Below are 113,618 nucleotides of genomic sequence, written 5' to 3' on the forward strand. Positions count from 1 at the left end.
TTGAAGGACGCAGGGTTTGTGAACCCACGTTTACACAGGTTTGGCATTCTCCCTCCGTTTCTGCGCAACAGGTCCGGGGCGGCCACGCTCGAACGCGGCTTTGAGAGCATCCCATTGCTCGACCGCGTGCAGGCATTTCAACTCATCAGCGCCGAACTTCCTGGAACTGCCGCGTGACCACTTTGACCGATGTTATGATCAGCCTAGTGCCGCCGCTGCTGGTGCTGCTGGGCTCTACCTGGATCAGTTTGCATAAAGATATTAATCTGGGCGACGAAGGCTATTTGGTGTACGGCACACAGGCCGTGCTGCGAGGAGAAGTGCCGATCAGGGATTTCCGCGCCTATGATCCTGCTCGCTATTACTGGTGCGCCCTGTGGTGCCGTCTGATTGGCTCCGAGTTCATTGCAATTCGAATCTCGATGGCTGTCGTTTCGGCGCTGTCGGTCGCCCTGATATCGGCCATGGTTTTGGTCGCTACCGGCGATCCCATACTGGGCCTTGTGGCGGGGATCGTTTCACAGTTCTGGATGCATCCGCGCCACAAGCAGATCGAACATTTCTTCAGCCTTGTTTGCTGCGCGGTAATGTTTGCACTGATCGGCGGTGCCGGAGACCCCTTCTGGCTCGGCGCTATCGGCGCCGTCGCCGCCGCGTTCGGCCTGAACATCCTGACATATTTTATCGCTGCCGCCTTCCTGAGCTTCGCCATACTCTGGCTACATGAAGGTCTCGCTGGCTTGGAAGCGCTGGCGGGGTTTTCTATCGGCCTGCTGTGCGGGATGGCTGTGCTTTTCCTTATCGCCGCTCTGATCCCCGGATTCCTGCGACGCTACCTCGATTTCAAGGTTTTGGCGCTGCTTCGGCGCGGTACGACAAATCTCGTCCTTCCACGACCCTGGATATGGCGTGGCTCTCCCCCCCAGTTTTCGGCGTTTACCCCACGCTTGCGCATTACTTTGCAGGCGCTGTTCACGCTGTTACCGGTGATCTACCTAGCGACATTGATCTGGATAGACCTGACAGCGGATTCCGACGCGCGTCTTGCGGTAGCGGCAAGCGCTTGTGGTCTGGTCTATTTCCACCACGCGTTGTCGCGCGCCGATCTGAGCCATATACAACAGGTCATGCAGCCCTTTATCGTGACAATCGCAGCAGGATCGGCGACGGTACTACCCGCGTCCGTCGCACTAACCGCACTGCTGCTGTCTGGTATCTTTAGTGCCGCGCTGCTGTGGGATACACAGGACTTTTCGCGCGCATGGCGTATTAGGCAGCCCAAATCCGCGATATTCACCAACGGTGCGGATCGCTTTCAGATACCTGAAGGCATGCAGAAGCAATTGGTCCTCCTGCGCAACGTCGTGCACGCGCATAGCAGCGCTACGGATATCATCTTCGTCGCCCCCGCCTTGCCCGCAGTTCTGGCGCTGTTTCACAGAAAGACCGCAGTCTACGATACCTTCCCGGTGTACCCAGCTATCGACGAAGCGCAACAGCGTATGATCAGGGAACTTGAAATCTCTACCCCTCCTATCGCCATTATTTCAAAAGCCAACATTGATCAGCGAGAGGAACTGCGGTTTGAAAATAATTACCCATCGGTATTTCACTACATAAAAGAGCGGTATCAGCTCCTGAACGAAACGTCGGCGGAATATATTTTTGTGCGCGGGACACCACCTACCCAACCTACGGTGGCGTGACGCATTCCCCGGAAACTTCTCATCTATGGGTTAGCTCCGTTCAGGCACTGTGCCCGGGGAGGTGCCGCGAACCAGCGGCGAAATAAGGCATCAGCCACCTTTAAACTTGGGCAGAATTTAGTGGCCGCTTGATAGCTTATGCGCGGTTGTCTCGGTCGTCGGGCTGGTCGCTGATGGTACCGGTACTTCCAGTGCATGCCCCCGAAGCCAATTCATAAAAACTTTCGTGCCCAGCTTATTACGCGAGGCGGGATTGCAAACGATATAATATTGAAACCCCGCCATTCGAGCGCCGCTCAGCTGTTGATGCGTACCCGCCACCAGTCGATCAGACACCAGAACATTACTGCACAAGAGCAGGCCCAACCCTTGATCCAAAGCCTCCAGCGCCGATGATTCATCACTGCAACTTAGGGTGCTTGCAATCTCGAAGGGTTGATCCTCTTGGGCCATCCAGTGGTCCCAAACCGGGCCGTCCAAGTATTTGTTATGCCATTGAAATCCGATAACAGGATAAGCACATTGGCCCTGTTCAATAATATCTTTCCGCCCGATGGCAATGAACTGATCAGTAAGAATGACGTTGTCTGTGGAAGCTCTGGGGCAAACCCCATAACGTATCGCGACATCAAGGCGATCGGCCGTCAGGTCTCGGACGGCGTCATCGGTCACAAGCTCGATCTGGATTTTTGGATTGTCGGCCAGAAAGTCGGACAATCGCGGCATCAGCCAATTATCTGAAAAGGCACGCGTTGTGGTAACCCGCAGCACATTTTTTTCGATGTCTGTATTCAGAACTGAAAAAGCCTCGGCCAACAGGTCGAATCCTTCGCGTAGCTTGGGAAATATCTCTTCGCCCGCAGGTGTTAGCGCAATGTCACGCGGGTTGCGCACAATCAGCTTGAAACCCAGATAGCTTTCCAGATGTCGGATCTGATGGCTGACGGCTGTTTTGGTCACGCCCAGCTCATCAGCGGCGGACGAAAAGCTAAGGCAGCACGCGACCGCTTCGAAGGCGCGGATCGAATTTAAGGGCGGAAGCCGTCGCATCATCTGTCCTTCGTGAAGTTTTACTCATGACCCCCTGAGATAAACGAATTTGTATCAAAAGGGTCGTTTCGAGGAGGGTAGCAGCTGCAAAACAGGGAGAAAGACGATATGTCAAACTTTCAATTTTCGCGCCGCGCACTGCTGAAAAGTGGTCTGGCTGGCGGCGCATTATTAGCCGCACCGTCGATTATACGCGCCCAAGAGCTGCGCGAGCTGACCATGCTCACATGGGCAGGTCACGCTGATCCTGAGGTCATCGGCCCGTTCGAACAGGCGCATAATGTCCGTATCCGCGCCAAGGAATATGTTGGTGGTGATCAGATGCTTGCCCAATTCGCCCAGTCTCCGGTCGGCACCTACGACGTCATTCTGGCCGATGCTGAATATGTCTCGCTGCTGTATCAGGCCGATTACATCGAGAAGCTGGACCCGGCAGATTACCCATTTGACGATTTCTTCCCCGAGTTTCAGAAATTCGAAGGCCACTGGTACGATGACGGGCTTTACGCGGTGTTCCTGCGCTTTGGCTTTCTGGGACTGTCGCACAATTTGGACGCAATCAGCCGGTCAGAGGCGCGCAGCTATAGGGCGATGTGGCACGATAACTTGCGCGGCAAGGTCGGGCAATTCGACTGGCATCTGCCCAATTTTGGCACGATCAGCCTGATCGAAGACAACCAGGCCCCCTTCGATCTGGACGCAGCCGCTTGGCAGAATGTGCAGGATACTGCGCTGACGCTGCGGCCTCAGGTGCGGGGTTTTTATGACTACGGCGGCACGCTGTCTGCGCTGCGCTCGGGCGAGGTGGCGGCGATGCCGGGGATTGGCGACTGGATCACCGGAGTCTTGCAGCGCGATGGCGCCAATGTTGCCACCACCATTCCCGAACAGGGTGGGCTGCAATGGACCGAGTCGCTGTCCATCGGCAAAGGCTCTCGCAAACAGGATCTGGCCAAGGAATTCATCCGCTACATGATGAGCCCGCGCGGACAGGTGGCGACGGCAACACTGAAGGCCTATCCGGCGATGGTGCCCACGCAGGCAGGCTGGGCGATGCTTAATGAGATCAACCCAAACGAGGCGGCACGCCAGAACATGAGCCTGACCGGGGCCAACGCGCTGGACGAAATCCGCGCCGGGCGCATCCAGTTGCGCCGCCTGCCCGTTCAACAATCGCTGGAAACGTGGAACGACGCATGGGTGCGGTACAAAAACGCCTGAGCGCTGCCCCAAAAAGGTCCGTCCCCAAGACGCTACTCACCAGCGCGCGGGACGGGCCAGTCTTTTCTCAAAGGAAATCCAATGTCTTTCTTATCCGCGAAGGTGCGCCTGCGCCGATGTGCGTGGCTTGGCCTGTGGGCCGCCCCGCTGCCGGTCTGGTTCGCCCTGTTCTTTCTGGGCCCGATGGCCCTGCTTGTCGCCATGTCGTTTTGGTCGGTGCAAAACTACCGTCTGACCCCCGATCTTTCGCTGTCGGCATGGTCTTATGTGCTGTCGCTCGATTTTCTGTGGTCCACCTTTTGGCGCAGCTACGGGCTGTCCCTGCTCAGCGCCGTCTTGGTGTCACTGCTGGCCTTTCCGGCCTCTTACGCAATGGCGTTTCTGCTCACCCCGGCCCGAAGGCTGACCTTTCTAGGCCTGGCGCTGGCACCGTTTTTCACCAGCTATCTGGTTCGGATTTATTCGCTGCAGGTGTTTTTGGGCGAGGGCGGTGTGCTTCCGCAGCTGTTCCACAGCATCGGCCTCTCCGGTGCCAGCTTGCTGAACAGCTATTTCGCGCTGTTTCTGGGCCATGCAACCCTGACCCTGCCCGTGGTGCTGGTGCTGCAAACGCTGGCGCTGAGCAATGTCGACCGCACAGAGATGTCGGCGGCGGTCAATCTGGGCGCGCGCCCGCTGCATGTCTTGCGACACATCATCCTGCCCGCCGCCCGTCCGGGTCTGAGCCTTGGCGTGCTCTTCGCTTTTTTGCTGACCTATGCCGAATTCGTCAGCGCCACCTATCTGGGCGGCGGTGTCTTCCAGACCCTGCCGATCCTTCTAACCGACCTGATCCGTGGCGGCCAACAATGGCCCCGCGCGGCGGTGGTGTCGCAGCTGATGATGACAGCTTTGCTGCTCCCGTCTCTGGCGACCGTCACCTGGGCCTATCGCCAGAGAGGAAACTAATATGACACCCACCTGAAACACGCCCTGCCCGCTTGGATCTGGTTCGCCGGGCTGACGCTGGTCTTTGTGATCCTTTATGCGCCGATCCTGTCTGCGCTGGTGTTTTCGTTCGGCGCAGACCGATTTCCCAGCCTCGACATCACGCGCTTCAGCACAAAATGGTACGCGCAGGTCTTTGCAGATGCCCGCACGCTGGATGCGCTGAAAAACAGCCTGACCATCGCGCTGAGCACGGCGCTGGTCGATACCACGCTGGGTTTTGCCGCCGCCTATGCCGATTTCCGGTTCCGGTTCTTCGGACAGCGCGGCGTTCTGGCGCTGGCCCTGCTGCCGCCGACGGTGCCGATTATCGTGCTCAGTCTTGCCATGCTGGCATTCTTTTCGCGGATCGGGATGTCGGGCACGGTTGTCTCAATAATGGTGGCGCATGTGGTCGTGGCCACGCCCTTTGCCGTGGCGATCTGCCGTTTGCGGCTGGAGCAGCTGCCCGCAGAATACGAGACCGCCGCCCAAAACCTGGGTGCGACGCCGGGGCAGGCCCTGCGCCTGATCGTACTGCCACATGCCGCACCTGCCATCGGGGCGGCTGCACTGATCACCTTTGCCGTGTCGCTGGATGAACATGCCATCGCATGGTTTGTCGGTGGGTTGGAGCAGACTGTTCCGGTAACTGTGCTGAACACGTTGCAGGGACAAGTCGACCCGACAATCCATGTGATCGGCACATTGGCCTTTGCGGCCACCCTCAGCCTGGTCTTTGCCGCGCAGATATTGCTGCTGCGCACAACGAAATCCAACACAAACAAAGAAGCATCGCCATGACCCAACCGCTATTGGAATTGCACAACCTGAACAAATCCTACGGCACATTCGAAGCCGTCAAAGACATCAACCTGACGGTAGATTCAGGCGAGTTCATTGCCATCACGGGCCCCTCGGGCTGTGGCAAGACGACAACCTTGCGGATGATGGCCGGACTGGAAGAGCCAACACGCGGCGATATTCGTCTGGACGGGCAACAGATCAACGACCTGCCGGTCTGGCAACGAGAAACCCCGCTGGTCTGGCAAAATCTGGCGCTGTTTCCCTATATGACCGTGCGCGAAAACGTCGAATTTGTCCGTCGTCAGGGTTTTTGGGACCAATGGCGGCCTAAACTAAGAGAGAGTTTGGCTCATATTGGTGGTTTGATTATGCGGCGTGCTGGCGGTGATGCAAGCGTCGCGCTTCGAGTGTCTTTCGTTTGATCCTTTCCCTTTGTTTTAGAATGGCTTTGTCACGGCCGAAGTAGACGTCGGCAGGTGTGACGTTGTTGATGCTCTCGTGATAACGTTGGTGATTGTAGTGATCGACGAAGGCTTCGATCTGAGCTTCGAGGTCACCCGGCAGGAAGTAATTTTCCAATAAGATGCGGTTCTTTAAAGTCTGATGCCAACGCTCGATCTTGCCTTGGGTTTGTGCCCTCTCGGCAGATTGCTACGCAATCGCCTGCCGGGTAATAGATGATATGGCGCACCACGAGAGTGCTTCATGCCCTTGTCTTGCAGCCATTCAGCCAGGTCCCCTGAGGCGTAACTGGATCCGTTGTCGCTGAGTAGACGTGGCTTGTGAACAACGTGAACTTGGTCGCAGCCGGACGCCTGCAATGCGCGATCCAGTGTATCGGTAACGTCTTTGGCCCGCATGTTCCCCTCTCGGGGCAGTGGTAGCAGAGCTTCCAGGCGACGATGTAGCGGCTGTAGTCGTCGAGGACCGTGCTGAGATAGAACCAGCCCCAGCCCAATACTTTGATGTAAGTGAAGTCTGCTTGCCAAAGCTGGTTGATCCCAGTTGTCTTGTCTTTGAACTCATTGGCAGCCTTGATGACGATGAACGCAGGGCTGGTGATCAGATCATGGGCTTTCAGCACGCGATACACTGTAGATTCTGAGACAAAGTAGCGTTCCTGATCCGTGAACGTCACTGCCAGTTCGCGCGGTGACAATTCTGTTTCCTGCAAGGCGAAGTCGACAACCTTGCGCTTCACCTCGTCAGGCACGCGGTTCCAAACGTGCTTTGGCTTGGGGGCTTGATCCTGCAATCCAGCTTCACCGCGCTGCAAATACCGATCATACCAGCGATAGAACGTCGTGCGCGGGATACCCAGCTTGGCCAGTGTCAGGCGTGCCGACAGATGGCTATCCTCAACCAGCCGGATGATCTCAAGCTTCTCTGATGCAGGGTATCTCATTCGTGGTCGCCCCCATCCATTGCCCGGCAGGCGATTGCAAAGCAATCTGCCGAGAGGGGCCTATCATGCTTTTTTTGAGCAAACGGAGTTCGAGCGTCTGTTCGGCAACCACCTCTTTGAGATCCTTTGCCTCCCGTCGCAGTTCTTTCACCTCATCGGTGTTTGCGGCCCGCGCAGTGTCCCCGGCCAGCCGCTTCTTCCCGGCTTCCATGAAGTCCTTTGACCATTTGTAATAGATGCCCTGTGATATCCCCTCACGGCGGCACAGCTCAGCAATGCTGTCTTCGCCACGCAGGCCATCCAACACGATCCTGATCTTCTCTTCTGATGAATAATGCTTGCGCCCCTCTCATTGATACTGCGTATCAACTGCCGGGCAGTGGTGCGCGCGCTTGATATCTTTGACGAACTTCTCGCCGGGGCTTTTCGTTGTCTTTCTCATCGTTCACTCCTCAGTGGTTACGATGAGAAACAAACCCTCTCCTAGCAAATTGCCCTATCTGGACCCATAAGCGCTGGCGTCAGACATAGAAGACAAACGTGTGTGGGTTTTGTGTGTGGGAGCGTGAGCGACTATTATATTTAATCATTATTATTCAATTACTTGACTGAGATACTCAAAATTGGCGGTGCTGTCAGACGGATTCGAACCAGTCTCAGTTTGCCGCCAAATGCCGGGACTTAAGCTGAACAGAGTTGGCGCCACTCAGCAAGAGCGGCGGTACGGTTTAGTTCGAATTTGTCTCTGCTGTAGAGGGCGCGTTCCTGATTGAAATGATTGCAGACGGAGGCATGAACGGAGGCGAATTTCTGTAAACATCGCATGCTGCGGAAACGTTGCATGGCCCGTTCTCGTCGTCGAAACGGAAGGTGCGAATTCTCAGCTCTGTTGTTTTTCCAGCGACCCGTTTCCTGCCTCTGCTCGTTGCCGATGTCCTTCATTGCCGCGCCGTAGGACCGGAGTTTGTCGGTCACCAGGATATGAGGGTGACCGTGACGCTTCATAGCTTTCCTGAGGAATTTCAACGCTGCTTTGCGATTCCGGCGCTTTGTGACATAGCTTTCCAGCACCTCGCCCTCGTGATCCACGGCACGCCAAAGGTAATGCGTCTCGCCATTAATCTTCACAAATACCTCATCCAAATGCCACTGCCAGTTCGAGTATGCGCGCATCTGCTGAACTCGTTTCCGGCGGATTTCAGCGGCAAACAGCGGGCCAAAACGGTTCCACCAATATCGAACCGTTTCGTGGCAAATATCGATGCCGCGCTCATGCAAAAGATCTTCTACGTTTCTCAGCGACAAAGGAAAACGAACATACAACATGACGGCGAGGCGGATAATTTCGGGGCTGCTATGAAAGCCCTTGAATGGGTCTGTTTTAATCATGTGGACAGGCTACGCATCCACCCTCCCCGTCTCAACTCAAATCCTTCTGACAAGATCTGCGCGGAAGGCCTCCAGTTGGACGTCGCGGAGAGGGGCGTTTTCCACCAGCCTCACCTTTGAGAAAAACGACATGATCTCCTGATATCGGAGCCGGGTATCCTCGACGGCTTGATAGTAGCGAAACAACTCCTTCAGGGGTGCCGAAAAATCCTTGTGTGCGGCCAGAACGGCAACAAGTGCTCCCAGGCTGATGCGCCCTTCAATTACGAAATACCCGCCGAGCGAGTAAAACAGGAACGGGGTGAGCGCCGTCAGAAAGTTGTTCAGCCCCTTGATGAAGAACTTCAGGTTGAAAATTTTTCGACGCACCCGTTCAAGCTCGCGAAAACTCTCGGTTGTCGCAACGCGCAGAGAGGCGGCACCCGGTCGGTGCAACTGATCGCTCAGGTGTCTGCCCAATTGCCGCATTTCCTGAATTCTGATCCGCGAAAGCACATTTACCCGTCGTTGAAGTCTGGGAAGCAGGACGAGTTGAATGGGCAGTACCGTCAGTGCCGCAGCACCTAACACCGGGTCCTGCATAAACATGAACAGAAGGATGGTTGCGAGCGTACCACCTTGCAGGATCGGAAGGGTGAGGACGTCGGCCGCGAAACCGCCCACCGGTTCGACTTCCTGGGCAAGGATTGGGACGATCTCGCTGCGGTCGCCCGACTTCGGATCGCTGCGCCATTGCCGGTAGATCATCAGCCGAAAGCGACGCAGGAACCGCTCCGCCACATAACCCTTGAAGACGTTTAGAGCGTATTTGTTTAGCCCATTCAGTATGATCGCCAACAGATAAAGGCCGCACAGGATCATCAGAAATGCAACTTGATCTACATCATACCCTAGAACGTCCACGGGAAACCGATCCGATTCCAATGCATTGTTTACGATCTGCTTGGGTAGTTCTAAAGTCAGATAGAGGATCGGCATGGCGATCAGGCTGATCAGGATCATTAGCGCCTGCTGCCTTCTGGAATGCCGCAGAACAGAGCTGAAAAGGCTGGCGTCCAGCCCACGAATAAGGTGCGGTAAGGGTCTGACATTCCTGTGCTGCCGCCAGTATCGCAGGACACCCACGATGGCGAGATAAACCGTCACAGCGGCCAGCATTACCGGGGCGACCACCAGGATAAGATGAATGAAGGGATGAATCCAGTCGGGCGCGGTTTCATCGTAGCGAAATCCGAACCAGGCGGCTATATCGTGTACGATGATATGATATTGGTCCAGAAGCGACATTACCGCTCTCAGCCCTTCTTACGAGGGGCGAGGTGGTTGTGGACGAGGATCACGCCCCACATCCCGACCTCGCGATGGCCGGGCATCAGGCAGGCAAATTCCAGATTCGTGATGTCTGAAAAGTTCCAAACCAGTTGAGCGGTGCCTCCGGCCGGAATCTTTACTGCGTTTGCATCCTCGTGGCGCATATCGGGATGTTGTCTCATCCATTGCCTGTGTTCGTTTATCTCGTCAAAAGAACCAAGAAAGAATTCGTGATCCAGATCACCTTGATTTGAGATGACAAACCGTACGACAGATTCCTTTTCGATCGAGATCGCATCTGGGTCAAACAGCATATAGCCGCTCTCGGTCTCAGTGATGGTTACATTGATGGTTCTGGTGATCGCTGCGTCCAATGCCGGAGTGCCAATAGAGTCATGTCCGGGCTGCTGATACGCCTGTGTATGTGGCTGTCCATCCAGCCCGACGTTTGATGAGATCGCCTCAACAGGCAGCACACCGATGATCATGAAGGCAAAGGTAAGTATGATGGGTTTCATTATCTGCTCCGTCCGTTGTGTTCCGAACATATTGGGCCGCCTGTCTGCGACGGTGGCCTTTCCCCAGCTAGGTTGGGGATGGGCACGCCGACAACTGCCGCCGCGCCCGAATTTGCGTTACTTCATCTGTGTGACAGTCAGCTTGCCTTTGACACGATCTGCGACAAATTCGATGTCCTGACCTTCGGACATCCGCGCGATCATCACCTCATCGGCGCGGAACACCATTGTCATCGCAGGCATGTCGAGCGTGGCCAGAGGGCCGTGGATGATGGTGACCTTGCCCGCCTTGGCGTCGACCTTCTTGATCTTGCCAGTCGCGTATTCCACCACGGCTTCGGCCATTTTCTCACCTACAGCGATGGATCCGTGCATGCCGGATTCGTAGTGGCCGGGGATCAGGCAGGCAAATTCAAACGTGCCGGCATTGGCAAAGGTCCAGATCACCTCGCCCGCGCCGCCCTCGTCCAGACGGACAGAGTTGGGATCGTCATGTTCCATGTCCATCTTTGCCATCATTTCTTTGTGTTCGGCATTGCGCTCAAGGGTGTCGATCACAAATTCATGTTCCAACTCGCCCTTGTTGATGACGTTAAAGCGGATGGTTTCGCCCTTAGCGATCTCAAGCTCGCGTGGTTCAAACAGCATTTCGCCATCGTCGGTTTCGCGCATGGTCACTTCGATGGTGCGGTCCACCGATGCGGCGTCGCCGGGCAGGCCGATCATCATCTCGGCGTGTTCGGCGGCATGGTCATCGCCGTGGCCGCCTTCGTGGCCGCCTGCGGCATAGGCAGGGGCGCTGAGGGCGAGGGCGATGGTGGTGGTCAAAAGAAGGTTTTTCATCATTTTTCCTGTAGGTTGCATAGGTTGTTGGAGCAAAGGGCCATTCAGCCCTTTGAGGTTGGTTTTGGGGTGATCTGGGTTTTCGGGCTGGTGTTGCTGGCAAACTCCGGCAGTTCGCCGGTCCATTCGTAGGCCTGTTCGCCGGGCGGGTTTTCGTACCAGCCGGGGTCTTCGTAATCATCGGCGTCGATCCCTTCGCGGACCTTCACAACCGAAAACATGCCGCCCATTTCGATGGGGCCATGTGGCCCCCAGCCGGTCATCATCGGCACCGTGTTGTCGGGCAGCGGCATTTCCATCGTGCCCATATCCGCCATGCCAGCCGTACCCATGGGCATGTATTCGGGCTGGAATGTACGAATTTTGCGGGCCAGCGGTTTTTTGTCGACGCCGATAAAGGTCGGCACGTCGTGGCCCATCGCGTTCATCGTGTGGTGCGACTTGTGACAATGGATTGCCCAGTCGCCCAGATGTTCCGCGACAAATTCATAGGCGCGCATGGCACCCACGGGGATGTCGATGCTGACCTCCGGCCATTGCGCCGCCTCGGGCACCCAGCCGCCGTCGGTGCAGGTGACCTTGAAATCATAGCCGTGCATGTGGATCGGGTGGTTGGTCATTGTCAGGTTGCCGACCCGCACGCGCACCTTGTCGCCCCGGTTGACCACTAGCGGGTCAATGTCGGGGAAAATCCGGCTGTTCCATGTCCACAGGTTGAAATCCGTCATCGTCATGATGCGCGGCACATAGGTGCCAGGATCAATGTCAAACGCGTTGAGCATGATGAGAAAATCGCGGTCCACGGGCATGAACGTAGGATCTTTGGGGTGAACGACAAACATGCCCATCATCCCCATCGCCATCTGCACCATTTCATCCGCATGCGGGTGGTACATGAAGGTGCCGGATTTCGTGAGGTCGAATTCGTAAACATAGGTCTTGCCCGGCGGAATACCGGGGTGCGACAGCCCGCCAACACCGTCCATGCCCGAGGGCAGGATCAACCCATGCCAATGCACGGTGGTGTGTTCCGGCAGGCGGTTGGTGACATAGATGCGCACGCGGTCGCCCTCAACCGCCTCGATCGTGGGGCCGGTCGACTGGCCGTTGTAGCCCCACAGATGCGCGATCATGCCATCGGCCAACTCGCGCTCCACTGGTTCAGCAACAAGGTGAAACTCCTTCACGCCGTTGTTCATCCGGTGCGGCAAGGTCCAGCCATTGAGCGTGACAACCGGGTTGTAGTCCGGCCCCGAGGACGGGCGCGGCGTGATCGCGGTGGCGGCGCTGTCCATCTGTGCGGCTTCGGGCAGGCCCATGTTGGTTGTCTTGCCCCAGGCCTGTGACGACACCAGCGCCGCACCCGCGGCCCCCGCGCCCAGCAATTGACGTCTGTTCATCATATCCTGTCCTTTCAATGTCCTGCACCGCCGCCAGCGGCCAGCGTGGCACCACCTTCGGCTCCGCCGCCGCTGCCCGCACCACCGCCATAGATCGCGGCGGTCAGATCGGCCTGCGCCATATAGAATTCGCGTTTGGCATTGGCCGCCTCCAGTTGCGCGCCCAGCTTTTCGCGCACGTCGGTTAGCAGCTCGAATGTGTTGGTGATCATGCCGTTGTAAGACAGCAGACCTTCTTCCTCGACGGTCTTGCGCAGTGGCACCAGCACATCGCGGTAATGCCGCGCGATCTTGTACGAGGCGAGGTAGCCCACCTCGGCGCCCCGCGCTTCTGAACGCACGTTCACGGCCTTTTCCGCCAGCACATTGGCGGCTTGGAGATAGGCCAGTTCGGCTTTGCGCATCCGGGCCTTGCCGCTGTCGTAGATCGGGATGGCAAATTCCAGCTCAAGCTGTGGGGTGGTGCTGGTTTCTACGTCACCGTCCTCAGCCTCGCGTTCAGTCTCAAACCCCGCGATGATCTCAAGGTCTGTGACCAGCCGCGTCTGATCTGTCAGGCCAAATGCCGCGGCCTGCGCCTCAAGGCCCAGTTTGGCGACGCGAAGATCGAGCCGGTTGCGCAGGGCCTTGGCCTCGATCCCCGCCACCTGACCGACAGAACGCGGCAAAGGTGGCAGCGCATCTGGCACATAGTAGTCGACGTCAGCACCCCACAACCCCATGAGCCGGGTCAGGTTTTCCTTGGCGCGGCTGGCGTTCAGTCGGGCCTGCGCCAGTTGTCCGGCCAATTCCGCATTGAATGCTTGTTCGCGCGCCTGGCCTGCCTTGTTCAGCGCGCCGGTCTCGCCCAGTTTACGCGCCAGTTCAGAGCCCGCGTCCGAGGTCGCCTTGGCGCGGTTGAGATAACTGACAACCTCGAACGCAGCCACGGCAGAAATCCAGGCGCGACGTGTCTGGTCGGCCAGTGTCAGCGTGTCGTTTACCGCCTCAAGCTGTGCTGCACGGAAATTCACATCGGCCAGGGCCACGCGCTGTTTGCGGGTCCTCGCATCCAATATGTTGGTGGCAATCATGCCTTCGATGGCGCGGTACGCCCCCAGCTCGGCGGCCCCAATCCCCAAGATGCCAATGGAGACGACGGGGTTTTCTGGCGTAGACTGCTGCCATGCCTCTGCCGCCGACAGCCCCACATTCGCATAAGAGGCCTGCAAGCCCTTGTTGTTGAGCAGGGCAACCTGCACGGCGGTCTCGGCTGAAATTGTCTTGTGATAGACCATCTTTTTGACGTCAGCCTTGACCGCCATATTCTCGGCCGCGGTCTGGGCAAAGACGGTACGCTTGCCGATGGCGGCAGACGTCTGGCTGGAGACATTGGCGAAACCGGCCGTGGGACTGGTATAGATGTCAGGCACTGCCGTCGCGCAAGCGCCGACCAGCAGTGGCACGCCAAGTATCAGCGTGGTTTTGAAAGGCCGCATCAATTGCCCTCCGACTGTTCTTGGTTAACGGTGCGCCAATCGCGCGGGCCGGTTGGGCTGCGGTGTGTGTATCCGGCCAAGGATCTTGATATCCAATCGGAGAAGCGACTGCTGTGTTTGTAGCTGCCTGTTGGGCTGTGACGATTGGCAAAGGCGTAGGCTCGTAAGCACATGCGCCAAGTGCGAGGGCCGAAGCCCCCAAGATTAAGTGAATTTTCATGAATAGTACCTGACTGATGAACTTAGGGCTCACGCACTGACGCGCGCCAAACGAAAGCTCCGCTAAGAGCCGTAGATCAGATCAAGAACTGGGGGGGCCGTAAAAAACCCGATGAGTCAATCGAGTTTGTTTGAGCACGAAGCATCACATATTCTTCATTTGTCGCTTGGTCGACCGAAAAGGCATCGGCGTCCGTGATTGCAACGGAGATACAAATACCACTGCAACACTCGCTTGATGCCTGTGTTTCATCACCCGTTCCGGGTGCCGTGACAAGCATCGCCCTGTGGGTCATCGCAGGCATAGCAGTGTGGGTTTGACTATCGACCTTGTGATCAGAACTTTCAGTCGCAGAATGCTCGCCACCGTGCATACCAGATGCAGCATGTGATGCTGAAGGAGCAGAAAACACCAGTGCGATGGCAAAGGAAAGGCACGTAAGTGCCTTGATCCATACTGATATGGTGTTTTTCAACTTCATGGTCAAGACATGGGCCACCTACATTGACCTGTCAATCCGTCCAGCGCTGGAAGGTTGGCAACTTTTCTGTGAGAGTGGCGTAGAACCGCTGACCTTATTGGCACTTCGGTCAAAACCACATGACCTTCCCTAACATCCAGAAACCCATTGCCAACATCATTATGTTCTCTGTGAGCGATATGAACCCCAATGGGACATTGCTGTCTCCACCGACGCAAGCACATTTAAGCTCACGTTTGTCAATGTAAACTGCCTTCATCACCGATACCGCGCCGATGCTGCCGATGAAGATGGCAACCGGAGCCGAAATCCACGTCAGCGCCCCTGCTGTCATCAGGATACCTGCCACCGCCTCACCGTACGGATAAACCTTGCCGTAAGGAACCCAGCGTTGCGCCAGAAGATCATAGTTCAAAAACATGGTCGAAAACTGCTCCACGTCCTGAAGCTTTTGAACAGCCAGCAAGCACATCGAAATGGAGATGAACCATTCAAAAGAGCGCAGGGTAAAAATAGTCTCAAAGACGTACCAAGAAAGCGCAAGCGCCATCAGAAATGCCATAGCAAATATAGCGATAACGGGCCGATACGTCGTGTCAGACTGCTCGTCTTCGGGCTTCTCCAACCCAAAATGGATGCGCAATGCGTCATAGCCCCCTACCCGCTCACCATCAATGAATGTCTGCGGCGTAGTATCTACGCCATGTTCCTTCATGAACGCATCAGTCTCATCACGCGTGGTCAGATGATGATCTTCGACATGAAACCCCTGACGTTGCAACAGATCCTTTGATTTCAAGCCGTAAGGACAGGTGTGGTTGGACATGACCATGCGATGGAGCTTTGCGATTCTGTCGGATTGATCCTGTGGCATAGCGGTTCCCTCTATTTTCCGTCGAGTTCCGGCGTGGCAGTGGGGCCACCTTCAAGATCGGCGATCAAGGCCTTCATTTCGTCAATCTCAAGACGTTGCGCCTTGATGATGTCATCCGCAAGCTTGCGCACACGCGGATCTGAGATATTGGCCCGTTCGCTGGTCAGGATCGCAATCGAATGGTGCGGGATCATCGCGCGCATCCACGATGTATCGTCAACGGTTGTCTGGCTGCGGACCAGAAACAGCGACAGGGCAAATACCAACACGCTGCCCGCGAAAATCGCGATATTTGCGCTGCGGTTTGTATACATGCCCAGCATGAATGCCAGCAGGTGCTGTCAGACCAATTCGAACTCGTCTCTGCAAGGACAGTGAGGCTGTCCCTTATGCCGCGCCGAGACCGCGCCACTCAGCAAGAGCGGCGGCGCGGTTGAGCTTGAAATTGGCGCGTGAGTGGAGATGGCGTTCCTGGTTGAAATGGTTGTGGACAGAAGAATGGACGGCGGCAAATTTCTGCAAACATCGCATTTGCCGAAAGCGAAGCATGGCTCGCTCTCGTCGTCGAACCGGAAGGTGTGAATTCTCCGCCCGATTGTTCAGCCAGCGGCCCGTTTCCTGTCTGTCGGAATTGCCGATAACCTTCATCGCAGCTCCGTATGACCGGAGTTTATCAGTCACAATGATGTGCGGTTGACCGTACCGCTTCATTGATTTTCTTATGAATTTCAATGCTGCTTTGCGATCTCTTCGCTTCGTGACGTAAGACTCCAGGACTTCACCTTCATGGTCAACGGCCCGCCAAAGGTAGTGCGTCTCCCCATTGATCTTCACGAAAACCTCGTCCAAGTGCCACTGCCAGTTTGAATATGCGCGCATCCGACTGGCCCGTTTTCTGCGGATTCTCGGAAGCGAACATCGGGCCGAAACGGTTCCACCAGCACCGGACTGTCTCATGGCTGATTTCGATGCCGCGCTCGTGCAATAGATCCTCGACGTTTCTAAGCGAGAGTGGAAAGCGAACGTACATCATCACCGCAAGGCGGATGATTTCCGGGCTGGTCCTGAAATAGCGAAAGGGAGAGCGTTTTGTCATCCAGAGAGGCTACGAAACCGCCCTGCCCGGCTCAAGCCGGTTTCCTCTGACAAGACCGAATTAGAACATGTGCATCCAGCGGATCAACATTGGTGAAAGGCAGATCATCAACAGCACAGGCATCATGCAAAGCGCCATGACCGCTGACATCTGGACAGGCAGGCGGTTTGCTTTTTCCTGCGCGCGCAATTCGCGGGTAAGGCGCATATCAGCAGAATATCTGTTCAATGCGGTAGAAATGCTGGTGCCGAATTGATTGGATTGCAGGATCACGTTCGCAAACGCCGTCAACTCTTCAACATTCACACGTTCTGCCATATCAAGCAGCGCAGACTGGCGTTCCTTACCGGCCTGAAGTTCCAGCTGAAAAATCATGAATTCCTGTGATATCTCTGGCGCGGCAAGGGCCAGTTCGTGAGAAACACGCGTCATCGCCGCATCGAAGCCAAGGCCCGCTTCCATTGCAACCTGCAACAAGTCAAGCGCATTGGGCATACTGAATTCAATTGCTTGGCGCCGTTTGTTGATCCTGCCGCGCAACCAAACTGCTGGCGCGTAGAAACCGACGACCATCAAGGCAGTTACGATCTGCAAAACCTCAAACCAGGATACGTTTTGCAGCAGATGGGCGATATTTAACTGGACCTGTGTTTTCGTAGGAAGCGCCATCGCAAAAACAAACAACGTCGGCAGGAAAATACCCATGATCATGCGGAACGAGTAAAATGAGCGCATAGCGTGCTTGCCCTGGATACCGGCACGGCGCAATTGCCTGCTTAGCCTGGAGCGTTCTTTGCGAGACGACGGCACAAAGGCTTTCAGAAGTCCGTGAGGATCGCTGTCGTCACCCTGTAGCAGATCGAAATCCGCGCCATGGGCCTGCTGGAGGAAACCGGCATGCATCCGGCGGGCCGTTGGCGTTTCACCGGCCATCATGCCCGACAGACCCTGCACGATCACGAAGGCACTGATCGCGACGCCCGCCAAGATCAGGTATTCAGGCCGTGCGGTCAGCGTGTCCAATGCAATTTGAATAAAGTCCATCGCCCTGCCCTCCGTTCAGAATTTGAAATTGACCAGCCGATACAAGATCAGCCCTTGGGCGACTATCAACCCGATAATCGCAAAGGCAAAAGTCGGGAACCAAGGATCACCACGTACATCGCCGTAAAAGGACGGCGATGACAGCTCGATCGTCACGTAGATAAACACTGGCAAGGCCGTAAGTATGAGGCCGCTCAGCCGCCCTTCTGCCGAAATGGCTTTGATCTTCTTTCGCATGGTGTAGCGATCCCGGATCACCTGGGACAGCACGTCCAAGATTCGGCCTAGGTTGCCACCGGTGCCATGCTGAATGCTGATGCTGACGGCAAGGTAGTTGGCATCCTCAGTTGACACGCGTTTGGCAAAATCATGAAACGCAGTGGCGACGTCATCGCCATAATTGATCTGATCGTGGATGATCCCAAATTCAGTCCCGATCGGGTCGGGCATGTCTTTAGCTACATTGCCAATCGTCACAGCAACCGGGTGCCCGACCTTGAGACCGCGAGACATCAGATCAAGCGTGTCCGGCAGTTGTTTACACAACTTATCAAGCCGCGCGCGTTTCATGCTGAGCAGGATAATGATCGGTAGTAAAACCGCAACGGCCACGCTGATCGCCAGCGAGAGGTCAGTCACAAGATAGATGTTTGCCCCAACAAAGGTAATGGCGCCTAGCCCGAAAGCACCCAGCAGGATCCAGGCAGTGCTGATCGTAATGCCGGCCTGAATGAGCAGTCGGCGAAACCGTGTGATCGGTCCCTGTTTTGCGCGGCTACCAAACATCGCCGGGTCGCGCAACAGTTGCAGGATTTCGTCGCCCGATGCACCGCGCTGGATCATCCGCATCCGCCGGTTGCGCGCCTCCCCGCGTGTCTCGCGCCGAAATATAAGCTGCAGCAAACCTTCATATGCAAACAGAACACCTACAAAGACAACGACATAAACGAGAATGTTCAAGCTGAACGATTGCATATCAATCATGTCCGGGTCTCCTTGCGCATGAACATGCTGCTGTCGATATGTACCCCCGATGCAACCAGCAGATCGAAACATTTCGGTCGGATACCAGTCGGCATGAACTCCCCAAGAATTTTCCCATCCGTCGACTTACCGCGACGCTTATAAACGAAAATATCCTGCATCGTGATGATGTCGTCTTCCATGCCAGTAATTTCGGATATGCTCATGACTCTCCGACTGCCATCGCTGAGTCGGCTGAGCTGCACCACGATGTGTATGGCTGAAGCAATCTGCGCCCGGATCGTCTTGATCGGCAGGTCAGCGCCCAGCATCGTCACCATTTGTTCGAACTCGACCCAATGCGTCGCGCGAAGAGTTGGCGTGTATCGTAGTCATTGAACCATCATGCCCGGTGTTCATGGCCTGAAGCATGTCAAAACATTCGGCCCCACGCACCTCGCCGACGATAATGCGGTCTGGCCGCATCCGCAGGGCATTGCGCACCAGATCGCGTTGCGAGATGACGCCCTGCCCCTCGGCGTTGGCCGGGCGTGTCTCAAGGCGCACGACATGATCCTGCTGAAGTTGCAGTTCCGCTGCGTCCTCAATGGTCACAATGCGCTGGTTGATGTCGATGAAAGACGACACCGCGTTCAGCATCGTTGTCTTGCCAGACCCCGTACCGCCCGAGATGAGAATATTCAGGCGCGCCTCGACTAGGGCCTTGAGAAGCAGCGCCGCATTATTGTCCAGAGCGCCGCGCTCGACCAGTTTTTCCGTTGTTAGGGGATTGCGCGAAAATTTGCGGATCGAAAGCGCCGGACCATCGACCGAACAAGGGCGAATAATCGCATTCACGCGGCTGCCATCTTCGAGACGGGCATCAACCCAAGGCTGCGATTCATCAATGCGCCGACCAACGTTGGAGACAATTTTGTCGATTATGCGCAGCAGATGACGTTCATCGCGAAAGCGCGTATTTGTTCGCTCCAGCAATCCGTATCGTTCAACATATACTTGGTCATAGGAATTGACGAGAATATCGTTGATGGTCGGGTCTGCCAAAAGCGGCTCAAGCGGCCCTAGGCCCATCACCTCATGGATTAGTTCCTCGACCAAAGCGGAAAAGGAATCCGACCGCATATGGACGCCTTCCTCTTCCACCAGACTGGTCGCAAGGGCCGCGATCTGGCGTTTGAGTTCCGAGCGTTCGACCTTGTCGATCACTGACAAATTCAGCCGATCCAAAAGCCCGCTGTGAAGACGGCTTTTGAGTTCGAGATGTTTCTGCAAATCGGTATCCGCAGGCTCAAGAGCCGCTGCCGCAGCAGGCCGCAACGGCTCATTGCTTGGCCGCTTGATCTTGACGACTTTGGGCTGCGAAGCAGCTCGACGCAATTTGTATTCATTGAACACAGCGGGCCCCCCTTAGGTTTCTTTTTGTTTTGCGTTCTGTTTGTTTGTAGACAGTGCAGACGCAAATAATTTGAGGGCTTTGCCCAAATTCGAATTTGTTTTCATTTCGATAATCGGCTGCCCCAGATCCACGGCTTTGCGCGCGATTTTCACGTTTTCCGGCAGCCAGTGGTTCAGCTTAGTTTCGAGAACATTCTCGGCCTCTCGGACAAGTTCCGACTTGATTAAAGGCCGCTGCTCGCGGTTGACCACGACGTCGAAGGGTAGACCGACGTTTTCTTCTCGATACAGGTCCATCAGCCGACGTGCTTGCCGAACGGAGGGCACGCTGGTGTCGATCACAATGATGAAATGTGCGGCCTGCTTGATAATGGGTTCAACCCAATCGACAATGGCACGCGGCAGATCGACGATGATATAGTCATATCGCATCTTAAGGATGTCGAGGATGTCTTCGATCAGATCAGGGCGCATCGACTGCAGCGGAAGAACCTGTGTCGGCGCGCAAAGCACGTCAAAACCCAGCGAGTGCCGTTGCAGGGTCGAGGTAACAATCCGATCGTCGATCCTCTCAACGGATTCAATAATTTGCAACAACCCTCCGTTATCCTCAAGGTCGAGGAAGACATTCGCGTTCCCAAACTGAAGATCAAAGTCCAGAAGCACGACCGAGCTTTTGTGGGGCTTGTGAAAGAACGACGCTCCCCCACCCGCAAGTGAACTGGCAAGGTTCACGGCAACCGTCGTTGACCCGACCCCGCCACGCGATTGCGTGATCGGGATTACTTGACCGAGCGCCCTGGGCCCGTCGTGAAAGGTCTGCGTCGGCACATTTTTTGCGCTGATCTTGGCGTCCACAACCGCCCTGATCCGATCGCCGTCAATTGACAGAGGCAGAACCTCGTCGACCCCGATATTCCTCAGTTGCTGGACCTTGCCAATCGAAACATCGTTGTTAGTCAACGCCAGAAAAACGGTATCACTGCTGCGCTTTGATAAGAGTTCCTCAAGTGCATGAATTTCGTTCTCGTCATCGGGATCGGCTTCAAAGATGACCACATCGTGATTGAACACCAGACCACCGGCACGCCCGTTCATGGAGTTGAATGTTTCGCACTGCGTGGTAACCGCGTTATCTTGGTCTACCGGGAAAACCTCGTTGATCACCTGCGCAAAGGACGCCCGGTTGGAAACGATCATAATCGAACGGGATTGGGGGCTGACAATTTGGCGGTCCATTATCCTGACTCTCCTGATGCAAGATCTTCTGCGGGCAGCGATACGCTGAAACTGGAATAGCCAGCAGACGACGGCAGGGCGCTGTTCGTTGCCCCGGCGGCATTGGCCAGCGCCGCCAAGGGCGATGCGAATTGGAAATCATCCAGATTCAGTTCGAAAGTGACGATCGGCGTATATGGGCCACCAAGGAACCCAAGGTCCGGGTCGAAACGGTAGGAAAACTGCATCATGTCGATTGTCGCACCCGACGGCAAAAGCGGGTTGATGCGGCCCCAGATTTCTGCGGCGGTTGGGTCGGTCGCGACACCGTTACATGACACCGTAGCAACATTCGCACAGACCCCGGCCGCCGAACCGCAGGACGTCCCGAACCGGGGCGCGACATTGGTGCCGCGCTGGTGCGTCTGCGGTACGCCGATACAAGCAGCTGGTCGTACGACCGCAATTCGTGCGGCGATCTGGGCCGCTGTTTGTGCCGTTACACCACTATACGACAATCGACCAAAATCCAGTAACGCCGCAAACAGAAACATAAACAGCGAAACGACCAATGCAAATTCGACCAATACACCGCCGGACTGATCATCCAGAAATGCTCGGCACCCAGGCCGGGTCTGGACGGGGATATGACCTCGATCCGTCATTGCCCGAATATCCGTGATCTGTCCGTGACCTGGGTATTCACAGTTGAAATCCCGTCTCCGAACAGGGTTAGGATACCGCCCAGCGGGAACTGAATGGTCACATTGGCGCTGACCTGTGCCACTGCTGCGGGGCTGACGCGATACGTTCCCGTCACGCAAGTATAGCTTGGTGTGACTGAGGTTACGGCGATACTAGCCGGAAACAGAATGTTCCCGCCAATATCTCTTTCCACAATCGCTCTGAGCGTCGAACTCATGTCCGACACACTTTCACCGCTGGTACAGATGTCCGCAGGTGTAACACGCGCCATGTACCGACCGGCGTCTCTGACACCTGCAATGACGGTTTGATAGGACCACATCATGCGCGATGCTTCGATCGTAAGGGCAAGAAGCAACAGCATGACTGGCATCACAAGGGCAAACTCGACAATGATTGCCCCGTCCTGATCGGCGGCAAACCGTCTGGCGTGCGCGAGCTGCGGAGATTTCATGGGCTTGCCCTTCCTCACCGGTACAACTGAACAACGTCGCGATAGATACCGCCAAATCCAGCCGCACCGCCGCCCGCTACGTCAGGAAAGCCGACAACTTCGCCAAAGATATCAAAGCTGGGTGGCGAACTTGAGTCTGAGCCTACCGGTTCCGTCAGAAACATAGAGACGAAGCGCGTGACAGGGACATTGCTGGTTGATCCGCTGATCGTCGTTTGCGCGCAATCCACGCCCGCAGCGGTGACAACGCGCCGCGCCGGATCGGACGACATATTGTTGGAGCACATTGGTCGCCCGGTTTCCGGCAGCGACGGATCAAGAATGGCAGGTGCATTCGGGTTGTTATTGCCATAGGCAATCTCACGCAGATACATGCCGAAACGGGTGCCTACGAATTGAGCCGACGCGCCCGTCAAGACCGGCAAATGCGCATCCGTTGCAAAGTTATCTGCGGTGCCATCTGCAAGATCGTGGTTCCTGTTCAGATATCCGGCCCGGTCCCAAACGCCGTCACCAAACCGATTGCTTCCGCCGCAGCTTCCTGTTGCGAGACAAGTGTCGCGGCCGAGTGCCATCGTGGTGTTGGTCACTTCCTCATTGCCTTGAATACAAGCACCGCCACCGTTCGGCTTGATCCCCTTGATCACATTGGGGGCCGGGGCAAAATCAGGGTTGTTCTTTTCACCGTTGAGCACGGCGCGGTAGATATCAAAGCGGACGTTAAAGGCTGCGTTTGTGATCCCCACCTTCTGGCCCGGCTCTGTTGTGATGCCATTGGTCAGAATACACTGTGTGATCTGGCTTTGTGCTGCAATCAGACAAGCCAGCCTATTGCCCCCTTCGTCGGCACAGACCCCGGACGTATCCTCAAACGAGGCAAGATCGATGAACCCGAAATTACCAGGACCCCAGGCCGCGTTATTGCCACCGCTGCGCAGCAAAACCTGGTCACCGATACCAAGCGTGCTTTCCCAGGTCGGAGGCAGACAGAACATCAGCGGAGAGATGTCACAAGCCGCCTGAGTATAGCCCGCCACCGCCTCGGCGTTAACATCTGTGGTCGCAAAGCCGTTCCCGCCCAACATCCGATCCAACGCTGAAGCCAAACTCATGCTGAGCAACTTTGGCGTCAGAGCAACCTGAACAAATCGCGCCTTATTGGGATCGGTGGTGACATCCGCGCCCAACGGATCAAGATCAGAATCCGGAAGTGCGGAATGAAAGATCAGTGTGTAATCTGTCGAGCCTGACAACGTGTTTGAGCCATTGGCAAAGGTCTGACTGTCGCTGATCATGTTATCGGCGGCGTTCGTGGCGCGTATGATCGCATCGTTGCGACCGTCAAGCTCTCCCGCAGCGGCCAAGGCCACGTTATCGGCAAAAGACTGCAGCTCGGCCTGGGTTGAACTGAGCCTGCCAATGTCCAGCGTGATGGCAAGAAACCCAAGGAGGGCAACCAATGCAGTACCCCACAGAATGGCAACGGTACCGACCTCTTCCTTGGCAAACCGGGATATGATGAGCTGAACACGCATTTCGGATATTTACTGCTTGATCGTCTGGGTGACGTTGATCGGACGGGCGCGCGGATTGATCACCGATGGGTCGAGCGGTTTCAAGTCGACTTCCACCTTCAGGCTTGCGCCTTCGATCAAATCATTCTTCATGACCTTTGCAGGTTTGATTGCCGGGTCAGGCTCGGGTGTCACTTCTGTTTCAATTATCGCTTCGGGTTCAGTGGCCGGGACAACTTCAGGCAGGTTCCGCCTGATTGTGACAACTTCGGATTCCGTGCCCCTTCGTACCGTCACAGTGGGGTGAATAAGGACTTTTTCGGCGGGTCCATCCTCGTTCAAGAGATCGCGCAGATGCACCATTTCCATGGGCTTATCCTCGACCCCGTCCAGGGTTCTCAGGGTCAGGCTCAGGGAACCGGCCTTTTGGGCCAGTGCCAGGCGCAGCCCCTCTTCCGGCGTCACTTCGACGGTGATGGTCCGGGCAACTTCCGGTTGATCCTTGGATTCTTCCGATTGTTGATCAACCCCGATAACACGAACTTTCTGCAGGATTGTCACAGCGCGCATTTCCTGATTGGTGCCTTCAGTCATGACGATATCGATATAATCTCCGGGCGTGACGAACCCGCCGACCGCGGTAACAGCATCAACTTTGATGGCCATGGCGCGGGTGTTTTCACCCAGCTTCTGCACCAAAGTAACCTTCTCGCCAAAGTCCGAAACTTTGGTCGAAATCATTACTTCCCCGGGAAAAAACCGCCCCTTGGCGCGGCGCAGTTGGTCAGCTTCGGTTGGCACGAGTTGAGAAATGTTGGTGAAAGCCCCGGGCGGCACCGCGTCGCGTGGCCAAGGATGAATAGAAACATGATGCGCTTCGATTGTTTGGCCAAAGGCTATTTCGGAACGCGCAAGGTAGATGTCAACGAGACCGGGTAAGGAGGTGTCGACAGCGGTTTCTGGTTGAACCAAAAGATGTTCTTTTGCTAGGAAAACTGAACCAGCCGCAATGGTAATTCCGAAAATTGTTGTGATGATCGGCTTAATGCGCATCCTTGCCTCCAATATTCAAAATTTATAATTTCGATGACCGCAGGTTCCGTGTTTTAAAAGACCTGAGGGTATTTCTTGCGCCAGATAAGGCGCAAGAAATTGTGTTATTGGGCCAAACCCCACAGATGGTTTGATCAGCAGGTCGCGCTGCCCAGAGCAGTACAAGCACCAATCACGTTGTTGTTGGTCTGAGTGCCAAGATAGGTAAATGCTCCCACGGCAATCGACGCAACAACCAAAAGTGCGAGACCATATTCAACAATCGCCGCACCGCTTTCGTCCTTAATGAACGTTCTAAGAAACTTAGTCATATTTCCCCCTTAGGATTTTTTAATATATGTAGATTCGGATTGGCTCTGCGGCCTAAGCCTGAACAATGCTGTCTGAGCCTGTGAATTATGTTATGTTACCTTGTGCTGGTCACGCATCCATCAAACATAACGCGATTTCACCTTTGGGTTGATGGCGTTGAAATATATTCAATAGAAACGGGAATTATTTCGTAATTGCCCCGGCTCAAACAAAAAAACGAATCGGTCTAAATGTCAGAAATGGGCCGAAAATGGGGCATATTATGAATAAGATTGAGGTCTTTGAGAATATAAAAAACCGGTTAATCCAACGGTCAATAATTCGGAATCCTTCACTTACTAACTTATAACCCACATATTTACCGCAATTTCCATTCCACCCATACTTCCCGTAAAAAGTGAATGTCGGCATATTTTTGACTAAATTTGTTGCCAAAACGAAGTTATCCACAGATTGTGGATAACGCGGTGGGGGTCGCGATCCTGTTTATCGATAGATAGCAGGATGACGGAAGGGTTTGAAAATATGCATTTTTCTAAATATCCGTTTATGCGCGCCAGTCTTGGTCTCGTAGCGGACTGGACATACGCATTAAGCGACAATGGCGAACTGTCAGAAGTGTTGGACCGGTTAATGAGACTGGTAAAAGCCGATGCCGCAATGGTTATACGCACATCGAAGGTTGATAATAAGGCAAAATATATTGCACGCAGTGACATGCAGAAAGGCAAGATTTGGCCAACGCAACCCAAATCATATATGGAACTGATCGTCGGCGAATTCGTTTCGACGGCCAAAACCGGGTCGATATGGAAACTGTCGGATGTCTTGTCCTCGCCTTTGAACAAAATACCGATTAGTCCGGAGGAAAGATTTAATAACTTAGTTGAGGGAATGGTGTGCCCACTTGAATCGACACGCGGTCATATTGATCATATTGAGCTTCATTTTAAGCACCAACCTTTAGAGCATGATCTCAACCTTCTTATCATGTTGATGGACAGCTTCGCAGCTGGCTGGAACCGACGCGCACCTGCTTCGATTTCAAAAAAACTTAACCAAAAGCGGAATTGTTCGCTCGTTTCTATTCCGGCAGGTAGTCAATCTTTAATCCTTGGTTCTGACAATCCGGCCCAGCTTAGTAGGTGTGAATATCGGATATGCTCGTTGTTAGCAGAGGGAATGACCGTCAATCTTATTGCCAAAACGCTATCAATTTGCCCTGCCACGGTTCGCTCACACCTGAGTTCAGTTTTTTCCAAGACGGCCACATCCAGCCAAATTGAATTATTGCATCAACTCAATTTCAAGCCAGAACCCTCTTCCACCGATGCTAGAAAACGACAGCACACGTCCATGCCGGACAGCGGAGCGCTCAGGAACCAAGCTTAGAGGGCTGCTTGCGAACCAATCTTCTGCAAAGAAAATGAGAACCCTTTATGCCGCGCCGAGATCGCGCCACTCGGCTAGAGCAGCGGTTCGGGTCAGCTTGAAATTGGTCCTGCAGTAGAATGCGCGCTCGTGCAGGAGATTTTCCGCGTTCCTTAGTGACAGTGGAACCGGGCATACATCATTACTGGGTGCTGGCGCTATCGCGAACCGCCAGTTGGCAATCTACGACAAACGCGCGGAAATCATAGCCATCTGCACGCCATCAGGGGCGATTAAAGAACGTCAATCTTGTAAACCGGGCATTGAGTGTGTCGGCCGAGGGGCCAGACGACGGAAGAGGGTACCGGACAGTCCTATGTGTGGTTTTAAAGCGTTCTGAGGGGTATAATTTGCCTCAGTTGTTAGTAAGAACAGAATAGCAACACTTCCATTCTAAAACAAACAAATTCGCATGTAATTCAGCACCTTGAGTTAAAAAGGTTCTCGACTTCCGCCGCCCGTCACGCAATGTATCACAGGCCTGATACTTCTCAGGCTTGGGTCAGTACGAGGGTCGCTCGCTGGCGGTCCGCAAACCCCGGAGCGCCCCTTTGACCGACAAATTTTCCGAATCAACCCTACCCGAGTTAGACGTCCAGATCCTCCCGCGTGATGCACTGGTTGCGCTCTGGACGGAGCTAAACGGCAGCCCGCCGCCGCCCCGGTTGAGCCAGACCTTTCTGCGCCGCTTTCTCGCTTTTGATCTACAGACACAAACCAGCGGAGCCCTGCCACAATCCGCCAGAACCCGGCTCGCCAAAATTGCCGCAGGCAAAACACCGGCGACCAAACCGGTCCTCAAGACCGGCGGGCGGTACCTGCGGGAATGGAACGGCGTCACCCACATCGTCGATGTCACCGATCAAGGTCATCTTTACAAAGGGCAGAGTTACCAATCACTCTCGGCGGTCGCCCGCGCTATCACCGGAGCACATTGGTCCGGACCTCGTTTCTTTGGAAGCCCTCTGCGCCAGGGCCGCACCCCATCCGGGCGGAAGCCGCAATGAGCGCGCTTCCGCATATCCGCTGCGCGGTTTATACCCGCAAATCCTCAGACGACGGGCTGGATCAGGAGTTCAACTCGCTTGATGCACAGTTCGAGGCCTGTGCCGCCTATGTTGCCAGCCAGCGCCACGAAGGCTGGCGGCTTCTCCCCGCACGCTATGACGACGGTGGTCTTTCGGGCGGCACGCTCGAGCGCCCGGCATTGCAGCGCCTTATGGCCGACATAGACGCGGGGCGTGTCGGCATGATCGTGGTCTACAAGATCGACCGGCTGACCCGCTCTCTGGCAGATTTTGCCAAACTGGTGGAACGGCTCGACGCCGCGGGCTGTTCCTTTGTTTCCGTCACCCAAGCCTTCAACACGTCCTCCTCTATGGGGCGACTGACACTGAACGTGCTGCTTTCCTTTGCCCAGTTTGAACGTGAAGTCACCGCCGAACGCATCCGCGACAAGATCGGTGCGTCCAAGAAGAAGGGGCTCTGGATGGGCGGAACGGTACCCCTTGGCTACGATCCACATCCCGATCCCCTGCGGCGCGAACTGGTGATCAATCCGGCCGAGGCCGTCACGGTGCAGACGGTGTTTCAACTCTACCTCAAGCTTGGCTCATTACGCGCGGTTGAGGATCGCGCAAAAGCACTCAGATTGACCTCGAAGCCGCGCATCTCCGCTCGAGGCAAGACCACCGGAGGACACCCCCTTTCTCGCGGCCAGATCCACTATCTGCTCTGTAACCCTGTCTACCGTGGCCTGATCCGTCACAAGAAGAACACTTACCCCGGCCTGCATTCCGCGATCATCGACCAGCCCCTCTGGGATCCGGTGCAGGCCAGCCTACAGCAGGCCAGCCAACGCCCGCGCCAAAGCAGTGCATCCATATCCACTGAGGCTATATGCGCTCCTGAGCATCCCACATCTTCCAGTGCCGTGCTGACCGGAATTTTACGCGACGAGACAGGCGATCGCCTGACCCCGACACATACCCTGCGGCGCGGCCGCAGGTTCCACTACTACGTCTCGAACCGGCTGATCTCGGGAGGGACCGACGCCACCGGCTGGCGTTTACCCGCGTCGATCCTTGAACGCGCGCTTGTCACTGTTCTGATCCAGCATTTTGAAGCAGCGGTACAATCCCACACAATTGTAGCAGAACCGGACGCCTCCACAGCGGCGCAGATCGCAACCCGCCTCACCGCCCTTGTCCAGAACCTGCGCGAGCACCGGCCTCATATTTTGCCAGACCTGTTGGCATCGGTCGCCATCGCACCTCGCGATCTAAAGGTTGCCTTATCGGCGAAGGCTATTTCTAACAGGCTCGCCGTAGCTCCCGATGCCTACGCCGCCGGTTTCCTGTCGTTTCAAGTTCCCTTCACGATCCGCCGCCGGGGCGTGGAAACGCGGATTGCCACCGGCGATCTGGCACCCACTCCCGATCCCGTCCTGCTCCGCATGCTCGCGCGGGCCCATGTCTGGGCAGAACAACTCAAAACCGGAACGCCGCTTGCAGATGTGGCGCACGCAGCCGGACACTCGGACTCCTACATTCGCACCCGCGCGCCGCTCGCGTTTCTCTCACCCAGGATTCAGAAAATCATTCTCGCTGGCACCCAACCGCCCGACCTCACCCTGGAACGCCCGGTGCGCAGCAAGATACCCTTGGACTGGACCGAGCAGGAGCGCCTCTTCGGGTTCACAGAGGCCTAGGCACGAGAGCACCCTGTTCTGTATGAATTTATTCCCTGAATCGCCATCCTGGATTGCCTGATACACATGCGGAAATTCCCTGTTCCTAAAAACAGGGAATTCAACGCTAAACCGCTGAAACAACGGGACGTTTCACGGTAAAACAAGCCGTTTCCAATCAAAAAATGAACGTATTCCCTGTAAGTTCCCTGTTATTAACAGGTGCGCGGTGCCGACCCTTGTTCGTTTAGGGCAAAGCGAACCGGGGCACCAAGGTGCCAGAGACTGGCTCATAAATTCAGGTAAATTGCACAAGGAACGCGCGTCTCTCTGGAAAAGAGCGCCGCGTAAGCCACTGTAATGTCGCGACATTAATCGCGAAAATGCGAAGCAGCGCAGAGAGACTTGGGTGGGTGGCGGAGGAGGTGGGATTCGAACCCACGGTACGCTCTCACGCACGCCGGTTTTCAAGACCGGTGCATTCGACCACTCTGCCACTCCTCCGCAGCACGCCCTCCCTTAGTGGGCCAGATGCGATTCGGCAAATGCACATTTGGGTCACGCCCCCCGGTTTTGCACCTGATTGCTGTCGGGCGGAACCTGAGCGTATTTGGGGAAAATTGCCGATTGGCCAAGCCCGGCCTTTTCAGGTGCGCTCATGCAGGCTAATGTGCGCCAAAGCCCCGTTGATGGGGTAATCAGACGTGCCGAAACAACGGCCCTGACATTCGGCAAGATCGGTCCGCCTCTGTGCGGCACCAGCAGGCAAGGACAGCAAAACATGAGCAGGCCATTTTACCCGATGCGCAATCCACACCGCACGGTGCGGCTACTGACGGGGGCGGTGTTGTCACTGGGCCTCTTGGCGGCTTGCGACGATAACGGCAAATTCGCCATGCCTGTGGGCAAGGGCAAATCAGCGTCTGCCAGTGCCGGGGCCGCCACCTCGACCAAACTGGTTGAACGCGACGTTGAAGCACCGGATGTCTTTTCTGTCACGGATCAGGGGCTCTGGGACGGGCGGCCATCGTTGGGTGGCGTCTGGGTCGCGCACCCCGATGTAACGGACCCAGAACGGGTGATCATTCGCAACGAAGCGAATGGAAAATTCGTGATTGGCGCGCTGTTCAGACGTGAACGTGATCTGCCGGGACCAAAGCTGCAGATCTCGTCGGATGCTGCCGCAGCACTTGGTATTCTGGCCGGAGCCCCCGCGCCTTTAAACGTCACCGCGCTGCGACGCGAAGAATCCGCGGCACCCGAGGCTGACGACAGCGCGCTTGACGCCGCTGGGGTCGCAGCACCGTCTGATGTGACGGCCACGGCCCTTGATCCCGTCGCCGATGCAGGAGCCGCGATTGACGCGTCGGCCCCCACGCCACCGGTCGCCGCTGCGCCCACGGCGCCTGCAAAACCGGCCCCTGCCCCGGAACGCGCGGCATCGAAATTGGCCAAACCCTATGTGCAGCTTGGCATCTTCAGCGTCGAAGCGAATGCTGAACGCACAGCCAAGCAGATGCGTGGCGCAGGCATGGTGCCTGCCGTCAAGCGCAGCGAAATCAACGGCAAGGCCTTTTGGCGCGTGCTTGTCGGCCCTGCCGCCACCCAATCCGAGCTGGACAGCCTGATCAAAGCGATCAAGGCCGAAGGCTTTTCCGACGCCTACGCTGTGTCGAACTGACCTACCGGAGGACTAAACGCCATGATCCGCCCATTCGCCGCCGCCCTGGCGCTGATCCTATCGTTCCAGCCTGCCGCCGCCTTTGATACCAAGGCGACAGCGGCCTATGTGATCGACCAGACCACCGGCACCGTGCTGCTGAACAAGAACGCCGACGAACCCCTGCCGCCTGCCTCCATGTCCAAGCTGATGACGCTTTACATGGCGTTCGAGGCGATCGAGCGCGGCAAGCAGGACGGCGGTCTGGACCTGGTTGAGGAATTGCCAGTGTCGCAACATGCGATGTCCTATGGCGGCTCGACGATGTTTCTGGACACCACAGACCGCGTCAAGGTCGAAGACCTGCTGCGCGGGATCATCGTGCTGTCAGGCAACGACGCCTGTGCCGTTATCGCAGAGGCGCTGAGCCCCGATGGCACCGAATACGGCTTTGCCCGGCTGATGACGCAGCGGGCACAGCAGATGGGTATGACGAATTCAACCTTTGCCAATTCCAACGGCTGGCCGCAAGCGGGTCACCTGATGTCGGTGCGCGATCTGGGCCTGCTGGCGCAGCGCATCATCGAGGATTTCCCGCAGTTCTATCCGCTGTTTGCGGAAAAGGAATTTGCCTTCGACAACCGCGCCCCACAGAACAAATCCAACCGCAATCCGCTGCTGGGTCTTGGGATCGGTGCCGACGGCCTGAAGACCGGCCACACAACAGAGGCGGGCTATGGCCTGGTAGGGTCGGCCAAACAGGGTAACCGCCGGGTCGTTTTCGTACTGTCTGGCCTGACCAGTGCCGCCGACCGCGCGCAGGAATCCGAGGCCATCGTAAATTGGGCCTTCCGCCAGTTTTCTCAGCGTGAATTGGGCAAGGCGGGCACGCAATTGGCCGAGGCCCCCGTCGCCATGGGCGAAGCAACCAGCGTCGGTCTGGAGTTGAAAGAAGACCTGTCAGTTCTGGCCCCCGTCGCGGGCGGACAGGAAATGAAAGCTGAAGTTGTGTACAAAGGCCCCTTTCACGCCCCTGTTACCAAGGGTGACGAACTGGCCGAACTGGTCCTGACACGCGATGGCCTGCCCGACGTGCGCGTGCCCCTGATCGCCTCTGCCGGGGTCGCGCCGGGTGGTTTCATGGTCAAGATCACCGCCGCAGCGCAGCACCTTCTGGCCCGCCTCAATGCCGGCCCACAGGATGCTTCGTGACAATTGGTGCCACTGACCGCGGTCTGTTCATCAGCTTTGAAGGCATCGACGGGTCTGGCAAATCGACCCAGGCGAAACGGTTGGCCGAATATCTGCGCACCGAAGGGCGCGATGTTGTCCTGACCCGCGAACCCGGCGGCAGTCCGGGGGCCGAGGAAATCCGCGCGCTGGTGTTACAAGGCGACCCTGACCGCTGGTCCCCCCAGACCGAGATATTGCTGTTTACCGCCGCCCGTCGTGATCATCTCGAACGCACAATCGGTCCCGCCCTTGACGCAGGCAAGGTCGTGATTTGTGACCGCTTCGCCGACAGCACCCGCATGTACCAGGGCCTGTCGCGCGGCGATCTGCGCCAGATGGTCGATGACCTGCACGACCGCATGATCGGGGTCGAGCCCGACCTGACCATCCTCATCGACATGGACCCGGCCCAGGGGCTGAACCGCGCGTTGGCACGCAATACCGTCGAGGAACGGTTTGAAGATTTTGGCGTCGATCTGCAGGAAAAGATGCGTGCCGGATTTCTGGCGCTGGCTGAGCAGTATGCAGACCGGTTTGTCGTGATTGACGGCGCGCGTGGCATGGATGCCGTGGCCACCGATGTCACTGCCACAGCGCTGGCGCATCTCAAAAATAGCCGACAACGCCGCTGACCCCATTCCATCGGCCCGCAAACCTGATAGACCCGTGCCATGAGTGACGACATCCCCCAACCTGACCGTATCGAAGGTGCGCCGCACCCCCGCGATACCGAGCGCCTTATTGGCCAGGACAGCGCCGAAGCCGCGTTTCTGGAGGCGTTCAACAGTGGCAAGATGCACCACGCCTGGATGCTGACCGGCCCGCGCGGCGTGGGCAAGGCGACGCTGGCCTGGCGGATCGCGCGGTTCCTGCTGGCCACGCCCGACCCCGACGATGGCGGCATGTTCACCGCCCCGCCGTCCACAACGCTGGATATCGCGTCCGATCACCCCGTCGCGCGTCGCATGGCCGCGCGCGCCGAAGGTGGGCTGAAATCCGTCACCCGCAGCCTCAACCCCGAGACCAAGCGCATGCGCAAGCAGATCGTGGTTGACGACATTCGCGCGCTGAACGGCTTTTTTCAGATGTCAGCCGCCGACGGGGGCCGCCGCGTGGTGATCATCGACGATGCCGATGAAATGAACCCCAACGCCGCCAATGCGCTGCTCAAAATGCTCGAAGAGCCCCCCGAGCGGGCGGTGCTGCTGTTGATCAGCCACCGGCCCTCGGGACTGTTGCCCACCATACGTTCGCGCTGCCGCATCTTGCGGCTGGGCACGCTGGACGCTGATCAGATGGCGCACGCCCTGGCCGGTTCCGGCGTCAACATCCAAGGCGACCCGGCGGCGCTGGCAGAATTGTCGGGCGGGTCCGTCGGTGGGGCGCTGCGCCTGTCACTGATGAATGGGCTCGACCTCTATAGCGATTTGGTAAGCCTGATCGGCACCCTGCCACGGCTGGACCGCGCCCGCGCCATCAAACTTGCTGAATCTGCGGCCCAACGGGGGGCCGAGGCCCGGCTTGATCTGCTTTTTGCGCTGCTCGACCTGCTGCTGGTGCGGCTGGCCCGCACCGGCGCCACCGGTGCCCCCCCCGCGCAAGAAGCCAGCCCCAATGAAAGCGCCACCTTGCAACGGCTATCACCCACACCCGCGCAGGGCCGCGCCTGGGCCGATACAGCACAGGCCATTTCCACCCGCGCCCGCCACGGGCTTGCGGTCAACCTTGACCCTGCTGCACTGGTCCTAGATACCCTGCGGCAAATGGGCCAGACAGCAAACGGGACCAGATGACCAACACGCCACCGATCACCGACAGCCACTGCCACCTCGATTTCCCCGGATTGATCGAAGACCTGCCCGCCGTTATCGCCCGCGCGGCAGAAGCGGGGGTGACGCGCATGGTCACGATCTGCACCAAGCTGAAAAACGAACCCGCCGTGCGCGCCATCGCCGAGGCCCACGCGCCAGTGTTCTATGCCGCAGGCACCCACCCGATGTCCGCCGCGACAGAACCACTGACCAGCACCGATGCGTTGCTGGCCCTTACACGGCACCCCAAAATGGTTGGCATCGGCGAAACCGGGCTTGATTACCACTACACCGCTGACAGTGCCGACGTGCAGCAGACGTCGCTGCGCATCCATATCGCAGCGGCGCGTGACAGTGGCCTGCCCTTGATCATCCACGCCCGCGACGCCGACGATGACATGGCCCGCATCCTGCGCGAGGAACACGCACAGGGGGCCTACACCTGCGTCATGCACTGCTTTTCCTCCACAGCCGAACTGGCCCGCGTGGCGCTTGATCTGGGGTTCTACCTGTCGATGTCCGGCATCACCGCTTTCCCTAAATCGACCGAGCTGCGAGACATCTTTGCCAATGCACCGCTCGACCGCATTTTGGTGGAAACCGATGCGCCCTACCTTGCACCGCCACCCCACCGGGGCCGTCCGAATGAACCTGCCTTTACCGCGCACACAGCGCGCCGCGCCGCCGAAACATTCGGTCTCGACTACGCCGAATTTGCCGCCCAGACTCAGGCAAATTTTGATCACCTCTTTGCCAAAGCCGCCGCATGGCAGGCGAGCACCTGATGGCTGAGCTGCGCGTTACCATCCTCGGCTGCGGCTCCTCCGGCGGGGTGCCACGGCTGGGCGGTCACTGGGGCGCGTGCGACCCGGCCGAGCCGAAAAACCACCGCCGCCGTTGTTCACTGCTGGTGGAACGGGCGACAGAGGCAGGCACCACCACCGTACTGATCGACACCTCACCCGACATGCGCAGCCAACTGCTCGACGCGCATGTTGGACGGCTCGACGCGGTGATCTATACCCATGCCCATGCCGACCACGTGCACGGATTGGATGATCTGCGCATGATCGTCATCAACATGCGCGCCCGCCTGCCCGTCTGGGCCGACACCCCGACCCGCGCGGCCTTGTTCGAGCGTTTCGCCTATGCCTTTATCCAGCCTCCCGGCTCGATGTATCCGCCGATCCTCGACATGCACGACATCACGGGCGATGTGCGGATCGAAGGCGCAGGCGGCCCGATCACATTTACCCCCTTCACCGTTGCCCACGGCAGCATCGACGCCCTAGGCTTCCGGTTTGACGACATCGCCTATCTGCCCGATGTATCCGCCATCCCGGACGAAAGCTGGCCGCTGGTCCACGGTCTGCGCTGCTGGATCGTAGACGCCCTGCGCCGCGACCCCCATCCGACCCACAGTCATTATGCCCAGACCCTTGAGTGGATCGCCCGTGCCGCCCCTGAAACGGCGGTGCTGACCAATATGCACAACGACCTGGATTACCACACGGTCGCCTCCGAAACCCCAGATCACATCCAACCGGCCTACGACGGGCTCACCCTGACCTTCCCACTTCATCTCGCTGACTAGACCTCCACGGGGGTACGGAGGTCTGAAACCCCCGCTCCCGCCGTCGCCCCAAGCAAAGGCCCGAGCCCCGCGTGCAAACCCTCCTCGACGTCATCCTGCCAGTCTTTCTTGTCATCGGTTTTGGCTATGTCGCGGTTTGGCGCGGACTGTTTCCTGTGTCCGGCATCGACGGGGTGATGAAATTCACTCAGAATTTCGCGATCCCCTGCCTGTTGTTCCAAGCCATCGCGCGGCTGGACCTCAGCATCTCCTATGACCCGCGTCTGCTGGCCAGCTTCTATGCAGGTGCCGCACTTTGCTTCGCGCTCGGTATCTTTGGCGCACGTGTGCTGTTTCGCCGTGATTGGGAGGACTGCGTGGTGATTGGGTTCTGTTGCCTGTTCTCAAACTCGATCCTGCTCGGCCTGCCCATTACCGAACGCGCCTACGGCGTGGACGCGCTGGCGGGCAACTATGCGATCGTGTCGTTCCACGCCCCTTTTTGCTATGGGCTGGGAATCACCGTGATGGAATTTGTCCGCAATCGGGGCCAATCTGGCATGTCACTGGCGCGCAACGTCGGCCGTGCGATGTTCAGCAATGCGCTGGTCCTCGCGATCCTGGGCGGTTTTGCCGTCAACCTCACCGGCCTGCCGATTCCCGGCGTGGTGGATGACGCGCTGTCGCTCATTGTGCGTGCCGCACTGCCCGCCGCCCTCTTTGCCCTTGGCGGCGTGCTGCTGCAATACCGGCCCGAAGGCGACATGAAAGCCATCGCCATGGTCTGCGCCATTGCGCTGATGGTGCATCCCGCGCTGGTCTGGAGCTTTGGCAGCGCGCTAAACTTGCCCCAAGATGCCTTTCGCTCGGGCGTGCTGACCGCAGCCATGGCGCCGGGCTTTAATGCCTATATCTTTGCCAATATGTACGGCCGCGCACGCCGCGTGGCGGCGACATCGGTGTTGATGGCCACTTCGGGGTCAATCCTGACGGTGTGGTTATGGCTAACGGTGCTGGGCTAGGTCCATTTATACCGGCAATTGCAGCCGCCCAAGCGCAATCCTGCGTCGCCTCATTATATGTAAAAAGGGATGTTGGTGCGGGTGAAGGGCATCCAAGTCCCATATCAGGACGCACCGTGGCGCGCCTAACCGTCAATAAAATAGGCGTATTTATTGAACTTCCTATTTCATGACACTTCACAACACCCCACGGCATACCATATATTGAGGGGGATAGAGAGGTGGATTGAAAATGGGCCGCGCAACTAATCGACTAAGTGCATCGGCGGTCAAGGCCGCGCCTGCTGGCAAACATGCGGATGGCGGAGGCCTTTGGCTGGTCAAGCGACCCGATGGCGGCGCGCAATGGGTGTTGCGTGTCACGCCACATGGCAGGCGGCGCGAGATGGGCCTAGGGGCTTATCCCGACGTGTCATTAAAAGAGGCGCGTGAGTCTGCTGACCAATGGCGAAGGTTGGTCCGTGAAGGTCTGGACCCGATCAAGGAGCGGGAACGGCAGCGACGTGAAGCGGCCCGCAACATTCACAAACTGGCAGATATCGCTTTGGACGCCTTTGAAAGCCGCAAGGCGGAACTTAAAGGCGATGGCAAGGCGGGGCGCTGGTTTTCCCCCCTTGAATTGCACATCTTGCCAAAGCTGGGGCAAGTGCCTGTTGCGGATATCGACCAACGAGACATTCGCGACACGTTGGCCCCAATCTGGCATACTAAAGCCGCTACCGCCGAAAAGGCGATGAGCCGCCTAAACATCGTTCTACGACATGCGGCGGCGCTGGGCCTAGACGTTGATCTGCAAGCCACAGATAAGGCAAAGGCGCTACTAGGGCGTCAGCGGCACACTGTAACGAACGTGCCATCCCTGCCTTGGCAAGAGGTGCCAGCGTTCTATCAGTCTCTAGGCGGCAGCATCACAGAACTGGCCTTGCGCCTACTTATCCTGACCGGAGCGCGCTCTGGGCCGGTGCGGCATATCCATGTTGATCAAATCGAGGGGGATGTTTGGACCATCCCGGCAGAGGGCATGAAGGGGCGCAAAGATGCGACCAAAGATTTCCGTATCCCATTGTCGGCAGAGGCCCAGCGCGTCATTGCAGAGGCCCGCAAGTTTGCTCGCGACGGGTTCCTATTCCCCAGTGTAAGGCGTGGCGTAATTTCGGACATGACCATGACGGAGTTTATGAAGCGGCGGGGCATGGTTGAGCGCCCTCACGGTTTCCGCACTTCGCTGCGCGTCTGGTTGGCAGAGGCCACAAACGCGCCTCACGACGTGGCGGAGATGTGTATCAGCCATGTTGTCGGGTCCAAGACCGTGCAAGCGTACAAGCGAACGGATTATTTGGAGCAACGGAGGACGCTTATGGAGCGTTGGGCGAAATTCACGTCGACTACGCTCACAAAAAATATCGTGGCGCTGCGAGGGTCAAGCTTTGCGGAATGATTTGGCTCTTCGACCTATTATAGCGAAACACCTGCCACCAGAACGAAACTGGGAAACGTTCCTTTCGGGCTATGGTAACGAAATGCTCGCGTTGAAGTTCTTTGAGTTTTTCGGCGCAGGACCACGAAAATTCAGTCTGGTCAAAGAGGACGCATCTGTCTTGGAGGAACTGGCCGTTCTACTAAGAAAGGCACAATCTCAATATTTCACATTAAGCGATGTGTCTAAAAGGCTCTTGGATCAGGAACTACCGAAGAGGTTTACCCAAAATGAACTTCCTAAGCCGGAATTCGATAACATCGGTGACTACGAAATTTTGACTACGGGTTTTCTTATTGATGAAATCGAAGAAGACGATCCAAGTAATGATATGGCCGCAGCGATGGCTTTCGACCCTGACTGGTTTTGGGAGCTACTTCGTAGGGTACACACTGCAGCAGAATCAGTAAATTGCATGATGCAAATCGACGGTGTGCAAAAGAAGGTCGATTGGAGCGTTTGCGCAACGACTCGGCTAGCCGCTATTGCGTGGAAGGTCCGAACGGGTGACGATGCACCTCGTACAGCCCACGCCGATGCGCCCGGTCCATTCGGGGTCTTTCTGGAGGAACTCTTACACGAACTGTTCGCTCTGTATGACCGTGATATCGAATGTGTTCCCTCCGCCCGCTCGGCGCTCCGTGCATTGGACAACATTACCAGTTCGAACGTGGAATTCGTTGGTAACTGGTAATTTTCCGAGCTTGTTTGTGTGGGACAAATGCCCTGTGAAACAGCACAGGACACGCTCATGCTCACTCAAGACAGAACGACAAAGTACCTCTCATTTAGTCAGCTCCAATCCAAACTGGGCGGCAGAGGTCGCACGACCATTTACCGCGACGTAGAATTAGGTCGCCTTCCCAGACCAACTAAAATTGGCTCGCGCCTCTACTGGAACGAAGCCGATATCGACGCCACCCTTCAAGCAAATGCTGAATAACTACACCCCCAGCCATGCAAGGAGCATGGGCGGCGGATGTAGCGTTTTCCGTGGTAGGAATGTCTGCACTCTACGCCCAGCGCCTTGCGGCATCAACCGTAAGGATTTCTCAATGTCACATGACCAATTCTACTCTTGCGACTCTCAAGTGTTCTGGACCTGCAAGGCGCTGTTGGACAAGCGAACCATCAGCCACAAGACTGAAATACGCGAGGTTAAGGGCTGGCGACTGGGCGCTATCATTCATCGGCTGCGCCATCACTACGGCTGGCCCATCCATGCAGAATATCGCGGCCCGCAAAACGTGGCGCATTATTCGCTGAAGGCAGATATCGACCGGAGCAAGCTACGCTTCCCCCGATCCGCGCGCGCGTTGGCAGATGTTGGGGGTGTGGAATGAGCATGGCAATCATTCGTCGCCTTTGCCGCCAATACGGTCTGACCGATACCCAAGCCCGCCTTATCTGGGCGCTGCACTATGGGGGTACGCATGACTAACCCGCATACACGCTTAACGAGAGATAGAGGCAAATGGCACGTGATGGCCCGCAGGACCGCTCAGGGAGCCGCTGAAGGTGCTTGGGTATCGCTGGGCGGCTGCGTATGCCAATTGACCGCTGTGCGGCTCTGGCTGGCCTGTCTTACCGTGGATAAGCGCTGATGGCAGGTAAACCCTACAAACACAAAAAGAGGGGGGCTGGGCGTTTCGTCCAGCTTCCCGAATGGGTGTTGGCGACACCAGCTTGGGCGACCCTACCCCCTGGCCCGCGCGCGCTCTACATCGAACTTAAGCGGCGCTACAACGGTGCAAACAATGGCGAGATATTTCTAAGCCACCGCGACGCGGCGATTGCCTTGCACGTTCATCGCAACACGGTTGGGCCTTGGTTCAAGATGCTAGAGGAACGTGGGTTCATTCATATGACGCGCGCGCCGCACCTAGGTCCGTCTGGCGTTGGCCGCGCTTCGACTTGGGCGTTGGCGGAGGCCTCTACGATAGACGGTAATAGAGCATCGCTGGCATTCAAAAACTGGAGAATCCCCGCATGAATATTGTGCATGCCTTGTCACAAATCTTGTGCATCGTTTTGCGCTGGGCGCAGTCATGCCCAGAATATGTGACGCTTACTACCAAATCGACCAGCAACCGCGTCACATCAAATGGGACATATATACATTTAGCCATAGGCAGAGAAGAAAGGTGGGGGGCGGTCAAAGATTTGGCACGCACATTTTCGGGACCGATGCGGGATGCCAAACAAGCGCATCCACAATTCAGAGAATTTGGTTTCATCGCACCGATAGAGCCTCAACTTGACTAATGATTTCGTAAAAATATTGGGGGGCATTGCATGGGCGGTTATGGATCAGGACGCAGGGGCTACAAACAGAAGGCAGAGCATACCAAGTCGCTGGATGTGAACCGATTGCACCGCGAAGGCTGTCTAAGCCCCGGCAGGCGCGGTCATTGGGTCTGGTCAAGAGATGGCACTGAAACGGGGCGCATTGGATATCACGCGACCGAACGTCATTTTGTCTTGGACTACAAGGTGCGCATCTATGGCGGCGATTGGGAAAACATCACGCAAACGATTCCCCTGACCTATGCAGAGTGTCACTATGGCGGCACTCGCCCCTATTTCATGTGTAACGGCATTATCAACGGTCGGCATTGCCTACGCCGGGTCGGCAAGATGTTCGCGGGGGGCAGATACTTCCTGTGCCGCCATTGCTACAGCATCGCCTACACCAGCCAGTCAGAGCCGCGCTATGACCGCATGTTGCGCCGCGCCAACAAACTACGCACCGCGCTGGGCGGCGAACCCGGCACCGCACATTGGATTGCGCCAAAACCCAAGGGCATGTGGGAACGGACATATCAAAAGAAGCGGTTTGAGATTGAGTGGTGCGAGAGCGAAGCAGACCAGCTTTTCATAGCAAAATTTGCATACCTTCTCAGCGCGGAAGAGCGAGAGATGTTTTTCAATTAAGGCATTCCCCGCCTTCTGGCAGTCCTTTTCTCGGCAATGTTTAGACAAGATTTACGGTTAGGTGTCTCATTGTATTTTAGAGAGAAATTTTCAGCATGAGCGGCCCTCTGCAAACTTGGCGGGGGGCCGTATTGCTAACGGGCTTATTGAAATTGAGTTTTTTTTTGAAAAAAGTTTGTCCGGTAAGAAGGACTTTTTCCTTTGCCTAACAGTTCAAAAATAGGGCTATCTTAGCTTACACCTGTTCGGAGTGCCTTAATGTTAAAACTGCTCCATGTTGATGATGAATCCGACATTCTAGAGATTGCTAAGTTATCGCTCGAAATACATGGCACCTTCGAAGTGACAATGTGCCTGTCCGGCAAAGAGGCATTACGCGCTGTGGAGAGCTTCACACCGGATGTTCTTTTGCTCGATTACATGATGCCAAGGCTAACCGGGCCGGAAACGCTGAGGGAACTACGTAAGCGTCCGGGACTAGATAAAGTGCCAGTCATCTTTATGACTGCGCGCGCTCATGAGACCGAGCACATAGAGCTATGGGACTTAGGGGCGTTAGATGTCATAGCCAAACCTTTCGATCCAATGCAGTTAAGCAAGCGCGTCGAAGATGCCATGGGTAAGACCGGTTAGAATAAGGGCGCAAGATGCATCCACTTGAAGCTCCTGCCTATCGTCCGACCGAATATCCTCGGTTTTGCGCGCGAAGTGGCGGCAGACTCACAGTCGAAGCGACAAAGTTTACTACTTTCCCAAATATAGGCATTCTCAGGCCCTCATCACGACATGAAAGGGGGACTCTAAGGGGGATTAATATTTAGGTAATATATCTAACTAATTGTTATATATGCAAAATTTACAATAAAATGGTGCGGGTGAAGGGACTCGAACCCCCACGCCATAGGCGCCAGAACCTAAATCTGGTGCGTCTACCAATTCCGCCACACCCGCACGTGCCGCCATCAGGCGACTGGCGCTGATTAGCAAACCCTTGCGGCAGATGCGAGAGGAAAAAACACAAGACATTAAGCAGATATTCGCATATGCTGTGCACAACCTGAGGCAGGTTAAAACAAGAAAGAGACGCCCATGAAACCGAATACGGTCGGGCGCGTAGGCGACACAGATCGCCATGCGGGCCAGTTTACTCCCTACGCCGTCCTGGATACAGGTCTGGTACAAGGCGCAATGATCCTGACGCTTGATGGTGAAATTCCGGTGGAATTCCTGTCTGTTGGCGACAAGGTGATCACGCGCGACAGCGGGATTTCCAAGATTCAACATATCCAACGGACAACTCGCAAAGTGCGACTGATCGCACTTGCCGCTGGATCGCTGGGGCACACGCGGCCTGAACGCGATGCGCAATTGGCGGGCGACCAAATGGTGCTGATCCGCGATTGGCGCGCACGGGCGCTGTTCAGTTCTGAACGCGCTTTGGTTGCAGCACGTGCGTTGGTGGATAATGAATTCATCTCCGATCTGGGCGAACAGGAAACTACCCTTATCCAGATCTTCTGCGACAGCCCGCATATCCTGTACGCTGATGGGCTGGAACTGGGCACTGCTGATGCGGCTCGCGCCCGCGGCGCGGTGCTGCACGCCGCCTAAACCCCCAATTGCCGCAGCACGTGCGGCAAGCCATCGGGTAGGTCCTCGGCAATCAGGCCGGGGCCAAATTGACGCGCAGATTCCACGTGCAGCCACGTGGCGGTCTGCGCCGCAGCCAGTGTGGACCAGCCCCGCGCCAACAGTCCAGTGATGAACCCTGCCAGAACATCCCCTGCCCCTGCCGTGGCCAACCAGGGCACCGCGCGGTCGCCTGTGGCGTGATGAATGCTGCACATGCCGCTGGGCGCTGCGATCACGGTCTCGACCCCCTTGAGCAGGACGGTGCATCCTGCCAACTGCGCCGCGTCTCGGGCAGCCTGCAATTTCGAATAGGCAGGATCATCTGCCCACCGTGCCGCCAGCGTCGGGAACAGCCGCGTAAATTCGCCAACATGGGGGGTCAGCACGCACCCCTTGTGCAGCAGAGCAAACAGCGCCGCATCCTGCGCCAGCAAGGTCAGCGCGTCAGCGTCCATCACTGTCGCAGCGCCGCTGTCGAGCACGCAGCGCACCAACGCCGCCTCGCGCGCTGACATCCCCATGCCCGGCCCGATACACACTGCGTTTATCCGCGGATCCTGTAGCAAACCATACATTGCGCGGCCGTCTGTCACGCGCCGCAGCATTACGGCGGTCACGTGGCCCGCGACCTCCATCTGGGCGGCAGGTGATACGGCAAGGCTTACCGCGCCTGCGCCGATCCGCAACGCACCCCGCGCCGCCAACCGTGCTGCACCTGTTTGCCCCGGCCCGCCGCAGACCACCAACGCGTGGCCGTGATCATACTTGTGCCCAGCCCCTTTGCGCAGTGCGCGGATATCTATGGAATCTTGCGTGATCTCGGTGATTTTCATACCCAATGATGCACTGACAACGTGCCAAAGATACAGACCCGGATGCCACGTTTTACTTTTGCTCATCTTTTGAGCAGACCGCCTATAACTTGGGCGTCCCTTGAAATTATTGCCGCGCAGGCCATCATACCCTGCGCACCCCGCTGGACCGATCGGGGACAAGATGAAATGACGTGCCTAGCACGCGTGCTCAAGCCTAGGGGATAGCCATGAAAAAGATCGAAGCCATCATCAAACCGTTCAAGTTGGACGAAGTGAAAGAGGCGCTTCAGGACGTCGGCGTTCAAGGGTTGAGCGTGATCGAGGTCAAAGGTTTTGGCCGCCAGAAAGGCCATACGGAGCTGTACCGGGGCGCGGAATATGTCGTGGATTTCCTGCCCAAGGTGAAAGTCGAAGTGGTTCTGGACGACGATCAGGTTGATGCCGCGATCGAAGCGATCATCAACGCCGCAAAGACCGAAAAGATCGGGGACGGGAAAATCTTTGTCTCGCCCATTGAACAGACGATCCGCATCCGCACCGGCGAATCCGGCTCGGACGCGCTTTAACAAAGTGATGTAAATCGCTCTAGACAAACAAAATTTGCTAACAAAGGACAGGACAGATGAACAACCAGGAATTCCTGAAAAAGATCAAGGATGAAGGCATTGAATATGTCGACGTCCGCTTTACCGACACGCGCGGCAGATTGCAGCACGTCACGATCGTGTCCGATCTGGTTGACGAAGACTTCCTCGAAGAGGGCTTCATGTTTGATGGCTCCTCCATCGCGGGCTGGAAGTCGATCGAAGCCTCTGACATGAAACTGATGCTGGATGTTGCATCGGCTTATGTGGACCCGTTTTATGCCGAAACCACAATCTGCGTACACTGCTCGATCGTGGAACCGGACACCAATGAATCCTATGAGCGTGACCCCCGTGGCACGGCAGAAAAGGCCGAGGCCTATCTGAAATCTTCGGGCATTGGCGACACGGCGTACTTTGGCCCCGAGGCGGAATTCTTTCTGTTCGACAATGTGAAATACTCCAACACGATCAACAAGGTATCCTACGAAGTTGATGCGTCTGACGGGTCGTGGAACACCGACACAGATTTCGAAATGGGCAACATGGGTCACCGCCCCGGTCTCAAGGGCGGCTACTTCCCCGTTAACCCAACGGACGAAGCCCAAGACCTGCGCGCCGAGATGCTGAGCACCATGAAACGCCTTGGCATGAAGGTGGACAAGCATCACCACGAAGTCGGCTCTTGCCAGCATGAGTTGGGGCTGATTTTCGGCACCCTGACCGAGCAGGCTGACGAGATCCAGAAGTACAAATACATCATCCACAACGTTGCCCATGCGTACGGCAAGTCCGCGACCTTTATGCCCAAGCCAATCTACGGCGATAACGGGTCGGGCATGCACGTGAACATGTCGATCTGGAAAGACGGCAAGCCTTTGTTTGCGGGCGATAAATATGCCGATCTGAGCCAGGAGGCGCTGTGGTTCATCGGCGGCATTCTGACCCACGCGAAATCGCTGAACGCCTTCACCAATCCGACCACCAACAGCTACAAGCGTCTGGTCCCCGGTTTTGAAGCGCCTGTTCTGCGCGCCTATTCCGCGCGCAACCGGTCGGGCTGTGTGCGTATCCCATGGACAGAGAGCCCAAAGGCCAAGCGCGTCGAGGCCCGCTTCCCCGATCCGGCGGCCAACCCCTACCTGTGCTTCTCTGCGTTGCTGATGGCCGGCCTTGACGGGATCAAGAACAAGATTGATCCGGGCGAAGCCATGGACAAGAACCTCTATGACCTGCCGGCCGAAGAATTGGCCGACATTCCAACAGTTTGCGGGTCACTCCGTGAAGCAATGGAAGAGTTGCAGGCCGATATGGACTACTTGCTGGCCGGTGATGTGTTCACCCGCGATCAGATCGAAGGCTACATCGCGCTGAAGATGGAAGAAGTTCACAAATACGAGCAGACACCGCATCCGGTTGAATTCGGCATGTACTATAGCTGCTGATCTGCGGGCCTTTGGCCGCGACGGATTTGGAGGGGCGCAGCGCAGGCTGCGCCCCTTTTGCGTCGCGGGCTGCGCAACGCCCGGCGCCGCGATTGCACGACATCGGTGCGAATCGTGGTTAACGCCTTTGGGAACAGGGATTTGGCAGATGCACAAACTGTACACCGACTGTACACAGCGCGTGCATACGCCGAACTGCGGATGGCCAGGTTAACGCCGCGTGCGCCGCAATTGTTAGCAAAGCATGAAGCCCGCCCGGCATGGGGCAAGTCGCAACATCACGGAAGCGATTGAAATCCGCGCAGCTGTCGGATTTGGTGCGGGTCACAACATAGCGAGGCCCCCCACATGACAGATGTAAGAATTCGCCCCCTCCTGCCCGACGATAGCGCCGGGTGGCATCAGCTTTGGCAGGGCTACAATCGGTTTTATGAACGCAGTGTCGAAGACCGGACCACGCAGCGTGTTTGGGACGCGCTGCAACGTGGCACCGGTCAGCCATTTGGCGTGGTCGCGGCGCAGGGGGCGGCGCTATTGGGGTTCGCGCATTACTTTTTTTTACCCTCGACCGCAGACTGGGGACCGCGCTGTTACATGCAAGACCTCTTTGCCGCCCCTTCCGCCCGCGGGCGCGGGGTCGGGCGGCGGCTGATCGAGGCGGTCTATGCGGCGGCTGATGAAAACGGCGCAGCGCAGACCTATTGGCTGACCGCCGACAGCAATACAGTGGCGCAGGGCCTTTATGACCGCGTGGCGCAGCGGACAGAGTTCGTGAAATATCGACGCTGACCAGCGACAGGCCGGGCGACGCGGGGCGGCGATTGCTGGCCGGTGGTGTGTTGATTATGGGCCTGTTTGCTGACCTGACGCTGGCCTATGGTCACCTTAGGGGGCGGCCTGTGGCTGGTCGCATCTTTGCCACCCGACAGCAGGACAAGACATGCTTAGCAACGCCGACCTGATCGAATTGACCGCCTTTCGCCGCGCGCTGCACCAAAGGCCCGAAGTGTCGGGCCAAGAGGTTGAGACCGCGCGCCGCATTGCAGAGGCGCTCAGCATGCTGGAGCCAAGCCAGATCCTGACCGGGTTGGGCGGGCATGGGGTGGCGGCGGTGTTTGACAGTGGCACCCCCGGCCCCACGGTTTTGTTCCGCGCCGAGTTGGACGCCCTGCCGATCACCGAACGGCACGACATCCCCTGGGCGTCGCAGATCGCCGGCAAGAGCCATGTCTGCGGCCATGACGGGCATATGGTGATGCTGCTGGCGCTGGGGCGGATGATCGCGCGTGCGCCGGTATCCAAGGGCCGGGTGGTGCTGATGTTCCAACCCGCCGAGGAGGACGGCAGCGGCGCACGGGCGGTGGTCGCGGACCCGCAGTATCAGCAGATTGCGGCGGACTGGGCCTTTGCCATCCATATCGAACCTGGGCGGCCATTTGGGTTTGTCGCAAGTTGTCCGGGTTTGATCAACTGCGCCTCGCTGGGGCTGAAGATCAGCCTGGGGGGCACCACGGCCCATGCCGCCACGCCCGAAACCGGCACCTCGCCCGCGCTGGCGGTGGCCAAGCTGCTGCCGGCCCTCGATGCGCTGGGACACGGCGGCACACTGGATGATGCGTTTCGCCTGGTCACGATCACCCATGTTCAGATCGGGGAGCCGAGCTTTGGCATATCGCCCGGTGATGCGGTGGTTTATGCCACGCTGCGCAGCGCCACCGATGCGGGCAAGGACGCGATTGCAGATGAGGCGCGCGCGCTGGCCCGCGCGATGGCGGCAGAGCATGGACTGTCGGTGGCGTTCGAGGTTTGCGATGATTTCGCGGCGTCGATCAATGACCCGCACGCATATGATGTGGCGGTGGCGGCGATGGACGCGCTTGGCGTGGCGCACGGGCAGCAGGGCGTGCCGATGCGCGCGTCAGAGGATTTCGGCGTCTTTGGCTGGGGCGCGCGTGCCGCGATGCTGTGCCTTGGACCGGGCAAAGATTATGCAGCGCTGCATAACCCGGATTACGATTTCTGCGATGATTTGATCCCAATCGGAAGCGCGATATTCGAACGCATCGCGCGCGATTTACTGGGGTAAGGCGCAGGCGGGCCGCCGGTTGCATCAGCGGCACTCTCGAGAACCTGAGCGCCATTAACTAATCCTTAATGCGTCACCGCAGCGCCTCATTCCTGCCCCATCATCGGGGCAGGATTGGTTCAAGACAGTGACAAGGAGGTGCCGGATGGCCGTTTCAACGACAACATTTCAAGAACGTCTTGCGCGGATCGAAAGCGGCACCGCCCCCAATACCATTGCCGCCGCTGGCAAGGCCAAGCGCCGCGCCGCACGGCCCAAGCGCAACCCCTTCACCTTCCCATTTTTTGTGGGTCTGGGCATCCTGACCGGCGGCACCGCCTATGCCTGGGTGGCGACCGTCCCGGAGTATCAGTGGGTCGTGGCGCTGGCCAACTAATTGACGCGCACCGCTATTGCTATTTGAAACCCCGTCGAACCGGGCTAAGCTTTGCCCAAGTTATTTACAGTTCGAGGGCCACAGGCACATGTTCAAATCCATTCTCATCACCGGCAGCGTTCTGGCAGCATTGGCAAGCCCCGCATTGGCGGCGCAATGCGGCAATAACGCGGGCGGTTTCAACACCTGGAAATCCGCCTTTGCGGCCGAAGCCAAGGCGGCAGGCGTCAAGCAGGCGGGGCTTAATGCGCTGGCCTCGGCGCAATATGCCACCGGGACCATCGCGGCGGACCGCAACCAAAAATCGTTTAAATACTCCCTGGACAAGTTCATGCAGGTGCGCGGGGCCGATACGATCGTGGCGCAGGGCCGCAAGCGCAAGGGGCGCAACGCCGCGTTCTATCAATCGCTGGAACAGCGCTACGGTGTGCCTGCGGGCGTGCTGCTGGCCATTCACGGGATGGAAACCGGATTTGGCGGATTCATGGGTGACAGTGCCGTTGTGTCAGCGATCACGACACTGGCCTATGACTGCCGCCGCTCTGATTTCTTTGTGCCGCATGCCATCGGGGCGCTGATGCTGGTGGACCGGGGTGCGATCACCGCCAATACCAAGGGTGCCAAACATGGCGAGCTGGGTCATACGCAGTTCCTGCCCGGCAATGCGCTGCGCTATGGTGTCGACGGCAACGGCGATGGCCGTGTCGATTTCTACAGTGAGGCGGACGCGATGGCGTCGACCGCGAATTTCCTGCGTCAAAAGGGCTGGCAGCCCGGCGCCGGCTATCAGGAAGGTCAGGCCAATTTCAACGTGATAAAGCAGTGGAATGCCGCCGGCGTCTATCAAAAGGCCATCGCAATCATGGGCGCGCGGATCGACGGGTAACAAAGCGACCTGGACATGCAGTCTAGGTGCCGGGCCACCGCCTCCCCCTTCAACGGGCAGGCGGTGGCCCGTTTCAATTCATGTCTTTTAATTCACGTCGCCAGATAAACTCAAAAGCCACAGGTTCCCCCTAGCCGCAGCACGGGCTCTTGAAGGCGCGCCCGGCTTTGGCTATTTGCAAGGCAGAGGGTCAGGCCCCTGCCGTCCGCAACCCGGTGAAGCCCTGAGCACAGACAACACACCAATCTCTCGTGGATTGATGGGCAATGCGGACCCCCTTCACCGATGCGAGAGTGCAGGAGTGTTGATATGACGACCCTATTTCCCACCAATCAGACCCCATCGCGCGATGTTCTGAAAACCCAGGCCAAGCGGCTGCGTGCCGATCTTGCAGCGCGGGGGCAGATGATCAGCCACGCGCAGGCGCTGGAAACTGTGGCCCACCAATGGGGCGCGCGGGACTGGAACACCTTGGTCGCGCGCAGCGGCAACGAACACCCCGGTTTCACCCCCGGTCAGCGCGTGACAGGCCGCTATCTGGGCCATCCCTTTGCCGGCATGGTCAAGGCGGCGCGGCTGTCGTCGGGCGGCTACTGGTCCCTGACGTTGCGATTTGACGCCGCCATCGACGTGGTGACGTCGGATCTGTTCAGCAGTTTTCGCCGTCAGGTGAACACCACGGTCACCGCCGGCGGGGTGTCGCCGCAGAAAACCTCGGACGGGCAGCCGCATATGGTGCTGGATCATCCGTGACAGGGACCCTCCGGCATCCATGGTGTCGGAGGGTCAGCCTGCCACCACCCATGTGTGAATGGTAAACACCACCGCATCGCTCTGCGGCAGGCGCAGGATACACTGACGCTCGGACCGGATGAAATCGCGCGGGCGGTCATCGGCAATGCGGCGCGGCTGGTGCAGATCGGGGTCGGCATAGGTCAGGCGGTTGAACCGCCACAGGGGCCGCCCGGCCCGCACCCCGTCAAACAGGCGCTGCACCCGGCGCGCGATATCGGCGTCATATTCAGGCACCGGGGCGTGAATGCCGATCAACGGTTGCCCCGCCTTGTCCGACAGCCGCCAGTTGGCCGGAAAGCACAGCACCGCCCCCGTCAGCACATGTTCTGCGCCTCGTTTTTGCAAGATGCAGATGTCCTCCTGCACCAGATGGCCCAGCGTCCAGAGCGGGCGCGTTTCATCCAGTGTGACATGCCGCCCGTCGGGGCAGGTCACCACATCCTGCGCCACAGTAAATCCCAGCCCCGGCAAGAGTTTGAGCACCTCGGCAAGCACCTCTTGGGCGGCGGGCAACGCTGTGTCTTGGGACCAGAGCACGGCAGGCTGCCGTTCGGCCAGCAATTGGGCTTTGTAGGCCATCTGGGTCGCATAGGCGTCGTCGACGCGCAGCCAGTCGTCTGGCGCGCAGGGCGCAACACCGGGCAAGGACGGGGCGCCCGTTTGGGCATCGGGGAGATGATTTTGCAAGATAACGGTCATGCCCCCACTGTTACGGCCCCTGCCCCGGATTGTCGTGAGAAAAATCCTGAGCGAAAGATCAGGCGTAAAAAGGTTCAGGCGTGAAAACGACATCAGAAGGCGTCGGTATTTGCCATGAGCCGGGTCAGAATACTGCCAGTCTGAATGCAGGAGGTCGGCCATGAACACACACCACCGCGACACCCGCAAGATCGACCCCAGCCGAGGTGCGGCGTTGGCGGACGGCAGCCCCAACGACGATGACCGGATCGAGATCGGCCCGACACGCCTGGCCATGGCGGAATGGGCCGCGGCGGGGCTGGTGTTGCCGGATTTGGACGCGATGCGGCGCTATCGCTGGGAAAGGCTGACGGCGCATGTGGTGGCGCGCGGGCTGGCGGGGCTGTTGATGTTTGACCCGCTCAACATCCGCTATGCCACCGACAGTACCAACATGCAGTTGTGGAACACGCACAACCCGTTCCGCGCCGTGTTGCTGTGTGCCGATGGCTATATGGTGATCTGGGATTACAAGAACTCGCCGTTTCTAAGCACGTTCAACCCTTTGGTGCGCGAGCAGCGTTCGGGGGCGGATTTGTTTTACTTTGACCGGGGCGACAAGGTGGATGTCGCCGCCGATACCTTTGCCAATGAGGTGCGATTGTTGCTGGCCGAGCATGGTGGTGGCAAACGGTTGGCGGTGGACAAGATCATGCTGCACGGGCTGCGCGCGCTGGAGGCGCAGGGGTTTGAGGTGATCGACGGCGAAGAGGTGACCGAGAAATCCCGATCAGTCAAAGGCCCTGATGAGATTTTGGCGATGCGCTGTGCCAGCCATGCCTGCGAGGTGGCGGTGCGCGAGATGGAGGATTTCGCCCGCGCCCATGTGCCACTGGGTCAAACCTGCGAGGATGACATCTGGGCGGTGCTGCACACCGAGAACATCCGCCGCGGCGGCGAATGGATCGAGACACGGTTGCTGACGTCGGGCCCGCGCACCAACCCGTGGTTTCAGGAATGTGGCCAGCGCCTGACCCGCCCGAATGAGATCATTGCCTTTGATACCGATCTGGTGGGCAGCTATGGCATTTGTGTTGATATTTCGCGCACCTGGTGGCTGGGCGATGCAAAACCGCGCCCTGATATGGTCTATGCCATGCAGCACGCGCACGAGCATATCATGACCAATATGCAAATGCTGCGCCCCGGTGTGATGATTCCAGAGCTGTCTGCCGGCACGCATGTGTTGGATGCCCAGTTTCAGGCGCAGAAATACGGCTGTCTGATGCATGGGGTGGGTCTGTGTGATGAATGGCCGCTGGTCGCCTACCCGGACCACGCGGTGCCCGGGGCCTATGACTATCCGCTGGAGGCGGGGATGGTGCTGTGCGTCGAGGCACTGGTGTCGCCTGAGGGCGGGGATTTTTCGATCAAGTTGGAGGATCAGGTGCTGGTGACGGAGGATGGGTTTGAACGGTTGACCCAGTATCCGTTTGATGCGGCGTTGATGGGGGCGTGAGGTGCGATCCGCGCACCCGTCCGCCAAATTCGAAAACAACCCCGATATTGCCACCCGTCCGGAACAAGCGCGTAGCGCGCCGGACCATCGCCTGCCCGTCTGGGCGGGCTGGCGATTGAGCAAGGCTTGGATCAAGTTTGATAAGGCGCGATACCGCTGCGGCATTAAGTGGGACGGATCACCGTTCGAAGCGCCATCCCACGGGCAGGCGCTGCCCCTCCTCTACTGCCCCAAGGCCTGCCCCAGATCGTCGCGCAGATCCTCCACCGCCTCGATCCCAACTGACAGGCGCAGCAGCCCTTCGGGTATGCCTGTGTGCGGCTCAATCGTGTGGCGATGCTCGACCAGGCTTTCGACCCCGCCCAGCGATGTGGCGCGATGGAACAGTTGCAACCGCCCTGCCGCGCCCAGCGCCGCCTGCGCGCCGCCCTTGACGACAAAGGACAGCAAGCCGCCAAAACCGCCCGACATCTGCCGTGCGGCAATCGCGTGGCCGGGGTGGTCGGCCAGACCGGGGTAAAGCGCCATTTCCACCCTTGGATGATCCGACAGATACTCCGCCAGCGCCATCGCATTGCGCGACATTTCCCGCATCCTGAGCGGCAGCGTGCGCATGCCGCGTGTCAGCAGCCATGCCTCCATCGGGCCGATCACAGCGCCTGCTTCGTCCCGGTCCGATTGGATCATCTGCCAGCGCGCGGCATCGGGCGCATTGGTGGCCAGCGACCCGGCCAGCACGTCGGAATGCCCGTTGATCCCCTTGGTCGCGGAATGCATCACGATATCGGCCCCATGCGCCAGAGGATGGCTGAGCACCGGAGATGCGGCGGTGCTGTCTACGACCAGCGTGGCGCCCACGGCATGCGCGACCTCTGCCGTGGCAGAGATATCGGTGATACGCAGCCAGGGGTTCGACGGGGTTTCGATCAGGCACAGGTCCGGCTGTACCTTGCGGCAGATCGCGGCAAAGGCGTCTAGATCAGAGGCCTCTACCTCGTGCAGCGCGATCTGGCGGCGGGCGCAGAAATCACGGATCCATTTGGTGGTGCCCCAGTAGATCTGGCTTTGCACAACAACGGCGGCACCGTTGGGCACGGTGCGGAACACCGCCGCGATGGCGGCCATGCCCGAGGGGAAGAGCAGTGTCGCCTCGGCCCCTTCCAGCGCGCCAAGCACCTGTTCGGCGGCGCGCGTGTTTTCATTGTGCGAGCGCAGATAGACATTGCCGGGCTTCACCGGCTGATAGTCTGCATCGCGCAGGTAGGTCGTTGAAAACTGTACCGGGGGGACAACACCCCCGGTGGCGGCATCGGTGATCCCGGCGGCCTGTGCGGCGATGGTGGCGAGGTGCAGGGGGGACTTGGGGGCTGTGGCCACGGGCGTATCTCTTTCGTTGTTTGATGCTGTGTTACACAAAGCCTGATCGCGGGGCAAATGCGATCACACGCACCCCGCGGCGCGTCACGCCTGTGTGAAAGCGCCCGCCCGCCCCTTGCGCCCGGCGCGCCAAGAGCCCACCCTCAAAGCACCGACAGCAGGAGCACCACAATGGCCACCGAACAGATCACCTTTCCCGGCCATGATGGCAGCCCGCTGTCAGCCCGGCTGGATTTGCCCGAAGGGCCACTTCTGGCCACAGCGCTTTTCGCCCATTGTTTCACCTGCGGCAAAGACATCCCCGCCGCGCGGCGCATTGCGGCACGGCTTGCTGGCATGGGGATCGCGGTGATGCGGTTCGATTTTACTGGCTTAGGCCATTCCAAGGGCGAGTTTGCCAATACCTCCTTCACGTCCAATGTCGATGATCTGATTGCGGCTCAGGCCGAACTGGCGCGGCGTGGCATGGCCCCCAGCCTGCTGATCGGCCATTCGCTGGGTGGGGCGGCCGTGCTCAAGGCCGCCCCGGATATGGCGGGGATCAAGGGCGTCGTCACGCTTGGTGCGCCATTCGACCCCGGCCATGTCACACATAACTTTGCCGATGCTTTGCCGCAGATCAAAGCGAAAGGCCGCGCCGAGGTCAATCTGGGGGGGCGTCCGGTAACCATCAGCCAAGGCTTTATCGACGATGTGACGGGGGCTGCACTTGCCCCCGCGATTGCGGGGCTGAACGCTGCCCTGCTGGTGCTGCACGCCCCGCGCGACGCGGTTGTGGGCATCGACAATGCCGCGCGCATCTTTGTCGCGGCCAAACACCCCAAAAGCTTTATCACGCTCGACGATGCCGACCACCTTATCACCAAGGCCGCAGATGCCGAATATGCCGCAGATGTCATCGCCACCTGGGCTGATCGTTACCTTGCACTGAAATCCCCCGCCCCGCCCCCCGGTGCGCCCGAGGGTATTGTTCGGGTGGCCGAGGCCGATCCTGACGGTTTTCTGCAAGACATCCAAGCAGGCCCCCACCATCACACTCTGGCCGATGAACCGCTGGCTTATGGCGGTACCAACAAGGGCATGTCGCCTTATGGCTACCTCTCGGCCGGCCTGGGGGCCTGCACGTCGATGACGATCCGCATGTATGCCCGCCGCAAGGGGTGGCCACTGGAGCATGTCAGCGTCGATGTCTGCCACGACAAGGTCCATGCGCAGGATGCCGAAACCGGCAGCGGCGACAAGATCGACACCTGGCGCCGCCGCATTCGCCTGACAGGCGACCTCACCCGCGACCAGCGCCACCGCCTGCTGGAGATTGCGGATAAATGCCCCGTCCATCGCACCCTCGAACGCAGCTCGAACGTCGTCACCGAACTGCTTGACTAACTTTTCACTTTTTCGGGGCATAAATACCCTCGGGGGACGGCGCGCATGCGCCGGGGGGCAGCGCCCCCTGCCCGGCCCGGAACCAGCGCGTCGCGCGCCGGGCCCTCGCCGCCCCGCATCACCCCACAGACTTGTCCTTGACCCCCAGTCAGTCTATTGCGCCCGTGACCCATTCCAATAGTCACGAAAAGGTGCGCGCCAATGATCCCCCGCTATTCCCGTCCCGATATGGTTGCCATCTGGTCGCCGGAAACGAAATTCCGCATCTGGTACGAGATCGAGGCCCATGCCTGCGACGCCATGGCCAACATCGGCGTGATCCCCCGCGAGAATGCCGAAGCGGTCTGGAAAGCCAAGGACGTCCAATTCGACGTGGCCCGCATTGACGAGATCGAAGCCGTCACCAAACACGACGTCATCGCATTTCTGACCCATCTGGCCGAACACGTCGGTGCCGACGAAGCGCGCTTTGTGCATCAGGGCATGACATCGTCAGACGTGCTCGACACCTGTTTCAACGTGCAATTGGTGCGCGCCTCTGACCTGCTGCTGGCGGGCGTGGACAAGCTGCTGGCCGCGCTGAAGACACGTGCGCTGGAGCATAAGGACACGGTGCGCGTGGGCCGCAGCCACGGCATCCATGCCGAGCCGACCACCATGGGCCTGACCTTCGCCCGCTTTTATGCCGAGATGGACCGCAACCGCGCCCGTCTGGTCGCCGCACGCGCAGAGATTGCGACCGGCGCGATTTCCGGGGCCGTGGGCACCTTCGCCAACGTCGACCCGGCGGTCGAAGAACATGTCTGCGCCAAACTGGGCCTGACACCCGAGCCGATTTCCACCCAGGTGATCCCGCGTGACCGCCACGCGATGTTCTTTGCCGTGCTGGGGGTCATCGCCAGCAGCATCGAAAACATCGCGATCGAGATTCGCCACATGCAACGCACCGAGGTGCTGGAAGGTGCGGAATTCTTCTCCATGGGTCAAAAGGGCTCTTCCGCCATGCCGCACAAGAAGAACCCGGTGCTGACGGAAAACCTCACGGGACTCGCCCGTCTGGTGCGCATGTCGGTGATCCCCGCGATGGAGAACGTCGCACTTTGGCATGAGCGCGATATCTCGCACAGCTCGGTCGAGCGTGGCATCGGCCCGGACGCCACCGTGACGCTGGATTTTGCCCTGCACCGTTTGGCGGGCGTCATCGAAAAAATGCTGATCTTCCCGCAGAACATGCTGGACAATATGAACAAATTCCCCGGCCTCGTGATGAGCCAACGAGTCTTGCTGGCGCTGACGCAGGCCGGTGTCAGCCGAGAGGACGCCTATTCAATGGTGCAGCGCAATGCGCTGAAAGTCTGGGAGGAACGCCTGGATTTCCGCGATCTGCTGCTTGCGGATGCCGATGTCGTCGCCGCTCTGGGCGAAGACGGCATCAAAGAAAAGTTCGACATGGGCTACCACACCAAACATGTCGACACGATTTTCAAACGTGTCTTCGGCGCCTGATGGCCTGCGCCTAAGCGTCGTCCTTTGAGAAATGCGCGGGCGGGTGTATCCTGCCTGCGCATGTCAAAGGAGTAATATCATGAAACTTGGAATTGCACTGGCCACCCTCGCCCTTGTGGTGGCCCCCGGCCTAAGCTTTGCTCAGGGCTGTGATCATGGCAAACAGGCGATGTCCTGCGCCGAGGGGACGGTTTACGACAGTGTCAGCGGCTCTTGTGTGGTGGATGCAACGACCTGAGCCGGTACGCGCTGTCTTGAAGTTGTGATCGGTCCGCAGCGCTGCGCGCTTTACTGGTCGGCGCGGCGTGCTACCTTTTTACTTGGTGTAATTTTGTTCCGGAGTTTGTTTCATGCGTAATATCCTGTTGACCACCGCGCTCGCATTTGCCCTGCCCACTGGTTTGCTGGCCGCAGGGGGCGGTGATGAAAAGGCGCCGGAAAAACCGAAATGCGAAAACGGCCAGGTCTATGACAAGACCACCAAAACCTGCACCGATGCCAATGACAGCCGTCTGAACGATCTGGACCGGTATGAGACCCTGCGCGCGCTGGCCCATGCCGGGCGCTATACAGAGGCGCAGACCGTGCTGGCCGCGATGCCGCAGGACGACGACCGCACGCTGACCTATCTGGGGTTCACGACCCGAAAACTGGGCGATACTGCGGGCGGTATGGCCTATTATACCGCAGCGCTGGCGAAAAATCCGGGCAATATCCTTGCGCGTTCCTATATGGGGCAGGCCCTTGTCGAACAGGGGCAGATGGCACAGGCGCTGGCACAACTGCGCGAGATTCGCAGGCATGGCGGCAGCGGCACCTGGGCCGAAGCATCGCTGCGTAATGCCATCGCAACAGGTCGCGGCAGCAGCTACTGATTTCAGGCTTTTTTCATCTTTGCCTGTCACACCTGCCGTCACGGAAATGCGGCGCGAGGGATGACAGGCTTAGATGAATGATATCGTACCGATGGGCGGTTTTGCCCCGATGGCGGCTGGTGGCGGTGAAACTGGTTTCGGCGCGCGGATCACGCTGACACGCCGCGCCAAGGCGGCGGTCGTGGTGCGCCTGCTGCTGAACGAAGGGGCCGACATCCCGCTGGAGGAACTGCCAGAGGAATTGCAGGCCAGCCTGACCCAGCAGATGGGGTCGATGCGTACCGTGGACCGCGACACGCTTGCCTCGGTCGTCGACGAATTCATCAGCGAGCTTGATCAGATCGGCCTGTCATTTCCGGGCGGCATTGCCGGGGCGCTGGATGTTCTGGACGGCAAGATCAGCCGCCAGACCGCCGCGCGCCTGCGCAAGGAAGCAGGTGTGCGCCGGGCGGGCGACCCTTGGGCGCGGCTGCGCGATCTGGGCGCCGACAAACTGTTGCCTGTCCTGCAGAACGAAAGCATCGAGGTCGCGGCGGTGATGCTGTCTAAATTAAGCGTGGCCATGGCCGCCGATCTGCTGGGCCGCCTGCCCGGCCCGCAGGCGCGGCGCATCACCTACGCGGTGTCGCTGACCAGCAGTGTCACCCCCGATGCCGTCGACCGGATCGGCCTCGCGTTGGCGACGCAGTTGGACGATCAGCCGGTCAGCGCCTTTGACAGCAATCCGGTTGAACGGGTCGGCGCGATCCTGAATTCCACCACCACGCTCACGCGCGATGACATGCTTGAGGGGTTGGACGAAACCGATCAGGGATTTGCCAATGCTGTGCGCAAGGCAATCTTTACCTTCGCCAACATTCCGCAGCGCATCGCCCCACGCGACATCCCGCGCATCCTGCGCGAGGTCGATCAGGCGCGGCTGGTGCTGGCCCTCGCCGGGGCCGAGGCGGCAGGATACGGCCCGTCGATGGCATTTGTGCTGGAAAACATGTCAGGCCGCATGGCCGACCAACTGCGCGAGGAAATCACCGAGGCAGGCAAGGTCAAACCCGCCGACGCAGAAGACGCCATGTCCGAGATCGTCGCCAAGATCCGTGAGATGGAGGCAAGTGGTGACCTGCTGCTGGTCATCGAGGAAGAAGGCGACGAGGGTTAGCACCGGGCGCTGCCCCCGCTTGTTGAACGCGGCGGTGCAGGCTATGTCGGGGGCAACTTCCCTGTGTGCAAGAGCCTTATGCAAGATCAACAGCCCCCCCTCTACCCGCCTGGTACATCCTTTGCCCGACGGGCGCGCCACTACCTGTCGAACCTGCTGATTGTGGGCATCATCAGACTGGCGCTGGCGCTGCCCTACCGCACACGCCTGCGGTTTGTCGGGGGCTTGGTGCAGCATGTGCTGGCCCCACTGGCGGGATATCGCAGCCGTACGTTCGCCAATCTGGAACTGATCTGGCCTGAACTGACGATGCCGCGGCGGCGCGAGATTACGGCGGGCTGCCTCAACAATCTCGGGCGGGCGTTTATCGAAAACTACTCGGCCCGCGATTTTCCGCAGCGCATGGCGCAGAATGTGCCACATGGCGCGGGCGTTCAGGCATTAAAAGACGCAGCCGCCGCCGGGCAGCCGGTGATTTTGGTGACCGGCCACTATGGCAACTACGAAGCCGCGCGCGCCACGCTGGTGGCACAGGGCTATAACATCGGCGGGCTTTACCGCGATATGAAGAACCCGTTTTTCAATCGCCACTACGTAAAGACGTTGGAAGCCTTTGGCGGTCCGGTGTTTCCGCAAGGCCGGCGCGGCACCGCGGGCTTTGTACGCCACCTGCGCCAGGGCGGGCAATTGGTGCTGCTGTTTGACCAGCATGTGCAGGGGGCGCCTGCGCTTGATTTCATAGGCCAGCCTGCCCGCACCGCCCTGTCCGCGGCCGAACTTGCACTGCGCTACGACGCGCTGCTGATCCCGTTCTACGGCATCCGGCGCGCTGACGGCGTGAGTTTCGACGTTCGGCTGGATGCGCCGATACCCCATAGCGACCCCACAACGATGACGCAGGCGCTGAACGACAACCTCGCGGCACAGATCATCGCCCAGCCGGAACAGTGGTTCTGGGTCCACCGCCGCTGGCGGGCGCACGAGCCGTGATGCGGCGTTCTGTTTGCTTTTCCGGGCCTTAAATACCCTCGGGGGGCTTGGGGGGTTGGCCCCCCAAACAGCCTCTACTTCACGCGCGCGGCGGCGAGGATCGGCCCGGTGCCGCGCGCCTGTACCAGCACCACCACCGGCTTGGGCCCCTGCACCTCGGCTTGCATCGACAGCGCAGTTTTGCCATCCCATTCGCCCAGCACGGTCCATCCTTCGACAATATTGGCGTATTCAATCGCACGACCTGCGTTTTCACCGCGCATGATCTGCGTTGTCTGCAGCGGGGTGTAGCGCAGCAGGTGCAGGGTCAGCGGCCCCGGCAACGCTGTCAACGTGTGCGCCTTGATCGTCAGATCGTTCCCGTTGCGCGCCAGCTCCAGGGCGACTTTCGCGGGCTGGTCAGCATGATGCGCCACGGCCTTCATCAGGGCCATCGGCTTTGCACCGACGATGTCGCTTTGGCCCTGTACGATCATTTCAGGGGTAAAGACACTGCGCCGCTGGCCCTTGGCGGCATAGGCGCGCTGTCGGTCGGAATGGACGGGGTCACCGAAGGTGTCCTGCCAGCCGATGTAATCCCAGTAATCCACATGCAGCGCCAGCGCGATGATGTCTTCCCGCGTTGCGATCTCGGCCAGCATTTCATCCGCCGCCGGGCACGACGAACAGCCCTGCGACGTGAACAGTTCGACCACAACCGGATTGTCCTGCGCCGCCACCGGCGGCGCGAGCAGCCATGCGGCCGCAACAAGCGATGTGATACTCTGTTTCATATGATTCCAATTGGTCTGTTTATGCCGCTTGCCCCGGTTTAGCCGCCGCACCCTGAAATAACCAATCAAGGTTTCTTGAAACCCCCGTGTGGCCAAGGTCACGGCCCCACGCGGGAATCCTTTAAATTCGGTACACAATGGTATACAAAAGATGCCGAAAGCCCGCAATATCAGTTGAACCACCCGCCCGGTAATGGCATTGAGGCGGGAATTACGCCACCCATCAGACCCCGAAGGGAGCCCGCCATGACGATCCAAGTTGGTCACGACACAGCCAAAACCCGCAAGACCCTTTCTGTCGGCAGCCAGAATATCGCCTATTATTCCATCCCCGCCGCGCAAGAGGCCGGGCTTGGTGATTTTTCCAACCTGCCTGCCGCACTGAAGGTCGTGCTGGAAAACATGCTGCGTTTCGAGGACGGAAAGACCGTCACCGTGGACGATATCAAGGCCTTTGCCGAATGGGGTGCCAAAGGTGGCAAGAACCCCCGCGAGATCGCCTATCGCCCGGCCCGCGTGCTGATGCAGGATTTCACTGGTGTGCCGGCGGTTGTCGACCTTGCCGCGATGCGCGACGGTCTGGTGGCGCTTGGCGGCGACCCGGACAAGATCAACCCGCTGAACCCTGTCGACCTCGTGATCGACCATTCGGTCATGATCGACGAGTTTGGCAACCCGCGCGCCTTTCAGATGAACGTGGACCGCGAGTACGAGCGCAACATCGAGCGCTATACCTTCCTTAAGTGGGGCCAGAAAGCCTTCAACAACTTCCGCGTTGTGCCCCCCGGCACCGGCATCTGTCACCAGGTGAACCTGGAATACCTCAGCCAGACTGTCTGGTCCGACAAGGATCAGCACGGCGATGAGGTGGCATACCCTGACACGCTGGTTGGTACCGACAGCCATACCACAATGGTCAATGGTGCCGCCGTTCTAGGCTGGGGCGTTGGCGGGATCGAGGCCGAGGCGGCGATGCTGGGCCAGCCGATTTCGATGCTGATTCCCGAAGTTGTGGGTTTTGAGCTGACGGGTCGCATGATGGAAGGCACCACCGGTACTGATCTGGTGCTCAAAGTGGTCGAGCTGCTGCGCGAAAAGGGTGTGGTCGGCAAGTTTGTCGAATTCTACGGCGCCGGTCTGGATCACCTGCCGCTGGCCGACCGCGCGACGATCGCCAACATGGCCCCCGAATACGGTGCCACCTGTGGTTTCTTCCCGATCGACGACGAGACCCTGCGCTATCTGACCAACACCGGCCGCGACAAGGATCGTGTGGCACTGGTCAAAGCCTATGCACAGGCCAATGGCATGTGGCGCGGCGCCGACTATGCACCGATCTACACCGACACGCTTGGGCTCGACATGGGCACCGTTGTGCCGGCTATCTCTGGCCCCAAGCGCCCGCAGGACCACATTGCGCTGGACCGCGCCCACAGTGCCTTTGGCGATTACGTAAAAGGTGTGCGCGCGGGCAAAGATGCGTCCCCGGCGCAGGAAATCACATGGGAAGGTGAAGGCGGCCAGCCAGAGCCGCGCGACATTCCAGGCGATGAAGGCCATCACAACCGCGGTTTCGTGACCACGGACGACGGCCATTATCAGTTGCATGACGGTTCCATCGTGATCGCCTCGATCACATCCTGCACCAATACATCGAACCCTTACGTGATGATCGGTGCAGGCCTTGTGGCACGCAAAGCGCGCGCCTTGGGTCTGACGCGCAAGCCTTGGGTCAAAACATCTCTCGCCCCGGGTTCGCAGGTTGTGTCACATTACCTCGAAGCTGCTGGCCTGCAGGAAGACCTCGACGCGATCGGGTTCAACCTCGTGGGTTACGGGTGCACCACCTGTATCGGTAACTCTGGCCCGCTGGAGCCCGAAATCAGCAAGGCGATCAACGACTATGATCTGATCGGCACCTCGATCCTGTCGGGCAACCGCAACTTTGAAGGGCGGATCAGCCCCGACGTGCGCGCCAACTACCTCGCCTCGCCGCCGCTTGTGGTGGCCTATGCGCTGGTCGGCGACATGAACCACGACCTGACGGGGCAACCGCTGGGTCAGGACCAAGAGGGCAATGACGTCTATCTCAAGGACATTTGGCCGACGACCAAGGAAATCGCAGACTTGGTCGAACAGACCGTGACGCGAGAAGCCTTTCTCGACAAATACGCCGACGTCTTCAAAGGCGACGAAAAATGGCAGGACGTTGAGACCACGGACAGCAAGACCTACGACTGGCCGCCAACCTCGACCTATGTGCAGAACCCACCCTATTTCCAGGGCATGTCGCCAGAACCGGGCGTGATCTCTAACATCGAGGGGGCCAAGGTGCTGGCGCTCCTGGGTGACATGATCACCACCGACCACATTTCGCCAGCCGGGTCGTTCAAGGAAACCACGCCTGCGGGTCAGTATCTGGTGGAACGCCAGGTGCCGGTGCGCGAATTCAACTCCTACGGCTCGCGCCGCGGCAACCACGAAGTCATGATGCGCGGCACCTTTGCCAATATCCGCATCAAGAACGAGATGCTCGATGGCGTCGAGGGTGGCTATACCAAAGGCCCGGATGGGGCGCAGACCTCGATCTTTGATGCAGCCATGGCGCATCAGGAAAACGGCACGCCGTTGGTGATCTTCGGGGGCGAGCTTTATGGTGCGGGCTCTAGCCGCGACTGGGCGGCCAAAGGCACGGCGCTGCTGGGCGTCAAGGCTGTGATCGCGGAAAGCTTTGAGCGTATCCACCGTTCCAACCTGGTTGGCATGGGCGTTATCCCGTTCGAGTTTACCGGCGGCGATACGCGCAACTCGCTGGGGCTGAGCGGCGATGAAACCGTGTCGATCACCGGGCTCGACACCATCAAGCCGCTACAGGAAGTGCCCTGCACGATCAGCATGGGCGATGGATCGACCAAGGAAATCACGCTCAAATGCCGGATCGATACGGCGATCGAGATTGAATACATCGAACACGGCGGCGTGCTGCACTACGTGCTGCGCAACCTGGCCAAATCGGCCTAAGCCACCGGCTCAAACAGATGAAAAAGGCCCCGGCATCGCCTCCGGGGCCTTTTGCTTTTCTGAGTCTTAAATACCCTCCGCCGGAGGCAATTACACTCTTCTGGCACAGCAAAAGAGATTAGATGCCTCCGGCGGAGAGTATTTAGAACTCAAAAAAGTAGAAGATTACTGCGCGTTCAGCGCGTCTGTCAGGGCGGGTAAAAAGCGCTGTTCATAGTCGCTGCCCACCAGTGGCCCGGCATAGCGGAAGAGCACGGTGCCATCACCGCTGACGATAAAGGTCTCTGGCGGCGCGGTGACGCCCCAGTTGATCGCCGTGCGACCCTGCGGATCAAATCCGATGCCCGCAAAGGGGCTTTCTTCGTCGTCAAGGTATGCGGTGGCATTGCCTTGGGTGTCTTTGAAATTCACGCCGATGATAGTCAGCCCTTGGGCCTGCATCTCCAGCAGTTTGGGGTGTTCGGCGCGGCACGGCGGGCACCAGCTGGCCCAGAAGTTGATCAGCGTCACCTCACCATTGCGCAGCATGTCATCTGTTGCAGCCGGATAGCCGGGCAGCGATTTTTTTGGCAGCGCGGGGGCCTGCCTGCCGACCATGGTAGAGGGCAATCCTTGGGGGTCGTCGCGGTACATGCCGACAGCGGCAAGGGCGACGAAAGCGGCAAAGATCAGCGGCGGGGCGATCATCATCGGAGAGACCTTAGTCATGGGTCTTGGCCTCCTGCTCCGCTGCATCAAGCGCGCGGCGCGCGGCGCGGCCGCGGTGAAGACTGACCCAGACCAGACCGGCCAGCAGCAGCAAGGACACACCATAGGCCGAGAGCACCTCTGCCGCGTATTTTCCCAGTTCTGGCATCATGCCCCCCGATCCATGCGTGCACGCAAGGCCCGCGCGCGGCGCAGGCGGATTTCGGTGCCGGTGCGGTAAATCACCAGCGCCAGAAAAAGCAGTCCAAAGCCCAGCATCGACAGCACCAGCGGGTAGAAAAACACATCCGCCACGCTGCGCCCGCCTGTCACGACGGGGACAGAGGTGCCTTGGTGAAGTCCCTGGTTCCAGAACTGCACCGCATAGCGCGACAGCACGGCAAAGACCGAGCCGACAAGGCAGAGCATGGCGGTAAGATCGGCGGCGGTGTCGGGGTCTTCGACCGCCTCCCAGAGCGCGATATAGCCGAGGTAGAAGAGGAACAGGATCAGAAACGACGTCAGGCGCGGGTCCCAGGCCCACCATGTGCCCCACATCGGCTGACCCCAGATCGCCCCTGTGATCAGCGCGATCAGTGTCATGATCAGCCCCACAGGAGCCGCCGCCTTGGCCGCCAGAGCAGACACGTGATGCCGACGTACCAGCCAGATCAGTGAGGCCACCAGCATCATAAACCATGCATTGATCGCCATGAGTGCGGCGGGCACATGCAGGTAGATGATTTTAACGGTGCTGCCCTGGCGCGCGTCATCGGGCGTGCCGAAAAAGCCCCAGAGCAGTCCCGCCCCGACAAAACAAGCGGCCAGCGCCCAGAGCACAGGTTGCACCCGCGCCGAGAGCGCGAGAAATTTGACGGGATTTGCATATTGCCAAAGGGACATGGGATTTACCTACCGCGCTGCTGCGCGCCACTCAATGCACAAAAGGGAGAGAGTAAGAGGCGAGTTCATCGCAGGCCCATGCGCAGGACCGTCGCGGCGGCGAAGGGCATCAGGGCGACAGTGGCGAGCGTCAGCCCGGCAAGCATCAAGACCGGCGTGGTGGCGTCCAACGCTTGCGCACCGCGCCGCGCGACTTCGGCCCCGAAAATCAGCGTGGGGATATAGAGCGGCAGCACCAGCAGCGACATGAGCAGCCCGCCGCGTTTGATGCCCACCGTCAGGGCGGCGCCGAAAGTGCCGATGACCGACAGCGCCGGGGTACCAAGGGCGAGCGAAAGCATCAGCCACAGGTGCCCCGGTGCTTCCAGGTGCAGACCCACGCCCAGAATCGGCGCGGCCAGCACCAGCGGCAGCCCGGTGGTGATCCAATGCGCCAATGCTTTCACGGCCAAGGCCCCTTCAAGCGGGAGCGGCGCGGTCAGGAGCAGATCAAGGGTGCCATCCTCGAAATCCAGCGCCAGCAGGCGGTCGAGGGACAAAAGGCACGCCAGCAGCGCGCCGAGCCAAAGTATGCCGGGGGCGATATCGCCCAGCAGGGCGGCCTGAGGGCCAACGCTGAACGGCACAAGCATCGTGACAATGAGGAAAAACGCGAGCCCAAGGCCAAAGCCGCCGCCCGCGCGCAGGGCAAGTGCCAGATCACGGCGCAGGAGCGCCCTCACAGGAAGGCCTCGTCGCTGGCCCCGGCCCGCGCGCCCGGGGCGGCACGGAACGCGGCGACATCCAGCACCTGCGCGTCCAGTCCAAGGTCGATATGGGTGGCGATCAGCGCCGCGCCGCCTGCGGCAAGATGGCCACGCACCGCGGCGGCGAACATGCCCACCGCGTCAACGTCGAGCGAAACAGTGGGTTCATCCAGCACCCAGATCGGCCGCCCCGTCACCAAGAGGCGCGCCAGCCCAAGCCTGCGTTTCTGCCCCGCCGACAGCGTGCCTGCCAGACGGTCGGCCAATGGGGTCAGGCCAAAGGCCGTCATCGCGGGAAAAATATCAGCCGTGCCAAATACTTGCGCCCAGAAGCTAAGGTTCTCAGACACAGTGAGCATCGCTTTGATGCCATCCGCGTGGCCCGCGTAGGCGATGGTGTCTGACGCCCCCGTGATTGTACCTGCCAGCGGGGTCTGCAATCCAGCGAGGGTGCGCAGTAGCGTGGTTTTGCCGGCACCATTGGGACCGCGCAGGATCAGCGCCTCGCCGTCGTTCAGCGCAAAGCTTAGCCCTGTCAACACAGGTAGACCGCCGCGCTCGACGGCCAGATCCTGCACGTGCAGGCCCATAGTCAGACCGGCAGGAGGGCCAGCGCCACGCGCCGCCCTTCGCTGAGCAGGATGTTATACGTGCGGCATGCGGCGGGAGAGGACATCAGCTCAACCCCGAGACCGGCCGCGTCCAGCGGTTCTCGCAGGTCATCGGGGATATGGGCCATCTCGGCCCCGGTCCCGAGGAACAGCACATCGACCTGACCCGACAGGGCGAGCAGAGAGGTGGCATCGCTTAGCCCGCCCCAGCCTTGCACACCGTCGGGGCCGACGATCACCGCACCTTCAAAGACCTCGCCGCCGATGCGGAAAAAGCCCGGACCGTAGCCGTCCACCGGTTTGGCATCGGTGAATTTGATCTCATTCAGGCGCATGGGTCATCCCCTCCAAAGTGGCAGGCCGATGATAGCCGAAGCGGCGATGATGAGATAGGCCACCGTGCGAAAAACCCGCTCGGCGCTGGGATCAAACAGGCGTGCGCCGACGATATTGGCGAGAATGTTTGGCACCCCGGCCAACAGGCCCAGCAGCAGAACCGCCCAGACCACCTGCCCCGTCGCCCAAAGCAGGACAAAGAGCAGCAGGTCAATTGCCAGCAGATAAAGCAGGAAGTTCGCCCGGATCACCACCGCTGGCAGGCGACTGGCCATATAGAGCATGATCACGGGTGGCCCGGCGATGCCGGCAAAGCCGGTCATGAAGCCGCCCAAGGCCCCGGTGGCCACGGTCAGCCGCGCGCCCAGTGACCCATTGTAGCGCCAACCGGTGATCAGAAGCGCAAGCAGCGTCAGCACCACCCCCGAGACCAGCCAGCCGAAGCCGTCGGGTGACATCAGCGACAGGCCCCAAAGCCCCAGCGGCATCCCCACCACCACGCCGAGCAGCAGGCGGCCCACGTCGCGCGGTGCGCCCCGGCGCAGGGCGTCGGGCAGGTTGGGCAGAGGGCCGAGCAATTCGGCCGCTGTCATGAAAAGGATTGCCTCGACCGGGGCCAGCACGGAGGCGGCGACCGGCATGATGATCATGGCAGAGCCGAACCCGGCAAAGCCGCGTACCAGGCCCGCCACCACAACTGCCAGCCCAAGCCAGAGCAATCCGTCGATTGCCAGGGCCTGGGCCAGTGTGTCAGGCATCTATATTCGCGTATTGATTTCCAGCGTTGGCATCTGGTTTTGACCAGTCACGCTTGACCCCCAGAAACAGCACCACGTTTTTCGCCACGTAGACGGAAGAATAGGTGCCTACGATCACGCCCCATGTAATAGCGAAAACAAAGGCGCGGATCACATCACCGCCCAGCACCAGAAGCGCGACAAGCGCCAGCAGTGTCGTGCCGGAGGTCATGATCGTGCGGCTGAGGGTTTCGTTCACGCTGAGGTTCATCACCTCGCGCAGGGGGCGTTTTTTGTACTTGCGCAGGTTTTCCCGCAGCCGGTCAAAGATCACCACCGTGTCGTTGATCGAATAACCGATGATCGTCAGGATCGCCGCCACCACGGGCAGGTCGAACCTGATTTGCAGCGCCGAGAAGATGCCGATGGTCAGGATCACGTCATGGAACAGGGCAATCACCGCACCGACGGAAAACTGCCATTCGAACCGCAACCAAATGTAGATCAGGATCGCCGCCAACGCTCCGCCCACGGCAAGAAAGGCGGTTTGGATCAGCTCGCCCGATACTTTGGGTCCAACCGATTCCACCGAGGTGAACTTGATGTCGGGTGCGACGCCTTGCAGCGCACCCTGGATCGACGCGATGGTGTCGGTCGTTGCGGCCTCTTGGCCGTCTTGCGCCTGAACGCGGATCATTGCCACATGGCGGTCTTCGCCAAAGCTGGGGTCGAACACCTCGGAAATGGTGACGTCGCCGAGGCCCAGCGGGGTCAGCGCCTCGCGGTATTGGCCCACATCCACGGCCTGCGCGCTTTCGGTGCGCAGGGTCGTGCCACCGCGGAAGTCGATGCCAAAGTTCAGCCCGACCACGGCCCAGACCACCAGCGACAGGATCATCGCGACCACAGAAGCACCAAAGGTCGACTTGGCGTAGTAGAAGAAATCGAAATTCGTATCGTCAGGAACCAGTTTCAGGCGCATATCAAACCTCGATTGTCTTGGGGCGGCGGTATTCAAACCAGATGACAACCATCAACCGGGTGACGAAATAGGCGGTAAAGACCGATGTCATGATCCCAAGGCCAAGGGTCACGGCAAAGCCGCGCACCGGGCCGGAGCCCGCGACAAACAGGATCACCGCCACGATGAAGGTGGTGATGTTCGCGTCCAGAATGGCCGAGAGCGCACGTTCGTAGCCCAGCGAGATGGCGCGCGCCGGGCCTTTGGCCGTGCGCAATTCCTCGCGGATGCGTTCAAAGATCAGCACGTTGGCATCCACCGCCATGCCGACGGTCAGCACGATGCCCGCAATGCCCGGCAGGGTCAGCGTGGCCCCGATCAGGCTGAGCAGGCCAAAGATCATTCCGACGTTGATGATCAGCGCGACATTGGCAAAAAGGCCAAACAGTCCGTAGGACGCCCACATGAAAAACAGTACGGCGCCAAAAGCGACCATGGTCGCAACCTTGCCCGCGTCGATACTGTCTTGGCCCAGTTCCGGGCCGATGGTGCGTTCTTCGACAAAACTCAGCCCGGCAGGCAGGGCACCCGCGCGCAGCAGCACCGCGAGTTTGGTGCTTTCTTCGACTGAGAAGCGGCCAGTGATAATGCCGGACCCGCCCGGAATATGGCTCTGGATGGTTGGGGCCGAAATGACCTCGTTATCCAGAACGATGGCAAAGGGCGATCCGATGTTGTCGGCGGTGTAGTTGCCGAATTTGCGTGCGCCGGTGGTGTCAAAGCGGAAGCTGACAGCAGGTGCGCCGTTCTGGTCAAAGCTGGGCTGGGCGTCGACCAATTGTTCACCGGTCACGACGGGGGCTGTCTCAACAGTATAAAACACGCCCTCTTCGTCAGACGACGGCAGCACGGAATTGCCGATACCGGGGTTTGCACTGCCATCAGAGCCGCGGCTGACGACGGGGTTGAATGTCAGCTGCGCGGTGGTGCCGATAATCGCCTTGAGCTCTGCCGCCGATCCGATACCGGGCACCTGGATCAGGATACGGTCAGTGCCCTGCCGCTGGATCGTGGGTTCGCGGGTGCCGACTTCGTCGATCCGGCGGCGCACGATTTCGAGGCTTTGCTGCATCGTCCGTTCGTCCGTCGCCTGTTTCTCCGCGTCGGAGAGGGTAACGGTAATCACGCCGTTGTTGCCGCTGACGTCGATGTCATTGTTACCTGTGCCAGCAAGGGTCGTGACAGGCCGCGCCAGACCACGCGTGATTTCCAGCGCCTCGGCCATCTTGTCGGCGTCGTTCAGACGGACGCGCAATTCGCCTGCGGGCGCTTCTTCGCGGCGCACGGGGGTCAGGCTGCGCAGAGCATCGCGCACCTCGGGCCATTGTGCTTCCATGCGGTTGGCATAGACATCGCCGACCTGAACCTCGGCCAGCAGATGCGCACCGCCGCGCAGGTCGAGCCCCAGATTGACCAGCCCCGACGGCATCCAGTCAGGCCACAGCGCGCGCTGCTGGTCCAACTCGGGCGTGTTGCCCTGCACTTCGATCGCCGCGACGGCGTCGTTGTGTTGCTCGACAGGGGAATAGAAGGCATTTGGCAGCGCCAGCCAAAGGCCGACCGCGCAGGTCAGCACGATGGCTATGCGCTTCCACAGATCAATCTGAAGCATGGTTCCGCCTTTTTGCTTGCGGCCTGAGGTAAAGGCTTATTTCGCCGGTTCGGTCTTGGACACGACGGTCGCGATGGTGGACTGCACCACGCGCACCTTGACGCCATCCGCAATCTCGACTTCGACTTCGCCGTCTTCCTTGACCTTGACGACCTTGCCGATGATGCCGCCCTGCGTCACCACCTGATCGCCCCGGCGCAGTGCCGCGACCATCGCCTGATGTTCCTTGACCTTTTTCTGCTGGGGCCGGATGAGCAGGAAATACATGATCGCGAAGATCAGGATCAGCGGCACGAATTGCTGGATGCCTTGCATGGAAGTGGTCCTTTTATATGGGTATGGGCCAGCAGAAGTGCCCGCCGCGAATTTTGGCAGAACCTAAGCGTGGTCAGGGGTGGGTGCAAGGGCGGAAAGGGTCGAAACCCTGTGGCCCTGCGCCAAATCGCAATGGCGCCTGCCCGGCATCCATCGCACCCTACCCCTCGCCCCGTAAATCCGGCATAACGCCCTAACCCGACTCACCTGATCCAAGGACCAGACCCATGCACGACATCCGCGCCATTCGCGACAATCCCGCCACCTTTGATGCAGCACTCGCACGGCGCGGTGATGCGGGGGTTTCCGATGCCGTGTTGGAGTTGGATGCCGCGCGCCGGAGCAAGATTGCCGCCGCCGAATCCGCGCAGGCCGAGCAAAACAAGGCCAGCAAAGAGGTCGGCGCTGCCAAGGCCAAGGGCGATGAGGCCGAGTTTGAGCGGCTGCGCGCGCTGGTCAGCGACAAGAAGGCCGAAGTGGCTGCGATGCAGGCCGAAGCCAAGGCGCTTGATGACAAGTTGACCGACATGCTCGCCCGTATCCCCAACAGCCCTGCAGACGACGTGCCCGAGGGCAAGGATGAGGCCGACAATGTTGAGGTGAAGGTCTGGGGCCACAAGCCCAGCTTTGATTTCAGCCCGCTGGAGCATTACCAGATCCCCGGTGTTGTGCCGGGTATGGATTTTGAAACAGCATCCAAGACGTCGGGCGCGCGGTTTGTCATGCTCAAGGGCGGTGTGGCGCGTATCCACCGGGCCTTGGCGCAGTTCATGCTTGATACCCATGTGGATGAGAACGGGCTGACCGAGGTCAACTCGCCTGTTCTGGTGCGCGATGAGGCGATGTATGGCACCGATAAGCTGCCAAAATTTGGCGAGGATAGCTATCAGACCACAAATGGGTGGTGGCTGGTGCCGACGTCCGAGGTGCCGCTGACCTATTCGGTGGGGGGCGACACGCTGGACGCGGGCGCACTGCCGATCCGGCTGACGGCGCATACATTGTGTTTCCGGTCCGAGGCCGGCAGCGCGGGGCGGGACACCGCCGGGATGTTGCGCCAGCACCAGTTCGAGAAGGTCGAGATGGTCTCGATCACACATCCAGATGACAGTGACGCCGAACAAAAGCGCATGTTGGGCTGTGCCGAGGATATTCTGGAGCGGTTGGGCATTGCCTATCGCACCGTGCTTTTGTGTACCGGCGATATGGGTTTTGGCGCGCGGCGCACCTATGACATCGAGGCCTGGGTGCCGGGGCAGAATTGTTACCGCGAGATTTCTTCGGTGTCGACCACCGGGGATTTTCAGGCGCGGCGGATGAATGCGCGGTTCAAGCCTGCTGATGGTGGCAAACCGCAGTTTGTGCATACGCTGAATGGGTCCGGGCTGGCCGTGGGGCGCTGTTTGATTGCGGTGCTTGAGAATGGTCAGCAGGCCGATGGGTCGGTGGTGCTGCCTGCTGTTCTGGCGCCCTATCTTGGCGGCAAGACGATGCTGACGGCTGAGGGTGTGCTGGCCTGACATTAGCCGCCTATGGCCATCGCCGCCCAGTAGGGTGGCGTTGGCCGGGCGGCTGCGGATTATTCGGGTCCGAAAATCACTCAGCGTTCAAACAGCTTTGGCCTGAGTGATTTCAATGACAGGGGACGATATGACGTGTGTGCCGCGACACGGGCGTCGACCGACCCATGCAGATCAATTTCATGCCCCGGCCCTTTGCGCCAATCCAGCAAAGAGCCAAATATCCGGTAGGTCAGCGGCACATCCATGAGGTCGACGCTGTCTGCTGTGGCATCCTGCGCCACGTCCAGCAGCGGCGGTGCCTCGCGCAGCCGCAGCCCCTGCGCCTGTGCGCCGGCGGCCATCCAATCAAGCGTGATCCCCGTCAGCGCCCGGTCGTCCGATGACCCGCCGACGATGGCATGGGTGCCGATAAACCAGACCTGCTGATAGGGCCTGTCGGGCGACCGGTCCCCGGCGTTCAGCCCCGGTCCGTCGCGGTGCTGTTCAAGGTTATCCCAGAGGCTGGGACGGAAGAATATCCGCCGCTCGTCCAGTGCCACTGCGTGACGGGCGGCGCGCACCATGCCGGACAGGCGGGTGTCGTGAAACTGGTACTTGCGGTTCCAAAGCGCGGCAATCGGGCCGATCAAGCTGCTGGGGATGCCCAGAGCGCCGACAGTATCCCAGATGCCCAGATAGTCGATCCGTACCAGATGCGCGCTGTCCATCTCGCCCAGTGTCACACGCCAGTCCAGTTCGGCCCGCGACGTGGCAAAACGGGGTGACATCGCGCGGCGCTTGTGCAGCACATGCAGCGCGTCAGGGTGGTTTTCCGGCCCCGGCAGACGGTAAAGGTCAAACGCCGTGTCGACCCTTGCCCGCGTGGGATTGTCGATTATCCCGACCTTGCGGATCATCCCCGCGAGAGACCGCGCCGTATAGGCGCCGCGCGAAAAGCCGAAGATCAGGATGCTGTCACCGGGTTGGTAGAGCAGCGCCAGAGCGCGGTAGGCCTGTTTGATGGTGTCGTCCAGACCCCAGCCAAACACACCGCCACCGAGCTTGTTGGCCCATTTGCCCAACCAGCCGCGCCAGCCGGTGCTGCCGGTGCCCACGCCGGGGACGTAAACCGGGCGTTGGTCGGCGTCGGGCACAACGGCCTCGAACAGACGGTGTACATGGGTCGGTTGCGCCTGTGACGGCGAATTCCAGGTGCCATCGCAGAAAATCGCGATACGTGCCACGTTGCTTATCCTTATTCCGGCGCTAGGATCAATTTGAGCTAAGTCATTAATATAATGGGGTGAGCATAGCCGCCTCGCCGCAAAAGTAAATTATCACGGAAAGGCAGCGCTTAGATGACCGGATACACCCGCCCCCTGATTGCGACCCTCGCCTTGTTACTTGCCATTGCATTTGCCGCCTCTCCGCTGTTTGTCACCAGTTTTGCGGGATTTGATCCCGACCAGTTCCCGGTGCCGCAGATCGACCCGCCTGCGCAGCCTGCGGGCTATGCCTTTTCGATCTGGGGGCTGATCTATCTGTGGCTGATCATCGGGATGGGTTGGGGGCTGATCATGGCGCGGCGAGATGGGCAGTGGCACGATATGCGGATGCCGCTGTGCCTGTCGCTGGCGGTGGGTGTCGGCTGGTTGTCGGTGGCGGTGCTCAGCCCGGTGTGGGCGGCGGTGCTGATCTGGGTGATGCTGATCACGGCGCTGGTGGCGCTGTTCGTGGCCCCGGTGGAAAACCGTCTTTGGGCGGCCGCCCCTGTTGGGCTTTATGCCGGTTGGCTTTCGGCGGCGTCTTGTGTGTCACTGGCGCTGCTGGCGGCGGGCTACGGCCTGTTGGAGCCGCGCAGCGCGGCCCTGGTTTTTGTCGGGATGGCGATTGTGCTGGCGTTGCTGGTGCAAATCGCCTTGGGGCGCACGCCGACTTACGGGCTGGGGGTGATTTGGGGGCTGGCGGCGATTGTCGTGGCCAATTGGAACAGCACGCCAGTGGTCGCCTATGTGGCGCTTGCGGGCAGCGCGGTCATCGCACTGCCGACGCTGGCGGCGCTCAAGCGGTAGGCACTGAGGGCCATCGCCTGCCCGTCGCACAAAAGACGCACCATCAACGGCCTGGCACGACTTTGGCACCACGGGGCGGCGGGCGATGGCCCGGCACGCCTGCGCTTGGTAATCTTGATTAGTTTTTGCGCCGCCCTTCGGTGTGCTTGCGCAGCTTGGACGGTGGTGCCTTCTTGCGGCCCTTATAGGGGTTCGCATCGGACTGTCCGCGCATCCACAGCCGGATCGGTGTGCCGGGCATGTCGAAATCCAGACGCAGACCGTTGACCAGATAGCGGTTGTAGCTTTCAGGCACCTTGTCGGGGTGGCTGCACATCACAACGAAACCCGGCGGGCGGGTCTTGGCCTGTGTCATGTAGCGCAATTTGATACGCTTGCCTTGCGGCGCGGGGGGCGGATGCGCCTCCATCATACCCGCGAGCCAGCGGTTGAGCTGGGCAGTGGTGATGCGGCGGTTCCAGACCTCATAGGCCTTCATGATCGCGGCCTGCAGGCGGTCGAGACCCCTGCCCGTCTTGGCGCTGACTGTGATCAGCGGCGCGCCGCGCAATTGTGGCAACAGGCGTTCAAAGCTTTCCTTGAGTTCTTTCAGCTTTTCCTGACGGTTCTCTTCGATGTCCCATTTGTTGACCGCAACAACCACGGCGCGACCTTCGCGCTCGGCCAGGTCGGCGATGCGCAAATCCTGCTGTTCAAAAGGAATTTCGGCGTCGAGCAAAACCACCACGACCTCGGCAAACTTGACCGCGCGCAGACCATCGCTGACCGACAGCTTTTCAAGTTTTTCCTGAATCTTGGCCTTTTTGCGCATGCCTGCGGTGTCAAAAATCCGCATTGGCACGGCGACGCCATCAGGCCCGACCCAATCGGTCATCAGTGAGATAGCATCGCGCGTGATCCCCGCCTCGGGGCCCGTCAGCAGCCGGTCTTCGCCTAAGATCTGGTTGATCAGCGTGGATTTGCCCGCGTTGGGGCGGCCCACGACGGCCACTTGCAGCGGCTTGGCGCGGGTCGGCACGGGAACGAAATCGGGATCAATCTCGCCGTCGTCCTCGGGCAGATCGACATCGGTTTCCGGGGCATCCTGCACCGCCCGTTCAGCAAATTCATCGGCCAAGGGCATCAGCATCGTGTAAAGATCGTTCAGCCCCTCGCCGTGTTCGGCGGACATGCGGATCGGTTCACCGAGCCCTAGCGAATAGGCCTCGATCATGCCGGCATCGGCGGCTTTGCCTTCCGACTTGTTGCCAGCCAGAATCACATGCGCGGATTTCTTGCGCAGATTCTCGGCAAAGACCAGATCAGAGGGGGTGACACCCACACGTGCGTCGATCATGAACAGGCAGATGTCGGCCATATCCACGGCACGTTCCGTGAGGCGGCGCATACGGCCCTGAAGGCTGTCGTCGGTGACTTCTTCCAGACCTGCGGTATCAATCACGGTAAAACGCAGGTCGGCCAGCTTGGCCGCGCCTTCGCGCAGATCGCGGGTGACACCGGGCTGGTCGTCGACCAGCGCAAGACGTTTGCCGACAAGGCGGTTGAACAGCGTGGATTTGCCCACGTTGGGGCGGCCCACGATGGCGAGGGTAAAGGACATAGATCAGGCTCCGGGCCGGGCTGCGGCCACTTCAAACACGCGCCTTAGACTATTTGGCGCCTAACGGAAAGCGTGCAATTGCCCTTTGGCTGACACGACATAAAGCGTGCCACCTGCCACGACCGGTGCTGTGGTCGCCCCGCCGGGTATATCGGTGCTGCCGGTCAGCACCCCATTGGTGGGGTCGTAGCTGCGCAACTTGCCGTCGTTGGAGGCGATGATGACGCGGCCACCAGCGATGATCGGGCCATAATGGGCAAAGACTTCGGACTGCTTTTTGGGCTTGTCTTTGACGAAATTGGGCAGCGGGACGCCCCAGATGCGGCTGCCGTCGCTGGCATCGAGGCGCACCAGTTCGTTCAGATCGGTGATGGCAAAGACACTGTCACCCGCAGGCCAGACCGGGCCGATTGCGCCGTCGCGTGCGGTCCAGCGGCGGCTGCCACTGGCGACGTCAAGTGCTGCCAGACGGCCCGAGTGATTGCCGACATAGACGGTATCGCCCGACACGACCGGCGCGCTGGTGACATCCGACACATGGCTGAGTGCGCGGCCGGGGCGTCTGCCGACAACAGAAGATTCCCACCGGCTTAGCCCGCCCTGCCGAAACACGCCGTGCACCTCGCCCGAGCCGAAGGCAAAGATCGCCAATTGCCCTGTGACCGCTGGGGCCGGCGCGCCGAGCACGTTTTGCAGGCTGGTGGAGCCCCCGGTCTGCCACTGGATACGGCCATCGGATTTGCGCAGCGCCCAGCCGGTGTCGTCACCCGCCGTCAGATATACCAGATCACCCAACACGGTCGGTGTGCCCGACCCTGTCGCATCAAGGTCTTGGGTCCAGCGCACGCCGCCGGTTGCCACATCAAGCGCGGCCAGCACGCCATAGCCCACCGAGACATAAAGCGTGTCCCCGTCGATCGCCATGCCGCCACCGGTGGCCTGCCCCTGCTGATCGGACGCAGGCGTCAGATCGCGGGTCCACAGTGTCGCACCAGAGGTCGAGGTGGCCGTAACTTGCGCACCGGAATCAAGAGTAAAGACGCGCCCGCCCGCGACCACCGGATCGGCGGTAATGCGCAGCTTTCGGCTGTCACCTGCACCGATGTTTGCGGTCCAGGCCAGTTGTGGCGTGGCGCGCAGCGCGGGGTGAGAAATGCGGGTGGCGGCAGTGCCGATGCTGTGGGTCCAGCCGGCGTTGTTCACGGTGCCGCCCAGGGCGATGGCGCGCGCGGTATTGGCAGGCACAGCACCCAGATCGGCAATATCCAGCGCAGCATCATCCAGCCCCGGATTTTGCAGGATCGACCGGATGCCCTCGCGCTTGCCCGGCAGATACGTTTCTTTTTCTGCGCAGGCCGCCAGCAGCAGCGTGGCCGTGACCGCGCCCAGCACCCCAAAACGGCGCGCAGCCGGGGAAGCCGCCTGAAGATTGCGATACTTGGTCATGGCCCTGCTCACTTTTCTGTCTTCACGTTACCTGTGCCGCGATGGTTGTCCCGCCCGAAAGCAGTGGTTTAATTGCTGTCCGTCGGGGCCGTGTCATCGGTCTGGCTGGTGCGCCCGTCGAGCACAGGTTCTTCCCCCAGCGCCACAATCACCTGTAGCGCGCGTTGTTGCAAGTCCGGGCTGGTTTCGGCATCCGAAAGAATGGCCTGATAGCGCGCCACTGCCGCAGCCGCATCGCCGGTTTCAATGTCGATCAGGGCCAGTTGTTCTTCGGCAAGCAGGCGCAGGGGTGCGCCGGGCTGGGCCAATGCCTCAAGTGACTGACGGCGATCTGTGACCGGGGCGGCCTTGCCCTTGAGGGTTACAGATTTGAACTGTGCCAGCTGGCGGTAGATCGGGGCCACCGCACCATCGACCGCAATGGCGTCGAGGCTGGCAATGGCCGCGTCGACCTCGCCCGCGTCGGCCTGTGCCGTGGCGCGCATGAAATTCAGCGTGGCATTGGCGCCTGCTGTGGTGCCTTGGATATTGCCCAGTGCCTCGGCGCGGTTGGCACTGGCGTCGGCGTCAAGTGCTGCCAGCATGGCATCGCCAAGCGCTTGGGCGGCTGCGTCATCTTGTGCCTTGCGGTATTCGCGCCACGCCGCACCACCCACGATCAGCAGAACGGCCAGAACCGCAATCCAGCCATAGCGCCGCATCACGCCATAAAGACGGTCACGGCGGACCTCGTCGGTCACTTCGTCAATGAAACTGTCGGTATCGCTCATGGTGCCGGCCCCTGCCCTTATTTTGCCCCTCATACCGCGCGTAACCGGCCAAGCCAAGCCCCCCGCAACGGCACAGCCGACCGCCGTGTTGCTGCATATGGACACGTCTATGCAAAATAATGCTTTCTGAACTAGTCAGTTTAGTTGTCATAGGTTAAATAGGCCCCGATATTGCCACCCGTTTTGAAGGGTGGGTTTCCAATTTGAGGCTGCTTGATGCGTATTTTTTCAATCCTCGCGGCGTTGGTCGTTGTTGTAATACTGGGCATGTCTATTGTTGCCCGCCCCCAGCTCAAGGCGATCTTGGGCATCACATCCGAAGAATCGGGCGCGCCCTCGACGACTGCGGCCAGCCCCGATACCACCCAAGATGCCGCCAGCCCACGGGTCAAGGTGATGGTGCAGCGTGTCACAGCGCAGCAGGTCGATAGCGCCGTGGTGCTGCGCGGTCAGACCGCCGCAAACCGCCAGGTCGATATGCGCGCCGAAACCTCGGCGGTGGTGGCCTCTGCCCCGCTGCGCAAGGGCACGACGATCAAGGCAGGCGACGCGCTGTGCACGCTCGATACCGGCACCCGCGAGGCAACATTGCAAGAAACCCGCGCCCGGTTGAATGAGGCGCAATCGCGTGTGCCCGAGGCCGAAGCACGGGTGGAAGAGGCACAGGCGCGGCTAGACGAGGCGTTGATAAATCAGAACGCGGCGGCGCGGCTGATCCAGGACGGTTTCGCCTCGCAGACCCGCGTGGCCAGCGCCGACGCCGCTGTCGCGGCTGCCAAGGCCGGTGTGAGTTCTGCCACCGCGGGGCTGCGCGCGGCCCGTTCCGGCATCGAAGGCGCGATCGCCAGCGTGGCCGTAGCAGAAAAGGAAATCACGCGACTGACCATCCGCGCGCCCTTTGACGGCCTGCTGGAAAGCGACACTGCGGAGTTGGGCAGCCTGCTGCAACCCGGCGCGCTCTGTGCCACGATCATCCAGTTGGACCCGATCAAGCTGGTGGGCTTTGTGCCTGAAACCGAACTGCACCGCGTCACCTTGGGGGCGATGGCGGGCGCACGGCTGGCTGCGGGCGACGCTGAGGTGGCGGGCAAGGTGACGTTTCTGTCGCGCTCGGCCGATCCGGCCACGCGTACCTTTCGGGTAGAAATCGAAGTGCCGAATTCCGATCTGACAATCAGTGATGGCCAGACCGCCGAAATCGCCATCTCTTCTGCCGGGGTTACGGCACATCTGGTGCCGCAATCTGCGTTGACGCTGAACGACGATGGCACCCTTGGCCTGCGGCTGGTCGATGCCGATGCGGTGGTTGCTTTTGCACCTGTCCAGATCATGCGTGACAGCACAAAGGGCGTCTGGGTAACCGGCCTGCCGGACGTGGCTGATATCATCGTGGTGGGCCAGGAATATGTCACCGCCGGGGTCACCGTGGCGCCGACATGGCGGGAGCTGAGCCAATGAGTGGAATCGTGGAAACGCGTAGCGGAGATGCGTCATGAGTGGAACGGTGGAAACGCGTAGCGGAGATGCGTCATGAGTGGAATCGTCGAATGGGCCTCCAACCGCGCGCGGATGGTGCTGGCCTTTATCGTGCTGAGCCTCGTGGTGGGTGGCTATGCCTATTCCACCTTGCCAAAGGAAGGCGAGCCGGACATCGAAATTCCGGCGTTGTTCGTCTCGGTGCCGTTTCCCGGCATCTCAGCGGCGGACAGTGAAACCCTGCTGGTCAAGCCGATGGAAACGGAACTGTCAGATCTTGACGGGCTGAAGACCATTTCAGGTACGGCGGCGGAAAATTATGCCGGTGTGGCGTTGGAATTCGAATTTGGCTGGGACAAGACCAAGATCATGGCCGACGTGCGCGACGCCATGTCGACGGCCGAGGCGAATTTCCCCGACGGGGCCGAAAAGTATTCGATCAACGAGATCAACTTTTCCGAATTTCCGATCATCATCGTCAACCTGACCGGCCCGGTCCCCGAACGCACCATGAGCCGGGTGGCCCGGGACTTGCAAGACGACCTGGAAGCGATGGATGCGGTGCTGGAAGCAGGTATAGCAGGCAACCGCGACGAGATGCTTGAGGTGCTGATCGACCCGCTGCGGCTTGAGGCCTATAACGTCACGGCGGGTGAATTGATCAGTGTGGTACAGAACAACAACCAACTGATCGCCGCGGGCGAGATCGACACCGCGCAGGGTACGTTTGCGGTGAAAATTCCGTCGTCTTTCTCTGAACCGTCCGATGTCTACAACCTGCCGGTCAAAACCAATGGCGACCGGGTGGTGTCCCTAGGCGATCTGGCGCAGATCAACCTGACATTCGAAGACCGCCTTGGCACCGCACGGTTTAACGGCGACAAGACGCTGGCGCTGCAGGTGGTGAAACGCAAGGGGTTCAACCTGATCGACACCGCCACGCAGGTAAAGCAGATCGTGGAAGAACGCAGCGCCGACTGGCCAGAGGGGCTGCGCGCGGCGGTGACGGTGGGCACCTCTAACGACCAAAGCCGGATCGTTAACAGCATGGTGCAGCAGTTGCTGGGATCGGTCTTTACCGCTGTGGCGCTGGTGATGATCGTGGTGCTGGCTGCCCTTGGCATCCGTGCGTCGTTGTTGGTGGGTTTTGCCATCCCGACGTCGTTCCTTTTGTGTTTCGCCTTTCTTGCCCTGATGGGTATTTCGGTCAGTAACATCGTGATGTTTGGCCTGATTTTGGCAGTTGGGATGCTGGTCGATGGGGCCATTGTGGTCGTCGAATATGCCGATGCGCGGCAACAAGAAGGCGTGGGCCCGATGCATGCCTATGTTGAAGCGGCCGAGCGCATGTTCTGGCCGATCATTTCGTCCACCGCGACGACGCTTTGTGCCTTTCTCCCGATGCTGTTCTGGCCCGGCGTGCCGGGGCAGTTCATGGGCATGTTGCCGGTGACGCTGATCTTTGTTCTATCTGCGTCGCTGGTTGTGGCGCTGGTGTACCTGCCCGTAATGGGTGGTGTGACAGGGCGGCTTGAGCGCTGGATGGCGCAGTATATGCAACGCATCGCGGCGCAGCGCTGGTATCTGCATCTGCTGCTGTTTCCCCTCGCCGGGCTGATGGTGATGGCGGCGATGGGGGCCACGGGGCCGCTGTTTGCCGTGATCTCGTCGCGCTTTGGCGAGATGGACGGGCTGAACGTGTTGGGGTCAGTGATCCCGACCTTTATGGTCGTCTTTGCCGTCATTGTTGCACTTTGTGCGCTGCTGGCGCTGGGGCTGGCGGGCATACTGCTGGGTTTGATTTCGTTCTTTGCGCTGTTTACCCGGCTGGGCCGGGGCGGGCGTTGGGTCACGGCGCGGCTGTTTCGCCGCGCACCCGACCAGATCACCGCAGGCTACCGCCGCAACGGGTTTGGCCGGGTGATCGAATTCATCGCAGGCAACCCGGTGATGCCCCTGGTCGTGGCAGGGGTTGTCTTTGTCTTTGTCGGTACGACGATGATCTACTTTGGCAATAATTCCAAAGGGGTAGAGTTCTTTGTTGAGTCTGAGCCGGAACAGGCCATCGTCTATGTTCTGGCACGCGGCAACCTTAGCCTTGAGGAAAAGGACGACCTGCTGCAACAGGCCGAAGAGATCGTGCTGGCGCATCCCGGTATCCAATCGGCCTTTGCATTTGCCGGTGAAGGGGGGCTCGACAGCAATACCGGGGGGGCGCAACCGCCCAAGGATTCTATCGGTCAAATTCAACTCGAAACGATCCCCTGGGAGGACCGCCCGAACCGCACAGAGGTGCTGTTCACCGTGCCGCTGCTGGGCTTTGACGTGACCCGCAAAAGCCAGGACCCGGCCTTTGACGGGGATGTTGTGATTGACGAATTGACCGCGCAGCTGAGCCAGATTCCGGGCATCCGGGTTGAGGTCCTCAATCTCGCGATGGGCCCTGCTTCGGCTAAGCCGGTGCATCTGCGGTTGAAGGGCGACAACTACGCCGATCTGGTGGCCGCCACGGCGCTGGCGCGCGACCGGTTTGAGGCTACCCCCGGCCTGCGGCTGATCGAAGACACCCGCCCTCTGCCCGGCATCGACTGGCAGATCGACGTGGATGTGGAAAAGGCCGGGCGCTATGGCGCGAATGTGGCGACAGTGGGCGCGATGGTGCAATTGGTCACGCGCGGGCTGTTGTTGGATACGATGCGGGTCGACAGTTCGGACGAAGAGATCGAGATCCGCGTGCGACTGCCAGAAAAAGACCGCCTGCTCAGCACGCTGGACACGTTGAAGGTGCGCACCGGCGATGGGCTGATCCCGCTGAGCAATTTCATCACCCGCACGCCGGTGCCCAAGCTGGCAGAGATCAACCGGGTGGACCAGAAGCGTATTCTGGATGTGAAGGCCGGTGTTGGTGTCGGTCTGATGAAACTGGTCCGGGACGCCAAGGTGGCCGGGGTCGATGTATCGGAGACGCTCGCCACGCTGACGCCTGCGGGGGGCGCGGGCGACATCAGCGGCCCTGATGGGACTGCCTACCACCTGAGCCACCGTACAGAGGCTGCGTCGGATGTCGATCTGCAGGCGGCGCTGGCAACGGGCGATTTGCGTCTGGTGCCGGTCACGGCCAATGAACGTATCGAGGTATTGACCGAATGGTTGAATGGCGATGCCCTGCCTGCGGGTGTGGATTATGAATGGACCGGCGATCAGGAGGACCAGGCGGAAAGCCAGGCGTTCCTGAGTTCCGCTTTTACCGCCGCGCTGGGGCTGATGTTCATCATCCTGCTGGCGCAGTTCAACAGTATCTACAATTCAGTGCTGGTGCTGCTGGCAGTGGTGTTGTCCACCACGGGCGTATTGATCGGGATGCTGGTGATGGATCAGACGTTCAGCATCATCATGACAGGCACCGGGATTGTCGCGCTGGCGGGGATTGTGGTGAACAACAACATCATCCTGATCGACACCTATCAGGAGTTCGAGCGATATATGCCAAGGATCGAGGCAATCATTCGCACGGCGCAGGCGCGTATTCGTCCCGTGCTGCTGACCACGATCACCACCATGGCGGGGCTGGCTCCGATGATGTTTGGTCTGTCGATCAACTTTGCCGATGGCGGCTATACCATCGACAGCCCCACCGCGCTTTGGTGGAAGCAGTTGGCCACGGCGGTGGTCTTTGGCCTCGGGATTGCCACGGTGCTGACGCTGATGGTAACGCCGTCGATGTTGGCGATCCGGGTGTGGGCGACGACCTATATCCGCTGGGTGGCGCAGCTTTTGGCGAAACTGTCGATGGGACGCGCCAGTCGGGCGGCGCAGGACTGGGCGCTGCAACGCGATGCGCGGCGGATGCATACGACCGAGATCATCTGGGATGACGGGGCCGCGTCGCTGGCAGCGACAGCCACAGGTCTGAAGGCCGCAGAGTAGCGCCCGGCGAACGAGGCCGCTGCGCGGCCTTTGAGGGCTGTCTGCCCTCAAACTCCCGAGGAATATTAGGACCAAAAAGAATGAGGTGGCGGCGGAGCAGAAATGCGCCGCCGTTTCTTTGTCGGCTGGCCGGGCGCACAGGGCGCGCTACGTTCTGCGGCAAGCATGAAACTGGAGGTGCGTGATGATGAGAGCAACGCTTTTGGCGGCAGGTTTGGCAATGACCGCCCTGCCCGGTCTGGCGCAGGAGATGGTCGCGAAAATATCGCCGCACACCGTGCCGGTGACGATGGACCGGCTGGTGGCCGCAGTCGAGGATGCGGGGGCCACGGTCTTTGCCCGTGTGGATCACGCGGCGGGGGCCGAAGGCGCGGATATGGAATTGCGTCCGACGCAACTGTTGATCTTTGGCAACCCCAAGCTGGGCACCCCTGCGATGCAGGACGTCCAGACCGCCGGGCTGGACCTGCCCCTGCGGGTGCTGGTCTATGCCGATGACGCCAATGTGGTGCATGTGACCTATCACGATCCCGCCGCACTCGTCGCGGCCCATGGCCTGCCTGAGGCGGCCGAATACATCGAAAAGATGACTGGCGCGCTCGATAAGTTGACGGAAAAGGCCGTGGCTACGCAGTAAGCGCAAGGCGGGTGATCAGCCTGACACCCCGTGGCTGCGATCGTAAGCAGAACTGACCGGTTCAACGTGACCCGCGCGGACGGATTCACCGGGGTCGAAAACCTCGATCAGCAGTGGATGACACTGGGCTGTGTCAGAGGTGTGTTCCTGTGAACAGTCCCCGCCCGGGCAGGCAGAGAGCCCGACAACCAAGTCAATCTCGGCGTAAAATTCGAGGTAGTCGCCTGGGCGCACCGGGCTCGCTTTCATGAAGTATTGGCCGGTATCGCGGGTAAAGCCTGTGCACATAAAGACGTTGAGCACGTCGTGAACATGGGCTTCGGCCTCGGGCAGTGGCAGGGTGCAGTGCGCCGCCAATGCGCGGGTGAGGTTGGAGTGGCAGCAGTGATGATAGTCACCGCCCGACAGTAACCGCCCAGTATAGGGATCGCAGCGGGTGCCGATGACGTCATGCACCGATCCGCCATAAGCGTCGAAGCCGTACCAGTCGAGCGTGTCTGCCGTGATCGTGGCCATGGGCCGCATATGTGGAAAGCTGGACCACATGCGGTCTCCGGTTGACAGGTGGGTGCCGTGCAGTGCACGCGTCTTGCCCGAGTAGAAGTGTTCGGACAGGTCGGCACGAGACCACAGGTTCAGATCACCGACCTGCGCGCCCTCAACAGACGTGATGCGAAAGAAGCACCCGGCGGGCACGTCGATGCAGGCGGCATCGCGGGGCGCAGCCGTGACCTGCCCGGCAAGCATTGCCTGCTGACGGAGCGCGGTCAGCCCGGCAATGTCGGGCGCCGCGAGGCCGCTGGTTGGATAGCAGATGACAGGTGCAACAGCGCGGCGCGCGTCCGCGTCAGCGGGTGGGGTAAAGTCAGGGTTGGCCGGTTTCATGCACCTGTCCTTTGGCAAGGGTTTGACGCAGCATAGTTGAATGCCAACCGGGGCCAAGGGGCGGATCAGGGTTTGCGCGCGTCGTTTTGCGATTTGATCAGTGCCTCAAGGTCGGCCAGGCGGCCCAGCACTTCGTCGCGGTAATTGTCAGTACGCTCGTTGGTTTCTTCGTGATGCGCGTCCTGCATGGAGTTCACGACCAGACCGACCAGCAGGTTCACCACCGCGAATGTGGTGACCATGATGAAGGGGATGAAGAACATCCAAGCATAGCTATAGACCTCCATCACCGGACGCACGATGCCCATGGACCAGGACTCAAGCGTCATGATCTGGAACAGCGAATAGCCCGAGCGCGCCAGCGTACCAAACCAATCGGGAAACGCTGCGCCGAAGAGTTTGGTCGCCATGACCGAGCCGATGTAGAAAATCACCCCCATCAGCAGGAACACCGACGCCATACCGGGCAGCGCGTTCACCAGGCCCTCGACCACGCGGCGCAGCGAGGGTGCCACCGACACAACGCGCAGCAGGCGCAAGATACGCAGGGCGCGCAGCACACTAAGCCCCTGGGTTGCCGGGATCAGCGAGATGCCGACGATGATGAAATCAAAGATGCTCCACCCACGGCGAAAGAAATCCATCCCACGGCCGTAAAGCTTGAGCGCGATTTCGGCCACAAAGACGCCAAGACAGACCTTGTCCAAAAGCAGAATCAACGGGCCGGCCTGCGCCATCGCCCGATCAGAGGTTTCAAGCCCAAGGATCACCGCGTTAAACAGGATGACACCGAGGATGAAATTCTGCAACGCCGGGCGGTCGGCGAAACGGGCGGCGCGGGCGCGCAGGCTAAGCGGGGAATAGGCGATTTGATCTGTCATAGCCGTACATATCGGTGGCGCAGGGAGGCGGCGCAAGGGGCCATGACCGGTGCGGCAGCGATATTTCGGCCGCGCACCGCGCGAGGCCGAAAACACAGCACGCGGACGGGGTTAACCCGCGCTAATCAGCTTTCTTCTTCGGCCTGTTGGCGCTGCCAAAGCTGGGCATAGCGCCCATTGGCGGCAAGCAGCGCATCATGGGTGCCCTGTTCGACAATGCTGCCCTTTTCCAGCACGACGATGCGATCAGCGTCGGCGATGGTCGATAGGCGGTGTGCAATAGTCAGCACGGTGCGCCCCTGCCCCGCACGCCGCAGCGCATCCTGGATTTCATGCTCGGTGTCGCTGTCAAGCGCGCTGGTGGCTTCGTCCAGCAGCAAAATGGCGGGATCTTTCAGCAGGGTGCGGGCGATGCCGACGCGCTGCTTTTCGCCCCCCGACAGTTTCAGCCCCCGTTCACCGACGGTGGTGTCATAGCCCAGCGGCAGCGATTGGATGAAATCGTGAATTTGCGCATCGCGCGCCGCGGCTTCAACCTCGTCTTGCGTGGCACCTTCGCGGCCATAGGCGATGTTATAGCCGATGGTGTCGTTGAACAGCACCGTGTCCTGCGGCACCACGCCGATCGCCAGATGCAGCGAGTGCTGGGTGACATCGCGGATGTCCTGCCCGTCGATCTTGAGCGCGCCGTCGGCCACATCATAAAAGCGGAACAGCAACCGCCCGATGGTGGATTTGCCCGAGCCGGTCGAGCCGACAATGGCAACTGTCTCTCCAGGCAGGGCCTCGAGCGTAATGCCCTTGAGAATCTCGCGCTCTGCGTCATAGCCAAAGCGTACATTTTCGAGGGAGACATGGCCGCCGCTGACCTTGAGCGCGGGGGCGTCTGGCTTGTCCGTAATCTCGGCCGGTTGTTCAAGCAGGCCGAACATCTGCCCCATGTCCACCAGCGCCTGACGGATTTCGCGGTAGACAGTGCCGAGGAAGTTCAACGGCACGGTCAGCTGGATCATATAAGCGTTGACCATGACGAAATCGCCCACGGTCAGCGCGCCGTCCTGAACGCCAATGGCGGCCATGACCATGACGCCAACCAGACCGGCGGTGATGATCAGGGCCTGGCCGAAGTTTAGGAAGGCGAGCGAATAATTGGTTTTGATCGCCGCCTCTTCGTAGCCTGCCATGGCCGCATCATAGCGCGCAGCCTCGCGGCCCTCGGCGCCAAAATATTTCACGGTTTCATAGTTCAAAAGGCTGTCGATCGCCTTTTGGTTTGCGTCATTGTCCTGATCATTCATCTGGCGGCGCAGGCGCACCCGCCATTCGGTCACGGCGAACGTAAACCAAACGTAGAGCGCGATGGTCACAGCCACCACGGCGAGATACCAAACGTCAAACAGCACCGCGAGGATGATGCCCACGAGGATCAGTTCTAGGATCAGCGGGCCGATGGAAAACAGCAAAAAGCGCAGCAGGAAATCGACACCTTTGACACCGCGTTCAATGATCCGGCTGAGGCCCCCGGTCTTGCGCGTGATATGGTAACGCATCGACAGGCGGTGGATGTGATCAAAGGTCTCAAGAGCCAGCATGCGCAGGGCACGTTGGCCCACGCGCGCAAAGACAGCATCACGGATCTGGCCAAAACCGACCCCCATGAGGCGCGCCATCCCGTAGGCCACGGTCAGCCCGACCGCGCCAAGCGCCAGCATCGGAACACCTTCGTTCGACAGCGCATCGACCGCGCCTTTGTAGAATACTGGCGTCGCGACGGTGATCAGCTTGGACACGATCAGGGCGAGCATCGCCCAGACAACGCGCCGTTTGACCCAAGGCATGTCGGCAGGCCAGAGGTAGGGTGCAACCTTGCGCAACACCAGCAGGCCTGACTGCCGCTCGGCGGCGTCGGCCAGTTCCTCATCGCTGAGGGTCTGGGGGACGGTACTGGCTTGGGCGGAAGAGGCAGCGGCGGAGGTCGTGGAATTTCTGGGCGACATGTAGGTTCCTACTGTGGTTGGGACCTACATAATCAAGCCGGACCGGGGTTGCCAGTGCGCAGGCGTGCACAGCGGGTATGCGAGCGCAGGCGCCCCGCGCCCTCCGGTTCAATCGGGCAGGTCAAACACCTGACCGGGGTAGATCAGATCGGGGTCGCGGATGGACTTGGCGTTTACCTCAAAGACGCGAACATAAAGCAGTGGATCGCCGTAGCGTTCGCGCGAGATCGCCCAAAGGGTGTCGCCCTTTTGCACTGTCACTGCCTTCAGCGGGCCGTCGGGCCCTTGGGTCGCAGCGGCCAATACGCTGGCGGATTCACGTTTGAACGGTGTTTCCACCCGGCTGATCACGCTGCCGTCCTGAGATAGTTCATCCAGCCGCAGGGTGTAGATGCCGGCATCCACGCTGGGCAGGTCGCCGCGCCAGCGTCCGTCTGGATCGACAGGCAAGCTGATGATCGCACGGTTGTCGAGATAGACACGCACCTGCCGTGCAAGCACCTGTGCGCGACCGGCCAGTTGCACCGCCCCTTCGTCGGAATAACCGATCGTGTCAAGCGCCACGGTGTCCATAACTTCGGGCGGTGTGGTGTCGATCCGCTCGACCCCATCGACGGTGGATTTCAGCACCGCAACGGGGGCGTCGGCGGCGGGTTCGTCATCCGCGCCCAATGCTGCTGGGGCGGTGGCTTCGGGCGCGGCCGTTGCCGCCACAGTGGGTGGTTCAGGCGCTACTGCAGTGTCACCCGTCGCAGGCTCAGCCGTTTGAGGCACCTGCGGTTGGGGCGTGCCGGTTTGCGCGGTGCCACCCTGTGGCGCTGTAGCAGGTTCCGGCGAGGCAACGGGGGCAGGATCAGTTACGATGGGCGCCGCCGTCGTCTGCGCGGGGCTGCTGGGTGCGGGTTCTGACGTCGCTTGTGCATCTGCCGCAACGCTTGGCGATTCTTCCGGGGCAGTTTCAGGTGAGGCGTCGCCACTTGGCGAAGGCGTCTGCGGATCGGCGGCAGATGCATTGGGGGTGCCGCTGGCAGGGCTTTCAGATGCGGCAGGGGCGGCCTCGGCGACGATCACAGGATCGGTGTCGGGCGTGGCACCTTGGTCAGCCGCAGATGTTGGCGCTGCACCTGCATCAGCGTCCACAGCGATTGCAGTGACCGGGGCCAGCAGGATTTCATCAAGCGATGCAATCGCGCCCTCTGGCGTGATCTGCTCTAGGCTCAGCACATGGCCTTTCCCATCCGGCGCGATCATGGCGAGGGCTGCGAACTTGCCCAAACCATCTGCCGTGGCGTTGGCAACTTCCGCGCCATCGCGAAGTATCTTAACCTGCGCACCGGGGGCCGCGCGGCCGGCGATCACGGTCATGCCGTCGGGTTCGCGGCGCACCTCGTCAAAGGCGGGGGGGATTGGGGTCGGCGTGACCTCGGGTATCTTGGCAACCTCGACGGGGTTGTTGTCTGCCTCGGTGCTGTCTGGCGTCGGGTCCAGCGGCGCGCTATCCGCAGTCGCGCTCTGCGTCGAAGCCGGTTGTGTCGTGTTAGGTGCGGGCGTGGCGGTGGTGTCCGGCGCGGGCATGGATTTCGCGGCGGGCTCTATCGCCGTCGATTGGGTCGTGGCATCAACAGGCGATACCGAATTACGCGTCGAACCGATCCATGCCCCCAGTGCCAGCACAGCCGCCGCAAAGGCCCCTGCCAACATCGCACCCGCATTGCCGCCCAGACCGCCAAGCCCTTTTGTCATCTCAATCTTCCCCCGTGGTTGAGCCTTTCTAGCAAGCGCGCTAACACGGGTCAAAACAGCAAACGGCCCCGGCCACATTTTCCATAATAGGATAGGAGCGCAACATGGTGCAAAAATCGGTTTGTGTGTACTGCGGCTCGCGCCCCGGCGACGATGCTGCCTTTACCCGCGATGCGGAAAACCTTGGTCAGGGGCTGGCCGATGCCGGACTGCGGCTGGTCTATGGCGCGGGTGATGTCGGGCTGATGGGCAGTGTCGCGCGGGCGGCACAGGCGGCGGGCGGCGATACCTTTGGCGTGATCCCCGCGCATCTGGTGGCATGGGAAGTCGGCAAGACAGATCTGACCCGCTACGTCGTGACCGAGACCATGCACGAGCGCAAGAAGGTCATGTTCATGAACTGTGATGCGGTGGTTGTTCTGCCCGGCGGCGCAGGATCATTGGACGAACTTTTCGAGGTGCTGACATGGCGCCAGTTGGGCCTACACGAAAAGCCAGTTTTTCTAGTGAATACAAACGGCTACTGGGAACCCTTCATGTCGCTTTTACACCATGTGGTCGACCGCGGCTTTGCCGACGCCAGCCTGCTGGATTACGTGACAGCGGTGCCCGATGCCGCCGCCGCAATGACCGCCCTGCGCCGGGCCTTGTCCTGACGGAAAGTGGTCGCGGAATAGAACGCCAGCGCGCCCCAGATCAGCACAAAAGTCAGCACGTGCCAGCCGGTGAACGGCTCACGGAAAATCACGACTGCACAGAAAAACTGCAACGTTGGATTGATGTAGCTAAGCAATCCGGCGCTGGCCATGCTGAGCCGACGCGCGGCATAGCTGAACAGGATCAGCGGTGTTGCCGTCACCGGCCCGCACAGCACCAGCAACACCAGATCGCGGGTTGAGGAGCCAAATATCGGGTCACCATTGTAACCCGTTTGCCACAACACCCCCAGCGCCAGCGGCGTCAGCAACAACACCTCTGCGGTGACAGAGACCACAGGCCCCACCGCGAGCCGTTTCTTGACCAGCCCATAAAGCCCGAATGTTATCGCCAGGGCCAGTGCGATCCAGGGTGCCGTGCCAAGGCCATAGGTCAGCAGGCTGACCGCGAGGGCCACCAGCCCGACCGCAGTCCATTGCAAGCGGTTAAGCCGTTCCGCAAAGACGACCCGGCCAAGAAGCACAGCAACCAGCGGGAAGATATAATAACCCAGCGCCGCCTCGGTGGCGTGGCCGTTCTGGATCGACCAGATGAACATGAGCCAGTTAAACCCAATCATCACTGAGGCAAAAAGGATGATGCCAAAGGCACGCCACCCTGCCATCGCAGCGAGTACCGCCCCAAGGCGGCGCTGCGCGGTCAGAACGAGAAAGAAAAACACCAGCGACCAGATGGTGCGATGCGACAGAACCAGTGTAGCTGGGACGTCGGACAGCGATTTGTAAAAGAGCGGCGACAGCCCCCAGATGCAGCAGGCCGCAATCATGGCGGCGAATCCTTTGGAGGTGTCAGTCATTGTCAGTCCTTGGCGCGGGGTTGCTCCCTTTTGGCGGGAAATGCGCCCCACGCCAAGGGGCAATCAGACCGGGCATTCAGGCCAGGCGGTCAGGCGGTGGACAACTCGCCCTTCACGATCTTTTCAATCTCGTCGATGGGATGATTGGTCAGCGTCTTTGGGATTTCACCGATCACCTTGTCTTTGACTTCCTTATGCAGGTTATCGCGCAATTCGCCCAATGTCGCAGGCGGTGCCACCAAAACCAAACGGTCAAAGCGCCCCTTGTGAGCCAGCTTGTAAAGAATGTCTGACAAGTCCTTGGCAAAGCGTTCTTTTTCAATTTCGTGCCAGTCGGTGTCATCAACAGCGGAGCGGTGTTCTGAGGGGCCATCGCTAAAGCGGCCGGGGCGATTGGCGGCCTGTTCGCGGTTCGGGGGGTTTTCCTGTTCCTCCTTGCGAACGACCTGCAGAAAGGGGTCTTTGCCGTCGGTGTGGTTTTGCAGGAACAGGGCCTTTTCGCCGTCTGCGATCAGCACCCATGTGTCTTTTTTGAGTAGGGTCATTTGCGCGCCTCCTTGGTTGGGATGTTCACAGGACCAACCCCTGCGGGCGGTGCCTGTTCCATAGAAATGGCGGACGCGGTGGAGATAGCGGGCTGGGATACAAAAACGCCCCGCGAGCGGGTGCTGCGGGGCGTTGTATTCTTCAAGCGATCAGTGCTGCGCCATAGACACGCGCAGCCATCGTTTATCACGTTTAAGTGTTACAGGCGGGACGCCACGTTTTCCCAGTTTACCCAGCGGACGGCAAAGCCGAACGCGTCGGTGACTGGGAGAGCCGCGCCACAAACAGGCGCGGCGGTCGTTTCTAGCGCGTCAGGTGTTACAGACGCGAGGCGACGTTTTCCCAGTTTACCAACTTGTCGAGGAAGTTGGTCAGGTAGTCAGGGCGCGCGTTGCGGAAGTCGATATAGTAGGAGTGTTCCCAAACATCGCAGCCCAGCAGTGCGGTCTGGCCGAAGCAGACGGGGTTCACGCCGTTTTCGGTTTTCGTGACCTTCAGGCCGCCATCGGTGTCTTTGACCAACCAAGCCCAGCCGGAGCCGAACTGGCCCGCGCCTGCGGCTTTGAATTCGTCCTTGAACTTGTCAACGGAGCCGAAGCTGTCGGTGATGGCTTTTTCAAGCTCGCCGGGCATTTTGCTGTCGTTCGGGCCCATCATCTCCCAAAACTGGTTGTGGTTCCAAAGCTGGCTGATGTTGTTGAAGATGCCGTTTTGGCCGACGGCCTTGGGATCATAGGTGCCTTTGATGATCTCTTCGAGGGACTTGCCCTCCCATTCGGTGCCTTCAATCGCCTTGTTGCCGTTGGTGACATAGGCGTTGTGGTGCTTGTCGTGGTGGTATTCCAAGGTTTCCTTGGACATGCCTTTGGCGGCAAGGGCGTCGTGGGCATAAGGAAGATCGGGAAGTTGAAAAGCCATGATTTGGGCCTCCTGAATTGGGAATTTCACACCGGGCCACTTGATGTGCATCAGGCGCCGAGGTCAAGGTTCAACGCTTGATAATACCAAGTGTTCCGTGCAATCGCCGATAGGTTTCATCGGGGGCGCTGCCCCCCGACGCCTGCGGCGTCACCCCCCGAGGGTATTTAAGACCCGAAAAAGCAGGCAGTCCTCAGAAATGTCCCACTTCGGAACCAGGCTGTACGGCAATTTTGAGCAAGTCGAACATATACTGCGCGACAGAGCGGAAGCAGATCACCTGAAAGGTCGTCTCGTCACGCATCCAGAAAGCGGCAGGCACCTGCGCCATACGGGTGCGGCGGAACATGCCGGGGGTGAATTGGTCAGGGGCCAGATCGACGGGGGCGAGTTTGGCCATGACCTCGCGCGCATGGGGGCCTGAGACACGAAAGACCGCGCGCGCGTCCGACACATTGACCGCCAACATATGAAGTTTGGCGGCTTTCTTATGCAGCATGGCGAGGCTGGATTCGACCTCGTCGTAGGGACACATGACCAAAAGTTCGTCGGGTGACATCCATGCAATGCCCCTATCGTCGGCGCTGGTGCAGCGATTGTCGGCGGGAAAATCGGTGCCTGCAACGCTGGTGGCCGCCTTGCGCAGGGCGGAGGCCGACAGATCGCCGCGCAGGGTGATCATACCAAGCGGGCCGACCTCGGTGATCTCGGCGATGCCAGCGCTGTAGCTGGCGTTTTTCAGGGCTGTTACTGGTTCAGACATTCTGTTTTTCCCCGTCGCGGTCGTAAAAGACGGGATCGACGATCTTCGCCTCATAGGTTTTTCCGTCCGTGCCGGGAAAGGTCAGTACCTCGCCCATACGGTCCGGCCCGTTCAGCACCAGACCCATGGCAATCCCCCGGTCCAATGTCGGCGAATGGTAGGTCGAGGTGACACGGCCGATGGTGATTTTCTGGCCGTTTTCGTTCACCCCGTCACCCAGCGCATAGGCGCCGTCTGGCAGGGTTGAACCGTCGGTGGTTTCCAGCCCGACAAGCTGCCAGCGGGTCGGGTCGGTCATGTGACTGCGGGCGTGGGCGCGTTTACCCAGATAGTCCTCTTTCTTTTTCGAGATTGCCCAGTGCAGGCCCAAATCCTGAGGAATCACGGTGCCGTCGCTTTCATCCCCGATCATGATAAAGCCCTTTTCGGCGCGCAGGATATGCAGACATTCGGTGCCGTAGGGCATCACGCCAAGATCATGCCCGGCCACCATCAACGCATCCCAGAACGCCTGTCCGTGGCTGGCGTCGACCGCGATTTCATAGCTGAGTTCGCCCGAGAAGGAGATGCGGTACACGCGCACGTTGAAGCCGCCCAACGTACCATCCGCCCATTCCATAAACGCCAGCGCCTCTTTGCCAAGGTCCATGCCGCCGAGTTTTTCGAGGCATTTTCGGGCATTGGGGCCAACCACGGCGATCTGCGCGTATTGTTCGGTGACGTTGGCGACATAGACGTTCCAATCCCACCATTCGGTCTGTAGCCATTCTTCCATGTGGGCATGGATACGCTCTGCTCCGCCGGTGGTCGTGTGACAGAGGAACGTGTCATCATCAATGCGCGCAACGACACCGTCGTCGATCAGAAATCCGTTTTCACTACACATCAGCCCGTAGCGGCATTTGCCCGGTTTCAGCGTCGACATCATATTGGTGTACATCATGTCGAGGAAACGGCCCGCGTCGGGCCCTTTGACGATGATCTTGCCCAGGGTCGATGCGTCAAGCAGACCAAGGTTCTCGCGTGTGTTGGTAACTTCGCGCATCACCGCATCATGGGTGGATTCAGCGCCTTGCACATAGGCATAGGGGCGACGCCAGTGGCCCACAGGTTCCCAGACGGCGCCGTGGGTGTCGTGCCAATCGTGCATCGGCGTGCGGCGCAGAGGCTGGAACGTATCACCGCGCGCCTCGCCGCCGATCGCGCCCATGGAAATGGGGTGATAGGGCGGGCGGAACGTCGTGGTGCCAACTGATGGGATGTCGGTATCGAGCGCGCCTGCGAGGGTCGCGAGACCGTTGATGTTGCTAAGCTTGCCCTGATCCGTGGCCATGCCCAGCGTGGTATAGCGTTTAGCATGTTCGACCGATACGAACCCTTCCTGCGCGGCAAGGCGCACGTCGGACACTTTCACATCGTTCTGATAATCAAGCCACGTCTTTTCGCGCAGTTTGGTGTTTGCGCCTTGCGGCATCAGCCAGACGGGGGCCATCGGCGCTTCTTCGCGGCGTTCGGCCTCTGGGGAGCGGGCATCGGCGGGCAGTCTGAAGCCCAGCGAGGTTGCCACCCCGTCAGCAGCGGCATGTGCATCATGCAGCACGTCGTCGAGCGGGAAAACCCCAGCGGCGGCCCCTGCGGCGGTGACAAAGCCGAGCCCGTCTGCCCCTTTGGGTGGATTATCTACATCTGGCGAAAAGCAACCATGGGCGGTGTCCCAGCGCAGTTTGCCGCCGCAATGCGACCACAGATGCACCACAGGGGACCAGCCGCCGGACATGGCCACGACATCGCATGAAATCTCTTCCAGCACCGCGCCTTCGCCTGCTTGGCTGCAAATTGCGACACCCGTGACGCGTTTGCCACCTTGAACGGACGCGATGGCCTGCCCCATCAACACGCGGATGCCGAGCGCCTTGGCCTGTGTGATCAGCTGTGTGTCTTGTGGCAAAACCCGCGCGTCGACGATGGCCGGCACGTCGAGCCCTGCATGTTTCAACGTAATTGCGGTGAGGTAAGCATTGTCGTTGTTGGTGACGACCACCGTGCGGTCGCCGGGCGACACCCCAAAATTGACCACATAGTCGCGCACGGCGGCAGCGAGCATGACACCCGGCACGTCGTTCCCTGCAAAGCTCAGCGGACGTTCGATCGCGCCGGTGGCGGTGATGACATGGCCTGCGCGAATGCGCCACAGACGGTGGCGCGGACCCGCTGCATCCGGGGCATGATCGGTCAGCCGCTCATAGCCCAGAACATATCCGTGGTCATAGACCCCTGCCCCCATCGTCCGGTTGCGCATCTGGACGTTGTCCATCGCCGAGAGTTCAGCAATGGTTTGATCGACAAAGCTGTCCACAGGCGCACCATCGACGGTGCCACCATCAACTAGCGCACGCCCGCCCCAATGGGCCGTCTGTTCAAGCAAGATTACCCGCGCGCCGCTTTTACCCGCAGCCAAAGCCGCCTGAAGCCCCGCGACGCCGCCGCCGACCACCAGAACATCGCAAAAGGCGTAGAAATGTTCGTAGGTGTCTTGGTCGGTGGATTTTGGCGCTTTGCCCAGGCCAGCAGAATGACGGATGATCGGCTCGTAGACATGTTTCCACGCCGCGCGGGGATACATGAACATCTTGTAGTAAAAACCGGCGGGCAAGAAGCGGCTGAGGTGTTTATTGATCGCGCCTACATCGAATTCGAGGCTGGGCCAGTGGTTCTGGCTTTCGGCTTGCAAGCCATCAAAAAGGTCGGTGGTGGTGACGCGTTGGTTAGGCTCAAACCTGCCCTCGGTGCCGAGGTTTACCAGACCGTTGGGTTCCTCGGGTCCAGCCGCCACGATGCCACGCGGGCGGTGATACTTAAACGAACGGCCCACCAACATCTGGTCGTTGGCCAGCAGCGCCGAAGCCAACGTATCCCCTTCGTAGCCGCGCATCTGTTTGCCGTTGAAAGTAAAATTCAGCGGCTGGGATTTGTTCAGCAGGCGTCCGCCTGTGGCCAGTCGTGTGCTCATGGTGTCAAACCTTGGATCTGGTGGAGGCTGTGAGGGGCCTCCGGCGGAAGTATATCGGGCGAAACGAAACGGGATGCAGTCAGCTAAATTCGCGCCATGCCCAGCCGGGACGTTTTTCGCTGATCGCGGCGCGGATATGGTCGGGCGGCGTGGTGGTCTGGGCCGAATAGCTGCCGAAAACCTCAAGCGTGGTGGTGTCGCGGGCGACGTGGAACCACTTGCCGCAGCCGTTGACATGACGCCAGCGTTCCAGATGCACGCCTTTAGGATTCTCGCGCATGAACAGATACTTTTCAAAGTCCTGATCGGAAGAGTCAGGCCCAAAACGCGTCAGATGCGCTTCGCCACCGCCATGGAATTCTGTTTCTTCAGCGGTGATGTTGCAGCAGGGGCAAGTTAGGATCAGCATGGAAAAGCTCCGTTCGTGGCGGACGTGCGAAAGGCGCCCATCGCGCGGGGCGCGGGGCGATTGACCGACATTGGGTGGCGGTCAGTTGCTGGGTGCAGGGGCCGCGCTGCTGTCATCGGCAGCCGGGCTGGCTGGTACGGCGTCGGGATCAGCGACAGTTGCATCATCCGGGCCAAAGGAATTGCCCAGCAGTGCCATGCCGACGACAAATACGCCAAGCACCGCAAGCGCCAGCCAGAGACCGCGGTTGCGGGTACGACCGTCAAGGAAGGGTTTTTTTGCCATGGAAACACCTCGTGGGTTGCACGGGTGAGTGTGGCTGAAACGGCGGGCCGCGCAAGAAATTGCTGCGCACACCCTTGTTTCAAGCGGAAGTGGGCCGACCCTATAGGGCCGACCCGAAAACTCTTTAACGTAATGACTGTCGTCTTATTCGGTTGGTGTGACCGCGTCAGCAGCACCTTCTGCGGCGCCTTCAACGGCACCAGCGGCACTTTCGCCCGCGCCTTCGACGCTGATGTTAACGTCGCTTGTGCTGCCAACATCTGCACCACCAAAGATGAAGTAGGCCAGAACCGCAAGAACGACAACAACGCCGCCCAGGATGAAGGCCATACCGCTGCCACCGCCGGAATTGGTTGTGGTGGTTGTGGTTGTGTGGTCGGATGTGTTGTGATCAGTGTTCGCCATTGTGCAGCTCCAATATTGTGGTGTTCTGCACGTGCAACGCCGTCACGCGGCAATTGGTTCCGCGTGATTATCGCGCCTGCATCGATGTGGCAGATAGGCAACATCAATGCGCCACCCCGGCGGCCACAGATTCGTCAATAAAACGGCCTTCTTGAAAACGGTTCAGCCCGAAGGCATCAGTGAGCGGCGAGCGGCCTTTCGCCATCAGCTCGGCAAAGCCCCAGCCCGAGCCGGGGATCGCCTTGAACCCGCCGGTGCCCCAGCCGCAGTTTACAAAGACGCCATCGACCGGTGTGGTCGACAGGATCGGGGATCGGTCCCCAGTGACATCGACAATACCGCCCCATTGCCGCAGCATTTTCAGGCGTGACACCATGGGGAAAGTCTCGACCAACGCGCGCACGGTTTCCTCGATATGGTGAAAGCTGCCACGTTGGGTGTAGTTGTTGTAACCGTCGGTGCCGCCGCCGATGACCATTTCGCCCTTGTCGGACTGGCTCATGTAGCCGTGCACGGTGTTCGCCATCACAACCACGTCCATGCAGGGCTTGATCGGCTCGGACACCAGCGCCTGAAGCGCCACGGATTCGATCGGCAGTCGGAACCCGGCCATATCGGCCAGATGCCCCGAATGGCCGGCCACGACCACACCCAGTTTGTCGCAGTCAATTTCACCTCGGTTGGTCGTGACGCCCGTGACCTTGCCGCCTGTCTGCCGGATACCGGTGACTTCGCAGCGCTGGATGATATCCATCCCCATATCAGAACAGGCCCGCGCATAGCCCCAGGCGACAGCATCGTGGCGCGCTGTGCCACCGCGCGCCTGCCACAGGCCCCCCAACACAGGATAGCGCGGTCCCTCAAGGTTGATGATCGGGACCAATTGCTTCACCCGGTCGGGCGAAATAAATTCGGTCGGCACGCCCTGCAGGGCGTTGGCATGGGCGGTGCGTTTATAGCCGCGTACCTCGTGTTCGGTCTGTGCCAACATGATTACGCCACGCGGGCTGAACATCACGTTGTAGTTCAAATCCTGGCTCATGGTCTCGTACAAGCTGCGCGCCTTTTCGTAGATCGCGGCAGAGGGATCTTGGAGGTAATTCGAGCGGATGATTGTGGTGTTACGCCCGGTGTTGCCACCGCCAAGCCAGCCTTTTTCCAGGATCGCGACATTGGTGATGCCGAAATTCTTGCCCAGATAGTACGCCGTGGCCAGACCATGCCCGCCCGCACCCACGATGATCACGTCATAGCGTTTTTTCGGCTGGGCATCGCGCCAGGCACGTTGCCATCCTGTGTGGTGGCGCATTGCCTCGCGGGCCACGGCAAAAACGGAATATTTCTTCATCTTCTGGGTTCCCGGCATGGATTCGCACCGCGGGGCGGCTGCTGTCGTTTTTGAGGGTAGTGCCGAACAATTGGAATGACCACCACGGCACTATTTGGCAGTTTTGCGACATGTGTCGAAATTGATCTAAATTGCCGCAGGGATGTGATGTGGTCTTTTGTCGGGGCGGGGCAAAGGTTAGGTAGGGTTCATGACATTCTGGATCATCTCTGCCGCTATGGCCGCCCTCGTTGCTGGGCTGATCGTGCGCGCCATGCTGCGCGGGGCAGACGCCCCCCTGCCCGACCAATCCGATTATGACCTACGCATCTATCGCGATCAATTGGCCGAGGTGGACCGAGACGTCGCGCGCGGCGTGGTGGCCGAGGCCGATGCCACACGGGTACGAACCGAGATTTCGCGGCGTATTCTGGCCGCCGATGCAACGCAGCGCCAGGCCGCAGGTCGGGGCGTGCGCCCGTCCGCGATACTGCTGGGAGCCTTTGCGGGCGTCTTGCTGGTTGGGTCGCTGGGGCTTTATTACATGCTGGGTCAGCCGGGCTACGGCGATCTGGCGCTGGCCGATCGCATCGCCTTTGCCGAGCAGTTGCGCAAGGAACGCCCCGACCAACAGACAGCAGAAGCAGGGATGCCCAAAGCCCCGTCTACTGACGAGCAAACGGAGCAATACCTGTCGTTGGTGGCACAATTGCGCAAAACAGTGGCGGCGCGGCCTGACGACATGCAAGGGCATCTGCTGCTGGCCCAAAACGAGGCGCGGCTGGGCAATTTCTCCGATGCCGCTAAGGCGCAGGAAACTGTGCTAAAGTTGAAGGGCGCCAAAGTGACCCCCGGTGATCTGGGTGATTACGCCGAGTTGCTGGTGCTGGCCGCGGGCGGATATGTCTCGCCCGAGGCGGAAACGGCGTTTCGCGCGGTCTTGGCGCAGGATGTCGAGGACGGCCGCGCGCGTTACTACATGGGGTTGATGATGGTGCAGACCGGGCGGCCCGATATCGGGTTCCGCCTATGGGATCGTTTGCTGCGCGCCGGGCCCCCAGACGCACCCTGGATTGAACCGATCCGCGGACAGATCATGCCGGTCGCCACCCTGGCTGGTGTGGATTACAGCCTGCCCGAGATCGGCAATGGCGCTATGGCCAAGGGCCCCAGCACCGCCGATATCGAAGCGGCCGCCGAAATGGACACCGAGGCGCGGATGGAGATGATCGGCGGGATGGTCGCAGGCCTGTCCGACCGTCTGGCAAGCGAAGGCGGCCCCCCGCAGGATTGGGCGCGGCTGATCAGCTCTTACGGGGTGCTAGGCAATACTGTGCAGGCGCTCGCGATATATGAAAACGCGCTTGAGGTCTTTGCCGGGGATGCGGGTGCGATCGACATGATCCGCGCTGCGGGCGAACGCGCCGGGGTGGCCGAATGATCTTTGACGATGTCGCGGAATTTGCGGCTCAACTGCCGCCGATGCAGGCGTTGATCGGGCTTGATCTGGGGGAAAAGACCATCGGCGTGGCCGTCAGCGACAGTTTTCTGAGTGTCGCAACTCCGCTGGAAACCGTGCGGCGGCGCAAGTTCGGGCTTGATGCCGCGCGTCTGGCCGAGATTATCGCGGCGCGGCGAATTGGTGGGCTCGTGCTTGGCCTGCCGCGTAATATGGATGGATCAGAGGGCGCGCGGTGCCAGTCGACCCGCGCCTTTGCGCGCAATTTCGACCGGATCACGCCGCTGCCAATTACCTTTTGGGACGAACGCCTGTCGACCGTGGCCGCCGAACGCGCCCTGCTGGAGGCGGATACGTCACGCAAGCGTCGCGCTGAGGTCATTGATCACGTGGCCGCTGGGTTTATCTTGCAAGGTGTGCTGGACCGCTTGCAGGTTCTGCGCGCAGCAAAGGACCGGGCATGAACGACGAGGTTTGGAAACGTGATGAGGTGCAGAGCCCCTGCATCAAGATCTGTGTGGTGCATCCCGAATCCCGACTGTGCACAGGATGTCTGCGGTCGATTGATGAGATTGGCAGCTGGTCACGGATGAGCGATGCCGAACGTCGCGCCGTGATGGCAGAGTTGCCGGGCCGTGCCGGGGCGTTTTCAAAGCGGCGTGGCGGGCGCGCGGCACGTATGGCGCGCCGGGGCGATTGAGCGATTGTCGGGCCTAGCCGCCCATCGCGATGTGATGCAGGAAAATCAACGCGCAATCGCTGGTATTGGCACCATCGCGCCCCTTTGGGGCGTGGTTGCCGTTGGCGGCAAAGGGTGACACGCGGGCAAAGGACAGCCGGGTCTCACGGGTAAACATGCCGTCGAAGCGAAAGGCGCGTCTGCCGTCACGCTGCGGTTTCCAATAGGCCAGCTGGTCATGCGGTCCGGTCAGAATGATCGAATTGGTCTGTTTGATTCCCATGTTCCCATGTCCGATTCTATCAAATTTCCTACCTGCAGTATGACGCCGGATGTGGCGACAATGAGGCAAGTTTATGAACTTTGTCCGAAGATTGGTGAAATTGTAGCGGCTTCGGCCCCTTCGTGCCCTAGCCCCAGAGCGCCTTGCGCAGCATGTTCAGCGCCACCAGCACCAGAAATACGGCAAAGACACGTTTCAGGGGTTTTGGGTCCATTGCATGGGCCAAGCGTACCCCCCAGGGGGCGGTGATCAGGGTCATGGTGATGACGACGACAAAAGCCACGAGGTTGACCGCGCCCAGAGTAAAGGGCGGTCGGTTGCTGGCAATGTCAACAAACAGAAACCCGATCACCGACGGCACGGCGATCAACAGGCCAAAGCCCGCAGCGGTGGCAACAGCGCGGTGGATCGGCGTGGCAAAGAGGCTCATCAATGGCACACCAAAGCTGCCACCGCCGATGCCCATCAGCACTGACAAAAAGCCGACGGCAGGTGACAGTGAGGCCCGCGCAAGGCCGGTGGGCATCGCCTGCCCCAACCGCCAGTGGCTACGCCCAAATCCCATATAAAGACCTACGATCAGGGCCAATCCGCCAAAGATCGCCTGCAGGGTTGTGGTGCGCAACTGCGCCACCAGCAACATCCCCAGTACCGATCCGATCACGATGCCAGGGGCCCAGGTGCGCAGGATCTGCCAATCGACGGCACCTTTCTTGTTATGGGCATGAACCGACCGGGCAGATGTAACGATGATGGTGGCCAGCGACGTCGCCAGACAAATCTGCATCAGCTGTGGCCCATCATAGCCAAGCGTCTGAAACGCATAGAAAAACGCGGGGACAAGGACAATGCCACCGCCCACGCCCAGCAGCCCGGCCAATACCCCGGCAAAGGCCCCGATCAGGGCAATCAGTGCCAACATGGGCAGGAATTCGGTCAGTTCGGGCATGGGGGCTCCTGTCGGAAAGTGTCAGCTTATTGACCGCATTCCTGAAGGGGACGCAAGACCGGGCGCGATGTGCCTTTTCAAAGTGAACAGATCGGTTTAGGACCGCCCCACGTGACCAAGCTTTGCCCGACTGGCCAGACAGCCACCACGCGGCTGGGTACACCATGCCATTTGAAGGGACACCCCATGTTACGATCCGCACTTATTCTGGGGCTTTTGGGGCTGGTTGGCCCTTTTGCAATTGATATGTACCTGCCCGCCATGCCGGCCATTGCCGCGGGGTTCGGCACCTCTGAGACCGCCGTTCAGGCGACGATCACCGCCTATTTCATCGCCTTTGGCCTGGCGCAGCTGATCTATGGCCCCTGGGCCGATCAGGTCGGGCGCAAGGTGCCGATCCTGTTCGGTCTGGCGATATTTATCATTGCATCCTTTGGCGCGGCCTTTGCCCCGACGATTGAGGCACTGACCGGCTGGCGCGCATTACAAGGTTTTGGCGGCGCAGTGTTGATGGTGGTGCCGCGCGCGATCATCCGTGATATGTACACCGGTACTCAGGCCACGCGGCTGATGGCGATGCTGATGCTGGTGATCTCGATCTCGCCGATGCTGGCGCCGCTGGCGGGCAGTATCGTGTTGGCGCTGGCCGATTGGCGCTGGATCTTTGCCATATTGGGGATCCTGGCGGTGGCGGCGCTGGTGTTGACCGTGGTCGCACAGCCCGAAACCCTGCCAAAATCGGCGCGGGTGCGGGTAAACCTGCCAAACCTCATGCGCGGCGCGGGCATGTTGGTGCGCGATCCGATCTTCATGGGGCTGACCTTTATCGGCGGATTTGCGATGGGATCTTTCTTTGTCTTTATCGCCTTTGCACCATTCGTCTACACCGGACAATACGGGCTGGGGCCAACTGGGTTTTCCGTGGCCTTTGCGGTCAACGCCATCGGCTTTTTCTCGGCGTCGCAACTGGCAGGCTGGCTGGGTGAACGTTGGGGCATGCGGCGGCTGGTGCGACGTGGGGTGGCCGGTTTCGTGCTGTTCACCTCGGCAATCTTCCTGCTGTCGTTGGCCAGCGATCCGGGTCTCTATCTGGTGATCGCAGCGCTCTTTTGTGCCAACGCCTGCCTGGGCGTCGTGATCCCCACGGTGATGGTAGTGGCACTGGACGATCACGGCGACATCGCGGGACTGGCATCCTCGTTGGGAGGCACATTGCAGATGCTGGCGGGCGGGCTGTCGATTGCGCTCGCGGGTCTGGTCTTTGACGGTACAGTTGTACCGATGCTGGGCGCGATTGCCGCCTGCGGGCTGGTCGCCGCCGCGCTGACGCTGATCTTGCTGCGGCCACGAACGGTCGTGGTGCATATCACCGAATAGCCAGTCAGAGGCGGGCGGCCAATGCCGCCCCCTCGCCGCAACCTTCCCTTGAAACGCGGGGCCACATCGGCGATGTGATATGAGACCCAAGCGGAGATATGCCCATGGCCCTGCCGATACGAGACCAATTGAAATACTGGGGCGTCGCCGCCGCTTTCTTTCTCATCGTGCTGTGGTTCATGGGGGATGTGCTGCTGCCGTTCCTGCTGGGCGGGGCGATTGCCTATTTCCTCGATCCTGTGGCCGACCGGCTGGAACGCATGGGCCTGAGCCGTGTCATGGCCACCGCGATGATCACCGTTTTTGCGATTTGCATGTTTGTCGTCATGGCGCTGCTGGTTATTCCAACTCTGGTTAATCAGGCGGTAAGCCTGTTTGAAACTGCCCCCCAACTGACGCGGAATTTCACCACCTTTCTGACCGACCGCTTCCCATCTCTGCTGGACGAAGGATCGACGCTGCGCGCCTCACTGACCACGCTGGGCAGCACGATCCAAGAACGCGGCGGACAGGTGTTGCAGACCGCGCTGGCGTCGTTTGCGTCATTGCTCAATATCATGTTGTTGTTTGTCATCGTGCCTGTGGTGGCAGTCTATCTGCTGCTGGATTGGGACCGGATGGTCGCCGCCGTTGACCGCTTGCTGCCGCGCGATCATGCCCCCACCCTGCGCCGTCTTGCCGGCGAAATTGACAGCACACTGGCGTCCTTTGTGCGTGGCATGGGCACGGTCTGCCTGATCTTGGGCAGCTATTACGCCATCGCGCTGATGATCGTGGGGTTGCAGTTCGGGCTGATTGTCGGGTTCATCGCCGGGCTGGTCACGTTTATCCCCTATCTGGGGGCGTTGATCGGGGGGGCATTGGCCATCGGACTGGCATTGTTTCAGTTCTGGGGCGACTGGGTGTCGATTGGTCTGGTTGCTGGTATCTTTGCGCTGGGTCAGGTGATCGAAGGCAACTTCCTGACGCCCAAACTGGTGGGCAATTCAGTGGGGCTCCACCCCGTCTGGCTGCTGCTGGCGCTGTCGGTCTTTGGCACGCTCTTTGGCTTTGTCGGTATGCTTGTGGCGGTGCCGGTGGCCGCTGCAATCGGCGTCATTGCGCGGTTTGCCGTCGAGCAGTACCGCCTAAGCCTGCTGTATCAAGGCAGCGACACCCGGACCACGGTGGACGAGGATATCACCTGAGATGGCACAGCAGCTTGGCCTGAACCTGCCCAGCCGCACGGCCTTGGGGCGCGACGCGTTTTTCGTGGCGCCGTCGAACGCCATGGCGATGGCAATGATCGACCACTGGCAAGGCTGGGCGGGCGGCAAGCTGGCGCTGACCGGGCCGCAAGGGTCCGGCAAAACACATCTAACCCACGTCTGGGCCGATATGGCCGACGCACAGATCATCGCTGCGACAGATTTGGCGCGGGCCGATATTCCCAGCCTCGCCCACGCAAACATCGCGGTAGAGGACGTGCCGCAGATCGCAGATGACGCCAACTCACAAACCGCACTGTTTCACCTGCACAACCTGGTACTGGCCGAAGGCCACGCCTTGCTGCTGACGGGTACGGGTGCTGTGGCGCATTGGGGGCTGACGCTGCCCGACCTGGTCAGCCGGATGCAAGGGGCGACGTCGGTGGCAATGGAGGCACCAGATGATGCGCTGCTGTCGCTGCTGCTGGTCAAGCTTCTGGCCGACCGACAGTTGACACCCAAACCCGATCTGATCCCCTATCTGTTGACCCGGATGGACCGGTCTTTTGCCGCGGCGATTGCGCTGGTTGACCGGCTGGATGCTGCCAGTCTGGCATTGCAACGGCCCCTGACACGGGTGCTGGCGGCGCAAGTGCTGGACATCTGAGCGCCTCCGGCGTGTAATAGGGGCAAGGGCGCGATCCTGTCGCAAACCCGTTACATTCCAACGCCATAAGGCCCCCATGACCCAAGCCGATTTCCTTGAGGCGGCATTTCCGCCCGCGACCGACCTGCCCGATCTGGACATCACCGGAACCGGCCGCTTTTTCAACCGCGAGTTGAGCTGGCTGGCGTTTAACTGGCGCGTGTTGGAAGAGGCGGAAAACCCGCGCGTCCCGCTATTGGAACGGCTGCGGTTCCTGTCAATCTCGGCGGGCAATCTGGATGAGTTCTATACCGTGCGCGTTGCGGGTCTGCGCGAACTGGCCCAGGCGGGCAATACCACCCCGGCCTCTGACGGGCTGACCCCGGCGGAACAACTGGTGCTGATCAACGAGGACGCGCGCGAATTGATGTTGAATCAGCAGCGGGTGCTGGTCGATCTGATGGCGGAAATGGACGCCCAGAACATCATGCTGGAACGCGCCAAGGATCTGACACCGGACGATCTCAAATACCTCGATGATGTCTTTCTAAATCAGGTGTTTGCCGTGTTGTCGCCGCTGGCGATTGACCCGGCGCACCCCTTTCCCTTCATTCCCAACACCGGCTATGTGCTGGCCCTTCAGTTGGAGCGTGAACGCGACAAACGCCCTTTACAGGCGCTGCTGCCGATCCCGGCGCAGATCGACCGCTTTGTCGCCCTGCCCGCGCAGAACGGGGGTCTGCGTTACCTCCCGATGGAAGACCTGCTGCTGATCAACGTGCCGGGGCTGTTTCCGGGCTACAAACTGAAGGCGCATTTTGAATTCCGCGTGCTGCGCGACAGCGATCTTGAGGTCGAGGACGAGGCCGAAGACCTGGTGCGCGAGTTCGAGGTGGCGCTGAAACGCCGCCGCCGGGGCGAGGTTGTGCGGCTGACCCATTCAGCGGGCGCGCCGGAAAAATTGAAATCCGTGGTGATGCGCGAATTGCGCGTGCGCCCAGAGGATGTGATCGAAATTGATGGCATGATCGGGGTCAACAGCTTGTCAGAGCTTGTCACCGATGCCCGGCCTGATCTGCTTTGGCCGCAGTTCACGCCGCGCGTACCGGAACGGGTGTCGGACCATGATGGCGATATGTTTGCCGCGATCCGGCACAAGGACATGCTGCTTCACCACCCGTACGAGACATTTGACATGGTTGTGCGGTTCCTGAATCAGGCTGCACGCGACCCGGATGTGGTGGCGATAAAACAGACACTTTACCGCACCTCGCGCGACAGTCCGATTGTCGAGGCGCTGTGCGAAGCGGCGGAGGATGGCAAATCCGTCACCGCGCTGGTCGAACTCAAGGCGCGCTTTGACGAGGCGGCCAACATTCGACAGTCGCGGCGGCTGGAACGCGCAGGCGCACATGTGGTTTACGGATTTCTTGATCTGAAAACACACGCCAAAATCTCAACCGTGGTGCGCCGTGAGGGCAACCAACTGGTAACCTATACCCATTACGGAACTGGTAATTACCACCCGATTACCGCACGCATCTATACCGATTTATCGCTGTTTACCTGTGATCAAAAGCTGGGGCGCGATGCAACAAAGGTGTTCAATTTCCTGTCGGGCTATGCACAACCAGAACATCTGGACAATCTGGCGATTTCACCCACCACACTGAAACCCCGCCTGCTGTCCATGATCGCAGCCGAGGCCGAACATGCCCGCGCCGGGCGGCCTGCCGAAATCTGGGCCAAAATGAACGCGCTGATCGACGACGAGGTGATTGACGCGCTTTATGCGGCCAGCCAGGCCGGTGTCCAGATCAGCCTTGTGCTGCGCGGTATCTGCGGGCTGCGCCCCGGTGTCAAAGGTCTAAGCGAGAACATCCGGGTGAAGTCCATCGTGGGCCGTTTTCTGGAACATTCGCGCATCGTTTGTTTTGGCAACGGTCACGGGCTGCCACACAAAAAGGCGCGGGTGTTCATTTCGTCCGCTGACTGGATGGGCCGCAACCTGACACGGCGCGTGGAAACGCTGGTTGAGATCGAAAACCCCACCGTGAAGGCGCAGATCACCAGTCAGATTATGGCGGCCAATCTGGCGGACGTGGCGCAAAGTTGGGTCATGGGGCCGGACGGCACGTTCACCCGGCACCCGATCCCCGAGGGCACTTTTGCGTTTAACTGCCATCGGTTTTTTATGGAAAACCCGTCCCTATCTGGCCGTGGCAGCGCGGGGGCGTCGGATGTGCCCAAGCTTACCCATACCGAGGACTGATGCGTGCTTTGCCGACCGGTTAGCAATTGACCTCACCGCCCCCCTGCGCCACTTTGCCCGCAAATGGATGCCCCTCAGGAGCAGTGATGTCAGAGCAAACCGACAGCCCCCTTCCCCCGAGCGTTCCTGAAACCGGCCATGCCGATCTGGGGCTGTTTGCCAAACCACTGTTCGAAGACCCCGGCGCGCGGGCGCTGGCGCGGGTTGGCGTCGTCGATGTCGGCTCGAACTCTGTCCGCTTGGTGGTGTTTGATGGCGCGGCACGTTCGCCTGCGTATTTTTACAACGAAAAGATCATGTGCGCCTTGGGTGCCGGTATGGCCGAAACCGGGCATCTGTCGCCCGACGGGCGGCGGCGCGCCTTGTCAGCGATGCGGCGGTTCCAAAAGCTGGCGGATGGCATGGGCCTGTCTGAGCTGACGGTTGTGGCAACGGCGGCGGTGCGCGATGCCAGCGACGGGCGCGAATTCTGCGCCGATGTGCTGCGCGAAACCGGGCTGCGGATCTGGGTGATTGACGGCGAAGAAGAGGCGCGGCTGTCGGCGCAGGGCGTCCTGCTTGGCTGGCCCGGTGCCTACGGTCTGGTCTGCGACATCGGCGGGTCGTCGATGGAACTTGCCGAAATTTCCGGCGGGCGCGTGGGGCGGCGGGTGTCATCGCAGCTTGGCCCGCTCAAGCTGCGCGACCTCAAGGGCGGTGCCAAGGCGCGTAACGCACATATCAAAGAGGTCATGACCGGGCTGCAAGACAAGATGGGCACCCAGCGCGACCGGCTGTTTCTTGTCGGCGGGTCGTGGCGAGCGATTGCACGGATCGACATGTATCGGCGCGGCTATCCGCTGCACGTGCTGCACGAATACCGCATGACGGTCAGATCGGTCAGCGCCACGGTCAAGTTCATTCAGCAGTCGGATCTGGACGACTTGCGCGCAGCTTGCGGCGTGTCGTCAACCCGGATGGCGCTGGTCCCCTATGCCGCCGAAGTATTGAGCCGTCTGGTGCAGTCGTTCCGGCCCAAGGACATCGCGATATCCAGCTACGGTATCCGCGAAGGGATGCTTTATGAACAGATGCCCCAGCGCCTGCGCGACCGTGATCCTCTGATCGAAGCCTGCCGCTTTGCCGAGGCCAAGGATGCGCGTATGCCGGGCTTTGGCAAGATCCTGTATAACTTCATCCTACCGCTCTATCGGTCAGCGCCCCATGCCCGCAAACGGCTGGTCAAGGCCGCCTGCCTGCTGCATGACGTCAGTTGGCGCGCCCATCCCGATTACCGCGCCGAGACCTGTTTCGACAACGCCACCCGCGCCAACCTTGGGGGGCTGAAACACTCCGAGCGCATCTATCTGGGGCTGGCATTGCTGCACCGCTACTCCAACAAGCGCGAAAATACGCGGTTCGAGGATCTGTATGACATGGTCGATGAAAAGACCCGTCTGGAGGCGGAAGTCCTGGGCAAGGCGATGCGATTTGGCGCGATGCTGTGGATGAACAAACATGAAGAACGCGGCGAAATGCGTTGGTTTCCCAAGAAAAAGCAGCTTGAGCTTTGGCTAACGCCCGACATGGTGCCGCTCTATGGTGAGGTGGCAGAAGCGCGGCTGAACTCACTTGCGGCCTCGCTCGGCGCCGAGGTGACGGTGCGGACCGACAAGAAGGCTTAAAGGTCGATCTGCGGTGCCGGTTCGGTAGGTGTCTCTGGGGGCACCATCGGGTGGTCAGGCTTGCGACGGATGATTATATCGCCGTTTGGCAACATCTCAGGGGCGTCATAAGCGCTCCAGTCCTCAACCTGACTGAACAGCTCGGTCAGCTTTGGCCCCATTTCGGTGGCGAAATTACGCAGCGCCGGGCCCATCTGATCGGCAAAGCTTTCAACCCCGTCGATCGCAGGCTCCATTTCCTTGAGGATGCCCTCCATAAACAGCTGCGCGCCACGCTCCATCAAGGACAGGCCGCGCTCAGGTGGGTCAGAATCCTGCGCGGCTGCCGAGATTGGCAGCAGAGTGCATAGGGCAATAAGGGGCATGAAGCGCGTCATGCGGGTAATATAGGGCATGTCTGCGTGAATTTCGAGATGCCCGTTACCGGGGGGCCAGCCCCCCGGACCCCCCGAGGGTATTTATGACCCAGAAAAGTATAGAAATTTGATCAGCCGTCGAAATCAATCGTGACTGGAAAGTGATCGGAAGCGGTCACGAGCGCGTCGCGCAGCTCAGCGTTGTGCCAGCACTCGGGGTCATCCATAGGATGCCAAATCCGCCAGCGCGCGCCACGTTTGCGAAAATCTGGCGTGACCATGATATAATCGAGCAGCGCTTGCAGATAGCGTTTCTCTGGCCTGATCCAGAACCGCGCGGTGGTGGGCGCAGGCCCTAGCCGTCGGCTGAGTGCTTGTTTGGCATGGGGATCAAACAGCCCCGCCGACCCCTGCCCCAGCACGATCTCGACCGACGACCGACCAAACAGGTCTTCGAATTCATCAAGCCCCGGCCCGTCGTTCATATCTCCCATCACCATCAACGGTGTGCCCGCCGCCAGATGCGTTTCGATACGGGCGCGCAGCCAGATCGCCTGGGCCAGCTGTTTGCGGCGATTGGCGATGCCGAACGTCATGGCCTCGGCATCAGATGTGGCGCCATGTGGTGCCTTGGATTTCAGATGCGCGCCGATCATATGGAATGCAAAACCGCTGCGCGTGGTCACTGCCAGTTCAAGCGGCGGTTTGGAGAAGACCACACGGTCTTCGGTGGCGTCGATGTCCAGATCAATGCGCAGCACCCCGTCGAAACGCGGCGCGCCGCTGGCGCCATCCGGGCCCGAGAACACCCCGCCCGGCGCGTGTCTGGCGGTGATGCTGCCGGGGTCGTAGAGCAGCGCTATTTCCTGCTGGGTGTCGTTGGAATACCCCATTACCGCCTCGCGCGCGCGCAGGCCGAACCGCGCAGCAAAACCTTCCAGCGCACGCACCGTCGACTGTTTGCGGCTCTGATCCGGTGCTTCGATGACCATCACGGCATCTGCGTCCAGCGTCTGAAACACCCGCCCCAGCGCCGCTGTCTGAGCCGCGCGTGTCACGTTGTAACGACCCGACCAGCCACCGTCGTCGAACAGTTCGTTATTCTGATCAAACAGTCCCGAAAACCATTCCACATTATATGTGGCAATGCGCATCAGGCGTGTTTTCCAGACAAGGTTTCCCAGGCGCGGTTGATGACGATCATGCGTTTTTCAGCCATCTTGATCGCTTCCTCCGGCAGGCCACGTGCCACCAATGCATCGGGGTGATTTGCGCGCACCAGTCGGCTCCAGGCCGCGCGCGCCTCTTCCTTGGTGGCGGTGTGCGGGATGCCCAGCACCGTGTGCGGCAGGGGCGAGCTGTCAGGGACAAAGCGTGCCCGCAGGGAGGCAAACTCATCCTCGCTGAGCCCAAAGATGCCACCGACCTCTTCTAGGAACGCGTTTTCATTGGGGTGGTAAATGCCATCGGCCATGGCAATGTGAAACAAGCCTTCGATCAGATCGCGCAACATGTCAGGCTGATCGCGGAACATTGCGGCGATGCGGCGGGCATAGTCGTCGAACCCGGCCACGTCCTGTCGGGCGAGGTCAAACACCCGCGCCGCACCTGCCGTGTCACCTTCGGCAATCTGAAACACCTCGCGAAAGGCCGTCACCTCATCGCGGGTCACACGCCCGTCAGCTTTGGCCATCTTGGCGCCCAAGGCGATCACCGCAATGGTAAAGGCGACGGAGCGTTCGGGCGGCGTGCGCAAGCGGTCAAACAGCGCCGACAGCCCTTCGCCAGTTGCAAGGGCGGACAAAGCCTCGGTGATGCGGGTCCAGATCGACATGGGATAGCCTTTTGATTGCGCTACCACCTTAACCACCCGTGCCGGAGAAGTCAGGGTGTGGAAAGGTTTTTCTGCATCAGGATGAGGTCCAGCCATTGCCCTGACTTGCGGCCCACCTGCGGCAGTTGGCCGACGCGGTCAAAACCCAGCGTTTCATGGAAGAACACCGCGCCGGGGTTGGCCCCGCTGATCGCGGCGATCATCGCATGATGGCCCTTGGCTGCGGCCCCGGTCAGGGCTTGCGTCATCAGGTCGCGGCCCAGCCCGCAGCCCTGCGCCGCAGGAGCGATCACGATAGAATGTTCCACCGTGCTGGCATAGCCCGGCCCGTTGCGGAAGGTGCCAAAGGTGACAAATCCCTGCACGGCCCGCCCGGCAACCCAGAAGGCCCCGGGGCGGTCGGCTATCATCTGTTCAACCTCTGCCACAGACTTTTCGGCGGTGGTAAATGTTGCGAGACTATCGCGGATCATCACATTCCAGAGTGCCGCAATACGCGTGGCATCTAGCGGGGTTGCGGCGCGCAGGGTCACGACAGCACCCGCGCGCCCTGCGGTGTCTTAAAGGTGGCTAACAGCCGCGCAGGCCCGGGGTGAAAGCTCACTCGGGTATCGTTTAGCAGCGGAGCAAGCATTTCGGCCAGCGCAGCCGCGTCAGGGTGATGCACCTCAAGTCCGCTCAACCGGCAGTTCGAAGGCGCCAGCCGCGCCGCCGGATGCGCGTCACCGCCCCATTCGATCAACGCAGGCGCGCAGTTGTCAAAGGGAAGGATGCCGGATTGCGGCACTGCCATGCGCCAGCGCAGATCACCGCGCTGCAATTCCACCGGCGCGCCAAAGCCCTCAGGTAATGTGGCCAATGTTGCGTCGAGATCATCGCAGCGGCAAATCCAGTTGCTCAACCGGGGCGGACCGCTGATCCGATCCAGATCAAACCAGCGCGGCCTGTCGGGCGCAGGCGCGTCAGGATTGACGGCAATCGCCTCAAGATAAAGGCCGTCATTCAAGCCTAAGAGCGTGTTATGGGTGAAAAACACGTCATGCTGGCCACCCGGTTGTGACGATACACCCAGCGCCTGCGCCACATGGGCATCCGCCTCGGCAAGGGTGAGTCCAGCCACCGCGATATGATCCAATTCCATCCCTGTTCTCCCAAATCATTGCGACACGCGTCATAAGGTATCGGCCAGAGCCTGCGCGCTAGCCGTGCCTTTCCTTATTGGCCATAAATATCCTTTAGAGGGTGTCAGGGGGAGGCAGTCGGCCTCCTCCATGACGTAGGATCAGCCGCGCGCGCTGCGAATGAGTTTTAGAATATCCTCGGCCGCAGCGGGAATGTTGGTGCCGGGGCCAAAGATCGCCTTTACGCCCGCATCCTGAAGGAACTTGTAATCCTGCTGCGGGATCACCCCGCCACAGATCACCAGAATATCCTCTGCCCCGGCCTCCTTCAGCGCCTGAATAAGCTGCGGTGCCAACGTTTTGTGCCCTGCCGCCTGGCTGGAAATACCGATGACATGCACATCGTTATCCACCGCGTCCTGCGCCGCTTCGGCGGGGGTCTGGAACAGCGGGCCAACATCTACGTCAAATCCGATATCGGCGAATGCGGTGGCGATCACCTTGGCACCTCGGTCATGTCCGTCTTGGCCCATCTTTACGACCAACATGCGCGGGCGGCGGCCCTCGGTCTCGGCGAAATCGCTGACTGACTTCTGGATCGCGGCAAAGCCCGCGTCGCCCTCATACGCTGCGCCATAGACACCCGACAAGGTTTTAACTTCGGCGCGATGACGGCCAAATTGCTTTTCCATCGCCATGCTGATTTCCCCCACTGTGGCGCGCGCGCGCGCGGCTTCGACCGCGGCGTCGAGCAGATTGCCACCCTCGGCTGCGCGGCGTGTCAGTTCATCCAACGCGGCGGTGCAGGCCGCCTCGTCCCGTTCGGCCCGGATACGTTCCAGCCGTTTGATCTGGCCTGCGCGCACGGCAACGTTATCAACGTCCAGAATATCAATCGGGTCTTCGCTTTCGCGGCGGTATTTGTTCACGCCGACGATCACTTCGGTGCCACGGTCAATGCCCGCCTGCCGGGTCGCCGCCGCCTCTTCGATGCGCAGCTTGGGCATGCCAGAGGCCACGGCCTTGGTCATGCCGCCCAGTTCTTCGACCTCCCCGATCAGTGTCCAGGCGGCTTCGGCTAGATCATGGGTTAGCCTTTCAACATAATAACTGCCCGCCAGCGGATCGACGACATTGGTGATTCCGGTTTCCTCTTGCAGGATCAACTGAGTGTTGCGGGCAATACGCGCAGAATGTTCGGTGGGCAGGCCAATCGCCTCATCCAGCGAATTGGTGTGCAGCGACTGGGTGCCGCCCAGAACCGCGCTCAGCGCCTCATAGGCAGTGCGCACGACGTTATTGTACGGGTCTTGTTCGGCAAGGCTTACGCCGGACGTCTGACAATGGGTGCGCAGCATGGAGGATTTGGGGTTTTTCGGTTCAAACTCGGCCATGATGCGCGACCAGAGCAGGCGCGCGGCGCGCAGTTTCGCGGCCTCCATGAAAAAATTCATGCCAATGGCAAAGAAAAAGCTCAGACGCGGCGCAAAACGGTCGACGTCCATGCCCGCCGCGATGGCAGTGCGGACATATTCAC

General features: G+C 59.8%; 110 protein-coding genes, 2 tRNA genes and 3 pseudogenes (2 of these 115 cut by a window edge). 51 read left to right on the forward strand and 64 right to left on the reverse strand.

Features of this window, described 5'->3' with window-relative positions:
• Positions 1-177, forward strand: partial view of a class I SAM-dependent methyltransferase gene (locus AC1965_RS11215; protein ID WP_483883956.1) — the 3' end only. 576 nt of this gene lie to the left of the window's left edge; 177 of the gene's 753 nt are visible here — the last part of the coding sequence; its start codon lies off the left edge, out of view; the stop codon is at positions 175-177.
• Positions 174-1,706 carry a hypothetical protein gene (locus AC1965_RS11220; protein WP_483883957.1) on the forward strand — a complete coding sequence of 511 codons (1,533 nt, stop codon included), beginning with the start codon at positions 174-176 and terminating at the stop codon, positions 1,704-1,706. The genes AC1965_RS11215 and AC1965_RS11220 overlap by 4 nt, the downstream gene beginning before the upstream one ends.
• A 117-nt stretch (positions 1,707-1,823) precedes the next feature.
• On the opposite strand, the gene AC1965_RS11225 is transcribed toward AC1965_RS11220, so the two are convergent.
• Complete coding sequence (locus AC1965_RS11225; RefSeq protein WP_483883958.1) at positions 1,824-2,759, reverse strand: LysR substrate-binding domain-containing protein; 936 nt, start codon at positions 2,757-2,759, stop codon at positions 1,824-1,826.
• 105 nt (positions 2,760-2,864) lie between these two features.
• On the opposite strand from AC1965_RS11225, the gene AC1965_RS11230 reads away from it, so the two are divergent.
• The 4 genes from AC1965_RS11230 to AC1965_RS11245 all read left to right on the forward strand — a co-directional run bounded on the left by AC1965_RS11230 (position 2,865) and on the right by AC1965_RS11245 (position 6,172).
• Positions 2,865-3,977: a polyamine ABC transporter substrate-binding protein gene (locus tag AC1965_RS11230; protein WP_483883959.1), complete on the forward strand. Its 1,113-nt coding sequence runs from the start codon at positions 2,865-2,867 to the stop codon at positions 3,975-3,977.
• An 81-nt stretch (positions 3,978-4,058) separates the two neighbouring features.
• Complete coding sequence (locus tag AC1965_RS11235; protein WP_483883960.1) at positions 4,059-4,925, forward strand: ABC transporter permease; 867 nt, start codon at positions 4,059-4,061, stop codon at positions 4,923-4,925.
• A gap of 66 nt (positions 4,926-4,991) precedes the next feature.
• Positions 4,992-5,747, forward strand: a complete 756-nt coding sequence (locus tag AC1965_RS11240; RefSeq protein WP_483883961.1) for an ABC transporter permease — start codon at positions 4,992-4,994, stop codon at positions 5,745-5,747.
• Complete coding sequence (locus AC1965_RS11245) at positions 5,744-6,172, forward strand: ATP-binding cassette domain-containing protein (RefSeq protein WP_483883962.1); 429 nt, start codon at positions 5,744-5,746, stop codon at positions 6,170-6,172. The genes AC1965_RS11240 and AC1965_RS11245 overlap by 4 nt, the downstream gene beginning before the upstream one ends.
• Here the strand turns inward: AC1965_RS11245 and AC1965_RS11250 are convergent.
• From AC1965_RS11250 to AC1965_RS11350, 21 genes and pseudogenes are all read right to left on the reverse strand, one after another.
• Positions 6,117-7,524, reverse strand: a pseudogene (locus AC1965_RS11250) (IS3 family transposase). The gene AC1965_RS11245 and the pseudogene AC1965_RS11250 overlap by 56 nt on opposite strands.
• 312 nt (positions 7,525-7,836) lie before the next feature.
• The gene (locus tag AC1965_RS11255) at positions 7,837-8,544 is read right to left on the reverse strand and encodes an IS6 family transposase (protein ID WP_483883963.1); all 708 of its coding nucleotides are present in this window, start codon (positions 8,542-8,544) and stop codon (positions 7,837-7,839) included.
• Positions 8,545-8,580: 36 nt separating this feature from the next.
• Positions 8,581-9,831, reverse strand: a complete 1,251-nt coding sequence (locus tag AC1965_RS11260; protein WP_483883964.1) for an ABC transporter ATP-binding protein — start codon at positions 9,829-9,831, stop codon at positions 8,581-8,583.
• Between the two features lie 8 nt (positions 9,832-9,839).
• A complete protein-coding gene (locus AC1965_RS11265; protein ID WP_483883965.1) occupies positions 9,840-10,373 on the reverse strand; it encodes a cupredoxin domain-containing protein in 534 nt (177 codons plus the stop codon).
• Between the two features lie 117 nt (positions 10,374-10,490).
• On the reverse strand, positions 10,491-11,216 hold the full coding sequence (locus AC1965_RS11270; protein ID WP_483883966.1) for a copper-binding protein: 726 nt from the start codon (positions 11,214-11,216) through the stop codon (positions 10,491-10,493).
• A gap of 44 nt (positions 11,217-11,260) precedes the next feature.
• Positions 11,261-12,619 (reverse strand): multicopper oxidase family protein, encoded by a 1,359-nt coding sequence (locus AC1965_RS11275; RefSeq protein WP_483883967.1) that lies wholly within the window; start codon positions 12,617-12,619, stop codon positions 11,261-11,263.
• Between the two features lie 11 nt (positions 12,620-12,630).
• Entirely contained in the window at positions 12,631-14,094 is a 1,464-nt protein-coding gene (locus AC1965_RS11280; protein ID WP_483883968.1) for a TolC family protein, read from the reverse strand.
• 296 nt (positions 14,095-14,390) lie between these two features.
• A complete protein-coding gene (locus AC1965_RS11285; protein ID WP_483883969.1) occupies positions 14,391-14,795 on the reverse strand; it encodes a hypothetical protein in 405 nt (134 codons plus the stop codon).
• 109 nt (positions 14,796-14,904) lie between these two features.
• Complete coding sequence (locus AC1965_RS11290) at positions 14,905-15,669, reverse strand: MauE/DoxX family redox-associated membrane protein (RefSeq protein WP_483883970.1); 765 nt, start codon at positions 15,667-15,669, stop codon at positions 14,905-14,907.
• Between the two features lie 11 nt (positions 15,670-15,680).
• Complete coding sequence (locus AC1965_RS11295) at positions 15,681-15,983, reverse strand: DUF305 domain-containing protein (RefSeq protein WP_483883971.1); 303 nt, start codon at positions 15,981-15,983, stop codon at positions 15,681-15,683.
• Positions 15,984-16,056: 73 nt separating this feature from the next.
• Positions 16,057-16,765, reverse strand: a pseudogene (locus tag AC1965_RS11300) (IS6 family transposase).
• A gap of 60 nt (positions 16,766-16,825) precedes the next feature.
• On the reverse strand, positions 16,826-17,809 hold the full coding sequence (locus AC1965_RS11305; RefSeq protein ID WP_483883972.1) for a type II secretion system F family protein: 984 nt from the start codon (positions 17,807-17,809) through the stop codon (positions 16,826-16,828).
• 15 nt (positions 17,810-17,824) lie between these two features.
• Complete coding sequence (locus AC1965_RS11310) at positions 17,825-18,793, reverse strand: type II secretion system F family protein (RefSeq protein ID WP_483883973.1); 969 nt, start codon at positions 18,791-18,793, stop codon at positions 17,825-17,827.
• Entirely contained in the window at positions 18,790-19,113 is a 324-nt protein-coding gene (locus AC1965_RS11315) for a hypothetical protein (protein WP_483883974.1), read from the reverse strand. Before AC1965_RS11315 ends, AC1965_RS11310 begins: the two co-directional genes overlap by 4 nt.
• Positions 19,091-20,188, reverse strand: a complete 1,098-nt coding sequence (locus AC1965_RS11320; RefSeq protein WP_483883975.1) for a TadA family conjugal transfer-associated ATPase — start codon at positions 20,186-20,188, stop codon at positions 19,091-19,093. Before AC1965_RS11320 ends, AC1965_RS11315 begins: the two co-directional genes overlap by 23 nt.
• 12 nt (positions 20,189-20,200) lie before the next feature.
• Complete coding sequence (locus AC1965_RS11325; protein ID WP_483883976.1) at positions 20,201-21,427, reverse strand: CpaE/TadZ family protein; 1,227 nt, start codon at positions 21,425-21,427, stop codon at positions 20,201-20,203.
• Positions 21,427-22,071, reverse strand: a complete 645-nt coding sequence (locus tag AC1965_RS11330) for a TadE/TadG family type IV pilus assembly protein (protein ID WP_483883977.1) — start codon at positions 22,069-22,071, stop codon at positions 21,427-21,429. Before AC1965_RS11330 ends, AC1965_RS11325 begins: the two co-directional genes overlap by 1 nt.
• Entirely contained in the window at positions 22,068-22,565 is a 498-nt protein-coding gene (locus tag AC1965_RS11335) for a TadE/TadG family type IV pilus assembly protein (protein ID WP_483883978.1), read from the reverse strand. Before AC1965_RS11335 ends, AC1965_RS11330 begins: the two co-directional genes overlap by 4 nt.
• 14 nt (positions 22,566-22,579) lie before the next feature.
• Positions 22,580-24,100 carry a pilus assembly protein TadG-related protein gene (locus AC1965_RS11340; RefSeq protein WP_483883979.1) on the reverse strand — a complete coding sequence of 507 codons (1,521 nt, stop codon included), beginning with the start codon at positions 24,098-24,100 and terminating at the stop codon, positions 22,580-22,582.
• A gap of 9 nt (positions 24,101-24,109) precedes the next feature.
• Positions 24,110-25,132: a Flp pilus assembly protein CpaB gene (gene cpaB, locus AC1965_RS11345; RefSeq protein ID WP_483883980.1), complete on the reverse strand. Its 1,023-nt coding sequence runs from the start codon at positions 25,130-25,132 to the stop codon at positions 24,110-24,112.
• Positions 25,133-25,266: 134 nt separating this feature from the next.
• Positions 25,267-25,443 (reverse strand): Flp family type IVb pilin, encoded by a 177-nt coding sequence (locus AC1965_RS11350; protein WP_483883981.1) that lies wholly within the window; start codon positions 25,441-25,443, stop codon positions 25,267-25,269.
• Positions 25,444-25,948: 505 nt separating this feature from the next.
• Between AC1965_RS11350 and AC1965_RS11355 the strand changes: the two genes are divergently transcribed.
• Positions 25,949-26,836 carry a helix-turn-helix transcriptional regulator gene (locus AC1965_RS11355; protein ID WP_483883982.1) on the forward strand — a complete coding sequence of 296 codons (888 nt, stop codon included), beginning with the start codon at positions 25,949-25,951 and terminating at the stop codon, positions 26,834-26,836.
• A gap of 45 nt (positions 26,837-26,881) precedes the next feature.
• Here the strand turns inward: AC1965_RS11355 and AC1965_RS11360 are convergent.
• A pseudogene (locus tag AC1965_RS11360) lies at positions 26,882-26,965 on the reverse strand (IS6 family transposase); the annotation flags it as partial.
• A 461-nt stretch (positions 26,966-27,426) separates the two neighbouring features.
• Here AC1965_RS11360 and AC1965_RS11365 point away from each other — a divergent pair.
• Together AC1965_RS11365 and AC1965_RS11370 are read left to right on the forward strand one after the other, a co-directional pair.
• Positions 27,427-27,882, forward strand: coding sequence for a DUF2924 domain-containing protein (locus tag AC1965_RS11365; protein WP_483883983.1), 456 nt, complete (start codon positions 27,427-27,429; stop codon positions 27,880-27,882).
• The gene (locus tag AC1965_RS11370) at positions 27,879-29,585 is read left to right on the forward strand and encodes a recombinase family protein (protein ID WP_483883984.1); all 1,707 of its coding nucleotides are present in this window, start codon (positions 27,879-27,881) and stop codon (positions 29,583-29,585) included. Before AC1965_RS11365 ends, AC1965_RS11370 begins: the two co-directional genes overlap by 4 nt.
• A gap of 393 nt (positions 29,586-29,978) precedes the next feature.
• Here the strand turns inward: AC1965_RS11370 and AC1965_RS11375 are convergent.
• Positions 29,979-30,068, reverse strand: a tRNA-Ser gene (locus tag AC1965_RS11375).
• Between the two features lie 277 nt (positions 30,069-30,345).
• On the opposite strand from AC1965_RS11375, the gene AC1965_RS11380 reads away from it, so the two are divergent.
• The 12 genes from AC1965_RS11380 (at position 30,346) to AC1965_RS11435 (ending at position 41,907) form a co-directional block, all read left to right on the forward strand.
• Positions 30,346-31,245 (forward strand): SPOR domain-containing protein, encoded by a 900-nt coding sequence (locus tag AC1965_RS11380; protein ID WP_483883985.1) that lies wholly within the window; start codon positions 30,346-30,348, stop codon positions 31,243-31,245.
• 21 nt (positions 31,246-31,266) lie between these two features.
• On the forward strand, positions 31,267-32,436 hold the full coding sequence (locus AC1965_RS11385; protein WP_483883986.1) for a D-alanyl-D-alanine carboxypeptidase family protein: 1,170 nt from the start codon (positions 31,267-31,269) through the stop codon (positions 32,434-32,436).
• On the forward strand, positions 32,433-33,089 hold the full coding sequence (tmk, locus tag AC1965_RS11390) for a dTMP kinase (RefSeq protein WP_483883987.1): 657 nt from the start codon (positions 32,433-32,435) through the stop codon (positions 33,087-33,089). The genes AC1965_RS11385 and tmk overlap by 4 nt, the downstream gene beginning before the upstream one ends.
• Before the next feature lie 39 nt (positions 33,090-33,128).
• Positions 33,129-34,250, forward strand: a complete 1,122-nt coding sequence (locus AC1965_RS11395) for a DNA polymerase III subunit delta' (protein ID WP_483883988.1) — start codon at positions 33,129-33,131, stop codon at positions 34,248-34,250.
• The gene (locus tag AC1965_RS11400) at positions 34,247-35,053 is read left to right on the forward strand and encodes a TatD family hydrolase (RefSeq protein WP_483883989.1); all 807 of its coding nucleotides are present in this window, start codon (positions 34,247-34,249) and stop codon (positions 35,051-35,053) included. The genes AC1965_RS11395 and AC1965_RS11400 overlap by 4 nt, the downstream gene beginning before the upstream one ends.
• The gene (locus AC1965_RS11405) at positions 35,053-35,862 is read left to right on the forward strand and encodes an MBL fold metallo-hydrolase (RefSeq protein WP_483883990.1); all 810 of its coding nucleotides are present in this window, start codon (positions 35,053-35,055) and stop codon (positions 35,860-35,862) included. The genes AC1965_RS11400 and AC1965_RS11405 overlap by 1 nt, the downstream gene beginning before the upstream one ends.
• A gap of 71 nt (positions 35,863-35,933) precedes the next feature.
• Positions 35,934-36,863, forward strand: coding sequence for an AEC family transporter (locus AC1965_RS11410; RefSeq protein ID WP_483883991.1), 930 nt, complete (start codon positions 35,934-35,936; stop codon positions 36,861-36,863).
• 232 nt (positions 36,864-37,095) lie between these two features.
• Positions 37,096-38,301 (forward strand): tyrosine-type recombinase/integrase, encoded by a 1,206-nt coding sequence (locus tag AC1965_RS11415; RefSeq protein WP_483883992.1) that lies wholly within the window; start codon positions 37,096-37,098, stop codon positions 38,299-38,301.
• Complete coding sequence (locus AC1965_RS11420; RefSeq protein WP_483883993.1) at positions 38,291-39,034, forward strand: hypothetical protein; 744 nt, start codon at positions 38,291-38,293, stop codon at positions 39,032-39,034. The genes AC1965_RS11415 and AC1965_RS11420 overlap by 11 nt, the downstream gene beginning before the upstream one ends.
• Before the next feature lie 361 nt (positions 39,035-39,395).
• Positions 39,396-39,683 (forward strand): hypothetical protein, encoded by a 288-nt coding sequence (locus AC1965_RS11425; protein WP_483883994.1) that lies wholly within the window; start codon positions 39,396-39,398, stop codon positions 39,681-39,683.
• A 952-nt stretch (positions 39,684-40,635) separates the two neighbouring features.
• Entirely contained in the window at positions 40,636-41,274 is a 639-nt protein-coding gene (locus AC1965_RS11430; protein ID WP_483883995.1) for a hypothetical protein, read from the forward strand.
• A 258-nt stretch (positions 41,275-41,532) separates the two neighbouring features.
• Positions 41,533-41,907 carry a response regulator gene (locus AC1965_RS11435; protein ID WP_483883996.1) on the forward strand — a complete coding sequence of 125 codons (375 nt, stop codon included), beginning with the start codon at positions 41,533-41,535 and terminating at the stop codon, positions 41,905-41,907.
• A 234-nt stretch (positions 41,908-42,141) separates the two neighbouring features.
• Here the strand turns inward: AC1965_RS11435 and AC1965_RS11440 are convergent.
• Positions 42,142-42,225, reverse strand: a tRNA-Leu gene (locus AC1965_RS11440).
• 138 nt (positions 42,226-42,363) lie between these two features.
• Here AC1965_RS11440 and AC1965_RS11445 point away from each other — a divergent pair.
• A complete protein-coding gene (locus tag AC1965_RS11445; RefSeq protein WP_483883997.1) occupies positions 42,364-42,885 on the forward strand; it encodes a Hint domain-containing protein in 522 nt (173 codons plus the stop codon).
• Here AC1965_RS11445 and AC1965_RS11450 read toward each other — a convergent pair.
• Positions 42,882-43,739 (reverse strand): NAD(P)H-hydrate dehydratase, encoded by an 858-nt coding sequence (locus tag AC1965_RS11450; protein ID WP_483883998.1) that lies wholly within the window; start codon positions 43,737-43,739, stop codon positions 42,882-42,884. The genes AC1965_RS11445 and AC1965_RS11450 overlap by 4 nt on opposite strands.
• Before the next feature lie 209 nt (positions 43,740-43,948).
• Here AC1965_RS11450 and AC1965_RS11455 point away from each other — a divergent pair, with 209 nt between their 5' ends.
• From AC1965_RS11455 to AC1965_RS11485, 7 genes are all read left to right on the forward strand, one after another.
• Positions 43,949-44,287, forward strand: coding sequence for a P-II family nitrogen regulator (locus AC1965_RS11455; RefSeq protein ID WP_483883999.1), 339 nt, complete (start codon positions 43,949-43,951; stop codon positions 44,285-44,287).
• A 56-nt stretch (positions 44,288-44,343) separates the two neighbouring features.
• A complete protein-coding gene (gene glnA / locus AC1965_RS11460) occupies positions 44,344-45,750 on the forward strand; it encodes a type I glutamate--ammonia ligase (protein ID WP_483884000.1) in 1,407 nt (468 codons plus the stop codon).
• A 348-nt stretch (positions 45,751-46,098) separates the two neighbouring features.
• Positions 46,099-46,539, forward strand: coding sequence for an N-acetyltransferase family protein (locus tag AC1965_RS11465; RefSeq protein WP_483884001.1), 441 nt, complete (start codon positions 46,099-46,101; stop codon positions 46,537-46,539).
• A gap of 151 nt (positions 46,540-46,690) precedes the next feature.
• A complete protein-coding gene (locus tag AC1965_RS11470; RefSeq protein ID WP_483884002.1) occupies positions 46,691-47,836 on the forward strand; it encodes an amidohydrolase in 1,146 nt (381 codons plus the stop codon).
• A gap of 145 nt (positions 47,837-47,981) precedes the next feature.
• Complete coding sequence (locus AC1965_RS11475) at positions 47,982-48,212, forward strand: hypothetical protein (RefSeq protein ID WP_483884003.1); 231 nt, start codon at positions 47,982-47,984, stop codon at positions 48,210-48,212.
• Positions 48,213-48,300: 88 nt separating this feature from the next.
• On the forward strand, positions 48,301-49,098 hold the full coding sequence (locus AC1965_RS11480; protein ID WP_483884004.1) for a lytic murein transglycosylase: 798 nt from the start codon (positions 48,301-48,303) through the stop codon (positions 49,096-49,098).
• 309 nt (positions 49,099-49,407) lie between these two features.
• Entirely contained in the window at positions 49,408-49,851 is a 444-nt protein-coding gene (locus tag AC1965_RS11485) for a glyoxalase superfamily protein (RefSeq protein WP_483884005.1), read from the forward strand.
• A 33-nt stretch (positions 49,852-49,884) separates the two neighbouring features.
• Here AC1965_RS11485 and AC1965_RS11490 read toward each other — a convergent pair whose 3' ends face one another.
• Positions 49,885-50,592, reverse strand: a complete 708-nt coding sequence (locus AC1965_RS11490; RefSeq protein ID WP_483884006.1) for a heme-dependent oxidative N-demethylase family protein — start codon at positions 50,590-50,592, stop codon at positions 49,885-49,887.
• A 160-nt stretch (positions 50,593-50,752) separates the two neighbouring features.
• Between AC1965_RS11490 and dddP the strand changes: the two genes are divergently transcribed.
• Positions 50,753-52,090 carry a dimethylsulfonioproprionate lyase DddP gene (gene dddP / locus AC1965_RS11495; protein ID WP_483884007.1) on the forward strand — a complete coding sequence of 446 codons (1,338 nt, stop codon included), beginning with the start codon at positions 50,753-50,755 and terminating at the stop codon, positions 52,088-52,090.
• 222 nt (positions 52,091-52,312) lie between these two features.
• On the opposite strand, the gene AC1965_RS11500 is transcribed toward dddP, so the two are convergent.
• Positions 52,313-53,467 carry a trans-sulfuration enzyme family protein gene (locus AC1965_RS11500; protein ID WP_483884008.1) on the reverse strand — a complete coding sequence of 385 codons (1,155 nt, stop codon included), beginning with the start codon at positions 53,465-53,467 and terminating at the stop codon, positions 52,313-52,315.
• Positions 53,468-53,638: 171 nt separating this feature from the next.
• Between AC1965_RS11500 and AC1965_RS11505 the strand changes: the two genes are divergently transcribed.
• From AC1965_RS11505 to AC1965_RS11530, 6 genes are all read left to right on the forward strand, one after another.
• Positions 53,639-54,853, forward strand: a complete 1,215-nt coding sequence (locus AC1965_RS11505) for a bifunctional alpha/beta hydrolase/OsmC family protein (RefSeq protein WP_483884009.1) — start codon at positions 53,639-53,641, stop codon at positions 54,851-54,853.
• Positions 54,854-55,054: 201 nt separating this feature from the next.
• Positions 55,055-56,359 carry an adenylosuccinate lyase gene (purB, locus tag AC1965_RS11510; RefSeq protein WP_483884010.1) on the forward strand — a complete coding sequence of 435 codons (1,305 nt, stop codon included), beginning with the start codon at positions 55,055-55,057 and terminating at the stop codon, positions 56,357-56,359.
• A 79-nt stretch (positions 56,360-56,438) separates the two neighbouring features.
• Positions 56,439-56,597 (forward strand): hypothetical protein, encoded by a 159-nt coding sequence (locus AC1965_RS11515; RefSeq protein WP_483884011.1) that lies wholly within the window; start codon positions 56,439-56,441, stop codon positions 56,595-56,597.
• A 112-nt stretch (positions 56,598-56,709) separates the two neighbouring features.
• Positions 56,710-57,234, forward strand: coding sequence for a tetratricopeptide repeat protein (locus AC1965_RS11520; RefSeq protein ID WP_483884012.1), 525 nt, complete (start codon positions 56,710-56,712; stop codon positions 57,232-57,234).
• A gap of 73 nt (positions 57,235-57,307) precedes the next feature.
• Positions 57,308-58,390: a flagellar motor switch protein FliG gene (locus tag AC1965_RS11525; protein WP_483884013.1), complete on the forward strand. Its 1,083-nt coding sequence runs from the start codon at positions 57,308-57,310 to the stop codon at positions 58,388-58,390.
• 78 nt (positions 58,391-58,468) lie between these two features.
• On the forward strand, positions 58,469-59,380 hold the full coding sequence (locus tag AC1965_RS11530; RefSeq protein WP_483884014.1) for a lysophospholipid acyltransferase family protein: 912 nt from the start codon (positions 58,469-58,471) through the stop codon (positions 59,378-59,380).
• 74 nt (positions 59,381-59,454) lie between these two features.
• Here the strand turns inward: AC1965_RS11530 and AC1965_RS11535 are convergent, their stop codons facing one another.
• Entirely contained in the window at positions 59,455-60,153 is a 699-nt protein-coding gene (locus AC1965_RS11535; RefSeq protein ID WP_483884015.1) for a DUF1223 domain-containing protein, read from the reverse strand.
• A 246-nt stretch (positions 60,154-60,399) separates the two neighbouring features.
• Here AC1965_RS11535 and acnA point away from each other — a divergent pair, with 246 nt between their 5' ends.
• Positions 60,400-63,174 (forward strand): aconitate hydratase AcnA, encoded by a 2,775-nt coding sequence (gene acnA / locus AC1965_RS11540; RefSeq protein WP_483884016.1) that lies wholly within the window; start codon positions 60,400-60,402, stop codon positions 63,172-63,174.
• A gap of 165 nt (positions 63,175-63,339) precedes the next feature.
• On the opposite strand, the gene AC1965_RS11545 is transcribed toward acnA, so the two are convergent.
• The 10 genes from AC1965_RS11545 to yajC form a co-directional block, all read right to left on the reverse strand.
• Positions 63,340-63,882, reverse strand: coding sequence for a DsbE family thiol:disulfide interchange protein (locus tag AC1965_RS11545; protein WP_483884017.1), 543 nt, complete (start codon positions 63,880-63,882; stop codon positions 63,340-63,342).
• The gene (ccmD, locus tag AC1965_RS11550) at positions 63,875-64,033 is read right to left on the reverse strand and encodes a heme exporter protein CcmD (RefSeq protein WP_483884018.1); all 159 of its coding nucleotides are present in this window, start codon (positions 64,031-64,033) and stop codon (positions 63,875-63,877) included. The genes AC1965_RS11545 and ccmD overlap by 8 nt, the downstream gene beginning before the upstream one ends.
• Positions 64,030-64,764, reverse strand: coding sequence for a heme ABC transporter permease CcmC (gene ccmC / locus AC1965_RS11555; protein ID WP_483884019.1), 735 nt, complete (start codon positions 64,762-64,764; stop codon positions 64,030-64,032). Before ccmC ends, ccmD begins: the two co-directional genes overlap by 4 nt.
• A gap of 65 nt (positions 64,765-64,829) precedes the next feature.
• Positions 64,830-65,486, reverse strand: coding sequence for a heme exporter protein CcmB (gene ccmB, locus AC1965_RS11560; RefSeq protein WP_483884020.1), 657 nt, complete (start codon positions 65,484-65,486; stop codon positions 64,830-64,832).
• Complete coding sequence (gene ccmA, locus AC1965_RS11565; RefSeq protein ID WP_483884021.1) at positions 65,483-66,100, reverse strand: heme ABC exporter ATP-binding protein CcmA; 618 nt, start codon at positions 66,098-66,100, stop codon at positions 65,483-65,485. The genes ccmB and ccmA overlap by 4 nt, the downstream gene beginning before the upstream one ends.
• A gap of 2 nt (positions 66,101-66,102) precedes the next feature.
• The gene (locus AC1965_RS11570; protein WP_483884022.1) at positions 66,103-66,456 is read right to left on the reverse strand and encodes an Mth938-like domain-containing protein; all 354 of its coding nucleotides are present in this window, start codon (positions 66,454-66,456) and stop codon (positions 66,103-66,105) included.
• 3 nt (positions 66,457-66,459) lie between these two features.
• Positions 66,460-67,215 carry a TSUP family transporter gene (locus tag AC1965_RS11575; protein ID WP_483884023.1) on the reverse strand — a complete coding sequence of 252 codons (756 nt, stop codon included), beginning with the start codon at positions 67,213-67,215 and terminating at the stop codon, positions 66,460-66,462.
• A complete protein-coding gene (gene secF, locus AC1965_RS11580) occupies positions 67,208-68,176 on the reverse strand; it encodes a protein translocase subunit SecF (RefSeq protein ID WP_483884024.1) in 969 nt (322 codons plus the stop codon). Before secF ends, AC1965_RS11575 begins: the two co-directional genes overlap by 8 nt.
• Before the next feature lies 1 nt (position 68,177).
• The gene (gene secD / locus AC1965_RS11585) at positions 68,178-69,827 is read right to left on the reverse strand and encodes a protein translocase subunit SecD (RefSeq protein WP_483884025.1); all 1,650 of its coding nucleotides are present in this window, start codon (positions 69,825-69,827) and stop codon (positions 68,178-68,180) included.
• A 36-nt stretch (positions 69,828-69,863) separates the two neighbouring features.
• Positions 69,864-70,142, reverse strand: coding sequence for a preprotein translocase subunit YajC (gene yajC / locus AC1965_RS11590; protein ID WP_483884026.1), 279 nt, complete (start codon positions 70,140-70,142; stop codon positions 69,864-69,866).
• Positions 70,143-70,369: 227 nt separating this feature from the next.
• On the opposite strand from yajC, the gene serS reads away from it, so the two are divergent.
• Positions 70,370-71,662 (forward strand): serine--tRNA ligase, encoded by a 1,293-nt coding sequence (gene serS, locus AC1965_RS11595; RefSeq protein WP_483884027.1) that lies wholly within the window; start codon positions 70,370-70,372, stop codon positions 71,660-71,662.
• An 80-nt stretch (positions 71,663-71,742) separates the two neighbouring features.
• On the opposite strand, the gene AC1965_RS11600 is transcribed toward serS, so the two are convergent.
• Positions 71,743-72,888 (reverse strand): DUF2235 domain-containing protein, encoded by a 1,146-nt coding sequence (locus AC1965_RS11600; RefSeq protein WP_483884028.1) that lies wholly within the window; start codon positions 72,886-72,888, stop codon positions 71,743-71,745.
• A gap of 114 nt (positions 72,889-73,002) precedes the next feature.
• Here AC1965_RS11600 and AC1965_RS11605 point away from each other — a divergent pair, with 114 nt between their 5' ends.
• Positions 73,003-73,716: a hypothetical protein gene (locus AC1965_RS11605; RefSeq protein ID WP_483884029.1), complete on the forward strand. Its 714-nt coding sequence runs from the start codon at positions 73,003-73,005 to the stop codon at positions 73,714-73,716.
• A gap of 118 nt (positions 73,717-73,834) precedes the next feature.
• On the opposite strand, the gene der is transcribed toward AC1965_RS11605, so the two are convergent.
• From der to AC1965_RS11620, 3 genes are all read right to left on the reverse strand, one after another.
• Entirely contained in the window at positions 73,835-75,316 is a 1,482-nt protein-coding gene (gene der / locus AC1965_RS11610; RefSeq protein ID WP_483884030.1) for a ribosome biogenesis GTPase Der, read from the reverse strand.
• Between the two features lie 60 nt (positions 75,317-75,376).
• Positions 75,377-76,762, reverse strand: a complete 1,386-nt coding sequence (locus tag AC1965_RS11615; protein WP_483884031.1) for a PQQ-like beta-propeller repeat protein — start codon at positions 76,760-76,762, stop codon at positions 75,377-75,379.
• Positions 76,763-76,830: 68 nt separating this feature from the next.
• A complete protein-coding gene (locus AC1965_RS11620) occupies positions 76,831-77,532 on the reverse strand; it encodes a hypothetical protein (RefSeq protein WP_483884032.1) in 702 nt (233 codons plus the stop codon).
• A 216-nt stretch (positions 77,533-77,748) separates the two neighbouring features.
• Between AC1965_RS11620 and AC1965_RS11625 the strand changes: the two genes are divergently transcribed.
• The 3 genes from AC1965_RS11625 to AC1965_RS11635 all read left to right on the forward strand — a co-directional run bounded on the left by AC1965_RS11625 (position 77,749) and on the right by AC1965_RS11635 (position 83,572).
• Positions 77,749-78,990 carry an efflux RND transporter periplasmic adaptor subunit gene (locus tag AC1965_RS11625; RefSeq protein ID WP_483884033.1) on the forward strand — a complete coding sequence of 414 codons (1,242 nt, stop codon included), beginning with the start codon at positions 77,749-77,751 and terminating at the stop codon, positions 78,988-78,990.
• A 72-nt stretch (positions 78,991-79,062) separates the two neighbouring features.
• Complete coding sequence (locus AC1965_RS11630; protein WP_483884034.1) at positions 79,063-82,935, forward strand: efflux RND transporter permease subunit; 3,873 nt, start codon at positions 79,063-79,065, stop codon at positions 82,933-82,935.
• A gap of 184 nt (positions 82,936-83,119) precedes the next feature.
• Positions 83,120-83,572 carry a DUF302 domain-containing protein gene (locus AC1965_RS11635; protein ID WP_483884035.1) on the forward strand — a complete coding sequence of 151 codons (453 nt, stop codon included), beginning with the start codon at positions 83,120-83,122 and terminating at the stop codon, positions 83,570-83,572.
• 15 nt (positions 83,573-83,587) lie between these two features.
• On the opposite strand, the gene AC1965_RS11640 is transcribed toward AC1965_RS11635, so the two are convergent.
• The 4 genes from AC1965_RS11640 to AC1965_RS11655 form a co-directional block, all read right to left on the reverse strand.
• Entirely contained in the window at positions 83,588-84,457 is an 870-nt protein-coding gene (locus tag AC1965_RS11640) for an urea carboxylase-associated family protein (protein WP_483884036.1), read from the reverse strand.
• A gap of 65 nt (positions 84,458-84,522) precedes the next feature.
• Positions 84,523-85,338, reverse strand: coding sequence for an ion transporter (locus tag AC1965_RS11645; RefSeq protein WP_483884037.1), 816 nt, complete (start codon positions 85,336-85,338; stop codon positions 84,523-84,525).
• A gap of 125 nt (positions 85,339-85,463) precedes the next feature.
• A complete protein-coding gene (locus AC1965_RS11650; RefSeq protein ID WP_483884038.1) occupies positions 85,464-87,335 on the reverse strand; it encodes an ABCB family ABC transporter ATP-binding protein/permease in 1,872 nt (623 codons plus the stop codon).
• Positions 87,336-87,443: 108 nt separating this feature from the next.
• Positions 87,444-89,078: a LysM peptidoglycan-binding domain-containing protein gene (locus tag AC1965_RS11655; protein ID WP_483884039.1), complete on the reverse strand. Its 1,635-nt coding sequence runs from the start codon at positions 89,076-89,078 to the stop codon at positions 87,444-87,446.
• Positions 89,079-89,182: 104 nt separating this feature from the next.
• On the opposite strand from AC1965_RS11655, the gene AC1965_RS11660 reads away from it, so the two are divergent.
• Complete coding sequence (locus AC1965_RS11660) at positions 89,183-89,734, forward strand: LOG family protein (protein WP_483884040.1); 552 nt, start codon at positions 89,183-89,185, stop codon at positions 89,732-89,734.
• On the opposite strand, the gene rarD is transcribed toward AC1965_RS11660, so the two are convergent.
• From rarD to AC1965_RS11705, 9 genes are all read right to left on the reverse strand, one after another.
• Positions 89,671-90,591, reverse strand: coding sequence for an EamA family transporter RarD (gene rarD, locus AC1965_RS11665; protein WP_483884041.1), 921 nt, complete (start codon positions 90,589-90,591; stop codon positions 89,671-89,673). The two genes, AC1965_RS11660 and rarD, sit on opposite strands and share 64 nt — an antisense overlap.
• Before the next feature lie 89 nt (positions 90,592-90,680).
• A complete protein-coding gene (locus AC1965_RS11670) occupies positions 90,681-91,136 on the reverse strand; it encodes a host attachment family protein (protein ID WP_483884042.1) in 456 nt (151 codons plus the stop codon).
• Positions 91,137-91,455: 319 nt separating this feature from the next.
• Positions 91,456-92,055: a superoxide dismutase gene (locus AC1965_RS11675; RefSeq protein ID WP_483884043.1), complete on the reverse strand. Its 600-nt coding sequence runs from the start codon at positions 92,053-92,055 to the stop codon at positions 91,456-91,458.
• Positions 92,056-92,248: 193 nt separating this feature from the next.
• On the reverse strand, positions 92,249-92,818 hold the full coding sequence (locus tag AC1965_RS11680; protein WP_483884044.1) for a sarcosine oxidase subunit gamma: 570 nt from the start codon (positions 92,816-92,818) through the stop codon (positions 92,249-92,251).
• Positions 92,811-95,828 (reverse strand): sarcosine oxidase subunit alpha family protein, encoded by a 3,018-nt coding sequence (locus AC1965_RS11685; protein WP_483884045.1) that lies wholly within the window; start codon positions 95,826-95,828, stop codon positions 92,811-92,813. Before AC1965_RS11685 ends, AC1965_RS11680 begins: the two co-directional genes overlap by 8 nt.
• A 79-nt stretch (positions 95,829-95,907) precedes the next feature.
• On the reverse strand, positions 95,908-96,237 hold the full coding sequence (locus tag AC1965_RS11690; RefSeq protein WP_483884046.1) for a sarcosine oxidase subunit delta: 330 nt from the start codon (positions 96,235-96,237) through the stop codon (positions 95,908-95,910).
• Between the two features lie 81 nt (positions 96,238-96,318).
• Positions 96,319-96,522: a hypothetical protein gene (locus tag AC1965_RS11695; RefSeq protein ID WP_483884047.1), complete on the reverse strand. Its 204-nt coding sequence runs from the start codon at positions 96,520-96,522 to the stop codon at positions 96,319-96,321.
• Between the two features lie 144 nt (positions 96,523-96,666).
• Positions 96,667-96,927 (reverse strand): hypothetical protein, encoded by a 261-nt coding sequence (locus tag AC1965_RS11700; RefSeq protein WP_483884048.1) that lies wholly within the window; start codon positions 96,925-96,927, stop codon positions 96,667-96,669.
• 103 nt (positions 96,928-97,030) lie between these two features.
• Entirely contained in the window at positions 97,031-98,275 is a 1,245-nt protein-coding gene (locus AC1965_RS11705) for a sarcosine oxidase subunit beta family protein (protein WP_483884049.1), read from the reverse strand.
• 190 nt (positions 98,276-98,465) lie between these two features.
• Between AC1965_RS11705 and ccmI the strand changes: the two genes are divergently transcribed.
• Genes ccmI through AC1965_RS11720 form a run of 3 tightly spaced genes read left to right on the forward strand, consistent with a single transcriptional unit; the run spans position 98,466 to position 100,413 of the window.
• Complete coding sequence (gene ccmI / locus AC1965_RS11710; RefSeq protein WP_483884050.1) at positions 98,466-99,695, forward strand: c-type cytochrome biogenesis protein CcmI; 1,230 nt, start codon at positions 98,466-98,468, stop codon at positions 99,693-99,695.
• The gene (gene ruvX, locus AC1965_RS11715; protein WP_483884051.1) at positions 99,692-100,177 is read left to right on the forward strand and encodes a Holliday junction resolvase RuvX; all 486 of its coding nucleotides are present in this window, start codon (positions 99,692-99,694) and stop codon (positions 100,175-100,177) included. Before ccmI ends, ruvX begins: the two co-directional genes overlap by 4 nt.
• On the forward strand, positions 100,174-100,413 hold the full coding sequence (locus AC1965_RS11720; protein ID WP_483884052.1) for a DUF1289 domain-containing protein: 240 nt from the start codon (positions 100,174-100,176) through the stop codon (positions 100,411-100,413). The genes ruvX and AC1965_RS11720 overlap by 4 nt, the downstream gene beginning before the upstream one ends.
• A 13-nt stretch (positions 100,414-100,426) precedes the next feature.
• Here the strand turns inward: AC1965_RS11720 and AC1965_RS11725 are convergent, their stop codons facing one another.
• Positions 100,427-100,675 carry a hypothetical protein gene (locus AC1965_RS11725; protein WP_483884053.1) on the reverse strand — a complete coding sequence of 83 codons (249 nt, stop codon included), beginning with the start codon at positions 100,673-100,675 and terminating at the stop codon, positions 100,427-100,429.
• 127 nt (positions 100,676-100,802) lie between these two features.
• Entirely contained in the window at positions 100,803-101,624 is an 822-nt protein-coding gene (locus AC1965_RS11730) for a sulfite exporter TauE/SafE family protein (RefSeq protein WP_483884054.1), read from the reverse strand.
• Positions 101,625-101,810: 186 nt separating this feature from the next.
• Between AC1965_RS11730 and AC1965_RS11735 the strand changes: the two genes are divergently transcribed.
• The 5 genes from AC1965_RS11735 (at position 101,811) to AC1965_RS11755 (ending at position 108,770) form a co-directional block, all read left to right on the forward strand.
• Complete coding sequence (locus tag AC1965_RS11735) at positions 101,811-103,001, forward strand: multidrug effflux MFS transporter (protein WP_483884055.1); 1,191 nt, start codon at positions 101,811-101,813, stop codon at positions 102,999-103,001.
• Positions 103,002-103,105: 104 nt separating this feature from the next.
• Positions 103,106-104,188 carry an AI-2E family transporter gene (locus AC1965_RS11740; protein WP_483884056.1) on the forward strand — a complete coding sequence of 361 codons (1,083 nt, stop codon included), beginning with the start codon at positions 103,106-103,108 and terminating at the stop codon, positions 104,186-104,188.
• A 1-nt stretch (position 104,189) separates the two neighbouring features.
• On the forward strand, positions 104,190-104,855 hold the full coding sequence (locus AC1965_RS11745; RefSeq protein WP_483884057.1) for an HdaA/DnaA family protein: 666 nt from the start codon (positions 104,190-104,192) through the stop codon (positions 104,853-104,855).
• 76 nt (positions 104,856-104,931) lie between these two features.
• Entirely contained in the window at positions 104,932-107,106 is a 2,175-nt protein-coding gene (locus tag AC1965_RS11750) for an RNA degradosome polyphosphate kinase (protein ID WP_483884058.1), read from the forward strand.
• Positions 107,107-107,192: 86 nt separating this feature from the next.
• Entirely contained in the window at positions 107,193-108,770 is a 1,578-nt protein-coding gene (locus AC1965_RS11755) for a Ppx/GppA family phosphatase (RefSeq protein ID WP_483884059.1), read from the forward strand.
• On the opposite strand, the gene AC1965_RS11760 is transcribed toward AC1965_RS11755, so the two are convergent.
• From AC1965_RS11760 to scpA, 6 genes are all read right to left on the reverse strand, one after another.
• Complete coding sequence (locus AC1965_RS11760; protein ID WP_483884060.1) at positions 108,767-109,135, reverse strand: hypothetical protein; 369 nt, start codon at positions 109,133-109,135, stop codon at positions 108,767-108,769. The genes AC1965_RS11755 and AC1965_RS11760 overlap by 4 nt on opposite strands.
• Positions 109,136-109,257: 122 nt before the next feature.
• Entirely contained in the window at positions 109,258-110,280 is a 1,023-nt protein-coding gene (locus tag AC1965_RS11765) for an endonuclease/exonuclease/phosphatase family protein (protein WP_483884061.1), read from the reverse strand.
• Positions 110,280-110,960 carry a TerB family tellurite resistance protein gene (locus tag AC1965_RS11770; RefSeq protein WP_483884062.1) on the reverse strand — a complete coding sequence of 227 codons (681 nt, stop codon included), beginning with the start codon at positions 110,958-110,960 and terminating at the stop codon, positions 110,280-110,282. Before AC1965_RS11770 ends, AC1965_RS11765 begins: the two co-directional genes overlap by 1 nt.
• A 50-nt stretch (positions 110,961-111,010) precedes the next feature.
• The gene (locus AC1965_RS11775) at positions 111,011-111,493 is read right to left on the reverse strand and encodes an N-acetyltransferase family protein (protein ID WP_483884063.1); all 483 of its coding nucleotides are present in this window, start codon (positions 111,491-111,493) and stop codon (positions 111,011-111,013) included.
• Positions 111,490-112,101, reverse strand: a complete 612-nt coding sequence (locus tag AC1965_RS11780; protein WP_483884064.1) for a VOC family protein — start codon at positions 112,099-112,101, stop codon at positions 111,490-111,492. Before AC1965_RS11780 ends, AC1965_RS11775 begins: the two co-directional genes overlap by 4 nt.
• Positions 112,102-112,242: 141 nt before the next feature.
• Positions 112,243-113,618: the 3' portion of a methylmalonyl-CoA mutase gene (gene scpA, locus AC1965_RS11785; RefSeq protein WP_483884065.1), read on the reverse strand. 766 nt of this gene lie beyond the right edge of the window; the window shows 1,376 of its 2,142 coding nt (coding positions 767-2,142); its start codon lies beyond the right edge, outside the window; the stop codon is at positions 112,243-112,245.

The sequence above is a fragment of the Sulfitobacter sp. KMM 9851 genome, assembly GCF_057178245.1.

What these genes read in the sequence shown, in the direction of transcription:
- AC1965_RS11530 (WP_483884014.1), top strand. Translation starts at nt 58,469, where the DNA reads ATGCAAGATCAACAGCCCCCCCTCTACCCGCCTGGTACATCCTTTGCC.
- ccmC (WP_483884019.1), bottom strand. Translation starts at nt 64,764, where the DNA reads ATGTCCCTTTGGCAATATGCAAATCCCGTCAAATTTCTCGCGCTCTCG.
- AC1965_RS11305 (WP_483883972.1), bottom strand. Translation starts at nt 17,809, where the DNA reads ATGGACTTTATTCAAATTGCATTGGACACGCTGACCGCACGGCCTGAA.
- AC1965_RS11695 (WP_483884047.1), bottom strand. Translation starts at nt 96,522, where the DNA reads ATGGCAAAAAAACCCTTCCTTGACGGTCGTACCCGCAACCGCGGTCTC.
- rarD (WP_483884041.1), bottom strand. Translation starts at nt 90,591, where the DNA reads ATGACTGACACCTCCAAAGGATTCGCCGCCATGATTGCGGCCTGCTGC.
- AC1965_RS11475 (WP_483884003.1), top strand. Translation starts at nt 47,982, where the DNA reads ATGGCCGTTTCAACGACAACATTTCAAGAACGTCTTGCGCGGATCGAA.
- AC1965_RS11230 (WP_483883959.1), top strand. Translation starts at nt 2,865, where the DNA reads ATGTCAAACTTTCAATTTTCGCGCCGCGCACTGCTGAAAAGTGGTCTG.
- acnA (WP_483884016.1), top strand. Translation starts at nt 60,400, where the DNA reads ATGACGATCCAAGTTGGTCACGACACAGCCAAAACCCGCAAGACCCTT.
- AC1965_RS11755 (WP_483884059.1), top strand. Translation starts at nt 107,193, where the DNA reads ATGTCAGAGCAAACCGACAGCCCCCTTCCCCCGAGCGTTCCTGAAACC.
- AC1965_RS11235 (WP_483883960.1), top strand. Translation starts at nt 4,059, where the DNA reads ATGTCTTTCTTATCCGCGAAGGTGCGCCTGCGCCGATGTGCGTGGCTT.
- ccmA (WP_483884021.1), bottom strand. Translation starts at nt 66,100, where the DNA reads ATGGGCCTGCACGTGCAGGATCTGGCCGTCGAGCGCGGCGGTCTACCT.
- AC1965_RS11425 (WP_483883994.1), top strand. Translation starts at nt 39,396, where the DNA reads ATGTCACATGACCAATTCTACTCTTGCGACTCTCAAGTGTTCTGGACC.
- AC1965_RS11490 (WP_483884006.1), bottom strand. Translation starts at nt 50,592, where the DNA reads ATGACCGTTATCTTGCAAAATCATCTCCCCGATGCCCAAACGGGCGCC.
- AC1965_RS11350 (WP_483883981.1), bottom strand. Translation starts at nt 25,443, where the DNA reads ATGACTAAGTTTCTTAGAACGTTCATTAAGGACGAAAGCGGTGCGGCG.
- AC1965_RS11330 (WP_483883977.1), bottom strand. Translation starts at nt 22,071, where the DNA reads ATGACGGATCGAGGTCATATCCCCGTCCAGACCCGGCCTGGGTGCCGA.
- AC1965_RS11730 (WP_483884054.1), bottom strand. Translation starts at nt 101,624, where the DNA reads ATGCCCGAACTGACCGAATTCCTGCCCATGTTGGCACTGATTGCCCTG.
- AC1965_RS11650 (WP_483884038.1), bottom strand. Translation starts at nt 87,335, where the DNA reads ATGTCGCCCAGAAATTCCACGACCTCCGCCGCTGCCTCTTCCGCCCAA.
- AC1965_RS11615 (WP_483884031.1), bottom strand. Translation starts at nt 76,762, where the DNA reads ATGACCAAGTATCGCAATCTTCAGGCGGCTTCCCCGGCTGCGCGCCGT.
- AC1965_RS11430 (WP_483883995.1), top strand. Translation starts at nt 40,636, where the DNA reads ATGGGCGGTTATGGATCAGGACGCAGGGGCTACAAACAGAAGGCAGAG.
- AC1965_RS11415 (WP_483883992.1), top strand. Translation starts at nt 37,096, where the DNA reads ATGGGCCGCGCAACTAATCGACTAAGTGCATCGGCGGTCAAGGCCGCG.
- AC1965_RS11520 (WP_483884012.1), top strand. Translation starts at nt 56,710, where the DNA reads ATGCGTAATATCCTGTTGACCACCGCGCTCGCATTTGCCCTGCCCACT.
- AC1965_RS11485 (WP_483884005.1), top strand. Translation starts at nt 49,408, where the DNA reads ATGACGACCCTATTTCCCACCAATCAGACCCCATCGCGCGATGTTCTG.
- AC1965_RS11740 (WP_483884056.1), top strand. Translation starts at nt 103,106, where the DNA reads ATGGCCCTGCCGATACGAGACCAATTGAAATACTGGGGCGTCGCCGCC.
- AC1965_RS11705 (WP_483884049.1), bottom strand. Translation starts at nt 98,275, where the DNA reads ATGAAGAAATATTCCGTTTTTGCCGTGGCCCGCGAGGCAATGCGCCAC.
- yajC (WP_483884026.1), bottom strand. Translation starts at nt 70,142, where the DNA reads ATGCAAGGCATCCAGCAATTCGTGCCGCTGATCCTGATCTTCGCGATC.
- AC1965_RS11525 (WP_483884013.1), top strand. Translation starts at nt 57,308, where the DNA reads ATGAATGATATCGTACCGATGGGCGGTTTTGCCCCGATGGCGGCTGGT.
- cpaB (WP_483883980.1), bottom strand. Translation starts at nt 25,132, where the DNA reads ATGCGCATTAAGCCGATCATCACAACAATTTTCGGAATTACCATTGCG.
- AC1965_RS11395 (WP_483883988.1), top strand. Translation starts at nt 33,129, where the DNA reads ATGAGTGACGACATCCCCCAACCTGACCGTATCGAAGGTGCGCCGCAC.
- AC1965_RS11465 (WP_483884001.1), top strand. Translation starts at nt 46,099, where the DNA reads ATGACAGATGTAAGAATTCGCCCCCTCCTGCCCGACGATAGCGCCGGG.
- AC1965_RS11570 (WP_483884022.1), bottom strand. Translation starts at nt 66,456, where the DNA reads ATGCGCCTGAATGAGATCAAATTCACCGATGCCAAACCGGTGGACGGC.
- AC1965_RS11385 (WP_483883986.1), top strand. Translation starts at nt 31,267, where the DNA reads ATGATCCGCCCATTCGCCGCCGCCCTGGCGCTGATCCTATCGTTCCAG.
- AC1965_RS11270 (WP_483883966.1), bottom strand. Translation starts at nt 11,216, where the DNA reads ATGAAAAACCTTCTTTTGACCACCACCATCGCCCTCGCCCTCAGCGCC.
- ruvX (WP_483884051.1), top strand. Translation starts at nt 99,692, where the DNA reads ATGATCTTTGACGATGTCGCGGAATTTGCGGCTCAACTGCCGCCGATG.
- AC1965_RS11275 (WP_483883967.1), bottom strand. Translation starts at nt 12,619, where the DNA reads ATGATGAACAGACGTCAATTGCTGGGCGCGGGGGCCGCGGGTGCGGCG.
- AC1965_RS11780 (WP_483884064.1), bottom strand. Translation starts at nt 112,101, where the DNA reads ATGGAATTGGATCATATCGCGGTGGCTGGACTCACCCTTGCCGAGGCG.
- ccmI (WP_483884050.1), top strand. Translation starts at nt 98,466, where the DNA reads ATGACATTCTGGATCATCTCTGCCGCTATGGCCGCCCTCGTTGCTGGG.
- dddP (WP_483884007.1), top strand. Translation starts at nt 50,753, where the DNA reads ATGAACACACACCACCGCGACACCCGCAAGATCGACCCCAGCCGAGGT.
- AC1965_RS11505 (WP_483884009.1), top strand. Translation starts at nt 53,639, where the DNA reads ATGGCCACCGAACAGATCACCTTTCCCGGCCATGATGGCAGCCCGCTG.
- AC1965_RS11655 (WP_483884039.1), bottom strand. Translation starts at nt 89,078, where the DNA reads ATGACAAAAGGGCTTGGCGGTCTGGGCGGCAATGCGGGTGCGATGTTG.
- AC1965_RS11660 (WP_483884040.1), top strand. Translation starts at nt 89,183, where the DNA reads ATGGTGCAAAAATCGGTTTGTGTGTACTGCGGCTCGCGCCCCGGCGAC.
- AC1965_RS11325 (WP_483883976.1), bottom strand. Translation starts at nt 21,427, where the DNA reads ATGGACCGCCAAATTGTCAGCCCCCAATCCCGTTCGATTATGATCGTT.
- AC1965_RS11735 (WP_483884055.1), top strand. Translation starts at nt 101,811, where the DNA reads ATGTTACGATCCGCACTTATTCTGGGGCTTTTGGGGCTGGTTGGCCCT.
- AC1965_RS11745 (WP_483884057.1), top strand. Translation starts at nt 104,190, where the DNA reads ATGGCACAGCAGCTTGGCCTGAACCTGCCCAGCCGCACGGCCTTGGGG.
- AC1965_RS11575 (WP_483884023.1), bottom strand. Translation starts at nt 67,215, where the DNA reads ATGCCTGACACACTGGCCCAGGCCCTGGCAATCGACGGATTGCTCTGG.
- AC1965_RS11605 (WP_483884029.1), top strand. Translation starts at nt 73,003, where the DNA reads ATGACCGGATACACCCGCCCCCTGATTGCGACCCTCGCCTTGTTACTT.
- AC1965_RS11255 (WP_483883963.1), bottom strand. Translation starts at nt 8,544, where the DNA reads ATGATTAAAACAGACCCATTCAAGGGCTTTCATAGCAGCCCCGAAATT.
- AC1965_RS11670 (WP_483884042.1), bottom strand. Translation starts at nt 91,136, where the DNA reads ATGACCCTACTCAAAAAAGACACATGGGTGCTGATCGCAGACGGCGAA.
- AC1965_RS11720 (WP_483884052.1), top strand. Translation starts at nt 100,174, where the DNA reads ATGAACGACGAGGTTTGGAAACGTGATGAGGTGCAGAGCCCCTGCATC.
- AC1965_RS11700 (WP_483884048.1), bottom strand. Translation starts at nt 96,927, where the DNA reads ATGGCGAACACTGATCACAACACATCCGACCACACAACCACAACCACC.
- AC1965_RS11245 (WP_483883962.1), top strand. Translation starts at nt 5,744, where the DNA reads ATGACCCAACCGCTATTGGAATTGCACAACCTGAACAAATCCTACGGC.
- AC1965_RS11645 (WP_483884037.1), bottom strand. Translation starts at nt 85,338, where the DNA reads ATGACAGATCAAATCGCCTATTCCCCGCTTAGCCTGCGCGCCCGCGCC.
- AC1965_RS11370 (WP_483883984.1), top strand. Translation starts at nt 27,879, where the DNA reads ATGAGCGCGCTTCCGCATATCCGCTGCGCGGTTTATACCCGCAAATCC.
- secF (WP_483884024.1), bottom strand. Translation starts at nt 68,176, where the DNA reads ATGCGCCTGAAACTGGTTCCTGACGATACGAATTTCGATTTCTTCTAC.
- AC1965_RS11480 (WP_483884004.1), top strand. Translation starts at nt 48,301, where the DNA reads ATGTTCAAATCCATTCTCATCACCGGCAGCGTTCTGGCAGCATTGGCA.
- AC1965_RS11455 (WP_483883999.1), top strand. Translation starts at nt 43,949, where the DNA reads ATGAAAAAGATCGAAGCCATCATCAAACCGTTCAAGTTGGACGAAGTG.
- AC1965_RS11290 (WP_483883970.1), bottom strand. Translation starts at nt 15,669, where the DNA reads ATGCCACAGGATCAATCCGACAGAATCGCAAAGCTCCATCGCATGGTC.
- secD (WP_483884025.1), bottom strand. Translation starts at nt 69,827, where the DNA reads ATGCTTCAGATTGATCTGTGGAAGCGCATAGCCATCGTGCTGACCTGC.
- AC1965_RS11685 (WP_483884045.1), bottom strand. Translation starts at nt 95,828, where the DNA reads ATGAGCACACGACTGGCCACAGGCGGACGCCTGCTGAACAAATCCCAG.
- AC1965_RS11515 (WP_483884011.1), top strand. Translation starts at nt 56,439, where the DNA reads ATGAAACTTGGAATTGCACTGGCCACCCTCGCCCTTGTGGTGGCCCCC.
- AC1965_RS11625 (WP_483884033.1), top strand. Translation starts at nt 77,749, where the DNA reads ATGCGTATTTTTTCAATCCTCGCGGCGTTGGTCGTTGTTGTAATACTG.
- glnA (WP_483884000.1), top strand. Translation starts at nt 44,344, where the DNA reads ATGAACAACCAGGAATTCCTGAAAAAGATCAAGGATGAAGGCATTGAA.
- AC1965_RS11690 (WP_483884046.1), bottom strand. Translation starts at nt 96,237, where the DNA reads ATGCTGATCCTAACTTGCCCCTGCTGCAACATCACCGCTGAAGAAACA.
- AC1965_RS11680 (WP_483884044.1), bottom strand. Translation starts at nt 92,818, where the DNA reads ATGTCTGAACCAGTAACAGCCCTGAAAAACGCCAGCTACAGCGCTGGC.
- AC1965_RS11765 (WP_483884061.1), bottom strand. Translation starts at nt 110,280, where the DNA reads ATGCGCATTGCCACATATAATGTGGAATGGTTTTCGGGACTGTTTGAT.
- AC1965_RS11535 (WP_483884015.1), bottom strand. Translation starts at nt 60,153, where the DNA reads ATGAAACAGAGTATCACATCGCTTGTTGCGGCCGCATGGCTGCTCGCG.
- AC1965_RS11445 (WP_483883997.1), top strand. Translation starts at nt 42,364, where the DNA reads ATGAAACCGAATACGGTCGGGCGCGTAGGCGACACAGATCGCCATGCG.
- AC1965_RS11265 (WP_483883965.1), bottom strand. Translation starts at nt 10,373, where the DNA reads ATGAAACCCATCATACTTACCTTTGCCTTCATGATCATCGGTGTGCTG.
- AC1965_RS11400 (WP_483883989.1), top strand. Translation starts at nt 34,247, where the DNA reads ATGACCAACACGCCACCGATCACCGACAGCCACTGCCACCTCGATTTC.
- AC1965_RS11285 (WP_483883969.1), bottom strand. Translation starts at nt 14,795, where the DNA reads ATGAAGTTGAAAAACACCATATCAGTATGGATCAAGGCACTTACGTGC.
- AC1965_RS11630 (WP_483884034.1), top strand. Translation starts at nt 79,063, where the DNA reads ATGAGTGGAATCGTCGAATGGGCCTCCAACCGCGCGCGGATGGTGCTG.
- AC1965_RS11760 (WP_483884060.1), bottom strand. Translation starts at nt 109,135, where the DNA reads ATGCCCCTTATTGCCCTATGCACTCTGCTGCCAATCTCGGCAGCCGCG.
- der (WP_483884030.1), bottom strand. Translation starts at nt 75,316, where the DNA reads ATGTCCTTTACCCTCGCCATCGTGGGCCGCCCCAACGTGGGCAAATCC.
- serS (WP_483884027.1), top strand. Translation starts at nt 70,370, where the DNA reads ATGCACGACATCCGCGCCATTCGCGACAATCCCGCCACCTTTGATGCA.
- purB (WP_483884010.1), top strand. Translation starts at nt 55,055, where the DNA reads ATGATCCCCCGCTATTCCCGTCCCGATATGGTTGCCATCTGGTCGCCG.
- ccmD (WP_483884018.1), bottom strand. Translation starts at nt 64,033, where the DNA reads ATGATGCCAGAACTGGGAAAATACGCGGCAGAGGTGCTCTCGGCCTAT.
- AC1965_RS11260 (WP_483883964.1), bottom strand. Translation starts at nt 9,831, where the DNA reads ATGTCGCTTCTGGACCAATATCATATCATCGTACACGATATAGCCGCC.
- AC1965_RS11225 (WP_483883958.1), bottom strand. Translation starts at nt 2,759, where the DNA reads ATGATGCGACGGCTTCCGCCCTTAAATTCGATCCGCGCCTTCGAAGCG.
- AC1965_RS11335 (WP_483883978.1), bottom strand. Translation starts at nt 22,565, where the DNA reads ATGAAATCTCCGCAGCTCGCGCACGCCAGACGGTTTGCCGCCGATCAG.
- AC1965_RS11280 (WP_483883968.1), bottom strand. Translation starts at nt 14,094, where the DNA reads ATGCGGCCTTTCAAAACCACGCTGATACTTGGCGTGCCACTGCTGGTC.
- AC1965_RS11295 (WP_483883971.1), bottom strand. Translation starts at nt 15,983, where the DNA reads ATGTATACAAACCGCAGCGCAAATATCGCGATTTTCGCGGGCAGCGTG.
- AC1965_RS11770 (WP_483884062.1), bottom strand. Translation starts at nt 110,960, where the DNA reads ATGTCGATCTGGACCCGCATCACCGAGGCTTTGTCCGCCCTTGCAACT.
- AC1965_RS11315 (WP_483883974.1), bottom strand. Translation starts at nt 19,113, where the DNA reads ATGGTGACGATGCTGGGCGCTGACCTGCCGATCAAGACGATCCGGGCG.
- AC1965_RS11620 (WP_483884032.1), bottom strand. Translation starts at nt 77,532, where the DNA reads ATGAGCGATACCGACAGTTTCATTGACGAAGTGACCGACGAGGTCCGC.
- AC1965_RS11750 (WP_483884058.1), top strand. Translation starts at nt 104,932, where the DNA reads ATGACCCAAGCCGATTTCCTTGAGGCGGCATTTCCGCCCGCGACCGAC.
- AC1965_RS11405 (WP_483883990.1), top strand. Translation starts at nt 35,053, where the DNA reads ATGGCTGAGCTGCGCGTTACCATCCTCGGCTGCGGCTCCTCCGGCGGG.
- AC1965_RS11470 (WP_483884002.1), top strand. Translation starts at nt 46,691, where the DNA reads ATGCTTAGCAACGCCGACCTGATCGAATTGACCGCCTTTCGCCGCGCG.
- AC1965_RS11675 (WP_483884043.1), bottom strand. Translation starts at nt 92,055, where the DNA reads ATGGCTTTTCAACTTCCCGATCTTCCTTATGCCCACGACGCCCTTGCC.
- AC1965_RS11380 (WP_483883985.1), top strand. Translation starts at nt 30,346, where the DNA reads ATGAGCAGGCCATTTTACCCGATGCGCAATCCACACCGCACGGTGCGG.
- AC1965_RS11635 (WP_483884035.1), top strand. Translation starts at nt 83,120, where the DNA reads ATGATGAGAGCAACGCTTTTGGCGGCAGGTTTGGCAATGACCGCCCTG.
- AC1965_RS11725 (WP_483884053.1), bottom strand. Translation starts at nt 100,675, where the DNA reads ATGGGAATCAAACAGACCAATTCGATCATTCTGACCGGACCGCATGAC.
- AC1965_RS11435 (WP_483883996.1), top strand. Translation starts at nt 41,533, where the DNA reads ATGTTAAAACTGCTCCATGTTGATGATGAATCCGACATTCTAGAGATT.
- AC1965_RS11355 (WP_483883982.1), top strand. Translation starts at nt 25,949, where the DNA reads ATGACGGAAGGGTTTGAAAATATGCATTTTTCTAAATATCCGTTTATG.
- AC1965_RS11640 (WP_483884036.1), bottom strand. Translation starts at nt 84,457, where the DNA reads ATGAAACCGGCCAACCCTGACTTTACCCCACCCGCTGACGCGGACGCG.
- AC1965_RS11310 (WP_483883973.1), bottom strand. Translation starts at nt 18,793, where the DNA reads ATGATTGATATGCAATCGTTCAGCTTGAACATTCTCGTTTATGTCGTT.
- AC1965_RS11450 (WP_483883998.1), bottom strand. Translation starts at nt 43,739, where the DNA reads ATGAAAATCACCGAGATCACGCAAGATTCCATAGATATCCGCGCACTG.
- AC1965_RS11545 (WP_483884017.1), bottom strand. Translation starts at nt 63,882, where the DNA reads ATGACTAAGGTCTCTCCGATGATGATCGCCCCGCCGCTGATCTTTGCC.
- AC1965_RS11340 (WP_483883979.1), bottom strand. Translation starts at nt 24,100, where the DNA reads ATGCGTGTTCAGCTCATCATATCCCGGTTTGCCAAGGAAGAGGTCGGT.